Source organism: Pseudomonas saponiphila, assembly GCF_900105185.1.
Taxonomy (GTDB): Bacteria; Pseudomonadota; Gammaproteobacteria; order Pseudomonadales; family Pseudomonadaceae; genus Aquipseudomonas; species Aquipseudomonas saponiphila.
In genome coordinates, this window is the sequence record NZ_FNTJ01000002.1 from 1,595,408 (window position 1) to 1,709,223 (window position 113,816).

102 protein-coding genes (1 of these 102 cut by a window edge) are annotated in these 113,816 nt (G+C 63.0%); 67 read left to right on the forward strand and 35 right to left on the reverse strand.

Translation table 11 applies throughout. The features are described 5' to 3' along the window. Positions 1-193 precede the first annotated feature (193 nt). The 4 genes from BLV47_RS29105 to BLV47_RS29120 all read left to right on the forward strand — a co-directional run bounded on the left by BLV47_RS29105 (position 194) and on the right by BLV47_RS29120 (position 4,761). Positions 194-736, forward strand: a complete 543-nt coding sequence (locus BLV47_RS29105; protein ID WP_092319922.1) for a YaeQ family protein — start codon at positions 194-196, stop codon at positions 734-736. Positions 737-793: 57 nt separating this feature from the next. Then, positions 794-2,503, forward strand: a complete 1,710-nt coding sequence (gene recJ / locus BLV47_RS29110) for a single-stranded-DNA-specific exonuclease RecJ (RefSeq protein ID WP_092319924.1) — start codon at positions 794-796, stop codon at positions 2,501-2,503. Between the two features lie 539 nt (positions 2,504-3,042). Then, entirely contained in the window at positions 3,043-3,426 is a 384-nt protein-coding gene (locus BLV47_RS29115; protein WP_092319926.1) for a DUF6124 family protein, read from the forward strand. Between the two features lie 228 nt (positions 3,427-3,654). After that, positions 3,655-4,761: an NADH:flavin oxidoreductase/NADH oxidase gene (locus tag BLV47_RS29120; protein ID WP_092319928.1), complete on the forward strand. Its 1,107-nt coding sequence runs from the start codon at positions 3,655-3,657 to the stop codon at positions 4,759-4,761. 617 nt (positions 4,762-5,378) lie between these two features. On the opposite strand, the gene BLV47_RS29125 is transcribed toward BLV47_RS29120, so the two are convergent. Next, positions 5,379-6,998 carry a glucan biosynthesis protein D gene (locus tag BLV47_RS29125; RefSeq protein WP_092319930.1) on the reverse strand — a complete coding sequence of 540 codons (1,620 nt, stop codon included), beginning with the start codon at positions 6,996-6,998 and terminating at the stop codon, positions 5,379-5,381. A gap of 200 nt (positions 6,999-7,198) precedes the next feature. Here BLV47_RS29125 and BLV47_RS29130 point away from each other — a divergent pair, with 200 nt between their 5' ends. After that, a complete protein-coding gene (locus BLV47_RS29130) occupies positions 7,199-7,732 on the forward strand; it encodes a GNAT family N-acetyltransferase (protein WP_092319932.1) in 534 nt (177 codons plus the stop codon). On the opposite strand, the gene BLV47_RS29135 is transcribed toward BLV47_RS29130, so the two are convergent. The 10 genes from BLV47_RS29135 to BLV47_RS29180 form a co-directional block, all read right to left on the reverse strand. Then, positions 7,729-8,922, reverse strand: coding sequence for a DUF418 domain-containing protein (locus BLV47_RS29135; RefSeq protein ID WP_092319934.1), 1,194 nt, complete (start codon positions 8,920-8,922; stop codon positions 7,729-7,731). The two genes, BLV47_RS29130 and BLV47_RS29135, sit on opposite strands and share 4 nt — an antisense overlap. A 184-nt stretch (positions 8,923-9,106) precedes the next feature. Next, positions 9,107-10,123 (reverse strand): SEL1-like repeat protein, encoded by a 1,017-nt coding sequence (locus BLV47_RS29140; protein ID WP_244168966.1) that lies wholly within the window; start codon positions 10,121-10,123, stop codon positions 9,107-9,109. A 35-nt stretch (positions 10,124-10,158) separates the two neighbouring features. Then, positions 10,159-10,569 (reverse strand): hypothetical protein, encoded by a 411-nt coding sequence (locus BLV47_RS29145; protein WP_092319936.1) that lies wholly within the window; start codon positions 10,567-10,569, stop codon positions 10,159-10,161. 203 nt (positions 10,570-10,772) lie between these two features. Continuing rightward, positions 10,773-12,197 (reverse strand): gamma-aminobutyraldehyde dehydrogenase, encoded by a 1,425-nt coding sequence (locus BLV47_RS29150; protein WP_092319938.1) that lies wholly within the window; start codon positions 12,195-12,197, stop codon positions 10,773-10,775. Positions 12,198-12,236: 39 nt separating this feature from the next. Beyond that, complete coding sequence (locus BLV47_RS29155) at positions 12,237-13,046, reverse strand: ABC transporter permease (protein ID WP_092319940.1); 810 nt, start codon at positions 13,044-13,046, stop codon at positions 12,237-12,239. Further along, positions 13,036-13,980: an ABC transporter permease gene (locus tag BLV47_RS29160; protein ID WP_092319942.1), complete on the reverse strand. Its 945-nt coding sequence runs from the start codon at positions 13,978-13,980 to the stop codon at positions 13,036-13,038. The genes BLV47_RS29155 and BLV47_RS29160 overlap by 11 nt, the downstream gene beginning before the upstream one ends. A 1-nt stretch (position 13,981) precedes the next feature. Then, on the reverse strand, positions 13,982-15,019 hold the full coding sequence (locus BLV47_RS29165; protein ID WP_092320584.1) for an ABC transporter ATP-binding protein: 1,038 nt from the start codon (positions 15,017-15,019) through the stop codon (positions 13,982-13,984). Positions 15,020-15,103: 84 nt separating this feature from the next. Next, positions 15,104-16,255, reverse strand: coding sequence for a putative ABC transporter substrate-binding protein YdcS (gene ydcS / locus BLV47_RS29170; protein WP_092319944.1), 1,152 nt, complete (start codon positions 16,253-16,255; stop codon positions 15,104-15,106). Positions 16,256-16,344: 89 nt separating this feature from the next. After that, entirely contained in the window at positions 16,345-17,835 is a 1,491-nt protein-coding gene (locus BLV47_RS29175; protein ID WP_425272200.1) for a gamma-aminobutyraldehyde dehydrogenase, read from the reverse strand. A gap of 107 nt (positions 17,836-17,942) precedes the next feature. Further along, a complete protein-coding gene (locus BLV47_RS29180) occupies positions 17,943-18,857 on the reverse strand; it encodes a LysR family transcriptional regulator (protein ID WP_092319946.1) in 915 nt (304 codons plus the stop codon). Positions 18,858-19,047: 190 nt separating this feature from the next. On the opposite strand from BLV47_RS29180, the gene BLV47_RS29185 reads away from it, so the two are divergent. The 15 genes from BLV47_RS29185 (at position 19,048) to BLV47_RS29255 (ending at position 35,345) form a co-directional block, all read left to right on the forward strand. Next, complete coding sequence (locus tag BLV47_RS29185; protein WP_092319948.1) at positions 19,048-19,773, forward strand: tellurite resistance TerB family protein; 726 nt, start codon at positions 19,048-19,050, stop codon at positions 19,771-19,773. Between the two features lie 210 nt (positions 19,774-19,983). After that, positions 19,984-21,606 (forward strand): methyl-accepting chemotaxis protein, encoded by a 1,623-nt coding sequence (locus BLV47_RS29190; RefSeq protein WP_092319950.1) that lies wholly within the window; start codon positions 19,984-19,986, stop codon positions 21,604-21,606. Beyond that, positions 21,606-22,142, forward strand: coding sequence for a chemotaxis protein CheW (locus BLV47_RS29195; protein WP_092319952.1), 537 nt, complete (start codon positions 21,606-21,608; stop codon positions 22,140-22,142). Before BLV47_RS29190 ends, BLV47_RS29195 begins: the two co-directional genes overlap by 1 nt. Further along, a complete protein-coding gene (locus BLV47_RS29200; protein ID WP_092319954.1) occupies positions 22,139-23,416 on the forward strand; it encodes a CheR family methyltransferase in 1,278 nt (425 codons plus the stop codon). The genes BLV47_RS29195 and BLV47_RS29200 overlap by 4 nt, the downstream gene beginning before the upstream one ends. Further along, complete coding sequence (locus BLV47_RS29205; protein WP_092319956.1) at positions 23,413-24,102, forward strand: chemotaxis protein CheW; 690 nt, start codon at positions 23,413-23,415, stop codon at positions 24,100-24,102. Before BLV47_RS29200 ends, BLV47_RS29205 begins: the two co-directional genes overlap by 4 nt. Continuing rightward, a complete protein-coding gene (locus BLV47_RS29210) occupies positions 24,099-26,408 on the forward strand; it encodes a hybrid sensor histidine kinase/response regulator (protein WP_092319958.1) in 2,310 nt (769 codons plus the stop codon). The genes BLV47_RS29205 and BLV47_RS29210 overlap by 4 nt, the downstream gene beginning before the upstream one ends. Next, complete coding sequence (gene cheB / locus BLV47_RS29215) at positions 26,405-27,415, forward strand: chemotaxis response regulator protein-glutamate methylesterase (protein ID WP_092319960.1); 1,011 nt, start codon at positions 26,405-26,407, stop codon at positions 27,413-27,415. Before BLV47_RS29210 ends, cheB begins: the two co-directional genes overlap by 4 nt. 48 nt (positions 27,416-27,463) lie before the next feature. Continuing rightward, positions 27,464-28,465 (forward strand): response regulator, encoded by a 1,002-nt coding sequence (locus tag BLV47_RS29220; protein WP_092319962.1) that lies wholly within the window; start codon positions 27,464-27,466, stop codon positions 28,463-28,465. 107 nt (positions 28,466-28,572) lie between these two features. After that, a protein-coding gene (gene prfB / locus BLV47_RS29225; protein ID WP_143038322.1) for a peptide chain release factor 2 occupies positions 28,573-29,668 on the forward strand; the annotation gives its coding sequence in 2 pieces (ribosomal slippage) (positions 28,573-28,644 and positions 28,646-29,668; 1,095 coding nt in all). Between the two features lie 115 nt (positions 29,669-29,783). Next, a complete protein-coding gene (gene lysS / locus BLV47_RS29230; RefSeq protein WP_060837731.1) occupies positions 29,784-31,286 on the forward strand; it encodes a lysine--tRNA ligase in 1,503 nt (500 codons plus the stop codon). Between the two features lie 105 nt (positions 31,287-31,391). Continuing rightward, on the forward strand, positions 31,392-32,108 hold the full coding sequence (locus BLV47_RS29235; RefSeq protein WP_092319964.1) for a TetR/AcrR family transcriptional regulator: 717 nt from the start codon (positions 31,392-31,394) through the stop codon (positions 32,106-32,108). A gap of 87 nt (positions 32,109-32,195) precedes the next feature. Then, positions 32,196-32,741, forward strand: coding sequence for a hypothetical protein (locus BLV47_RS29240; RefSeq protein ID WP_092319966.1), 546 nt, complete (start codon positions 32,196-32,198; stop codon positions 32,739-32,741). A 35-nt stretch (positions 32,742-32,776) separates the two neighbouring features. Further along, complete coding sequence (locus tag BLV47_RS29245; protein WP_092319968.1) at positions 32,777-34,054, forward strand: flavohemoglobin expression-modulating QEGLA motif protein; 1,278 nt, start codon at positions 32,777-32,779, stop codon at positions 34,052-34,054. Positions 34,055-34,107: 53 nt separating this feature from the next. Next, positions 34,108-35,022, forward strand: coding sequence for an alpha/beta hydrolase (locus BLV47_RS29250; protein WP_092320586.1), 915 nt, complete (start codon positions 34,108-34,110; stop codon positions 35,020-35,022). Next, positions 35,019-35,345, forward strand: a complete 327-nt coding sequence (locus BLV47_RS29255; RefSeq protein ID WP_092319970.1) for a PA3694 family proteiin — start codon at positions 35,019-35,021, stop codon at positions 35,343-35,345. Before BLV47_RS29250 ends, BLV47_RS29255 begins: the two co-directional genes overlap by 4 nt. Before the next feature lie 112 nt (positions 35,346-35,457). Here BLV47_RS29255 and lptF read toward each other — a convergent pair whose 3' ends face one another. The 3 genes from lptF to BLV47_RS29270 form a co-directional block, all read right to left on the reverse strand. Beyond that, positions 35,458-36,246 (reverse strand): lipotoxin F family OmpA-related lipoprotein LptF, encoded by a 789-nt coding sequence (gene lptF, locus BLV47_RS29260; protein ID WP_092319972.1) that lies wholly within the window; start codon positions 36,244-36,246, stop codon positions 35,458-35,460. A gap of 49 nt (positions 36,247-36,295) precedes the next feature. Next, positions 36,296-36,709: a DUF4398 domain-containing protein gene (locus BLV47_RS29265; RefSeq protein WP_092319974.1), complete on the reverse strand. Its 414-nt coding sequence runs from the start codon at positions 36,707-36,709 to the stop codon at positions 36,296-36,298. A gap of 284 nt (positions 36,710-36,993) precedes the next feature. Then, entirely contained in the window at positions 36,994-37,338 is a 345-nt protein-coding gene (locus tag BLV47_RS29270; protein ID WP_092319976.1) for a pilin assembly protein, read from the reverse strand. A gap of 205 nt (positions 37,339-37,543) precedes the next feature. Here BLV47_RS29270 and ppc point away from each other — a divergent pair, with 205 nt between their 5' ends. From ppc to BLV47_RS29305, 7 genes are all read left to right on the forward strand, one after another. Further along, positions 37,544-40,174: a phosphoenolpyruvate carboxylase gene (gene ppc, locus BLV47_RS29275; RefSeq protein WP_092319978.1), complete on the forward strand. Its 2,631-nt coding sequence runs from the start codon at positions 37,544-37,546 to the stop codon at positions 40,172-40,174. A gap of 289 nt (positions 40,175-40,463) precedes the next feature. Next, the gene (adk, locus tag BLV47_RS29280; RefSeq protein ID WP_060837737.1) at positions 40,464-41,111 is read left to right on the forward strand and encodes an adenylate kinase; all 648 of its coding nucleotides are present in this window, start codon (positions 40,464-40,466) and stop codon (positions 41,109-41,111) included. 90 nt (positions 41,112-41,201) lie between these two features. After that, entirely contained in the window at positions 41,202-41,876 is a 675-nt protein-coding gene (gene tsaB / locus BLV47_RS29285) for a tRNA (adenosine(37)-N6)-threonylcarbamoyltransferase complex dimerization subunit type 1 TsaB (RefSeq protein WP_092319980.1), read from the forward strand. Positions 41,877-42,062: 186 nt separating this feature from the next. Next, positions 42,063-42,359: a hypothetical protein gene (locus BLV47_RS29290; protein WP_092319982.1), complete on the forward strand. Its 297-nt coding sequence runs from the start codon at positions 42,063-42,065 to the stop codon at positions 42,357-42,359. After that, positions 42,356-43,216, forward strand: a complete 861-nt coding sequence (locus BLV47_RS29295; RefSeq protein WP_092320587.1) for a DUF72 domain-containing protein — start codon at positions 42,356-42,358, stop codon at positions 43,214-43,216. Before BLV47_RS29290 ends, BLV47_RS29295 begins: the two co-directional genes overlap by 4 nt. Before the next feature lie 33 nt (positions 43,217-43,249). Beyond that, positions 43,250-44,080 (forward strand): isocitrate lyase/PEP mutase family protein, encoded by an 831-nt coding sequence (locus BLV47_RS29300; RefSeq protein WP_092319984.1) that lies wholly within the window; start codon positions 43,250-43,252, stop codon positions 44,078-44,080. Between the two features lie 13 nt (positions 44,081-44,093). Continuing rightward, positions 44,094-44,792: an extensin-like domain-containing protein gene (locus tag BLV47_RS29305; protein ID WP_092319986.1), complete on the forward strand. Its 699-nt coding sequence runs from the start codon at positions 44,094-44,096 to the stop codon at positions 44,790-44,792. 8 nt (positions 44,793-44,800) lie between these two features. Here the strand turns inward: BLV47_RS29305 and BLV47_RS29310 are convergent, their stop codons facing one another. Further along, on the reverse strand, positions 44,801-45,418 hold the full coding sequence (locus BLV47_RS29310; protein ID WP_092319988.1) for an energy transducer TonB: 618 nt from the start codon (positions 45,416-45,418) through the stop codon (positions 44,801-44,803). Positions 45,419-45,512: 94 nt separating this feature from the next. On the opposite strand from BLV47_RS29310, the gene BLV47_RS29315 reads away from it, so the two are divergent. After that, positions 45,513-46,295 (forward strand): class I SAM-dependent methyltransferase, encoded by a 783-nt coding sequence (locus BLV47_RS29315; protein ID WP_092319990.1) that lies wholly within the window; start codon positions 45,513-45,515, stop codon positions 46,293-46,295. A gap of 83 nt (positions 46,296-46,378) precedes the next feature. Here the strand turns inward: BLV47_RS29315 and BLV47_RS29320 are convergent, their stop codons facing one another. Continuing rightward, complete coding sequence (locus tag BLV47_RS29320) at positions 46,379-47,014, reverse strand: TetR/AcrR family transcriptional regulator (protein WP_092319992.1); 636 nt, start codon at positions 47,012-47,014, stop codon at positions 46,379-46,381. Positions 47,015-47,107: 93 nt separating this feature from the next. Here BLV47_RS29320 and BLV47_RS29325 point away from each other — a divergent pair, with 93 nt between their 5' ends. Together BLV47_RS29325 and BLV47_RS29330 are read left to right on the forward strand one after the other, a co-directional pair. Next, positions 47,108-48,196 (forward strand): efflux RND transporter periplasmic adaptor subunit, encoded by a 1,089-nt coding sequence (locus tag BLV47_RS29325; protein ID WP_092319994.1) that lies wholly within the window; start codon positions 47,108-47,110, stop codon positions 48,194-48,196. Positions 48,197-48,202: 6 nt separating this feature from the next. Continuing rightward, positions 48,203-51,259, forward strand: coding sequence for an efflux RND transporter permease subunit (locus tag BLV47_RS29330; RefSeq protein WP_092319996.1), 3,057 nt, complete (start codon positions 48,203-48,205; stop codon positions 51,257-51,259). 93 nt (positions 51,260-51,352) lie between these two features. Here the strand turns inward: BLV47_RS29330 and BLV47_RS29335 are convergent, their stop codons facing one another. The 5 genes from BLV47_RS29335 to istA (BLV47_RS29355) form a co-directional block, all read right to left on the reverse strand. Further along, positions 51,353-52,042 (reverse strand): DUF4197 domain-containing protein, encoded by a 690-nt coding sequence (locus BLV47_RS29335; protein ID WP_092319998.1) that lies wholly within the window; start codon positions 52,040-52,042, stop codon positions 51,353-51,355. 24 nt (positions 52,043-52,066) lie between these two features. After that, complete coding sequence (locus tag BLV47_RS29340; protein ID WP_092320000.1) at positions 52,067-52,465, reverse strand: YbaY family lipoprotein; 399 nt, start codon at positions 52,463-52,465, stop codon at positions 52,067-52,069. Between the two features lie 51 nt (positions 52,466-52,516). Then, entirely contained in the window at positions 52,517-55,021 is a 2,505-nt protein-coding gene (gene plsB / locus BLV47_RS29345; protein WP_092320002.1) for a glycerol-3-phosphate 1-O-acyltransferase PlsB, read from the reverse strand. Between the two features lie 159 nt (positions 55,022-55,180). Then, complete coding sequence (gene istB / locus BLV47_RS29350) at positions 55,181-55,930, reverse strand: IS21-like element IS1474 family helper ATPase IstB (RefSeq protein WP_062838242.1); 750 nt, start codon at positions 55,928-55,930, stop codon at positions 55,181-55,183. Beyond that, positions 55,818-57,503, reverse strand: a complete 1,686-nt coding sequence (istA, locus tag BLV47_RS29355) for an IS21 family transposase (protein WP_062838241.1) — start codon at positions 57,501-57,503, stop codon at positions 55,818-55,820. Before istA (BLV47_RS29355) ends, istB (BLV47_RS29350) begins: the two co-directional genes overlap by 113 nt. 423 nt (positions 57,504-57,926) lie before the next feature. On the opposite strand from istA (BLV47_RS29355), the gene BLV47_RS29360 reads away from it, so the two are divergent. Continuing rightward, on the forward strand, positions 57,927-58,136 hold the full coding sequence (locus BLV47_RS29360; protein ID WP_011059510.1) for a cold-shock protein: 210 nt from the start codon (positions 57,927-57,929) through the stop codon (positions 58,134-58,136). A gap of 82 nt (positions 58,137-58,218) precedes the next feature. On the opposite strand, the gene BLV47_RS29365 is transcribed toward BLV47_RS29360, so the two are convergent. From BLV47_RS29365 to BLV47_RS29380, 4 genes are all read right to left on the reverse strand, one after another. Continuing rightward, the gene (locus BLV47_RS29365; RefSeq protein WP_092320004.1) at positions 58,219-58,596 is read right to left on the reverse strand and encodes a hypothetical protein; all 378 of its coding nucleotides are present in this window, start codon (positions 58,594-58,596) and stop codon (positions 58,219-58,221) included. Between the two features lie 86 nt (positions 58,597-58,682). Next, positions 58,683-59,492 carry a putative RNA methyltransferase gene (locus tag BLV47_RS29370; protein ID WP_092320006.1) on the reverse strand — a complete coding sequence of 270 codons (810 nt, stop codon included), beginning with the start codon at positions 59,490-59,492 and terminating at the stop codon, positions 58,683-58,685. Then, complete coding sequence (gene dapE / locus BLV47_RS29375; protein ID WP_092320008.1) at positions 59,492-60,643, reverse strand: succinyl-diaminopimelate desuccinylase; 1,152 nt, start codon at positions 60,641-60,643, stop codon at positions 59,492-59,494. Before dapE ends, BLV47_RS29370 begins: the two co-directional genes overlap by 1 nt. Before the next feature lie 234 nt (positions 60,644-60,877). After that, positions 60,878-63,469 (reverse strand): glycosyltransferase, encoded by a 2,592-nt coding sequence (locus BLV47_RS29380; protein WP_092320010.1) that lies wholly within the window; start codon positions 63,467-63,469, stop codon positions 60,878-60,880. A 211-nt stretch (positions 63,470-63,680) separates the two neighbouring features. Here BLV47_RS29380 and tcdA point away from each other — a divergent pair, with 211 nt between their 5' ends. Next, positions 63,681-64,499, forward strand: a complete 819-nt coding sequence (tcdA, locus tag BLV47_RS29385; RefSeq protein WP_092320013.1) for a tRNA cyclic N6-threonylcarbamoyladenosine(37) synthase TcdA — start codon at positions 63,681-63,683, stop codon at positions 64,497-64,499. A 135-nt stretch (positions 64,500-64,634) separates the two neighbouring features. Here tcdA and BLV47_RS29390 read toward each other — a convergent pair whose 3' ends face one another. From BLV47_RS29390 to BLV47_RS29405, 4 genes are all read right to left on the reverse strand, one after another. Beyond that, positions 64,635-65,039 carry a SufE family protein gene (locus tag BLV47_RS29390; protein WP_092320015.1) on the reverse strand — a complete coding sequence of 135 codons (405 nt, stop codon included), beginning with the start codon at positions 65,037-65,039 and terminating at the stop codon, positions 64,635-64,637. Then, the gene (locus BLV47_RS29395) at positions 65,036-66,241 is read right to left on the reverse strand and encodes an aminotransferase class V-fold PLP-dependent enzyme (RefSeq protein ID WP_092320017.1); all 1,206 of its coding nucleotides are present in this window, start codon (positions 66,239-66,241) and stop codon (positions 65,036-65,038) included. The genes BLV47_RS29390 and BLV47_RS29395 overlap by 4 nt, the downstream gene beginning before the upstream one ends. A 76-nt stretch (positions 66,242-66,317) precedes the next feature. Beyond that, positions 66,318-67,352, reverse strand: a complete 1,035-nt coding sequence (dapD, locus tag BLV47_RS29400) for a 2,3,4,5-tetrahydropyridine-2,6-dicarboxylate N-succinyltransferase (RefSeq protein WP_092320019.1) — start codon at positions 67,350-67,352, stop codon at positions 66,318-66,320. A gap of 33 nt (positions 67,353-67,385) precedes the next feature. Continuing rightward, positions 67,386-67,748, reverse strand: a complete 363-nt coding sequence (locus BLV47_RS29405; protein WP_011059519.1) for an ArsC family reductase — start codon at positions 67,746-67,748, stop codon at positions 67,386-67,388. A gap of 237 nt (positions 67,749-67,985) precedes the next feature. On the opposite strand from BLV47_RS29405, the gene BLV47_RS29410 reads away from it, so the two are divergent. Continuing rightward, positions 67,986-69,632, forward strand: coding sequence for a Na+/H+ antiporter (locus tag BLV47_RS29410; protein WP_092320021.1), 1,647 nt, complete (start codon positions 67,986-67,988; stop codon positions 69,630-69,632). A 72-nt stretch (positions 69,633-69,704) separates the two neighbouring features. Here BLV47_RS29410 and dapC read toward each other — a convergent pair whose 3' ends face one another. From dapC to map, 3 genes are read right to left on the reverse strand one after another with little or no spacing between them, the layout of a single operon-like run. After that, complete coding sequence (gene dapC, locus BLV47_RS29415; protein ID WP_092320023.1) at positions 69,705-70,904, reverse strand: succinyldiaminopimelate transaminase; 1,200 nt, start codon at positions 70,902-70,904, stop codon at positions 69,705-69,707. Between the two features lie 38 nt (positions 70,905-70,942). Further along, positions 70,943-73,645, reverse strand: coding sequence for a [protein-PII] uridylyltransferase (locus tag BLV47_RS29420; RefSeq protein ID WP_092320025.1), 2,703 nt, complete (start codon positions 73,643-73,645; stop codon positions 70,943-70,945). Positions 73,646-73,693: 48 nt separating this feature from the next. Next, positions 73,694-74,476 (reverse strand): type I methionyl aminopeptidase, encoded by a 783-nt coding sequence (map, locus tag BLV47_RS29425; RefSeq protein WP_047302039.1) that lies wholly within the window; start codon positions 74,474-74,476, stop codon positions 73,694-73,696. Between the two features lie 407 nt (positions 74,477-74,883). Between map and rpsB the strand changes: the two genes are divergently transcribed. The 23 genes from rpsB to ispD all read left to right on the forward strand — a co-directional run bounded on the left by rpsB (position 74,884) and on the right by ispD (position 101,022). Then, positions 74,884-75,621, forward strand: a complete 738-nt coding sequence (rpsB, locus tag BLV47_RS29430; RefSeq protein ID WP_011059524.1) for a 30S ribosomal protein S2 — start codon at positions 74,884-74,886, stop codon at positions 75,619-75,621. Positions 75,622-75,824: 203 nt separating this feature from the next. Then, a complete protein-coding gene (tsf, locus tag BLV47_RS29435) occupies positions 75,825-76,691 on the forward strand; it encodes a translation elongation factor Ts (RefSeq protein WP_092320027.1) in 867 nt (288 codons plus the stop codon). A gap of 208 nt (positions 76,692-76,899) precedes the next feature. Continuing rightward, on the forward strand, positions 76,900-77,643 hold the full coding sequence (pyrH, locus tag BLV47_RS29440; RefSeq protein WP_011059526.1) for a UMP kinase: 744 nt from the start codon (positions 76,900-76,902) through the stop codon (positions 77,641-77,643). Continuing rightward, the gene (gene frr, locus BLV47_RS29445; RefSeq protein ID WP_011059527.1) at positions 77,640-78,197 is read left to right on the forward strand and encodes a ribosome recycling factor; all 558 of its coding nucleotides are present in this window, start codon (positions 77,640-77,642) and stop codon (positions 78,195-78,197) included. Before pyrH ends, frr begins: the two co-directional genes overlap by 4 nt. A 15-nt stretch (positions 78,198-78,212) precedes the next feature. Further along, positions 78,213-78,968, forward strand: coding sequence for a polyprenyl diphosphate synthase (gene uppS, locus BLV47_RS29450; RefSeq protein WP_047302041.1), 756 nt, complete (start codon positions 78,213-78,215; stop codon positions 78,966-78,968). Further along, positions 78,968-79,774 carry a phosphatidate cytidylyltransferase gene (locus tag BLV47_RS29455; protein ID WP_092320029.1) on the forward strand — a complete coding sequence of 269 codons (807 nt, stop codon included), beginning with the start codon at positions 78,968-78,970 and terminating at the stop codon, positions 79,772-79,774. The genes uppS and BLV47_RS29455 overlap by 1 nt, the downstream gene beginning before the upstream one ends. Then, positions 79,771-80,961 carry a 1-deoxy-D-xylulose-5-phosphate reductoisomerase gene (ispC, locus tag BLV47_RS29460; RefSeq protein WP_092320031.1) on the forward strand — a complete coding sequence of 397 codons (1,191 nt, stop codon included), beginning with the start codon at positions 79,771-79,773 and terminating at the stop codon, positions 80,959-80,961. Before BLV47_RS29455 ends, ispC begins: the two co-directional genes overlap by 4 nt. Before the next feature lie 48 nt (positions 80,962-81,009). Next, the gene (gene rseP / locus BLV47_RS29465; RefSeq protein ID WP_092320033.1) at positions 81,010-82,362 is read left to right on the forward strand and encodes a sigma E protease regulator RseP; all 1,353 of its coding nucleotides are present in this window, start codon (positions 81,010-81,012) and stop codon (positions 82,360-82,362) included. 74 nt (positions 82,363-82,436) lie between these two features. After that, positions 82,437-84,827, forward strand: coding sequence for an outer membrane protein assembly factor BamA (gene bamA, locus BLV47_RS29470; protein WP_092320035.1), 2,391 nt, complete (start codon positions 82,437-82,439; stop codon positions 84,825-84,827). 45 nt (positions 84,828-84,872) lie between these two features. Next, positions 84,873-85,376 carry an OmpH/Skp family outer membrane protein gene (locus tag BLV47_RS29475; RefSeq protein WP_016964695.1) on the forward strand — a complete coding sequence of 168 codons (504 nt, stop codon included), beginning with the start codon at positions 84,873-84,875 and terminating at the stop codon, positions 85,374-85,376. A gap of 3 nt (positions 85,377-85,379) precedes the next feature. Further along, positions 85,380-86,435, forward strand: a complete 1,056-nt coding sequence (gene lpxD / locus BLV47_RS29480) for a UDP-3-O-(3-hydroxymyristoyl)glucosamine N-acyltransferase (protein WP_092320037.1) — start codon at positions 85,380-85,382, stop codon at positions 86,433-86,435. A gap of 109 nt (positions 86,436-86,544) precedes the next feature. After that, complete coding sequence (fabZ, locus tag BLV47_RS29485; RefSeq protein ID WP_007924058.1) at positions 86,545-86,985, forward strand: 3-hydroxyacyl-ACP dehydratase FabZ; 441 nt, start codon at positions 86,545-86,547, stop codon at positions 86,983-86,985. Beyond that, complete coding sequence (lpxA, locus tag BLV47_RS29490; RefSeq protein ID WP_092320039.1) at positions 86,982-87,758, forward strand: acyl-ACP--UDP-N-acetylglucosamine O-acyltransferase; 777 nt, start codon at positions 86,982-86,984, stop codon at positions 87,756-87,758. The genes fabZ and lpxA overlap by 4 nt, the downstream gene beginning before the upstream one ends. 2 nt (positions 87,759-87,760) lie before the next feature. After that, positions 87,761-88,891 (forward strand): lipid-A-disaccharide synthase, encoded by a 1,131-nt coding sequence (lpxB, locus tag BLV47_RS29495; RefSeq protein ID WP_092320041.1) that lies wholly within the window; start codon positions 87,761-87,763, stop codon positions 88,889-88,891. Between the two features lie 11 nt (positions 88,892-88,902). Next, positions 88,903-89,535 (forward strand): ribonuclease HII, encoded by a 633-nt coding sequence (rnhB, locus tag BLV47_RS29500; RefSeq protein ID WP_092320043.1) that lies wholly within the window; start codon positions 88,903-88,905, stop codon positions 89,533-89,535. Between the two features lie 69 nt (positions 89,536-89,604). Beyond that, entirely contained in the window at positions 89,605-93,126 is a 3,522-nt protein-coding gene (gene dnaE / locus BLV47_RS29505) for a DNA polymerase III subunit alpha (protein ID WP_092320045.1), read from the forward strand. A 139-nt stretch (positions 93,127-93,265) separates the two neighbouring features. Next, entirely contained in the window at positions 93,266-94,213 is a 948-nt protein-coding gene (locus BLV47_RS29510; RefSeq protein ID WP_016964689.1) for an acetyl-CoA carboxylase carboxyltransferase subunit alpha, read from the forward strand. A 134-nt stretch (positions 94,214-94,347) separates the two neighbouring features. Continuing rightward, positions 94,348-95,664 carry a tRNA lysidine(34) synthetase TilS gene (gene tilS, locus BLV47_RS29515; RefSeq protein ID WP_092320047.1) on the forward strand — a complete coding sequence of 439 codons (1,317 nt, stop codon included), beginning with the start codon at positions 94,348-94,350 and terminating at the stop codon, positions 95,662-95,664. Positions 95,665-95,938: 274 nt separating this feature from the next. Continuing rightward, positions 95,939-97,570, forward strand: coding sequence for a CTP synthase (locus tag BLV47_RS29520; RefSeq protein ID WP_092320049.1), 1,632 nt, complete (start codon positions 95,939-95,941; stop codon positions 97,568-97,570). Between the two features lie 5 nt (positions 97,571-97,575). Further along, positions 97,576-98,421, forward strand: a complete 846-nt coding sequence (gene kdsA, locus BLV47_RS29525) for a 3-deoxy-8-phosphooctulonate synthase (protein WP_092320588.1) — start codon at positions 97,576-97,578, stop codon at positions 98,419-98,421. A gap of 156 nt (positions 98,422-98,577) precedes the next feature. Next, a complete protein-coding gene (eno, locus tag BLV47_RS29530) occupies positions 98,578-99,867 on the forward strand; it encodes a phosphopyruvate hydratase (RefSeq protein WP_047302057.1) in 1,290 nt (429 codons plus the stop codon). A gap of 172 nt (positions 99,868-100,039) precedes the next feature. Next, positions 100,040-100,318 (forward strand): cell division protein FtsB, encoded by a 279-nt coding sequence (gene ftsB / locus BLV47_RS29535; RefSeq protein ID WP_011059544.1) that lies wholly within the window; start codon positions 100,040-100,042, stop codon positions 100,316-100,318. After that, positions 100,315-101,022, forward strand: a complete 708-nt coding sequence (ispD, locus tag BLV47_RS29540; protein WP_092320051.1) for a 2-C-methyl-D-erythritol 4-phosphate cytidylyltransferase — start codon at positions 100,315-100,317, stop codon at positions 101,020-101,022. The genes ftsB and ispD overlap by 4 nt, the downstream gene beginning before the upstream one ends. 80 nt (positions 101,023-101,102) lie before the next feature. Here ispD and BLV47_RS29545 read toward each other — a convergent pair whose 3' ends face one another. Then, positions 101,103-102,002, reverse strand: coding sequence for a LysR substrate-binding domain-containing protein (locus BLV47_RS29545; protein ID WP_092320053.1), 900 nt, complete (start codon positions 102,000-102,002; stop codon positions 101,103-101,105). A gap of 104 nt (positions 102,003-102,106) precedes the next feature. On the opposite strand from BLV47_RS29545, the gene BLV47_RS29550 reads away from it, so the two are divergent. From BLV47_RS29550 to BLV47_RS36280, 11 genes are all read left to right on the forward strand, one after another. After that, positions 102,107-103,219, forward strand: a complete 1,113-nt coding sequence (locus BLV47_RS29550; protein WP_060837775.1) for an S-(hydroxymethyl)glutathione dehydrogenase/class III alcohol dehydrogenase — start codon at positions 102,107-102,109, stop codon at positions 103,217-103,219. A gap of 88 nt (positions 103,220-103,307) precedes the next feature. Next, positions 103,308-104,153, forward strand: coding sequence for an S-formylglutathione hydrolase (gene fghA / locus BLV47_RS29555; protein WP_092320055.1), 846 nt, complete (start codon positions 103,308-103,310; stop codon positions 104,151-104,153). A 52-nt stretch (positions 104,154-104,205) separates the two neighbouring features. Continuing rightward, entirely contained in the window at positions 104,206-104,679 is a 474-nt protein-coding gene (ispF, locus tag BLV47_RS29560) for a 2-C-methyl-D-erythritol 2,4-cyclodiphosphate synthase (protein ID WP_060837777.1), read from the forward strand. Further along, on the forward strand, positions 104,676-105,734 hold the full coding sequence (truD, locus tag BLV47_RS29565) for a tRNA pseudouridine(13) synthase TruD (RefSeq protein ID WP_092320057.1): 1,059 nt from the start codon (positions 104,676-104,678) through the stop codon (positions 105,732-105,734). Before ispF ends, truD begins: the two co-directional genes overlap by 4 nt. Continuing rightward, positions 105,722-106,471, forward strand: a complete 750-nt coding sequence (gene surE, locus BLV47_RS29570) for a 5'/3'-nucleotidase SurE (RefSeq protein WP_092320059.1) — start codon at positions 105,722-105,724, stop codon at positions 106,469-106,471. Before truD ends, surE begins: the two co-directional genes overlap by 13 nt. A gap of 41 nt (positions 106,472-106,512) precedes the next feature. Then, positions 106,513-107,148, forward strand: a complete 636-nt coding sequence (locus BLV47_RS29575) for a protein-L-isoaspartate(D-aspartate) O-methyltransferase (RefSeq protein WP_173655928.1) — start codon at positions 106,513-106,515, stop codon at positions 107,146-107,148. Positions 107,149-107,359: 211 nt separating this feature from the next. Continuing rightward, positions 107,360-108,232: a peptidoglycan DD-metalloendopeptidase family protein gene (locus BLV47_RS29580; RefSeq protein ID WP_092320061.1), complete on the forward strand. Its 873-nt coding sequence runs from the start codon at positions 107,360-107,362 to the stop codon at positions 108,230-108,232. Between the two features lie 106 nt (positions 108,233-108,338). After that, positions 108,339-109,346, forward strand: coding sequence for an RNA polymerase sigma factor RpoS (rpoS, locus tag BLV47_RS29585; RefSeq protein ID WP_016964675.1), 1,008 nt, complete (start codon positions 108,339-108,341; stop codon positions 109,344-109,346). Positions 109,347-109,917: 571 nt separating this feature from the next. Continuing rightward, positions 109,918-111,603: an IS21 family transposase gene (gene istA, locus BLV47_RS29590; RefSeq protein WP_062838241.1), complete on the forward strand. Its 1,686-nt coding sequence runs from the start codon at positions 109,918-109,920 to the stop codon at positions 111,601-111,603. Continuing rightward, complete coding sequence (istB, locus tag BLV47_RS29595) at positions 111,491-112,240, forward strand: IS21-like element IS1474 family helper ATPase IstB (RefSeq protein WP_062838242.1); 750 nt, start codon at positions 111,491-111,493, stop codon at positions 112,238-112,240. The genes istA (BLV47_RS29590) and istB (BLV47_RS29595) overlap by 113 nt, the downstream gene beginning before the upstream one ends. After that, a complete protein-coding gene (locus BLV47_RS36280; RefSeq protein WP_167365721.1) occupies positions 112,237-112,386 on the forward strand; it encodes a hypothetical protein in 150 nt (49 codons plus the stop codon). Before istB (BLV47_RS29595) ends, BLV47_RS36280 begins: the two co-directional genes overlap by 4 nt. A 120-nt stretch (positions 112,387-112,506) precedes the next feature. Here BLV47_RS36280 and fdxA read toward each other — a convergent pair whose 3' ends face one another. Next, complete coding sequence (gene fdxA, locus BLV47_RS29600; protein WP_092320063.1) at positions 112,507-112,830, reverse strand: ferredoxin FdxA; 324 nt, start codon at positions 112,828-112,830, stop codon at positions 112,507-112,509. A 142-nt stretch (positions 112,831-112,972) separates the two neighbouring features. Then, positions 112,973-113,816, reverse strand: partial view of a DNA mismatch repair protein MutS gene (mutS, locus tag BLV47_RS29605; protein WP_092320065.1) — the final stretch only. 1,724 nt of this gene lie beyond the right edge of the window; the window shows 844 of its 2,568 coding nt (coding positions 1,725-2,568); its start codon lies beyond the right edge, outside the window — the gene reads right to left on this strand; the stop codon is at positions 112,973-112,975.

Genomic DNA, 113,816 nt, shown 5'->3' on the forward strand with positions numbered 1-113,816 from the left:
CGTTGGCGCGGTGCGCGCCGGCCGATTCGCGCGGGGGTTATAAAACCCTGGTGGCAGGCTGGCAATCGACTTTACCCAGGCAATGCGTTGCAGCGGATTTCAACGCGAGGGCCGCTGACCGGTCAGCGGTCGGGCAGGGCGGCAGGTTTCGGGTTAGACTTGCCGCCTTTTCGCACACTCAAGAAGCCCGCACATGGCCCAGCCGTCCACCACCTACAAATTCGAACTGAACCTCACCGACCTCGACCGCGGGGTTTACGAAAGCGTCAAGCAGACCATCGCCCGTCACCCTTCGGAAACCGAGGAGCGCATGACCGTGCGCCTGCTGGCCTACGCCTTCTGGTACAACGAGCAGCTGTCGTTTGGTCGGGGTCTGTCGGAAGTGGATGAACCGGCGCTGTGGGAAAAGAGCCTGGACGACCGCGTGCTGCACTGGATCGAAGTCGGCCAGCCGGACGCCGAGCGCCTGACCTGGTGCTCGCGCCGCACCGAGCGCACCAGCCTGTTGGCCTACGGCAGCCTGCGGGTGTGGCAGACCCGGGTGCTGGACGCGGTGAAGAACCTGAAGAACCTCAACATTGCCGGTGTGCCCCAGGACGTGCTGGAAACCCTGGCCAAGGACATGCCGCGGGTCATCAAGTGGGACGTGATGATCAGCGAAGGCACGATCTTCGTCACCGACGATCGCGGCCAGCATGAAGTGCAGCTGGAATGGCTGCTGGGCGAGCGCGGCTGATTGTCCGCGCCGCTCCTGAACGACCCACCGTCCCCCAAGAGAAGTTGCTGTTAGCCCATGCGTATCGAACCCCGTGAGTTGCCCGCCGTCCTGCCCTTTCTCGGCGACCTGCCGCCACTGCTGACCCGCCTCTACGCCGCCCGTGGAGTGCAGTCGGTGGAAGAGCTGGACAAGAGCCTGGCGCGGCTGATCCCGTATCAGCAGCTCAAGGGCATCGACGCCGCGGTGGATTTGCTGGTGACGGCCCTGGACCAGCGTCAGCGCATCCTCATCGTTGGTGACTTCGACGCCGACGGCGCCACCGCCAGCACCGTGGGCGTGCTGGGCCTGCGCCTGCTGGGCGCGGCCCATGTCGACTACCTGGTGCCCAACCGCTTCGAATACGGCTACGGCCTGACCCCGGAAATCGTCGCCGTGGCCCTTCAGCGCCAGCCGCAGCTATTGATCACCGTGGACAACGGCATCTCCAGCGTCGAAGGCGTGGCGGCGGCCAAGGCCGCAGGCTTGCAAGTGCTGGTCACCGACCACCACTTGCCGGGCCCGGAGCTGCCGGCGGCGGACGCCATCGTCAACCCCAACCAGCCGGGCTGCGAATTCCCCAGCAAGGCCCTGGCCGGGGTCGGGGTGATCTTCTATGTGCTGATGGCCCTGCGCGCGCGCTTGCGCAGCCTGGGGCGCTATGAAACCCGGCCGCAGCCGAACATCGGCGAGCTGCTGGACCTGGTGGCCCTGGGCAGCGTGGCGGACGTGGTGCCGCTGGACGCCAACAACCGCATCCTGGTGCACCAGGGCCTGGAGCGGATTCGCGCCGGCCGGGCGCGGCCGGGGCTCAAGGCGATTCTCGAAGTGGCCAAGCGCGACCACTCGCGCATCACTTCCACCGACCTGGGCTTCATCCTCGGCCCACGGCTCAACGCCGCCGGGCGCCTGGACGACATGAGCCTGGGTATCGAGTGCCTGCTCAGCGACGACGTCTCGGCGGCCCGGGCCATGGCCGCTCAGCTCGACGAGCTGAACCAGGACCGCAAGTCCATCGAGCAGGGCATGCAGCGCGAAGCCCTGGCCCAGCTCAAGGATCTCCCGGTGGAATCCATGCCGTTCGGCCTGTGCCTGTTCGATGCCGACTGGCACCAGGGGGTGATCGGGATTCTCGCCTCGCGCCTGAAAGAGCGTTACCACCGGCCGACCATCGCCTTTGCCGATGCTGGCGACGGCATGCTCAAGGGTTCGGCGCGTTCGGTGCCGGGCTTTCATATCCGCGATGCCCTGGACGCCGTGGCCGCGCGCCATCCGCAACTGATCAGCAAGTTCGGTGGCCACGCCATGGCCGCCGGCCTGTCGCTGCCGGAGCAGAACTTCCCGGCCTTTGCCGAAGCCTTCGACGCAGAAGTGCGGCGCCAGCTGTGTGAAGAAGACCTGACCGGGCGCCTGCTGTCGGACGGCACCCTGGCGGTGGAAGAGTTCCACCTGGAACTGGCCCGCGCCCTGCGCCACGCCGGCCCCTGGGGGCAGCACTTCCCCGAGCCGATGTTCCACGGCGTGTTCGAGCTGGTGGAGCAGCGCATCGTGGGCGAGCGCCACCTGAAAGTGGTGCTGCGCAGCGAATGCGGCTCGCTGAAGCTGGACGGCATCGCCTTCGGCATCGACCGTGAAGTCTGGCCCAACCCGACCATTCGCTGGGTGGAACTGGCCTACAAACTCGACCTCAACGAGTTCCGCGGCCAGGAAACCGTGCAGTTGATGATTGCCCATATCGAACCGCGTTAAGGCAGGGTACTGCCGATCAGCTCAACGCCAGAGCGAGCAATAAATAAACTGTGGCGAGGGAGCTTGCTCCCGTGGGGCCGGCCAGCGCTCCGGGGTGTAGCAGTCCCATTTTTAGGGCCGCTGCGCGCGCCAGCGGGAGCAAGCTCCCTCGCCACAAGTGCAGTGTTTGTCCTCGACTGGCAGCAGGTGACGCGGGTGGTTTCGCCAGACTTTTGGAAAGCGGGGTGGCGGTATGTCCCTTTCTTTTGTAAGGGGGTTCCGGGCGTATTCCCGGGCGCTTGTGGCGATCTATTCAGCTGACTAGTCTCGGTTCAATCACTGCCCATCAGTGATTGGTAGTAGCAGCTCGGGTCGAACTCAAGCGATGCCATCAGCACTGCAATTCAGATTTGCGGTGTGCTGTTATGGCGGCTGTGCGTGGGGGCGCTTTCGGGCGCACCGGTTCCTCGACCCGGTCTGCTAGCCCGCGTACAGCCGCCACCCTTTTCAAACGTCTAGCAGCGTTAGGTGTGGAGGCTTCATCGTCGAGGAGCTACACCATGAAAAAGATAGTCCCCGATCCGCCTGTTTCCCCTCCTTCTTCCCGTCGTAATCCTGCCCACGATCTGGCCAATCAAAGGGTTCGCCATGCCCTGGCCAATATTGGCGTGGAGGGCTCGCTGATCGCGACGCTGCAACCCACCGCCGCTGGTCCTACGGGCCTCGATAACCCCTTCACTGTCCGCCCCGGCATCAGCGCCGAAGAAGCGCTGCTCCACGTTTCCATGCTGCTCAAGGCCGCCGAGGAGGTGTCCGACGAGATCACCGAGCACGCCAGCGGCGTGGAGCGCGGCCTGATCTGGTCGCTGGTGCATTCGGTGGAAATGGCCCGTGGTGTGGTCGATGCCTTGCTCGATGGCAATCGCCGCACCCTGCAGGGTTGAGGCCGGCCTGGCTGCTGCTGCCGGCGGCCAGGCTGCAGTTTTTTTCCCCGGGGCGCATCAGGAACTCGGCTTGGCGCAAGGTTGTCGACTAGTCTCTAAGCACTGTCTGATTGGCCTTGTGACCTTTTGTCATCCATCTTCCCGCGGGGGCGGGCGCTTCACTTCGCAGTCACTTGTCGACCGTTCAAACAGATCCCTGGAGCCTGACCATTGATCGAGAGGTGCCCCATGAGTCTGCTGCTTGAACCCTATACCCTGCGTCAACTGACCCTGCTCAACCGCATCGCCGTGTCGCCCATGTGCCAGTATTCGTCGGTGGACGGGCTGGCCAACGACTGGCATCTGGTGCACCTGGGCAGCCGCGCCGTCGGCGGCGCCGGGTTGATCTTCACCGAAGCCACGGCGGTCACCGCCGAGGGCCGGATCACCGCCCAGGACCTGGGCCTGTGGAACGACGCCCAGATCGAACCCCTGCAACGCATCACTCGCTTCATCACCGCCCAGGGCGCCGTGGCCGGCATCCAGCTGGCCCATGCCGGGCGCAAGGCCAGTACCCACCGGCCCTGGCTGGGCAAGTCCGGCAGCGTCAAGCCCGAGGACGGCGGCTGGGTGCCGGTGGGGCCTTCGCGAATCGCCTTCGACCCGCAGCACACTCCGCCCACCCAACTGGACCAAGGGCAGATCGACGAGATCATCCAGGCCTTTGTCGCGGCCGCCAAACGGGCCCTGGTGGCCGGCTTCAAGGTGGTGGAAGTGCATGCGGCCCATGGTTATTTGCTGCACCAGTTCCTCTCGCCGCTGAGCAATCAGCGCCAGGATCAATACGGTGGCTCGTTCGAAAACCGCATTCGCCTGGTGCTGCAAGTGACCGAGGCGGTACGCAAGGTGTGGCCCGAGGAGTTGCCACTGTTTGTGCGGGTGTCAGCCACCGATTGGGTGGAAGACGGCTGGAACCCCGATGAAACCGTGGAACTGGCGCGGCGCCTCAAGGACCTGGGGGTGGATTTGATCGATGTATCGTCCGGCGGCACCGCGGCCAATGCCGAGATTCCCACCGGGCCCGGCTATCAGACGCGCTTTGCCGAGCGGGTGCGCAAGGAGTCGGGGATCGCCACCGGCACTGTGGGGCTGATCACCGAGCCGGCCCAGGCCGAGCACATTCTGCGCACTTGCCAGGCGGACATCATCTTCCTGGCCCGGGAGCTGCTGCGCGACCCGTACTGGCCGCTGCATGCCGATGACGACCTGGGCGGACGCAAGGCGATCTGGCCGGCGCAGTATCAGCGGGCGACCCATAGGGATCAGCCGATTCATGAGTCGGACTTGCGCGATTAAGCTTTTGCCGATGTAAAAAAAACGGCCCGCGGGGGCCGGTTTTTTTGTGTCTGGCTCCAGGCCCCCTTCGCGGGCAAGCCCGCTCCCACACAGACACCACCGATCTGTAGGAGCCGGCTTGCCGGCGAAAGGGCCCATGAGACAGGCGCAGTATGTACCGCCGCCTTCGCGGGTAAGCCCGCTCCCACACAGGCACCACCGATCTGTAGGAGCCGGCTTGCCGGCGAAAGGGCCCTTGAGACAGGCGCAGTATGTACCGCCGCCTTCACGGGCAAGCCCGCTCCCACACAGACACCACCGATTTGTAGGAGCCGGCTTGCCGGCGAAAGGGCCCTTGAGACAGGCGCGGTATGTAGCGCCGCCTTCGCGGGCAAGCCCGCTCCCACACAGAAGCCACCGATCTGTAGGAGCCGGCTTGCCGGCGAAAGGGCTCATGAGACAGGCGCAGTATGTACCGCCGCCTTCGCGGGCAAGCCCGCTCCCACACAGAAGCCACCGATCTGTAGGAGCCGGCTTGCCGGCGAAGGGGCCTTTGAGACAGGCGCAGTATGTACCGTCGCCTTCGCGGGCAAGCCCGCTCCTACGGTCGGCGAAAGGATCTCTGCGCCATCAGCCGATCAGGGGTATTTGCGTTTGTCTGGCGCCGGGGGGAAGTACTGGTACAGCCAGGTTTCGCTCAGGGTGCGGTCGTGGGTGCGGATGAACAGCCGCAGCTCTACCGGATCGACGCTGTCGTTGGTGGGGAACCAGTCGAAGGTGATGCGGTAGCCCTTGATCTCGTCCAGCACCAGGACGTTGAAGTCCTTGACCTGGCCGTTGGACGCGGTGACCACCGGTTCGATGCCGGTGCCCGCAGGCAGGCGATCCAGGCCGCCACCGGTGAAGTCCACGGCAAAGCGGCGGGCCCAGACTTCCGGATAATGTTCCCCCGGCGCCCAGCCTTCGACGAAGCCGCCCATGCCGGAGCGGGTGGCGTGCACCCGTGCCAGGGGCGTGCCCACGGGCGGCAGCGCGCTCCAGTAGAGCTTGTAGCCGTAGTTCAGCGAGTCGCCGGCAGCCACCGGCTGTTTCGGCGTCCAGAAGGCCACGATGTTGTCCAGGGTTTCACCGGTGGTGGGGATTTCCAGCAGGTCGACGCTGCCTTCGCCCCAGGCGGTGGTGGGCTCGACCCACAGGCTCGGCCGGCGGCTGTACCAGTCCACGGTGTCTTGGTAGCTGGCGAACTCGTGGTCGGTCTGCACCAGGCCGAAGCCTTTCGGGTCCTTGTCGGCGAAGGCGTTGAATTGCAGGGTCGCCGGGTTGTTCAGCGGGCGGCAGATCCACTCGCCATTGCCGCGCCACATGGCCAGGCGGTCGGAGTCGTGGATCTGTGGGTGGATGGTGTCGCACATGCGCCGTTCATGGGTGCCGCAGCTGAACATGCTGGTCATCGGCGCGATGCCCAGTTGCTCGATGGCGGTGCGGGCATTGATGTGGGCGTCGATTTCCATCACCACGCGTTCGGCCTGGCAATCGATGTCGAAGCGGTAGGCGCCGGTGGCGCTCGGCGAATCCAGCAGGGCGTAGACCACGAAGCGGGTGCTGTCCTTGTCCGGGGTCTCGAACCAGAACTGGGTGAAGTCGGGGAATTCCTCGCGGCGCTTGGCGTAGGTGTCGATGGCCAGGCCACGGGCCGACAGGCCGTACTGGCCGGTGGCGTCCACCGCCCGGAAATAGCTGGCGCCGAGGAAGGACACCACGTCGTGCCTGTCCAGTTCCGGAGCCTTGAACAGCTTGAACCCGGCGAAGCCCAGGTCGCCCTTGAGCTGGGCAGTGTCGACGCTGGTGTTCTGGTAGTTGAACAGCGACGGGCGGAAGTGCACCTCACGGGCCAGGCGGGTCTTGGGGTCGACGCTGTGCATGCGTACCGGTTGCTTGAAGCCCATGCCCACGTGGAAGAATTGCACGTCCAGCTGGCCGTTCAGGTCATTCCACAGCGAGTGCTGGCTGTCGTACTGGATGGCGTTGAAGTGTTGCGGGGTCATCTGCGCCAGGGTCGGCGGCAGCACCTGCTTGGTGTCTGCATACGGGCTGCCAGCCAGTTGCTTGGCCTGAGCCTTGAGGCGTTCGAAATCGAAGGCCTGGGCGTCGCCGTCAGCGGTGCCGGCCCAGGCTCGGGCGGCCAGCAGCCCGCTGGCCGAGAGGCCGGTATAGGCCGCCAGGGCCATGGAAGCTTTGAGGAGGTGCCTGCGGTGCATAGATGAACCTTGTGGGGGCTGGGATCGTCAGCCGCTCCTGGCTGACTGGGGGGATCGCGAGGTGAAGTCCGGCCATGCCATTGGCCAGACGCAGCGGACGATAAATAGAGGGTCGCTAGAATAAACGGTTCGCCCGGGGCAGAAAAATGCTTAGCTTGTGTCCATTGGTAACCACTTGAATCGCATCAGGAACCCGCCTTATGTTGCACCCGCGTGCCCTTACCGCAAACGATATTCCGCAGCTCAAATGGATCGATCGCGCCGAAGTCATAGACGGCTTTTACCGGGTGCAGGATGGTCGTCTGATCGGCTACGCCCAGCACGAGGTGGTCAGCGGCTGGCCGGAGGGCGAGGCTGAGCATGACGCGCTGATCTTGCAGCAGTGTTACCAGCGCGGCGGCTGGTTGTACGGGATCTTCGACGCTGAGGTACTGGTGGCAGCAGCGGTGGTCGATTGCCTGGCGATCGAGTGCGCCGGGCTGGATTTGCGGCAGTTGAAATTCCTCCACGTGAGCCAGGCTTATCGTGGCCTTGGCCTGGGCCGGCAACTGTTCGCCCTGGCCAGGGAGCAGGCCCTGGCCATGGGCGCCCAGGGCCTGTACGTGTCGGCCACGCCGTCGCGGCACACCGTGGATTTCTACACCCGCCTGGGCTGTGAGCTGCTGGCGACCCCGGACCCGGAGCTGCTGCGCATCGAACCCGAGGATATCCACCTCTGCCTGCGGCTGGTTTAAGCCTGCGCGCGCTTGCGCCAGTGCGGCCAGGCGCCGAGGGTCACCGCCCGCAGCAGCCATTCGCAAGGACCGTATTGGTGGGTGCGCAGCCAGCCTGCGCTGAGCTGCATCTGCAACAGGTAGATGGCGATCACCAGCAGGGGAATCGACAACGGCGGCAGGTGGTTGATCAGCCCCAGCCCGTAGCCGGTGAAGAACAGGCACAGGATCAGCGACTGCAGCAGGTAGTTGCTCAATGACATGCGGCCCAGCGGTGCCAGGCGTTGGCACAGGCGCAGGCCCAGAGGCGAATCGAAGGCCCGAAGCAGCAGCATGGCGTAGCTGGCCGAGAGCAGCGGCGCTGTCAGTTGGCTGATGCCGTAGCCGATGACTTCCAGGCCGCCACCGGGCGCATAGGCGCTGCAGTAACCGTAGAGCAGGGCACCCCCCAGGCCGATGGGCAGGGTCAGGGCCAGCAGCCGCGGCACCCGTGCAGCAAAGCGCTCGGGCGCCACCAGCAGGCCCTTGCGTCCGGCCACATAACCCAGTAGGAACATCGCCAGGGTGCTGGGCCCCTGCAGCAGCCACAGGGCCGAGGCGGTTTCCAGCAAATGCTCAGCGTTGTAGCTGAGGGTGTCCAGCGCATCTCCGCCCAGGGCCAGATCCTTGAGCAGCGGCTGGCCGTCGGCGGCGCCGGTAGAGAGGCCGGCGTTCAGCAACTCGATGCCAAACAGCAGAATCAACAGCGCCGTGGCCCCGATCAACAGGGCCGCCAGGATGGCCGCCATCCGCGCTGTCAGCCCGCGCAAGGCCAGCAGCACCAGGCCCAGCAGCGCGTACAGGGTGAGGATCTCGCCATAGAACAGCAGCGCGCCATGCACCAGGCCGATGGCCAGCAAGGCCAGTTGCCGCCGCAGCATGCGCGGCACGAAGCGTTCGCCCGCGCGCTCGGCGGAGGCCATTTGCAGGGTGAAGCTGTAGCCGAACAGGAAGGAGAACAGCAGGTAGAACTTGGCCTCGAACAGCACCGACACCAGCCAGCGGATCAGGTGATCGAGGTCGCTGGCGTAGGCCGGGTTGCTGACTGGCGAGGCGTAGTAGGGGTCGGCGAACGACCAGATGTTCACCGCCAGGATGCCCAGCAGTGCGAACCCGCGCAGGGCATCGACCTGCTGCAGGCGCGCCGTCTGGCGCGGCAATGGCGCGTTCATTTCCGGGGCCCGGGCAACAGGGCGTGCGCAAGAGGGACGAGGGGCATGGGCTGGCCTGTCGGTGAATGGAGTGGAGGCTCAATTAACGCGATCAGGCGGCGCGGAGGCAATCAAACTCTTGTGAAAAAAAGTCAATGAGCCTGCGCCGCGGTGTCCGCCCCGGGGCCGGCACGCCGCTCCGGGTTCAGCTCTGCGCCGGTGCCGGCAGGCACTGGGCACCGGCGGCGGGCGTTTGGCCTTTTTTAGTCCACCAGGTCAGCATCCGCAGGCTGTCCAGATCGCCACGCTTGATCGCCTCCTGGTAGCAGGCCAGGGCCCGGGGGCCATCGGTGGTGCCCCACTTGCCCTCGGCGTAGCCGCTGCCCAGGTAGTAGTAGGCGCTGGCCGAGTCCAGTTCCCGGGCGGTGCGCAGCACCAGCTCTTCGGACTTGCGCGGTTGCTGGCATTCATTGACCGAGCCATCGCCGAGCGGATCGCAGTAGTACATCGACAGCATCAACGCCGCCTCGGCATCGGTCGCCGCGTAAGGCTGCAGCAGTTGTTCCGGCTCCCCGGGCTTGAGCGCCGGCGCCATGCCCGAGTAGCCCAGGCTCACTGCCTGCACGGCCGCCTTGGCCGAGCCATGCCGGGCGGCGTCCAGCAGAAGCTGCTGGCCCAGATCGAAGAAGTACCCGGTCAACAGGTATTGCTCCCGGCCGCCGTAGCCCAGGAACAGATCGGCCTTGCGCATCTGCCGTTGCAAGGCCGTTTCATTGGCCGGGGCGTCCTGGTCGAGCAGGCCGGTCATGGACCACTGCTCGACCCGCACCAGTTGCCAGCAGGCGCCCTGTTGAAAGACGAAGGCCTGGAGCACGTCGCCCAGTGGGTCATGCACCACCAGGGTCTGGCTCTCCCAGAACGTTTGCAGTCCGGCCCGGGCCTGGGCCTTCGGATCGAGCAGGGTCAGCAGGTGCCGGGTATCGCCCGTCAGCTTGTGCCGGGTGGTGATCTCGCGTCCGTATTCGTCACGCCCCGGGCGCTGTTCAATCAGCGGCGAATCGGTGAACGCTTGCTGCAGCTCCGGGCTGCTGGCAAAGGCCTGGAGGAAGGTCGGCAGGTCGCTGGACGGGCAGGCGGGGGCAGCGGCCTGGGCCACTTGCGCGGCAGCACCGAGCAACAGGGCGGCGCACAGTGGGCGCAACAGATGACGAAGGGCGGGCATCGGCGAACTCGTTGAGTTGGGAAACGGAGCGGCGGTCATGGGGTGTCCGGGGCCGGCGCGGGCACGAAGCGGCGGCACAGCCACTGCGCCAGAGCGATCGCCAGCAGCGGTGGCACGCTCATCAGCAGGCAATAGACGTAGCCGCGGATCGGGTGGTCGGGAAACATCGCCCAGGCGGTGAACAGCACCAGGGCGCCGACCAGGCCGAGCTTGGCCTTCAGGTTGGGCACCAGGGCCACCAGCACGCTGACGATGATCAGCAGATGAAACAGTAGATCCACCATCACGCCCAGGCCAAAGCCCTTGGCCAGGGCGCCGAAGTGGCTGCGATACAGCGGTACGCCCCAGACATGCGCCAGATAGAACAGCGGCGCCGGCAGCGCCAGCGGCACCAGGCTGGTGCAGATGCGCAGCAGGTGATAGCGGCCGGTGGCGTCCAGGCTCATGGACGGCACTCGCGGGCGGTGGTGGGGATAGGGCGGGGCATGGGCGCATCCTTGCTGCCGGAAGGTATGAAGCGATTCCGGTCGATGGCGCCGGGGTTTTCAGGCGGCGGATAGTGCCGCAACCGGGGGCGCTAATCCAGTCTGGCAGCTGGCGATCGAGCAGCAGGCGCTGTGGGCCAGCGCCTGCCGATGGCCCGTGGGCCTCAGTGCTTGAACATGACGTGGCGCACCGTGGTGTAGTCCTCCAATCCGTACAGGGACATGTCCTTGCCGTAGCCGGAGAGTTTCTGGCCGCCGTGGGGCATTTCGCTGACCAGCATGAAGTGGGTGTTGACCCAGGTGCAGCCGTATTGCAGGCGTGCCGACAAGCGATGGGCGCGGCCGACGTCGGCGGTCCACACCGAGGAGGCCAGGCCGTAGTCCGAGTCGTTGGCCCACCCCAGGACCTGGGCTTCATCCTCGAAGCGGGTCACCGACACCACCGGGCCGAAGACTTCGCGGCGCACGATCTCGTCGTCCTGCCGGGCGTCGGCCAGCACCGTGGGTTCGAAGAAGTAGCCGTTGCCCGGTACTGCCTTGCCCCCGGTGATCAGGCGCATGTGTGGCTGGGCGAGGGCGCGCTCGACAAAACCGGCCACGCGGTCGCGATGCGCGGCGGTGATCAGCGGCCCCAGCTCGGTCGCCGGGTCGTCCTGCACGCCATGCTTGATGCTGGCGACGGCGGCCCCGAGTTGCTCGACAAAGCGCTCGTAGACCCCGTCCTGCACGTAGATCCGGCAGGCGGCGGTGCAGTCCTGGCCGGCGTTGTAGAAGCCGAAGGCGCGGATGCCCTCCACCGCGGCGTCGATATCGGCGTCGTCGAAGATGATCACCGGGGCCTTGCCCCCCAGTTCCATGTGCATGCGTTTGACGCTGTCGGCGGTGCTGGAAATGATATTCGCGCCCGTGGCGATCGAACCGGTGAGCGACACCATGCGGACCTTGGGATGGCTGACCAGCGGCTGGCCGACGCTCGGGCCACGACCGAATACCAGGTTGAGCACGCCGGCCGGGAAAATCTCGCTGGCCAGCTGGGCCAGGCGCAGGGCGGTCAGCGGGGTCTGTTCCGAGGGCTTGAGCACCACGGTATTGCCGGCGGCCAGGGCCGGGGCGATCTTCCAGGCGACCATCATCAGCGGGTAGTTCCAGGGGGCGATGGAGGCGATCACCCCCACCGGGTCGCGGCGGATCATCGAGGTGTGCCCGGGCAGGTATTCCCCCGCCGCCGAGCCGCCCAGGCAGCGGCTGGCGCCGGCGAAGAAGCGGAACACGTCGGCGATGGCCGGGATCTCGTCATTCAGGGCTGCGCTCAGGGGCTTGCCGCAGTTGTCCGATTCCAGCTTGGCCAGCTCGGCGCCGTGGGCCTCGATGGTGTCGGCGAGCTTGAGCAGCAGCAGCGAGCGGTCCTTGGGCGGGGTCTGCGACCAGCTGGCGAAGGCGCTGTCGGCGGCCTGCACCGCAGCGTCCACCTGGGCCTGGCTGGCCTCGTTGATCTCAACCAGCACGCTGCCCAGGGCCGGGTTGTATACCGGCTGGGCCGGCCCCTCGCCGGCCACCAGTTGGCCGTTGATCAGCAATCGGGTTTGCATGTTCATCTCCTTTCTTGGTGCTGAGGGTAGGGAAGCGGGTTATTTGCCGCCGCTGCCGGCCACGCTTTCGCCGCCACGGGTCAGGTAGTAGGCGCCGAGGATCGGCAGCATGGTCACTAGCATCACCAGCATGGCCACCACGTTGGTCACCGGTACGTCCCGGGGCCGGCTCAACTGGTTGAGCAACCACAGTGGCAGGGTGCGTTCATGGCCGGCGGTGAAGGTGGTGACGATGATTTCATCGAACGACAGGGCGAACGCCAGCATGCCCCCGGCCAGCAAGGCCGAACCGAGGTTGGGCAGGATGATGTAGCGGAAGGTCTGCCAGCCGTCGGCGCCCAGGTCCATGGAGGCTTCGATCAGGCTGTGGGAGGTGCGCCGCAGCCGGGCGATCACGTTGTTGTGGACGATCACCACGCAGAAGGTGGCGTGGCCGACGACGATGGTGAACAGACCGGGCTCGATGCCCAGGGTCTTGAAGGTCGCCAGCAGGGCGATGCCGGTGATGATGCCCGGCAGGGCGATGGGCAGGATCAGCATCAGCGAGATGCCCTGCTTGCCGAAGAACTCGCGGCGGTACAGGGCCGCCGACGCCAGGGTGCCGAGGACCAGGGCGATCAGGGTGGCGATGGCGGCGATCTGCAGCGACAGCTGGATGGCGTCCAGCACGTCGGGGCGGCTGAAGGCCACGCTGAACCACTTCAGGGTCAGGCCCCGGGGCGGAAAGCTGAAGGCCGCGTCCTCGGTGTTGAAGGCGTAGAGGAAGATGATCAGGATCGGGAAGTGCAGGAACACCAGCCCGCCCCAGGCCGCCAGACGCAGGCTCAAGGATGCTTGTTCAGAGTGCATCGAAGGCCCCCAGGCGTTTGACGATGGACAGGTAGATGGCGATCAGCACGATGGGCACCAGGGTGAAGGCGGCGGCCATCGGCAGGTTGCCGATGGCGCCTTGCTGGGCGTAGACCATGCTGCCGACGAAGTAGCCCGGCGGGCCCACCAGTTGCGGCACGATGAAGTCCCCCAGGGTCAGGGAGAAGGTGAAGATCGAGCCGGCGGCGATGCCCGGCACCGCCAGCGGCAGGATCACCAGCATGAAGGTCTGGCGCGGCGTCGCGCCAAGATCCGCCGAGGCCTGCAGCAGCGAGGGCGGCAGGCGCTCCAGGGAGGCCTGGATCGGCAGGATCATGAATGGCAGCCAGATGTAGACGAACACCAGGAAGCGTCCCAGGTGCGAGGTCGACAGGGTGCTGCCGCCGACCCCGGGAACGCCCAGCAGCCATTGCAACGGCGCCTCCAGCCCCAGGTGCTGGATGAACCACTGGGCCACGCCGCCCTTGGCCAGCAGCAGGGTCCAGGCGTAGGCCTTGACGATGTAGCTGGCCCACATCGGCAGCATCACCGCGATGTAGAAGAACGCCTTGGTCTTGCCGCTGGTGTAGCGGGCCATGTAGTAGGCGATGGGAAAGGCCACGATGGCGCTGGCGATGGACACCGCCACGGCCATGCCCAGGGTGCGCAGGATGATGTCGAGGTTCGACGGCTGCAACAGCGCGGCGAAGTTGCCCAGGGTCAGGTCCGGGGTGACCGCCATGGTGAAGTCGTCGAAGGTGTAGAAGCCCTGCCACAGCAGGGTCAGCAGCGAGCCGAGATAGATTGCGCCGAACCAGATCAGCGGCGGCACCAGCAGCAGGGTCAGGTACAGGTTGGGGCGCCGGTACAGCAGGTTGGAGACGCATCGCAGGGGCGCATCGCCGCTGCCTTGGACGAGGGCCTGGGTGCTCATCTCAGGCCTCGCTGGTCGGGGTGTCGGTCAGCGGGATCATCGCCTCCCGGGCCCAGCGGGCGCTGATGCGTTGGCCGGTGCAGTGGCTGCTGTCGGTGTCCAGCCATTGGTTGTTGGCCTGGCTGATGTTCAGGGTCTGGCCGTTGTCCAGTTTCACTTCGAAGCGGGTGGCGCTGCCTTGGTACTGGATATCGTGCAGCAGGCCGCTGATTTCGATCTCCGAGGCCGCCAGCGGACCTTGGGCGAAACGCACGTGTTCCGGGCGGATGGAGAAGGGCTGCGGGCTGCCGCTGAGTTGTTGCGCCAGCTCGCCGCGAATCACGTTGGAAGTGCCGACGAACTCGGCGACGAAGGGGGTGGCGGGTTTCATGTACAGGTTGCGCGGGCTGTCCACCTGTTCAATGCGGCCCTTGTTGAAAACCGCCACCCGGTCGGACATCGACAGGGCCTCGGTCTGATCGTGGGTGACGAAGATGAAGGTGATGCCCAACTGGCGCTGGAGCTTCTTCAGCTCGCCCTGCATCTGCTCCCGCAGTTTCAGGTCCAGGGCCCCCAGGGGTTCGTCCAGCAGCAATACCCGTGGCCGGTTGACCAGGGCCCGGGCCAGGGCCACCCGCTGGCGTTGGCCACCGGACAGTTGCGCCGGCTTGCGTTCGCCATAACCGCCCAGGGCCACCATCTGCAGGGCCGCCTCGGCACGCTCCAGGCGTTCGTGGCGGGCCACGCCCTTGACCTTCAGGCCGTAGGCGACGTTGTCCCGCACATTCATGTGGGGGAACAGTGCGTAGTCCTGGAACACCGTGTTGACGTCCCTTTGATAGGGCGGCAGGCCTGCGGCCTCGGCGCCGTGGATGCGGATCGAACCGGCGCTGGGCTGCTCGAAGCCGGCAATCAGCCGCAGGCAGGTGGTCTTGCCCGAACCGGACGGGCCGAGCATGGAGAAGAATTCACCGTCGTGGATATCGATGGACACCCGGTCGACGGCCTTGACCTCGCCGAACTGCCGGGAAACCTGGGTGAACTGGACTGCAAGGGTCATGGTGCACTGCTCCGCAAAGGCAGGGCCGCCACTGGCGGCCTGCCTGGACTGCTGGGTCAACGAGGGCCTGATGGGGCGGTCGGGCTAGCGGCCACCCATGATGGCGATGTAGTCCTGGGTCCAGCGGCTGTAGGGCACGAACTTGCCGCCCTCGGCTTGCGGGGTTTTCCAGAAGGCGATCTTGTCGAACTGGTCGAAACCGTTGGTCTTGCAACCCTCGGCTCCCAGCAGTTCGCTCTCTTTGCAGGCCGCTGGCACCGCCGGCAATGAACCGAACCAGGCGGCGACGTCGCCCTGGACCTTGGGCTTGAGCGACCAGTCCATCCACTTGTAGGCGCAGTTGGGGTGCTTGGCCTCGGCGTGCAGCATGGTGGTGTCGGCCCAGCCGGTGGCGCCCTCCTTGGGAATGGTCGAGGCGATCGGCTGTTTCTCGTTGACCAGGCCATTGACCTGATAGGGCCAGGTGCTGGAGGCCACCACACCCTCGTTCTTGAAGTCGCTCATCTGCACCGTGGTGTCGTGCCAGTAGCGGTGGATCAGCGGTTGCTGGGCGCGCAGCAGATCGAGCACTGCCTTGTACTGGGCCTCGGTCAGCTCATAGGGGCTCTGGATCCCCAGTTCCGGCCGTGCGCTCTTGAGGTACAGCGCCGCGTCGGCGATGTAGATCGGGCCGTCATAGGCCTGGACGCGGCCTTTGTTGGGCTTGCCGTCCGGCAGGTTCTGCGCCTTGAACACCACGTCCCAGCTGGTGGGCGCCTGCTTGAACACCTGGGTGTTGTACATCAGCACGTTGGGGCCCCACTGGTAGGGCGTGCCGTAGGTCTTTTGCTCGACTACGTACCAGGGGCCGTCCTTGAGGCGCGGGTCGAGGTTCTTCCAGTTGGTGATCAGCGCGGTGTTGATCGGTTGCACCCGCTTGCCGGCGATCAACCGCAGGGAGGCGTCGCCGGAGGCGGTCACCAGGTCGTAGCCGCCCTTGGCCATGAGGCTGACCATCTCGTCGGAGGTGGCGGCGGTCTTGACGTTGACCTTGCAGCCGGTTTCCTGCTCGAAGCCGGTGACCCAGTCGTAATTCTTGTCGCTCTCGCCCCGTTCGATGTACCCCGGCCAGGCGACGATATCCAGTTGGCCTTCGCCCGGCCCCACGGCCTTGAGCGGTTCGGCGGCCTGCAGGCTGGCGCTGGCCAGCAAGGCGGTGGTGAGAGCACTGAGGATTGCGGTCTTGTGCGCGGACATGGGGATTGCCTCTGCTTTTATTAGGATTGGGGCAGTGGTTGACGATGGGGTGCTGCGGCCGCGGACGGCTTGTTATTAGCGTAGTGGTGTTATTTCAGCTCGTTGCCGTGGCGCACCATGATGTGGCGCACCACGCTGTAGTCCTGCAGTGAATCGCTGGACAGGTCCTTGCCGTAGCCGGAGCGCTTGAGGCCGCCGTGGGGCATTTCACTGGCCAGCATGAAATGGCTGTTGATCCAGGTGCAGCCGTATTGCAGGCGTGCTGCCAGTTGCATGGCCTTGTCCAGGTTTTGCGTCCAGACCGAAGAGGCCAGGCCGTATTCCGAGTCGTTGGCCCAGTCCAGCGCCTGCTCCAGTTGTTCGAAGCGGGTGACGGTGACCACAGGTCCGAACACCTCGCGCTGGACGATCTCGTCGTTCTGCCGGCAGCCGGCCAGCAGGGTCGGCTGGTAGTAGAAACCGGCGCCGGAGTGCACCGCCGCGCCGGTGATGCGTTCGATGTGGGGCTGGCTCAGGGCGCGCTCGACGAAGCTGGCCACCCGGTCGCGCTGGCGGGTGCTGATCAGCGGGCCGATTTCGTTGTCGGCGTCGCGCTTGCTGGCAAAGCGCAGGCTGCTGACGGCGCTGCCCAGCTCGGCCACCAGGCGGTCGTGGATGCCGGCCTGGGCGTAGACCCGGCAGGCAGCGGTACAGTCCTGACCGGCGTTGTAGTAGCCGTAGCTGCGCACGCCCTCGACCACGGCCTCCAGATCGGCATCGTCGCAGACGATCACCGGCGCCTTGCCCCCCAGTTCCAGGTGGGTGCGCTTGAGGGTTTTGGCCGCGGCCTGGAGAATTTTCTGGCCGGTGACTATGTCGCCGGTCAGGGACACCATGCGCACCTTCGGATGGCTGACCAGGTGGCTGCCGACCCCTTCGCCGCCACCACAGACGATGTTGATCACGCCCCGTGGCAGCAACTGCGCCAGGCTCGGGGCCAGGGCCAGGATCGACAGCGGGGTGTGTTCCGAGGGCTTGAACACCAGGGTGTTGCCCGCTGCCAGGGCCGGGGCGATCTTCCAGGCGGCCATCATGATCGGGTAGTTCCAGGGCGCGATCGAGGCCACCACGCCAAGGGGATCGCGGCGCACCATGCTGGTGTAGCCCGGCAGGTACTCGCCGCTCAACTGGCCGTGCTGGCAGCGCACCGCGCCGGCGAAGAAACGGAACACGTCGACGCTGGCGCCGAGGTCGTCCTGGCGCGCCAGGTGCAGAGGCTTGCCGCAGTTCAGGGCTTCCAGGCGGGCCAGGTAGTCGGCCTGTTGTTCCAGGCTGTCGGCAATCGCCAGGAGCAGGTTCGCGCGTTGCTGCGGGGTGGTCCGCGACCAGCTGGAGAATGCTCGGTGGGCGGCGAAGATCGCGCTTTCCACCTGTTCGCTGCTGGCTTCGGCGATCTGCGTCAACACCTCGCCGGTGGCCGGGTTGAGAATCGGCTCGACCCGGCCCTGGCCGTTCACCAGTTCGCCATCGATCAGCAATGCCGTGCACAGCGGAGTCTGTGGGCCAGCCATTTTGCGGGTGCTCTTGTGTGCTAGGGCCATGGGGCTTTCCTGGGGGTGAGTGCCCGGCCTGTTCTTGTGGGGAATGCCCAGAGACTAGTAGCGGGGCCTGAGGTCGACAAATTCTTAATACTCAAGGGGCCGTTCGATTAAATAGATGGCTTGCGCCCGCCCGGGGGCTGCTCCCGGGCCACGGTGAGGAAGGGGTCCACCAGGGCCGGGCGCGCGGTGCCCCGGCGCCAGGCCAGGCCGACATCCAGGGTCTGGTTGAGGTCCGCCAGGGGCCGGGCCTCGATGATGTCGCCCTCCAGGGACCAGGGGCGGTAGGTCATGTCCGGCTGGATCGACAGGCCCAGCCCGGCGGCCACCAGGCTGCGCACCGCTTCGGTGGAGGCGGTGCGCAGGCTGATCCGTGGCTGCAGCCCGGCCACGCTCCACAGGCGCTGGGCGTTGCGCTCCATTTCGTCGACGTTGAGCTGGATCAGCGGCTCCCGGGCCACGTCCGCCAGGTTGATGCTGTCGTGTTCCAGCAAAGGGTGCTGGGGCGGCAGCCAGAGGCGCTGCGGCGAGTGGGTCAGGACTTCGGTCTGCAGGGCATGGCGGTCTTCGAGGTTGGACAGGATCAGCACCCCGACGTCGATTTCGCCGCTGACCAGCAGGTGTTCGATATAGGGCCGTTCGTCCTCCATGACGCGTATCTCTACATTGGGGTAGGCGCGCTGGAAACGGGTCAGCAGGTCGGCCAGGTAATAGCCGGCCACCAGGCTGGTCACCCCCACGGTCAACTGTCCGGCCACCGGGTCGCTGCTCTGCTGCAGGCTGCGCTTGGCGTTGTCCACCGTGGCCAGGATCAGGTGCGCCTGGCGCAGGAACTGATGCCCCTGATGGGTCAGGGTCATGCCCTTGGCATGGCGGCTGAACAGGTTGACGCCGATTTCCTGCTCCAGTTGCTGGATGGCCAGGGTCAGGGTCGACTGGGAAATGAACACCGCCTGGGCGGCGGCGGAGATCGAGCCGGTTTCGGCCACGGCGATAAAGTGACGGATCTGGCGCAAGGTCATCATGGCGGGGCTACCGGGCGGCTTTTTAGAAATATTGGGCGCTGTATTGGTAAAACCGATGCCTTGTTTAGCACCTTTCCCTGATCCGGTGAAAGCAACATTCAGAAGCACTATCGTCCTCTGGTCCTCGGCACTTCTCTCTAGGCTTGCGGCCTGATGTGTCGACACGACACTGACTGTGCGGAGGCGGCAGATGAACACCCGTGGATTGCTCGATCAATTACTCAGGTCCGGCCAGGAGCTGTTGCAGAACCAGGCCGGCACCCCGTCAGGCGAGGGCGGCAAGGCCCCGCAGGGCGGACTTGGCGGTTTGCTCGGGGGCAAGCCCGGCGGTCTGGGCGGACTGCTCGGCGGCGCTGGCGGTGGGGCCCTGGCAGCCGGGGCCATGGGCTTGCTGCTGGGCAACAAGAAAGCCCGCAAGTTCGGCGGCAAGGCCCTGGCCTATGGCGGCCTCGCGGCCCTCGGCGTGTTGGCCTACAAGGCCTACGGCAACTGGCAGGCGCAACAGGGCACGGCCCCGGACACTGCGCCGCAGACCCTCGACCGCTTGCCGGCGCAACAGGTCGAGCAGCACAGCCAGGCGATCCTCAAGGCCCTGGTGGCGGCGGCCAAGGCCGACGGTCATGTCGACGAGCGCGAGCGGGCGCTGATCGAGGACCAGTTGCGCAAGTTGGACAACGACCCGCAACTGCAGCATTGGCTGCACGGCGAATTGCACAAGCCGCTGGACCCTGCGGACGTGGCCCGCGCCGCCAGCACCCCGGAAATGGCCGCGGAGATGTACCTGGCCAGCCTGATGCTGGTGGATGAGCAGCACTTCATGGAGAAGGCCTACCTGGATGAGCTGGCGCGCCACCTGCAACTGCCGCTGGGGCTCAAGGCTGAGCTGGAAAACCAGGTGCGCCAGAGCGCTGGCTGAGCTGCACGGCCGCTCCTTCGCCATGGATGGCGGTTCTGCCCTGGGGATTTGCCGATATGCCCTGCGGGCCGAGAAAAGCCCGCTAAGGCGCTAGCCAGAGCGGGCGCACCAATCTGCCCAAAGTGCTACCTGTGTCGTCAAACCACCGGTAAAACCGCCATCGTCCTCGGCTATACTCCCTCCATTTTTGAATGGCCCCGAGGACTGACTGTGAAGAACTGGACGTTGCGCCAACGCATTTTGGCGAGCTTTGCGGTGATTATCGCCATCATGCTGCTGATGGTCGTCGTCTCGTACTCGCGCCTGTTGAAGATCGAAGCCGGTGAAAACAGCATGCGTGACGATGCGATCCCCGGGGTCTATTTCAGTTCGATGATCCGCGGCGCCTGGGTCGATACCTACCTGCGGACCCAGCAGATCATTGGCCTCAAGCAGAATCAGGACATCAGTTCCGAAGACAAGGCCGATTTCAAGGCATTTGAAGAGCGCCTGCTGACCCAGATGGCCAACTACAGGCGGACCCTCAGCAGTCGCGAGGACCATACCGAGTTCGATGCCTTCGAGAAGGACCACGATGATTTCAATCGCATTCAGGCCGCGGTGCTCGACCTGCACCAGAAGCGCCAGGAAGCCGAGGCGATTCGCCTGTTCAATGAGCAACTGACCCCGGCCTGGATTGCCGGGCGGATGAAGCTCAATGACATCATCAACGAGAACAAGGTTGTGGCCGACGCCGCCAGCGATGCCATCGACGACGCCGTGGCGACGGCCAAGGTCAGCATGGGCGTGTCGTTGCTGGTGGCCATTCTTGCCGCCGGTCTGTGTGGCCTGCTGCTGATGCGGGCGATCATGGCGCCGATGAACCGTATCGTGAGCATTCTCGATGTCATGCGCACCGGCGACCTGAGCGGCCGCCTGAACCTGGAACGCAAGGACGAGTTCGGCGCCGTGGAAACCGGCTTCAACGACATGATGACCGAGCTCACGGCCCTGGTGTCCCAGGCCCAGCGTTCGTCGGTGCAGGTGACCACCTCGGTGACCGAAATTGCCGCCACGTCCAAGCAGCAGCAGGCCACCGCCACTGAAACCGCGGCCACTACCACGGAAATCGGCGCCACTTCGCGGGAAATCGCCGCGACTTCCCGGGATCTGGTGCGCACCATGACGGAGGTGTCCAGCGCCGCCGACCAGGCCTCGGTGCTCGCCGGCTCGGGCCAGCAGGGGCTGGCGCGGATGGAAGACACCATGCACTCGGTGATGGGCGCCGCAGACCTGGTGAACGCCAAGCTGGCGATCCTCAATGAGAAGGCCGGCAACATCAATCAGGTGGTGGTGACCATCGTCAAGGTCGCCGACCAGACCAACCTGCTGTCGCTCAATGCTGCCATCGAGGCGGAAAAGGCCGGGGAATACGGCCGCGGTTTTGCCGTGGTGGCCACCGAAGTGCGCCGCCTGGCGGACCAGACCGCGGTCGCCACCTATGACATCGAGCAGATGGTTCGCGAGATCCAGTCGGCGGTGTCGGCGGGGGTCATGGGCATGGACAAGTTCTCCGAGGAAGTGCGTCGCGGCATGGCCGAAGTGCAGCAGGTGGGCGAGCAGCTGTCGCAGATCATCCATCAGGTCCAGGCCCTGGCGCCGCGGGTGCTGATGGTCAATGAAGGCATGCAGGCCCAGGCCACCGGCGCCGAGCAGATCAATCACGCCCTGGTGCAATTGGGCGATGCCAGCAGCCAGACCGTCGAGTCCCTGCGTCAGGCCAGCTTCGCCATCGATGAGCTGAGCCAGGTCGCGGTGGGCCTGCGCAGCGGCGTTTCGCGTTTCAAAGTCTGATGGACGAACTGGCGCACAAGCGCAGTGGCGCTTCGGGGGCGAAAACCGCGCTGTTCCTGATGTTTCGCATCGGTCAGGAGCGCTACGCCTTGCAGGCGGTGGATGTGGTTGAGGTGCTGCCGCGCCTGCAGCTCAAGCCGATTGCCCGGGCGCCGTCCTGGGTTGCCGGGGTGTTTGCCTACCGCGGGGTGGTGGTGCCGGTCATTGATCTGTGCGAGCTGACTTTCGGCCGTCCTGCCCAGTTGCGCACCAGCACCCGGCTGGTGCTGGTGCACTATCGCAGCGCTGCCGGGCGACCGCCGCGGGTGTTGGGTCTGTTGCTGGAACAGGCCAATGACACCCTGCGCTGCGATCCCCGGGAGTTTCAGCCTTATGGCCTGGACAACCGCCAGGCCCCTTTTCTGGGACCGGTGCGTGAGGATGACCTGGGGCTGCTGCAATGGGTGCGGGTCGACGACTTGCTGGCGGCCGAGGTGCGTGAGCTGCTGTTTCCCGAGGAGCCCCTGGACCCGGCGTCGCTTGAGGAGTCTCGATGAGTGACGAGCAACGGTTTTTCGATTTTCTCAAGGAACGCATCGGCCTGGATGTAGCGTCGGTCGGCCCGGCGATCATCGAGCGCGCGGTGCGCCAGCGCTGCAATGCGCTGTACGCCCACAGCAGCGATGAGTACTGGCAGAAGCTGCAGGGCTCGCGGGAGGAGCAGCAGGCCCTGATCGAGGCGGTGATCGTTCCGGAAACCTGGTTTTTCCGCTACCCGGAATCCTTCGCCACCCTGGTCAAGCTGGCCAAGGCCCGCCTGGGGCAGATCAACGGCATGCGCGCGCTGCGCCTGCTGAGCCTGCCGTGCTCCACCGGCGAAGAGCCCTATTCGATCGCCATGGCCCTGCTCGACGGCGGCCTGGCGCCCCATCAATTCAAGGTCGATGGTCTGGATGTGAGTCCGCTGTCGGTGGAGCGGGCCCGAGGTGCCAGCTATGGCAAGAACTCCTTTCGTGGCCAGCACACCGCGTTTCGTGAGCGGCACTTCCATGTCGAGGGCGATCGTTATTACCTCAGCGAGCGGGTGCGCGAGCAGGTTCGGCTGCATGTGGGCAATGTCCTGGACCCCGGATTGCTGGCCACGGAACCGCCTTTCGACTTTGTCTTCTGTCGCAACCTGCTGATCTATTTCGATCAGCCGACCCAGCGTCAGGTGTTCGAGGTGCTCAAGCGCCTGACCCATGAAGAAGGCGTGCTGTTCATCGGCCCCGCCGAGGGCAGTCTGCTGGGGCGCCTGGGCATGCGTTCGATCGGCATTCCCCAGTCCTTCGCCTTCAGCCGGCACCAGGAACCGGAACCGGCGCCGCTGCCGGTGAGCTTGCCCAAGCCCCTGTCCTTGCCGTTGCGACCCCCTCATCCGGCCGTTCCGGCCCCGCGGCCGCGGCCCTTTAGCCGTACCGCCCCGGCCCCCGTACCCGCGCTGGACGGCGCGCCGCCCAGCGATGCGGCGAGCCTGCTGGCCACCATTGCCGCCCTGGCCAACGAGGGCAAGAGCGCCGAGGCCCGTGCCGCCTGTGAGCGCTACCTGCAGCAGCATGAGCCGGTGGCCCAGGTGTTCTACTGGCTGGGGCTGCTCAGTGATGTGGCCGGCAACGCCATGGAGGCCCAGGGTTTTTACCGCAAGGCCCTGTACCTGGCGCCCCAACACCCCGAGGCCCTGGCGCACCTGGCGGCGCTGCTGGCGTCCCAGGGCGATGTCGCCGGTGCCCAACGATTGCAGGCGCGGGCTGTGCGCAGCACCCGCGCTGCCGACAGTGAGTTGAAACGATGAGCCATTCCCTCTCATTGGACCTGACCCGTGAAGATGCCCAGGCCATCGACGATTGCTGGAACCGCATCGGCATCCACGGCGACAAGTCCTGCCCGTTGCTGGCCGAGCACATTCATTGCCGCAACTGTTCGGTGTACTCCGCTGCCGCCACGCGCCTGCTGGATCGCTATTCGCAGCTTCAGGAGGACCGCGAGCAATCGGTGGCGCTTTTGCCCGACAGCGATGTGGTCACCCGCTCGCTGCTGATCTTGCGCCTGGGCGAGGAGTGGCTGGGGCTGGCCACTCGCTGCCTGCTGGAAGTGGCGCCGCTGCAGGCGATCCACTCCTTGCCCCACCAGCGTTCGCGGGCGCTGCTGGGGGTGGCCAATGTGCGCGGGGCGCTGGTGGCCTGCCTGTCGTTGAGCGAACTGCTGGGGCTCGATGGCACGCCGGCCGGCGCGGCTCCTTCGACACGGGTCATGCCGCGGATGCTGATCATCGGTGCCGAGGGTGGCCCGGTGGTGGTGCCGGTGGATGAGGTGGACGGTATCCATGCCATTGACGAGCGCATTCTGGCTGGCGCGTCGCTGTCCGGCGAGCAGGCCAATGCCAAGTACACCCGTGGCGTGTTGCAATGGCAGGGCCGCAGCCTGCGCTTGCTGGATGAAGAGCAGTTGCTCTTGGCCGTGACCCGGAGCCTGACATGACCCCCGATCAAATGCGCGACGCCTCGTTGCTGGAGCTGTTCAGCCTGGAAGCCGAGGCCCAGACCCAGGTGCTGAGTGCCGGATTGCTGGCGTTGGAGCGTAATCCGACCCAGGCCGATCAGCTGGAAGCCTGCATGCGCGCGGCCCATTCGCTCAAGGGCGCGGCACGAATTGTCGGGGTGGATGCCGGGGTCAGCGTCGCCCACGTAATGGAGGATTGCCTGGTCAGTGCCCAGGAAGGGCGCCTGTACCTGCAGCCTGAGCACATCGATGCGCTGTTGCAGGGCACCGACTTGTTGATGCGCATCGCCACCCCCGGAGGCGCCGAGCTGGCTGCCCCGGACGTGCTTGCCTACGTGGCGCTGATGGAGCGCCTGCTGAGCCAGGGGCCGGCGACGCCGGAGGCGCCCTTGCCCATGCCCATGCCCGCCGTGGCGGAGCCGGTCGACGCCATGCCGGAGGCTTTGAGCGAGCCCGAATCCCTGGCGTTGCCGAATGAGCTGGCGCTGGAGTCGAGCGTGAATGCGGCGCGTCCGGGTAGGCGCATGACCGAAGGCGGCGAGCGGGTGCTGCGGGTCACCGCCGAGCGCCTCAACAGCCTGTTGGACCTGTCGAGCAAATCCCTGGTGGAAACCCAGCGGCTCAAGCCCTATCTGGCCACCATGCAGCGTCTCAAGCGGATCCAGAGCAACAGCCTGGCGGCCCTGGAAAACCTCAACCTGCATCTCAAGGAACACAGCCTCAGCCTGGAGGCCCAGGAAGCCCTGGAGGACGCGCGGCGGCTGCTGGCCGAATCCCAGCAATTGCTGGCGCAGAAGACCGCCGAACTCGACGAGTTCGGCTGGCAGGCCAGCCAGCGGGCCCAGGTGCTGTATGACACGGCCCTGGCCTGTCGCATGCGGCCCTTTGCCGATGTGCTCAGCGGCCAGGCACGGATGGTCCGTGATCTGGGGCGCAGCTTGGGCAAGCAGGTCCGTCTGGAGATCGAGGGTGAGAAGACCCAGGTCGATCGCGACGTGCTGGAAAAACTCGAAGCACCGCTGACCCACCTGCTGCGCAACGCCGTCGACCATGGCATCGAATTGCCCGAGCAGCGCTTGCTGGCGGGCAAGCCGGCAGAAGGGGTGATCCGCCTGCGGGCCTCGCACCAAGCCGGCCTGCTGGTGCTGGAGCTGGGCGACGACGGCAACGGCGTGGACCTTGAGCGCCTGCGCCAGAGCATTGTCGAGCGCCAGTTGTCGCCGGCGCAGACCGCCGCTCAGCTCAGCGAGGAAGAATTGCTGACGTTCCTGTTTCTCCCGGGCTTCAGCCTGCGCGACAAGGTCACCGAAGTGTCCGGGCGCGGTGTCGGCCTGGATGCGGTGCAGCACATGGTTCGGCAGTTGCGCGGGGCGGTGCAGCTGGAACAGACCAGCGGCCAGGGCAGTCGTTTCCACCTGGAGGTGCCGCTGACCCTGTCGGTGGTGCGCAGTCTGGTGGTGGAAGTCGGCGACGAGGCCTATGCCTTTCCCCTGGCGCACATCGAGCGCATGTGCGATCTGCAGCCCGAGGAGATCGTCCAGGTCGAAGGGCGTCAGCATTTCTGGCACGAGGGGCGGCATGTCGGCCTGGTAGCGGCCAGCCAGCTGTTGCAGCGCCCGGCGACCCCGAGCAGCGCGCCGACCCTCAAGGTGGTGGTGATCCGTGAGCGCGACGCGGTGTACGGGATCGCCGTGGAGCGCTTTATCGGCGAGCGCACCCTGGTGGTGCTGCCCCTGGACGACCGCCTGGGCAAGATTCAGGACATTTCCGCCGGAGCCCTGCTCGATGATGGCCGGGTGGCGCTGATCGTGGATGTCGAGGACATGCTGCGTTCGGTGGACAAGCTGCTCAACACCGGACGCCTGGAGCGCATCGCGGGCAATCATTCGTTGCACGCACAGGCCGCGCGCAAGCGTATTCTGGTGGTCGACGACTCACTGACGGTGCGTGAGTTGCAACGCAAGCTGCTGATCAACCGCGGCTACGATGTGGCCGTGGCGGTGGATGGCATGGACGGCTGGAATGCCTTGCGTTCGGAGAGCTTCGACTTGCTGATCACCGATATCGACATGCCGCGAATGGACGGAATTGAATTGGTCACACTCTTGCGTCGCGATAATCGCCTGCAATCCCTGCCGGTGATGGTGGTGTCCTACAAGGATCGCGAGGAGGACCGGCGCCGTGGCCTGGATGCCGGCGCCGACTACTATCTTGCCAAGGCCAGTTTCCATGACGACGCGCTGCTGGACGCGGTGGTGGAACTGATTGGAGGCGCACGGGCATGAAGATCGCCATCGTCAACGACATCCCCATGGCGGTGGAGGCCCTGCGCCGGGCGCTGGCCTTCGACCCCAGCCATGAAGTGGTGTGGGTCGCCACCAATGGTGCCGAAGCGGTGAAGTACTGCGCCGAGCTGACCCCGGACCTGATTCTCATGGACCTGATCATGCCGGTGATGGACGGCGTCGAGGCCACGCGGCGGATCATGGCCGAGTCGCCGTGCGCCATCGTGATCGTCACCGTCGACCGCCAGCAGAATGTCCACAGGGTGTTCGAGGCCATGGGCCACGGCGCGCTGGACGTGGTCGACACCCCGGCCGTGGGGGCCGGCAATGCCCAGGAGGCGGCGGCGCCGCTGCTGCGCAAGATCCTCAATATCGGCTGGCTGATCGGCCAGCGTGGCAGTCGGGTACGTTCGGCGCCGGTGCCCTTGCGCAGCGGCGCTCCCCGCCAGGGCCTGGTGGCCATTGGCTCCTCCGCCGGCGGCCCGGCCGCTCTGGAAGTGCTGCTCAAAGCCTTGCCAAAGGACTTTCCCGCCGCCATCGTGCTGGTCCAGCATGTCGATCAGGTGTTTGCCGCTGGCATGGCCGAGTGGCTCAGCAGCGCCTCCGGCCTGCAGGTGCGCCTGGCCCGGGAGGGCGAGCCGCCGCAAAGTGGCACGGTACTGCTGGCGGGCACCAACCATCACATCCGTTTGCTGAAGAACGGCACCCTGGCCTACACCGCCGAGCCGGTGAACGAGATCTACCGGCCCTCCATCGACGTGTTCTTCGAAAGCGTCACCAGCTACTGGAATGGCGATGCGGTGGGGGTGCTGCTGACCGGCATGGGCCGTGACGGCGCCCAGGGCTTGAAGCTGATGCGCGACCAGGGATTTTTGACCATCGCCCAGGACCAGAACAGTAGCGCGGTGTATGGCATGCCCAAGGCGGCCGCTGCCATCGGTGCCGCCACAGAGATTCGCCCACTGGACAAGATCGCTCCACGTTTGCTGGAGATATTTGCCAAATGACTGATAAACGCAGCTGTCCTGGCCAGGTAGCAACTCAGGTGACAACCCATGAATGATTTACAGCTCGACGAATTCAAGACCGATGAAAATGCAGCGATGGTATTGCTGGTAGACGACCAGGCCATGATCGGCGAAGCGGTTCGGCGTGGGTTGGCGAATGAAGAAAACATCGATTTCCACTTCTGCGCCGATCCGCACCAGGCCATTGCCCAGGCGATCCGCATCAAGCCCACGGTGATTCTCCAGGACCTGGTGATGCCGGGGCTGGACGGCCTGACCCTGGTGCGCGAGTACCGCAATCACCCGGCGACCCAGAACATTCCGATCATCGTGCTTTCGACCAAGGAAGACCCGCTGATCAAGAGCGCGGCCTTCGCCGCCGGGGCCAACGATTACCTGGTCAAGCTGCCGGACAATATTGAACTGGTGGCGCGCATTCGCTACCACTCGCGCTCCTACATGACCCTGCTGCAACGTGACGCCGCCTACCGGGCGCTGCGGGTCAGCCAGCAGCAGTTGCTGGACACCAATCTGGTGCTGCAGCGGCTGATGAACTCCGACGGCCTGACCGGGCTGTCCAACCGCCGGCATTTCGATGAGTACCTGGAGTTGGAGTGGCGCCGGGCGATGCGCGAGCAGAGTCAGTTGTCATTGCTGATGATCGACGTCGACTACTTCAAGAGCTACAACGACACCTTTGGCCACCTGGAGGGCGATGAAGCCCTGCGCAAGGTGGCCACGGCGATCCGCGAGGCCAGCAGCCGGCCCTCGGACCTGCCGGCGCGCTATGGCGGCGAAGAGTTCGTGCTGGTGCTGCCCAACACCTCGCCGGGCGGGGCGCGACTGGTGGCCGAAAAGCTGCGCCAGACCGTCGAAGCCCTGAAAATCCCCCATAACGCCCCGGTGGAAGGCTCCAGCCTGACCATCAGCATCGGTCTGTCGACCATCACCCCGCAACCTAACAGCCATTGCCGGCAGTTGATCTCGGCGGCGGACAAAGGGTTGTACCTGGCGAAGAACAATGGTCGCAATCAGGTGGGCATTGAATGAAAAAAACCGGGATCGGCTGCGTTAAAGCCGCCAAGCGGGCTGCCGTGATTCGGTGATTCCGTTATAATCGCCGGCTTTCAAAAGTTCGCCAACGAGTGCCGCCCCCCATGGAAATCAACCCGATCCTGAACACCATCAAGGACCTGTCCGAGCGCTCCGAAACTATTCGGGGGTATCTTTGACTACGATCAAAAGCATGAGCGTCTGACCGAGGTCAATCGCGAGCTTGAAGATCCGAGTGTCTGGAACAAACCCGAGTACGCCCAGGAACTGGGGCGCGAGCGTGCTGCTCTGGCACAGATCGTCGAGACTCTGGACGAGCTGAACGGCGGTCTGGCCGATTGCCGTGACCTGCTGGACATGGCGGTCGAAGAAAACGACGAAGGCGCGGTGGGCGATGTGGTCGCCGAACTGGCCCGTCTCGAGGAAAACCTCGCCAAGCTCGAATTCCGCCGCATGTTCAGCCATGAAATGGACCCGAACAACGCCTACCTGGACATCCAGGCCGGTTCCGGCGGCACCGAGGCCCAGGACTGGGCCAACATCCTGCTGCGCATGTACCTGCGCTGGGCCGACAAGCGCGGTTTCGAAGCCACCATCATGGAACTGTCCGCCGGTGAAGTGGCCGGGATCAAAGGTGCGACCGTGCACATCAAGGGCGAATACGCCTTTGGCTGGCTGCGCACCGAGATCGGCGTGCATCGCCTGGTGCGCAAGAGCCCGTTCGACTCCGGCAACCGTCGCCACACCTCGTTCTCGGCGGTGTTCGTCTCGCCAGAGATCGACGACAAGGTGGAAATCGAAATCAACCCGGCCGACCTGCGGATCGACACCTATCGTTCCTCCGGTGCCGGTGGTCAGCACGTAAACACCACCGACTCGGCCGTGCGTATCACCCACGTACCGACCAACACCGTGGTCAGCTGCCAGAACGAGCGTTCCCAGCACGCCAACAAGGACACCGCCATGAAAATGCTGCGGGCCAAGTTGTACGAGCTGGAGATGCAGAAGCGCAATGCGGCCTCCCAGGCCCTGGAAGACAGCAAGTCGGACATCGGCTGGGGGCATCAGATCCGCTCCTATGTGCTCGACGCGTCGCGGATCAAGGATCTGCGCACGAACATCGAACGCAGCGACTGCGACAAGGTGCTCGACGGCGACATCGACGAATACCTGGAAGCCAGCCTGAAGTCCGGCCTGTAAAAAGACCCGATACAGGGCCCGCTGATTCAGCGCGATCCCTGTAGGAGCCAGCTCTGCTGGCGATCCCCGGGCCGCAAGGCCCGGGGGCAACGAACCTGATGGAATATCTAAAGACATGAGCGACCAACAACTCGACCCGCAAGCCCTGCAACAGGAAGAGAACTCCCTGATCGCCCTGCGCAAGGAAAAGCTTGCTGCCGAGCGCGCCAAGGGCAATGCCTTCCCGAACGACTTCCGCCGCGAAAACTACTGCCAGGACCTGCAGAAGCAGTACGCCGACAAGACCAAGGAAGAGCTGGCAGAGGCGGCAATTCCGGTCAAGGTTGCCGGTCGCATCATGCTCAACCGTGGCTCGTTCATGGTGATCCAGGACATGACCGGGCGCATCCAGGTCTACGTCAACCGCAAGACCCTGTCCGAAGAAACCCTGGCCGCGGTGAAAACCTGGGACATGGGCGACATCATTGCCGCCGAAGGCACCCTGGCCCGTTCCGGCAAGGGCGACCTGTACGTTGAAATGACCCAGGTGCGCCTGCTGACCAAGTCGCTGCGTCCGCTGCCGGACAAGCACCACGGCCTGACCGACACCGAGCAGCGCTACCGCCAGCGCTACGTTGACCTGATCGTCAACGAGGACGTGCGCCAGACTTTCCGCGTGCGTTCGCAAGTCATTGCCCACATCCGCAGCTTCCTGATGAAGCGCGACTTCCTCGAAGTCGAGACGCCGATGCTGCAGACCATTCCCGGCGGCGCCGCGGCCAAGCCGTTCGAAACCCACCACAACGCCCTGGACATGGAAATGTTCCTGCGTATCGCGCCTGAGCTGTACCTCAAGCGTCTGGTGGTTGGCGGCTTTGAAAAGGTGTTCGAGATCAACCGCAACTTCCGTAACGAAGGCGTTTCGACCCGGCACAACCCTGAATTCACCATGTTGGAGTTCTACCAGGCCTACGCCGACTACGAAGACAACATGGACCTCACCGAAGAGCTGTTCCGTGAACTGGCGCAACTGGTGCTGGGCAGCACCGACGTGCCGTATGGCGACAAGGTGTTCCACTTCGGCGAGCCGTTCGCCCGTCTTTCGGTGTTCGATTCGATCCTCAAGTACAACCCCGAGCTGACCGCCGACGATCTGAACGACATCGACAAGGCTCGCGCCATCGCCAAGAAGGCCGGGGCCAAGGTGCTGGGCTTCGAAGGCCTGGGCAAGCTGCAGGTGATGATTTTCGAAGAGCTGGTGGAGCACAAGCTGGAGCAGCCGCACTTCATCACCCAGTACCCGTTCGAAGTGTCGCCGCTGGCCCGTCGCAACGACGACAACCCCAACGTCACCGACCGTTTCGAGCTGTTCATCGGCGGTCGCGAAATCGCCAACGCCTACTCCGAGCTCAATGACGCGGAAGACCAGGCCGAGCGCTTCATGGCCCAGGTGGCCGACAAGGACGCCGGCGACGACGAAGCCATGCACTATGACGCCGACTTCGTTCGTGCCCTGGAATACGGCATGCCGCCAACGGCCGGTGAAGGCATCGGCATCGACCGCCTGGTGATGCTGCTGACCAACTCGCCGTCGATCCGCGACGTGATCCTGTTCCCGCACATGCGGCCGCAAGCCTGAGTGTTTTGAATAACAAGCCGCCTTTATCAGGCGGCTTTTTATTGTCTGGCTGGAACTGACGTACCGCTTCTAATTCTGTGTGATTTTTCAGAGGGAATACCTGTCGTGAACCGCGCAATTGCTCAAGAAGGTGCAGCTGGCATCGCCACTGCGGTGGCTGAAAGCGTTCAGTACCAGGGGCGCAAGGCCAGCCGACAGGGCAGCGAACAGCGCCGACAGGAGATCCTCGACGCCGCCATGCGCATCGTCGTGCGTGACGGCGTGCGAGCCGTGCGTCACCGTGCGGTGGCCGCCGAAGCCGGTGTGCCCTTGTCGGCCACCACCTATTACTTCAAGGACATCGATGACCTGCTCACCGATACCTTCGCCCAGTACGTCGAGCGCAGCGCGGCGTACATGGCCAAGCTGTGGGCCAGCAACGAAGGGTTGCTGCGCGAGATGGTCGCCTACGGTGATGGCAGCCCGGCGTCGCGCTCGCAACTGGCCGATGATATTGCCCGCCTCACCGCCGACTACGTGCAGCGTCAGTTGCACACCCGCCGCGAGCACCTGATGGCCGAGCAGGCGTTCCGCCAGGAGGCGCTGCTCAATCCGCGCCTGGCGCAACTGGTGCGCTCGCACCAGCAGATCCTGCTTCAGGGCACCTGCCAGTTCTTCCAGGTCCTGGGTTCCCGGGAACCGCAGCAGGATGCCAAGGTGTTGACGTCTATAATCGGCCGGATGGAATATCAGGGCCTGCTCAACGACAGCGAGCCGCAGGCGGAGGAGGAGATGCTGGGCATCCTCACCCGCTACATGCATCTGGTGCTGGCTTCGGTCTGATTCATCCATCCCGCGCTGGTGCCGCGACCAAGGCTGTGCAGCCGGCGTCAGCGGCTACAGTGATTCTGGTGTTCATGGGAGATTTGCATGCAAGCCTGGCGCGTCCTGATGGCTCTGGCGTTTCTTCTGCTCAGCGGTTGCCTGGTGGTCTTCAAGGAACCGCTGCCGGCCGAACAGGCAGCGCCTGCCGCGTTGCTGGGCAAGTGGGCCAGCCAGAACGCCTGGGGCGAGCCGCTGAACATCGAGCTGCGCCAGATCGGCGTCAACCGCTATCGGGCCGCGAGTTTCCCCGGCGGCACGGCACGCCCGCGCGATTCCTACGAGTTCACGGTGTCGCGACATGGCAATCGCTGGTATCTGTCGGCGGCGGTGCCCCAGGCCTTCGGCGGGCACTACAGCATTGCCGGGTTCGAACTGACGGCCAGGCACGAACTGGTGCTCTATACCCTGGACCTGGAACAGATTCGCCAGTCCCTGGGTCAAAAGGCCCTGAGCGGGGAATCCATGCCCACGGCCGAGGGCGAGGGGTTGCTGATCAGCAGTCCGTTGCCCGAGGTCTTCGCTTACCTTGACGACCCCGCCAACTCCGACCTGTTCGTCGAGACGGCACGTTTCAAGCGCGTGGCCCGCTGAGCCCGCGCCACAGACCCAATCAATAGGAACTTCCGGTGGACGACTACCAGCAGACGATACGCACTTTGTCCGATCGCATAGTGCTGGCGCAGACCCCGATCCGCGTACTGGATGCGGTGAAGTGGGACGAGAACATCCGCAAGGGCTTTCTCAAGGCCAAGGGCAAGGAATTGCCCGCCGTGGATCGCGCCTATTACGAAGGACGGCCGCTGTCCTTCGATTCCGGGGCGGTGAAGCTGGAATTCCAGAACATCGAGCGCGACATCACCCGGCAACTGGGGCAGTTCAGCCCGGTGGGGCAGATCATGCGCCGCATGTGCAAGGAATACCGCATGGTGGTGCGCATGCTCGAAGCCCGGGGCACCGGCGACTTCGGGCTGATCTCCCAGGAGCTTTACGGCGCCGCGTCCGATGCCTTCCACGCCGGCGATCCGACCCTGGCGGACCTTGGGCTGATGATGTCCGACTACCTGAACAACATCGACGGGCGCGGCGACCTCAAGGACGAACCCAAGGTACTCAGCGCCAAGCAGGCGGTCAGCCTGTTGCAGAGTCGGCTGAACAAGGTGTTCGGCGAAGCCGAGGAAACCATCCGCGTGTTCGAGTCCGATGGCATTGTCGCCGACGCCGCGGCGGGCGCCGACTACATCAAGATCCGCAGCGACGCGATGTTCAACGAGCGCGATGTGCGGGCCCTGGAAGTCCATGAAGGGCTGGTGCATGTGGGCACCACCCTCAATGGCCTGAACCAGCCGATCTGCACCTTCCTGGCCAAGGGCCCGCCCTCGTCCACGGTGACCCAGGAAGGCCTGGCGATCCTCATGGAAATCATCACCTTCGCCTCTTACCCCAGCCGCTTGCGCAAGCTGACCAACCGCACCCGGGCCATCCACATGGTGGAGGAGGGGGCGGACTTCCTGCAGGTGTTCGAGTTCTTCCGCGAGCAGGGTTTCGAGATGGCCGAGAGCTATGGCAACGCCAGCCGGGTGTTCCGCGGTTCGGTGCCCACGGGGCTGCCGTTTACCAAAGACTTGTCCTATCTCAAGGGCTTCATCATGGTTTACAACTACATTCAGCTGGCCGTGCGCAAGGGCAAGCTGGAGCAGATCCCCTTGCTGTTCTGTGGCAAGACCACCCTGGAAGACATGCGTACCTTGCGCCAGTTGGTGGACGAAGGGCTGGTGGTCGCGCCCAAGTACCTGCCGGACCAGTTCCGTGACCTGAATGCGCTGTCGGCGTGGATGTGTTTCTCCAACTTCCTCAACCACCTGAGCCTGGACCGGATCGAGGCGGACTACTCCAACATCCTTTGAATCTTTCCGGGGGCACACATGGACGTACTGGTAGCTGCACGGAGTGGCCGATGATGCGCATCCTGGCCGCGCTGGCCCTGTTGCTCTGCCTCAATGGCTGCAGCTCGCTGCTGTTCTATCCCGAACCCGGGCTGCCCTTTACTCCCGAGCGGGCCAAGCTTCAATACCGGGACGTGACCCTGACCAGCGCCGACGGCCTCAAGCTGCACGGCTGGTGGCTGCCGGCCAAGCCGGGGGTGGCGGTCAAGGGCACGGTGCTGCACCTGCATGGCAACGGCGGCAATCTGGCCTGGCATCTGGGAGGCAGTTGGTGGCTGCCGGAACAGGGTTATCAGGTATTGCTCCTGGACTACCGCGGTTATGGCGTGTCCGAAGGCGCGCCGAGCCTGCCGGCGATCTACCAGGATGTCGACGCCGCCTTCAAATGGCTGGATCAGGCCCCCGAGACGCAGGGCAAGCCGTTGATCGTGCTGGGGCAAAGCCTGGGCGGCGCGCTGGCGATTCATTACCTAGTGGCGCACCCCGAGCGTCAGGCGCAGCTCAAGGCCCTGGTGCTCGATGGCGTGCCCGCCAGTTATCGCGATGTCGGGCGCTATGCCCTGAGCACCTCCTGGCTGACCTGGCCGCTGCAGCTGCCGCTGTCGTGGCTGGTACCGGACGCCGACAGCGCGATCAACTCGTTGCCGCGCCTGACCGGGGTGCCGAAACTCATCTACCACAGCATCGACGATCCGATCGTGCCCCTTTCCAACGGCATCCGCGTGTATCAAGCTGCGCCCCCGCCCAGGGTCCTGCAACTGACCCGCGGCGGCCATGTGCAAACCTTTGCCGATCCGACCTGGCGCCGCGTGATGCTGCGCTACCTCGATGATCCGCAGCATTTCGACGGGTTGCGTCGGCTGGGGGAAATCCCCAATTACCCGACGACCCCGAATTCAGCAGTTGAACCTCCAGAGAGTCCGCAATGAGTGAAGAACGCAACGCCATTCCAATGATCATCACTGGTATCTGCAGCATCATCGTTACCGTGGGCAGCCTGTGGTACTACGGCTACCTGCACTTCGCCAAACCGGAAGATGCGCTGCTGCTCAGCGACTTCACCATGCTCAAGACCGTGCCGGGCGAGGACTACAGGATCTCCCTGCAACCGGCCGATGAAGTGGCCCAGTGCATCGACGGCGTGCTGGTGCTGTTCGACACCCAGCAGAAGGGCCTGACCGGGGTCCTGGTAAACAAGAAGAAGCAGGCCGTGCGCTGCATGGGCCAGGAAACTCCGCAGCTGGAGCAGTGATCGGTTCGCCGGCAAGCCGGCTCCTACTGGGATAACCGCATAAAAAAACGCCGCCGACCTGAAGAGGTCGGCGGCGTTGTGTTTCACCTGCCTATATAAGGCAGGGGCTGCATCAGTTGCGGCTGATGGCCGAACGTGGCGCCACCGGCTGGTTGTCGTTGGAAATGGTCACTTCCACGCGACGGTTCATGGCTCGCCCGGAAACGCTGCCGTTATCGGCCACCGGATACTCCTTGCCATAACCCTGGCTGACGATGCGCGACGGGTCGATACCCATGCGGATCAGGGCCATCTGCACCGAGCCGGCGCGGCGCTCGGACAGGGACTGGTTGTAGGAATCGCTGCCGGTGCTGTCGGTGTAGCCTTCGACGATCACCTTGCGATCCGGGTTCTGCTGGAGGAATTGCGCCAGCTTGTTGATGTTCGCCAGGCCGCTGGATTTCAGGTCGGACTTGTTGGTGGCAAACAGCACGTCGCCGAAGGTCACCAGGGTGCCGCGGTCGGTCTGCTTGGCGTTGAGGCTGTCCTGCAACTGTTTGATCTGTGCGTCGCGGGCTTCGAGGATGGCGCGGGCACGCTGGTCGCCGGCGTCCTTGAGCTTGGTTTCGGCGGTGCGCAGGGCAATGGTCTGCTTGGCCACTTCAACCCGCTGGTTGGTCAGGTAGGCCAGTTGGTCGACCTTCTTCTCGTCTTCCTTGTTCAGGTAGGCCTTGTCGGCCTTGTCCATCCAGTCGGCGGCGTCCTTGGTTTCCAGGGCCGCGACCTTGCTCGCCTGCGGGTTGGCTTGCAGGCCGGAGAAATTGGTCCGGGCGCTTTCCAGGTTGGCGTTGGGCGGGGTGGAGCAGGCCGCCAGGGCTACGCTCATGGCCAGCAGGGCAGGGATCATCAGTTGTTTGCGCATAATGTTCGTCCTTTCATTCAAATACGAGTACGTGGGAATCGGCGGCGGCTTACTGCACGCTGCGCATACCTTCCTGACGCAGTTCCTGAACGCCTTTCTGCGAGTCTTTCAGCGCTTGCTCGGCCTTGGCGGCCTGGGCCTTGCGCTCTGCTACGCGGGCATCCCACTCGGCTTGTTCGGCCAGGCGACGGGCTTCGTCGTACTTCTTGTCGTGCATGGCAATCTCGGCTTGCTTGAGCTTGTCCTGGGCCGACTTCATTTCCACGGCGGCGAACTCGGTGCCGCCTGCGCTCACTGCGCTATTGACCGCAGATTGCGTGACCGCGTACTGCTCGGAAGGCGGGTTACCGGCACAACCGGCCAGTACCATGCTGCTACCGAGGGCCAGCGCGGCCAGCTTCAGCCCGCGCAGAGAGGTGAACGAGGATTGGGCAGTGCTGATCTTCATGGTCTTCAACTCCATTGGGTAACTCCTGAAAAACATCAATATCCATCCCGGTCCTGGCGCCGTGACGCTGAGTGACAAGCGCTCATGGCGAAATTTGAAACGGCCGTTCCAGTGATGGCTACTGGGTGTGACCCGAGGCTTTTTTGAATAGTTCAGAGAAAGATGGCGATTGGCCGGAAAAAATCTGACGGCTCGGACAGGGCTCTAAACCGGGAACTTTTGCCGTGCAGCGGGGTATGCCCGGCCCTTTTCAGGGCCGGGGACGATGAGCTTCAACGGGTGTTGGAGAGGGGGGCGACTCAGTGCTTCGGCTTGTCGGACTGGCTGGCCAAGAGTTGCAGATGCTGGCGTGACAGGGCCAGAAAGCGCGGGGTCGGACCGATATCCTCGTAGAGCGGATCGCCTTCCTCGTCGGTGGCCACCACCTGCCGGCCCTGGATGTAGGGGAAGCTGGCTTCCAGCTCTTCCAGGGCGGCGCCGATCAGTTCGCCGAGCAACTCCTCGGTCTGGCGTTTGGGGTACATATCGGAAAGGGCGGCCAGGCGAGCGGCGGCTTCTACGTCCAGGTGAATCCGGTAGGCGGTCTTGCTCAGGCGCCCCTTGGCGTTTTCTTCCCAATGTTGTGCGAGCTCACGGATTTTCATGCTGACCTCGATGAACGCCTGCTCGTGGCAGGTTGGGTTGAGTAACCGGCCGGGGCCGGTGCGTGGCCCTTGTGCGGCCTACCCTTGAGACTAGCCCCATCGGCCGGGGTTGGCCCGGGGTGAACTTGCGCCCTTGCTAAGGCACGCGTGCAAGCGGCACTCTTGAGCCTTCCGTGCCGCCTTGAGTCTGCTGGAGAACACCTCGATGACCGATATTGATGCGCGCTTGCGCGAAGACGTTCACCTCTTGGGCGAACTGTTGGGCAATACCATCCGTGATCAGTACGGGGAGGCTTTCCTCGACAAGATCGAGCAGATCCGCAAGGGCGCCAAGGCCGATCGCCGGGGCTCGCCCGGGGCCGAATTGAGTGCCAGTCTCGATTCCCTGAGCGAAGACGAATTGCTGCCGGTGGCCCGGGCCTTCAACCAGTTCCTCAACCTGGCGAACATCGCCGAGCAGTATCAGTTGATTCACCGCCGCGACGAGTCGCAACCGGCGCCCTTCGAAGCCCGGGTATTGCCGGAGCTGCTGGCGCGCCTGCGGGCCGAGGGGCACTCCGCCGATGCCCTGGCCCGGCAGTTGGCGCGTCTGGAGATCGAGCTGGTGCTCACCGCGCACCCCACCGAAGTGGCACGCCGCACCCTGATCCAGAAATACGATGCGATTGCCGCGCAGCTGGCGGCCCAGGACCATCGCGATCTCACCAGCGCCGAGCGCGGGCAGATTCAGGAACGCCTGCAACGGCTGATTGCCGAGGCCTGGCACACCGAGGAAATCCGCCGCACCCGGCCGACGCCGGTGGATGAGGCCAAGTGGGGGTTTGCGGTGATCGAGCATTCGCTGTGGCAGGCGATCCCCAATTACCTGCGCAAGGCCGACAAGGCGCTGTTCGAAGCCACCGGTCTGCGTTTGCCCCTGGAGGCGGCGCCGATCCGCTTCGCGTCGTGGATGGGCGGTGACCGTGACGGCAATCCCAATGTCACCGCCAGCGTGACCCGCGAAGTCCTGCTGCTGGCGCGCTGGATGGCCGCCGATCTGTATTTGCGTGACGTCGATCATCTGGCCGCCGAGTTGTCCATGCAGCAGGCCAGTCCGGCCCTGCTGGCCAAGGCCGGCGACAGTGCCGAACCCTACCGCGCGCTGCTCAAGCAACTGCGCGAGCGCCTGCGGGCTACCCGCAACTGGGCCCAGGCGGCGCTTGGCGCGGCGGTGCCGGCCGGGCCCGAGGTGCTGCAGAACAATCGCGAGCTGCTGGAGCCCTTGCAGCTGTGCTACCAGTCGCTGCATGAATGCGGGATGGGCGTGATTGCCGATGGCCCGCTCCTCGATTGCCTGCGCCGGGCGGTGACGTTTGGCCTGTTCCTGGTGCGTCTGGATGTGCGCCAGGACTCCAGCCGGCATACCTCGGCCATGACCGAGATCACCGATTACCTGGGCCTGGGGCGCTATGCCGACTGGAGCGAAGAGGACCGCATCGCCTTCCTCAATCGCGAACTGGCCAGCCGGCGGCCGTTGCTGCCGGGCTACTTCAAGCCTTCGGCGGACACTGCCGAAGTGCTTGCCACTTGTCGCGAGATCGCCCAGGCGCCGGCGGCGTCCCTGGGTTCCTACGTGATTTCCATGGCGGGGGCGGCCTCCGATGTACTGGCGGTGCAGCTGCTGCTCAAGGAGTCTGGGGTGCTGCGGCCGATGCGCGTGGTGCCGCTGTTCGAAACCCTGGCGGACCTGGATAACGCCGGCCCGGTGATGGAGAAGTTGCTGCACTTGCCGGGCTATCGCTCGCGGCTGCAGGGGCCTCAGGAGGTGATGATCGGCTACTCGGATTCGGCCAAGGATGCCGGGACCACGGCTGCGGCCTGGGCTCAGTACCGAGCTCAGGAACGGCTGGTGGACATCTGTCGCGAACAGCAGGTGGAGCTGCTGTTGTTCCACGGCCGCGGTGGCACCGTGGGGCGTGGCGGCGGCCCGGCGCACGCGGCCATTCTGTCGCAGCCACCGGGTTCGGTAGCCGGGCGCTTCCGCACCACCGAGCAAGGGGAAATGATCCGTTTCAAATTTGGCCTGCCGGACATTGCCGAGCAGAACCTCAACCTCTACCTGGCCGCGGTACTGGAGGCGACCTTGTTGCCGCCACCACCACCGGAACCGGCCTGGCGTCACCTGATGGACGAACTGGCCAGCGATGGGGTCCAGGCCTATCGCGCGGTGGTGCGGGACAATCCGCAATTTGTCGAGTACTTCCGCCAGTCCACCCCGGAGCAGGAGTTGGGCCGTCTGCCCCTGGGCAGTCGCCCGGCCAAGCGTCGAGCTGGCGGCATTGAAAGCCTGCGGGCCATCCCGTGGATCTTCGGCTGGACCCAGACCCGCCTGATGCTGCCGGCGTGGCTCGGCTGGGAGGCGGCGTTGAGCAAGGCCCTGGCCCGGGGCGAGGGGGAGTTGCTGGGGCAGATGCGTGAACAGTGGCCGTTCTTCCGCACCCGCATCGATATGCTGGAAATGGTCCTGGCCAAGGCCGATGCGGACATTGCCCGCTCTTATGACGAGCGCCTGGTGGAGGCCGAATTGCTGCCATTGGGAGCGCATTTACGCGACCTATTGTCGCAGGCCTGCGCGGTGGTCCTGGGGTTGACCGGACAGTCGCAATTGCTGGCCCACAGCCCCGCCACCCTGGAGTTCATCCGCCTGCGCAATACCTACCTGGATCCGCTGCACCTGCTGCAGGCGGAGCTGCTGGCGCGCTCGCGCAAGCAGGAGGCGCCGCAAGGAAGCCCCGTGGAACAGGCGTTGCTGGTCTCCGTAGCGGGTATCGCCGCCGGTTTGCGCAACACCGGCTGAGGCGCCAGAGGGCTGTTTGCCTGCTCTGGCGCAGCCCTGATCAGGACAAACCCAAGGTGTCGCTCAGATTCATCTGGCGACACTTTGTTATGGGGTTGCGACTTGTTCTACCCGGCCAAAGTGGCACAAAAAGGCCGGGTTCCTCCGACTTTCGACTGCTTGTGCGGGCTGTGTCGGCTGTGTATCTTGATCAGCCTTTGGCCGTTTGGGCGGCCATCACCCTATTTTTGAGATTGGCCCCACGAGGCGAATCCGAGCGTTTCTAAATAAAAAATTGAGGAGCACATCGATGCGCGTAATTCTGCTGGGAGCTCCCGGGGCCGGTAAAGGTACTCAGGCAAAGTTCATCACCGAAAAGTTCGGCATTCCACAGATCTCCACCGGCGACATGCTGCGTGCGGCGGTCAAGGCCGGCACCGAGCTGGGTCTCAAGGCCAAGAGCGTGATGGACAGCGGTGGCCTGGTATCCGACGACCTGATCATCAACCTGGTCAAGGAACGCATCAGCCAGCCTGATTGCGCCAAGGGTTTCCTGTTCGACGGTTTCCCGCGCACCATTCCTCAGGCCGAAGCACTGGTCAAGGCCGGTGTGGAACTGGACAACGTGGTGGAAATCGCGGTCGACGACGAAGAGATCGTCCAGCGTATCGCCGGTCGCCGTGTGCACGAGGCGTCGGGCCGTGTGTACCACACCGTCTACAACCCGCCGAAGATCGCCGGCAAGGACGACATCACCGGTGAAGACCTGGTGCAGCGCAAGGACGACACCGAAGAAACCGTGCGTCATCGCCTGTCGGTCTACCACTCCCAGACCAAGCCGCTGGTGGAGTTCTACCAGCAACTGGCCTCGACCCAGGGCAAGCCGAAGTACAGCCATATCCCGGGTGTGGGTTCGGTGGAAGTGATCACCGCCAAGGTACTTGAAGCCCTGAGCTGAATTACCTGATCGTTTGATCGTTCAACGGCCCGCTTGCGGGCCGTTGCTGTTTATAATGCGTCACTTTTTTCAATGCCGATGGAACCCCGAATGAGCACCTTGCTGGCCCTGGACACCGCGACTGAAGCTTGCTCCGTTGCTTTGCTGCATGACGGCAAGGTTACGAGCCATTACGAGGTGATCCCGCGCCTGCATGCGCAAAAGCTGTTGCCGATGATCCAGGAACTGCTGGCCAATGCCGGGACCACCTTGCAGGCGGTGGATGCCATCGCCTTTGGCCGCGGCCCGGGCGCCTTTACCGGCGTGCGCATCGCCATTGGCGTGGTGCAGGGGCTGGCCTTCGCCCTGGAGCGTCCGGTGCTGCCGGTGTCCAACCTGGCGGTGCTGGCCCAGCGTGCCCTGCGTGAGCACGGTGCGACTCAGGTGGCCGCGGCCATCGATGCGCGCATGGATGAAGTCTATTGGGGCTGCTATCGGGAAACGGCCGGCGAGATGCGCCTGGTCGGGGTCGAAGCCGTGCTGGCGCCGGAAGTCGCGAGCTTGCCGGCAGGCGCCGATGGTGACTGGTTTGGCGCGGGCACGGGTTGGGGGTATGGCCAGCGCATCGCCGTCACTCTCGGCGCTCAGGACGCGGGCATGCTGCCCCATGCCGAAGACCTGCTGACCCTGGCGAAATTTGCCTGGGAGCGGGGCGAGGCAATCGTCGCCGACGAGGCACAACCGGTCTATCTGCGGGATAAGGTGGCCACGCCCAAAGCCCGTTGAGGAGGGGCCAAGTGTTTGCGGTTGTTCAGATTTTTTCTGCCGACAGCCGCCAATCGTCTGTTTTTCAGCATCCTCCCTGTCCGGTTTTAAACCTTTTGGCTTTTCTGTGTTCTAGTTATCACTCGGGCATTTGCTAAGTCGCAGCAGTGCCGCTAAATTGCCATCATTGACCCCGGGCTTTTCAGTATGCGCATAGACGGCATCTCCTCGCAGTCCTACCCCATCAAGCGCAAGCCTCGCAAAGGCCCGGTGCTGGTAGACGAGTCCCTGGATGATGCCGATGCGATCGAAGTCCAGTCCGAACCCCAAAGCCGTTCCCAGGCTTCTGCCTCCCGCCCCGGCAATCTCCCTGCCCGTCCACAGGACATGATCTTCCAGCGCGCGATGAAAAAGAGCGTGGCCAATGCTCTGGCCAGCTACTTGACCACCGCCGGCTTTGTCGATTGGGATCTGGAAGTGGTGGGGCTCGACCTGCACATCTGATGCTGCCTTATTTTCTCGGTTGTCCTTCCTGGAGCGAAAACGCCTGGCGTGAGTACCTGTATCCGCAAGATGCCCGAGCGAACGATTTCCTCGGCCTGTATTCCCAGGTCTTCAACGCCGTCGAAGGCAACACCACCTTCTATGCCCGGCCCGCACCAGCGACGGTGCAGCGCTGGGCCGAGATCATGCCCGAGCACTTTCGCTTCACCGCCAAGTTTCCCGGCGACATCAGTCACGGCGGTGACCTGCGCCAGCAGTTGAGCGCTGCCGAGACTTTTGTTCAGTTGCTCAGCCCGTTGGGTGAACGGGTATCGCCCCTGTGGTTGCAACTGCCAGCCAGCTTCGCGCCCCAGCGACTGGCGGAGTTGGCGGGTTTTATCGATGGCCTGGAGCGGCCGCTGGCGGTGGAGGTCCGGCACCCGGAATTCTTTGCCAAGGGCGATGCCGAGCGCATGCTCAATCGATTGTTGCGCGAGCGGGGTGTCGAGCGCATCTGCCTGGATCCGCGGGCCCTGTTCAGTTGCACCTCCAGCGCTCCGGCAGTGCTCCATGCGCAGTCGAAAAAGCCCCGGGTGCCGCCGCGGCCGGCGGCCTTCACTCAGTTTCCCCAGGTGCGTTTCATCGGCCATCCGGAGCTTGAGGCCAACGATCCGTTCCTAGTGCCCTGGATCGACAAGGTCGCCACCTGGATCGAGGAGGGGCGCACGCCCTATGTGTTCCTGCACACCTCGGACAACCGCCTGGCAGCGGAACTGGCCCGGCGTTTTCACGCTCGGCTGATGCAACGTTTGCCTGGCTTGCCCGCGTTGCCTGAGTTATACAGAGAGCCCGCCGCAGAGCAGCTTGGCCTGCTCTGAGGCGGTTTCACTGCCTTCTTCAGGAGCGAGCAAATGGACGCGCAATCCCTTCGAGCCAACGCTTTCAAGGCCCTGCACGAGCGTGCCGGTGCCTTTGTCATTCCCAATCCCTGGGATGCCGGTTCCGCGAGGATGCTGGCCGGCCTGGGTTTCGAAGCGCTGGCCACCACCAGCGCGGGCTACGCCTTCTCTCTGGGGCGCCCGGACGCCGAGGGCGCGGTCAGCCTGGAAGACACCTTGAACAACGTCCGCGGGATCGTCGGGGCTACTAGCCTGCCGGTGGCGGTGGACCTGGAAAACGGTTTTTCCGACAGCCCCGAAGGCTGCGCCCAGGCGCTGCTGCTGGCAGCGGCCAGTGGCGTGGTGGGCGGTTCGATCGAGGATGCCAGCGGGCGTGCCGACGAGCCCATTTATGACTTCAATCTGGCTGTTGAGCGTATCGAGGCCTGTGTCGTCGCAGCTCGCAGCCTGCCATTTCCCTTCACCCTGACGGCTCGGGCGGAGAATCTGCTCCACGGTCGTGACGATCTGCCTGACACCATCCGCCGTTTGCAGGCCTTTGCCGAAGCCGGGGCCGATGTGCTGTATGCACCGGGGTTGCGCAGCGCCGAGGAGATCCTGCAAGTGGTGCGGGCCGTGGCCCCCAGGCCGGTGAACGTGCTGATGGCCGGCGGCCTCAACCTGAGCGTGACGCAACTGGCGGAGCTGGGGGTCAAGCGCATCAGCGTCGGTTCCGCCATGGCTCGGGCAGCCTATGGGGCGTTCTACCGCGCGGCTGAAGACATTCGTGATCACGGTCGCTTCGACTTTGCCGAGCGGGCGATGCCGTTCCAGCAGATCAATCAATTGTTCAAGCGCCCATGAATCGGGAGTTTATGTGCGGGGACTGAAAGTGCTGGGCGCCTTGTTGCTGCTGGGCGCCCTGTTGTTGATCGGCATCCGCCTGGGCTGGTTGCCGGTGGCTGCTGCGTGGAACCCCTGGGCGCCGCTGGATGTGCAGGCCAAGCCTAATCTGCTGACTCGTTTCAAGCTGGCGCGGCTGCGGGATGATCCGCAGCTGTGCGATGAAGTGTTGGCGCGCTCCGGTTTGCGCACCAGTCGCCAACCCGACAGTCGTGGCGACGTGGCCTGCCCGTTGAGCAATACCTTGCGGGTGCAAGGGGGCGCGGTCGCGTTGAGCAGCAGCTTTCTCGCCAGTTGTCCGCTGGCGGTGGCGTTTGCTCTGTACGAGCTCCACGGACTGCAGCCGGCGGCGCAGGCGGTGTACGGACAGCGAGTGGCGCGGGTCGATCATCTGGGCAGCTTTGCCTGCCGCAATATGTATAGCCGCGAAAAGGGGGCGCGCAGTCAGCATGCCAGCGCCAATGCCCTGGATATTGCCGGCTTTCGTCTGAGCGATGGACGCAGTATCAGCGTGCTGCAGGATTGGCCCAAGGACAGCAGTGAAGGGCGCTTTCTGCGGCTGGCCCGGGACGGCGCCTGCGATGCGTTCAATGTGGTGCTGGGGCCGGACTACAACAGCGCGCATCGCAACCATTTCCATCTGGATGTGGGACCTTGGTGGGTGTGTCGCTGAAGAACGGCTCAGGCGGCGATGCGCAGGTTCTGCAGGATCAGCGGGCGAGCCCAGCCGATGTCGAAATCCATCTGCCGTTGCTGTTCGATGAGTTCCTCCGGCGGGAACGGTTCGGCCGGCTTGTCCAGCAGGTCCAGCTCGAATTCGGCGATCGGCAAGTGCAGAGGACGCGGCTCCGGCGCGGGACCAGGAGCGGGCACGGGCTGGCCGGCATTGAGCACGAGCGGCCGCACCCAGCCACTTTCGAAGTTCTGCTGGCGTTGCTGGGCGATGATTTCTTCCGGCGGGAACGGCGCAGCGGGCTTGTCCAGCAGATCCATTTCGAATTCGGCGATCGGTAGGAACAGCGGCTCAGGAGGGCGAACTTCGGTTTCCTGCACGTCGCAGTGGCGCTGATTGACGATCTGCGCCAGCAGGTCGCTACCGCCCGCCGGCTCTACCGGGCCATCGACGGCAACCGCTGGCAGCCCTTCAACGCTCGCGCCATCTCCCCGTTGCTCGGCCAGGGCCTGGGCAAAGAAATCCTGCCACAGATGGCTGACGCCGCTCAGTGCCTGGGAGTTGCGTAGGCCATAGTCGCCGTGGCGAGAGATATAACCTATCGATGTGCGTTGAATGTCTGACATTGCTCTCGGTCGACGCTTGAGCTCTGGCAAAATGGCCGATAGTTCTGTTATCGGCCGTTTTTGCCGATCATTAATTTTTTGAGTGTGGTTTCAGATGAATGAGCAACCCGCGGCCTGCCGCATCCAAGTCGAGGCCCTGGGCGCTGGCTTCGAGCCCCTGGCGCGGCAATGGGCCGAGCGCCTGAGCCTGCCCTTGCAGATCGACGAGCCGGAGTTCGCGCTGCAGGTCGGTGAGCAGGGCCTGCAATTGCAGCAGTTGGGGGCGGATGCGCCGGGGCCGGTACGAGTCGACTTCGTCGAAGGCGGCGCGGCCCATCGACGCCTGTATGGCGGTGGCAGCGGACAGATGATCGCCAAGGCGGTGGGGGTAGCCCAGGGCGTACGGCCCCGGGTGCTGGATGCGACGGCGGGGTTGGGCAAGGACGGTTTTGTCCTCGCTACCCTGGGATGCGAGATGAGCCTGATCGAACGTCAGCCATTGATTGGCGCACTATTGGAAGACGGTCTGGCCCGAGCCGCGCTGGACGCCGAAGTGGCGCCGATCGTGGCTCGCATGCATTTGCTCAAGGGCAATTCCATCGAACTGATGCGCAACTGGGAAGGCGAGCCGCCTCAGGTGATCTACCTCGATCCGATGTTTCCCCATCGGGAAAAAAGCGCGTTGGTGAAAAAGGAAATGCGCTTGTTCCGCCCGCTGGTGGGGGACGACAACGATGCACCGGCGCTGCTGGCGGCAGCCCTGGCCCTGGCCAGCCATCGGGTGGTGGTCAAGCGCCCACGCAAGGCCCCGTGCATTGATGGGCCCAAGCCGAGTCACGGGCTGGAGGGCAAGTCCAGCCGCTATGACATCTACCCGAAGAAGGCCCTCAAGGCCTGAGCCACCTGTAGGAGCCGGCTTGCCGGCGAAGGCCATTTTCAGAGGCTGTTCGCTGGCGAGCCAGCTCCTACTCAAGCCTGCTCCTACGGCCTGTAGGCGCGGATGAACAGCGCCACCACTTCCTGCACGTGCTCTTCCGCCGCGGCGCCCCTCAACGGCTCGCCGCAGCCATAGAGAAGGCGGAAGTTCGCCCCGCCCTTGAGCATGCAGAAGAAGTGTTCGGCGGCATTGCGCGGCTTGTCGATGTGCAAGGTGCCCAACTCGTTGATTCGCCTCAGCAGCCGTTCCATGCCCTGCAACACGCGTTCCGGGCCGGCTTCGATGAACATCTGCGAGAGCTTGGGATCCTGGTTGCCCAGGGTCATGATCAGGCGATGCAGGTTTACCGACTCGTCGCTGTTGATCAGTTGGTGAAAGCCTCTGGCGATGTTCAGCAGGACGCTTTCCACCGACGCGTTGGGCGTCAGTTCGTAGATCAGCGTCGGCAACTGCTCTTCGCACTTGGCCACCACCGCGGCGGTGAACAGGGTCTCCTTGTCATTGAAGTGGCTGTACACCGTGAGTTTTGAAACGCCGGCTTCGGCGGCGACCGCATCCATGCTGGTACTGGCGTAGCCATTGCTCAGAAACAGGTTTTTCGCTGCTTCGAGAATGGCCTGGCGCTTGGCCAGATCTTTGGGCCTGCCTGGCCCAACGTTTGCGGAAGGATTGTCGGACATTTTTCGCTGTTAATACTGGACTGGTGAGTTTGCTATTAATAACATACCGGCCAGTATAATTATTCAAAGCACCATTAGCGAAGGGTCGCCGCCATGTTCCGCTATGCCTTGCCAGTCAGCCTGGCTTTTTTTCTGTCTGCTTGTGGGCACGAAGAGCCCGTTCAAATTGGCATCCGACCGGCCATGGTGGTCCAGCCAGAGCCTTCGGCACGGGCTTCGGACAGTTACCCCGGCGAGGTGCGAGCTCGTTACGAACCCGAGCTGGCATTCCGCATTGGCGGCAAGGTCAGTCGACGACTGGTTGAAGAAGGCGAGCGGGTCAAGGCCAATCAGCCCCTGGCCGAGCTCGATCCGCAGGACGTGCGCCTGCAGCTTGAGGCCACCCGGGCCCAGGTCACTGCGGCCAGTGCCAACCTCAATCTGGTGCGTGCCGAGCGCGATCGCTACAAGACCCTGCTGGACCGGCAGATGGTCAGCCGTTCCCAGTACGACAATGCCGAAAACCTTTATCGCGCCGGTGAAGCAAGGTTGAAGCAGATCAAGGCCGAGTTCGACGTGGCCAGCAACCAGGCCGGCTATGCCGTGCTGCGGGCTCCCCAGGATGGCGTGGTGGCCAAGCGCGCGGTGGAAGTCGGACAGGTGGTAGCGGCGGGGCAGACGGTCTTCACTCTGGCCACCGATGGCGAGCGCGAGGTGCTGATCAGTTTCCCCGAACAGAATTACGGTCGCTTCAAGGTGGGCCAGCCGGTATCGGTCGAACTCTGGACCCAACCGGGCCAGCGCTTCGACGGGCACATCCGCGAGCTGTCGCCGGCTGCCGATCCGAAGTCCCGGACCTTCGCCGCGCGCATTGCCTTCAACTCCGGCAAGGTTCCCGCCGAGCTTGGCCAGAGCGCCCGGGTGTTTATCCAGAATGGTGAGGCGGTGCCGTTGTCGGTGCCGTTGTCGGCGCTGTCCGCGGAAGGCGGGGCGACTTACGTCTGGCGGGTCGATGCCAACAGCACCCTGCACAAGACCCCGGTGCGGGTCGGTGCTTTCGGCGAGAAGAGCGTGCCGGTGCTCGAAGGCTTGAGCGCCAGCGATTGGGTGGTGGCCGCCGGCGTGCATGTGCTCCACGAGGGCTTGCAGGTACGCCCGGTGGATCGCTCCAACCGTGTAGTCAATCTGGCGGCCAAGGAGTAATCCACGATGGGTTTCAACCTTTCCGCCTGGGCGTTGCGCAATCGCCAGATCGTCCTGTTCCTGATGCTGCTGCTGGCCATTGTCGGGGCGCTGTCCTACACCAAACTGGGGCAGAGCGAAGATCCGCCCTTCACCTTCAAGGCCATGGTGATTCGCACCAACTGGCCGGGGGCCACGGCCCAGGAAGTCTCGCGCCAGGTCACCGAGCGCATTGAAAAGAAACTCATGGAGACCGGCGAGTACGACCGCATTGTCTCCTTCTCCCGGCCCGGGGAGTCCCAGGTGACCTTCATCGCCCGGGACTCGATGCACTCCAACGAGATCCCCGATCTCTGGTATCAGGTCCGCAAGAAGATCAGCGATATCCGTCACACCCTGCCACCGGGCATCCAGGGGCCGTTCTTCAACGATGAGTTCGGCACCACCTTTGGCAACATCTACGCGCTGACCGGCAAGGGTTTCGACTACGCGGTCCTCAAGGACTACGCCGACCGCATCCAGATCCAGCTGCAACGGGTCAAGGACGTGGGCAAGGTCGACCTGCTGGGCCTGCAGGACGAGAAGATCTGGATCGAGCTGTCCAACGTCAAGCTGGCCACCCTGGGGCTGCCGCTGGCGGCCGTGCAGCAAGCGCTGGAAGAACAGAACGCTGTCTCCACCGCCGGGTTCTTCGAAACCCCCAGTGAGCGGGTGCAACTGCGGGTATCGGGCAATTTCCAGACGGTGGAGCAGATTCGCAATTTCCCGATCCGCGTGGCTGGCCGGACCTTCCGCATCGGTGATGTGGCGGATGTGCGTCGTGGTTTCAATGACCCTCCCGCCCCGCGCATGCGCTTCATGGGGGAAGACGCCATCGGCCTGGCCGTGGCGATGAAGGAGGGCGGCGATATCCTGGTGCTGGGCAAGGCCCTGGAAGGCGAGTTCTCGCGCCTGCAGAAAAGCCTGCCGGCGGGCATGGAGCTGCGCAAGGTGTCCGACCAGCCGGCGGCGGTGAAGACCGGGGTAGGCGAGTTTGTCCGGGTGCTGGCCGAGGCGCTGATCATCGTGCTGCTGGTGAGTTTCTTCTCCCTGGGCGTACGTACCGGCATGGTGGTGGCCCTGGCCATTCCCATGGTGTTGGCGATGACGTTCGCCACCATGTACTACCTGGGGATCGGCCTGCACAAGATCTCCCTGGGCGCGTTGGTGCTGGCCCTGGGGCTATTGGTGGATGACGCGATCATTGCCGTGGAGATGATGGCGATCAAGATGGAGCAGGGCTTTGACCGGATCAAGGCTGCCAGCTTCGCCTGGACCAGCACCGCCTTTCCCATGCTCACGGGCACCCTGATCACGGCGGCGGGCTTCCTGCCGATCGCCACGGCCCAGTCGGGCACCGGTGAATACACCCGTTCGATCTTCCAGGTGGTGACCATCGCCCTGGTGGCCTCGTGGATCGCCGCCGTGGTGTTTGTCCCCTACCTGGGGGAAAAGCTCCTGCCGGATCTGGCCAAGATCCATGCCGCCAAGCACGGCGCCGAGTCCAACCCCCACGGCACGCCGTTTTATCAGCGTGTGCGCCGCGTGGTCGGCTGGTGTGTGGAGCGGCGCAAGACCGTGATCGTGCTGACCATCCTGGCGTTTGTCGGCTCGGTCATGCTGTTCCGCTTCGTGCCGCAGCAATTCTTCCCGGCCTCGGGACGCCTGGAACTGATGGTCGACCTGAAGCTGGCGGAGGGCGCCTCCCTGAGCAATACCGCCGACGAGGTCAAGCGTCTGGAAGCGATGCTCAAGGATCACCCGGGCATCGATAACTACGTGGCCTATGTGGGCACCGGTTCGCCGCGTTTCTACCTGCCGCTGGACCAGCAACTGCCGGCCACCAGCTTTGCCCAGTTCGTGGTGCTGGCCAAGTCCATCGAGGAGCGCGAAAGCCTGCGGGGTTGGCTGATCTCCACCCTCAATGAACAGTTCCCGGCCCTGCGTTCGCGTGTCACGCGCCTGGAAAACGGGCCGCCCGTGGGCTACCCGGTGCAGTTCCGGGTCACCGGCGAACACATCGAGGAAGTCCGCGCCCTGGCGCGCAAGGTCGCGGCCAAGGTCCGTGAGAATCCCCATGTGGTCAACGTGCACCTGGACTGGGAAGAGCCGAGCAAGGTGGTCTACCTGAACGTCGACCAGGATCGCGCCCGGGCACTGGGGGTAAGTACCGCCAACCTGTCGAAGTTCCTCCAGAGCTCGCTGATCGGTTCCACCGTCAGCCAGTACCGCGAGGACAACGAACTGATCGAGATCCTTCTGCGCGGCACTCGCGAGGAGCGTAGCGAGCTGTCGTTGCTGCCGAGCCTGGCGGTGCCCACCGACAACGGCAAGAGCGTGTCGCTGTCCCAGGTGGCGACCCTGGAATACGGCTTTGAGGAAGGGGTGATCTGGCATCGCAATCGCCTGCCCAACGTCACCGTGCGCGCCGACATCTATGGCAAGGAACAGCCGGCGACCCTGGTGCAGCAGATCCTGCCGACCCTGGAGCCGATCCGCGCCGAACTGCCGGATGGCTACCTGCTGGATGTGGGCGGCACCGTCGAGGATTCGACCCGTGGCCAGAACTCGGTGAAGGCGGGGGTGCCGCTGTTCATCGTGGTGGTGCTGACCTTGCTGATGATCCAGCTGCGCAGCTTTTCGCGCACGGCGATGGTGTTTCTCACCGCGCCCTTGGGGCTGATCGGGGTCACCCTGTTTCTACTGGTGTTCCGCCAGCCGTTCGGCTTTGTAGCCATGCTCGGGACCATTGCCCTGTCGGGGATGATCATGCGCAACTCGGTGATCCTGGTGGATCAGATCGAGCAGGACATCAAGGCCGGGCAGAAGCCCTGGGATGCGATCATCGAAGCCACGGTGCGGCGTTTCCGGCCCATCGTGCTGACGGCCCTGGCGGCGGTGCTGGCGATGATTCCGTTGTCGCGCAGCGTGTTCTTCGGGCCGATGGCGGTGGCCATCATGGGCGGGCTGATCGTGGCGACGGCGCTGACCCTGCTGTTCCTGCCGGCACTTTATGCGGCATGGTTCCGCGTCAAGAAGTCGTAGGAGCCGGCTTGCCGGCGAAGAGTCCCTTGAGGCCGGCGTCCGCTTGCGGACGCCTTCGCCAGCAAGCGGGCTCCTACCGCTGAGGGAAAGGTCTTACAGGCTGCCGAAGACTTTCTTGGCCAGGCTGGTGGCGGCTGCCGCCGGGTTCTGGCGAATGTTCTCTTCCTGCTTGCCGATCATTTCAAACAGGCCATTGAGGGCTTGTTCGGTCACATAACCTTCGATATTGGCGTTCTTGGCATCCAGTACCCCCAGTGTCGCGGCCTGGCCGGCGAAGGAGTTGTACTGCTTGGCCAGACCGACCTGGTCGGTGGCCTGCTTGACGATCGGCAGGAACTTGGCGCGGATCTGCTCGCGGCTGCTCTTGTCCAGGTACTGGGTGGCAGAGTCCTTGCCGCCGGCGAGAATGCCCTTGGCGTCGGCCACGGTCATCTTCTTCACGGCATCCACCAGCAGGGCCTGGGCTTGCGGTACAGCCGCCTCGGCGGCCTTGTTCATGCTGGTTTCCAGCTGATCGACCTGATCACCCATGCCGAACTGCTTCATTTTCTTCGCCACTTTGCCGAGATTGCCCGGCAGTTCGATGCGCACATCGGGGTTGTTGCTGAAACCGCCTGGGGTCCCCAACTGCTTGACGGCGATCTGCGCGCCCTGGGTCAGGGCGTCCTTGAGGCCGCCGCTGGCGTCTCCCTGGGACAGGTCGCTGAGGGACAGGGCCAGGGCACTGGCGGAGATCATCAGGCCAGCGCACAGGCTGGTGAAGCGGAGCGAGGTACGGAGCATGGCGGCTTCCTTGGACAATGAGAGTTAACGTACAGCGTCGACACGGAGTTTCAGCGGCTGGGGATCCTTGCCGTCAAGATTGACTCCGTTGTGTTCGGTGGTGATGAACATCAGCTTGCCGTCCAGCTCGATCCGCGCACTGACCGCGTAACGATGGCCTGGCTTGACCTGGGCCGGGTCGTAGCTGAGGTGGAAAGGCAGCGGCACCTGGCCCTTGATCGGACCTTTCTGCTCGGCCAGGACTTGCGCCGGCGCGTCCGCCAGGGACACGTCCTGCAGGCTCACGCTCAGGGTGGCGGTGGCCGGTAGGGCGATGCGTTGCAGATAGAAGACTTCACCATCGAGGCTTGCCTTGGCCGCAGGCTGCATGGCTTGGCAGGCGCCAAGCAGCGCGGTGGCTGCCAGCAGGATGAGTTTTTTCATGGCGGATCTCCGTATCGGGGGCGCCGCAGATTCTGCGGCGCCGATAAGAATCTAGTCGCTTTGCACCGGCGTCGCGAGCTGCTCGGCGGCATCTTCGCTGCGGTGCAGGGCGACCTGGCGGATCGACAGGCGAATCTCCGCCGGCAGCACGCGCTTGGCCGCGCCTTCGGCCAGGTCCCCCAGCAGAGGGTGGTAACTCAGCTTGCCGGCTTCGTCGCGGCGCAATACGCCCTGGTCCAGCAGGGTCTGGATGAAGTGGCGGAACAGGCTCTTGTCGAAGAACTCCGGGGCATTGAGGCCATGCAGGATCGACAGGCGCTGGGCCATGACCGTGCACAGGTCTTCCAGCTCCTCGGCGCTGATGCTGTTCTGGCCGCTGTTGAGCAGCAGGGAAATGGCCATGTAGAAGCGTTGCAGGGTCTGGGCGATGCTCTTGGACAGCAGCGTCAGCAGGACAAAATGCCGCGAGCTGGGGGCCGGGCGCAGATACAGGTCCTTCTCGAAGCGCAGCAGGCCCTGCTCGACGAAGGCTTCCAGCCACTGGTCCACCACCGCGTCCAGTTCTTCCAGCGACCAGCGGATGAACAGCTCCGACTGCAGGTAGGGATAGAGCGCGCGGGTATAGCGCAGGATCTGTTCGCGGCTCATGCGCGACGAGCTCTGGAAGAAGCTCGCCAGCAGCGCCGGCAGGGCGAAGATGTGCAGCACGTTGTTGCGGTAGTAGGTCATCAGGACGGCGTTCTGCTCGTCCAGGTAGAGGATCTTGCCCAGGGCATCGCTTTGCTCGGCCAGCAGGTCCATGTCCTTGACGTGCTGGATCAGCGCCCGGCCATCACCTTCCGGCAAGGTGGTGTGGGGCGAGTAGGGCACGCGGCGCAGCAGTGCCAGGTACAGGTCCAGGACCCGGGCCATGGCGCGTTCGTCCAGGGCCAGGCGGCTGGTGGAGAGCAGGGCCAGGGCCACCAGGTTCACCGGGTTGATCGCCGCGGCTTCATTGAGGTGCTGGGCCACCCGTTCGCCCAGGCGATTGGTGGTTTCGTTGAGCCAGGCCGGGCGGTACTGCGGGCCCAGCTCCTGGGAGCGCCAGTCCGGTTGCTCCTGGTCGAGGAACTGCGCCAGCTTGATCGGTTCGCCGAAGTTCACCGCCACCTGGCCGAAGCGCTGCTTGAGGGCGCCGATGACCTTGAAGATGTCGAAGATCGACTCCTTCTTCTTGCTCGCGCCGCGCAGCTCGCCCAGGTAGGTGCGGCCTTCCAGGACCCGCTCGTAGCCGATGTACACCGGCACGAAGACGATGGGCATGCGCGAATTGCGCAGGAAACTGCGCAGGGTAATGGCCAGCATTCCGGTCTTGGGTTGCAGCATGCGCCCGGTGCGCGAGCGGCCGCCTTCGACGAAGTACTCCACCGGGAAGCCCTTGGTGAACAGGGTGTGCAGGTACTCGTTGAACACCGAGGTGTAGAGCGGGTTGCCCTTGAAGGTGCGGCGCATGAAGAAGGCCCCGCCGCGGCGCAGCAGGCCGCCGATCACCGGCATGTTGAGGTTGATCCCGGCGGCGATGTGCGGCGGCGTCAGGCCGTTGCGAAACAGCAGGTAGGACAGCAGCAGGTAGTCGATATGGCTGCGGTGGCAGGGTACGTAGATCACTTCGTGACCCTGGGCGATCTTCTGCACGCCTTCCAGGTGGTTGACCTTGATCCCGTCGTAGATCTTGTTCCAGAACCAACTGAGCACCACTTCCAGGAAGCGGATCGCGGTGTAGGTGTAGTCCGAGGCGATCTCGTTGCCGTAGCGCAGGGCCTGGGCCTTGGCTTTTTCCGGGGAAATGTTTTCGCGCTCGGCCTCGTCGAGAATCGCCTGTTTCACCAGGGGCTGGTTGAGCAGGCCCTTGACCAGGTTGCGCCGGTGGGAGATGTCCGGGCCGATGACCGCGGCCTTGAGGTTGCGAAAGTGCACCCGCAGGATGCGCTGGGCCATGCGTACGGTGCGCTCGTGGCCCTTGTTGTGTTCGATCAGCTCCCGCAGGTTGATCGGCGCGGAGAACTGCACTCGGGTCTTGCGTCCCAGGATCATGATGCTCAGCAGCCGGCGCAGGCGCCCGGTGACCGCCCAGCTGTCGGCGAACAGCAGTTTCCACGGGCTGGATTCACTGTCCGGGGACTGGCCCCAGAACACGCTGACCGGAATGATCTGCGCATCTTCGGCGGCGTTCTGGGCCAGGGCGCTGACCAGTCGGGTCAGGGTCGGTGGCGCGCCGCGCTTGTCCTGGCGGCCGAGCCAGTCGGGCTCCGGGGTCAGGTAGAAGAACGCCGCAGGCTCCAGCAGGTTGCCCACCGACACCGGCAGCACCGGGCGTGGCAGACCGGCCTTGGTGCATTCGCTATCGACCACGGCGAGGTCGGTCAGGGACGGGTTTTGCAGGACGTAGAACACCGGCCGGCTGCGGTCGAGGTCGAGGGTGAAGGACGACTGGTTGATGGTTTCCGAGCGCACCCAGAGGTACAGCAGGCGGCGCAAGGTGCCAAACACAAGACGGCGGATCGGGGAGCGGGTCATACGGCTTCTGCGTGAGTGAATATGTGGATGAACACAAAACCGAGCAACTGCTCGGGGCCGGTAGTGTGCGGATTTCGGTGAACGTGACCGAGCGTTTCGCTAATACGTGACCGGTGCTTCCACCCCGGTTGCGCGGGTTCTGGATTGTAATCGCATCGGTCACGATGCGGCTTGTTCCTCGGCTTTTTTTCGGCGCAGCGACTCGCCTTTCATCGTCAGTCGGTAGGCGTTGTGCACCAGGCGGTCGAGGATGGCATCGGCCAGGGTCGGGTCGTTGATCCAGCCGTGCCAGTGCTCGATGGGCAGTTGGCTCGTCAGGATGGTGGAGCGGCTGCCAGCGCGGTCGTCGATCACCTCCAGCAGGTCATGCCGGGCTCCTTCCTCCAGCGGGGCTAGCGCCCAGTCGTCCAGCACCAGGACGTCGACCTTTGCCAGCTGTTGCAGGGTACGGCCGAAGCTGCCGTCGCCATGAGCGATGCGCAGTTGTTCCAGCAGGCGCGGGGTGCGCAGGTACAGGGTGCTATAGCCCTGGCGGCAGGCCTGGTTGCCCAGGGCGCAGGCCAGCCAGGTTTTGCCGGCACCGGTCGGGCCGGTCAGCAGCAGGTTGTGCTGCTGGCGGATCCAGTCGCCACTGGCCAGGGTGGCGATCAGACGCTCGTCCAGGGCGCGTCCGGTGCGGCGGTCGAGATCTTCCAGGCAGGCGTTGGCGTACTTGAGCTTGGCCTTCTTGCGCAGCCGTACCAGGCGCTGGTTGTCACGCCAGGCCAGTTCGCGGTCGAGCAGTAGGCCGAGGCGTTCATCGAAGCTCAGGCTGTGGCTGGCCGGCAGCGTCCATTGCTCTTCCAGGGCGCGGGCCATGCCGTCCAGGCGTAGCTGGTGCAGTTGATTCAGGGTGTGTTGCGGCATCATCGAACAGCTCCTGTTGCGGGGGTTGGTAGTAGTCGGCGCCACGGACGTTCTCGTGGTCGCCGGGTAAGGTCGTTTCGGCGGCACGCTGGGGCAGCGGCTGTTGATCCAGGCCTTGCTGGAGCAGGTTGCGCACGCTGCGCCCGGTGAAGGCGCGCAGGTGTACGGCACGTTCGGCAGCGGCTTCCAGGCGTGCATTGCCATAGCGCCGGGCCAGCGAGAGCAGGCCGAGGCAGGCGCGGTAGCCCATCTCCGGGTGCGGCTTGTGGGTCAGTTGGTGATCGATCAGTTGGCGCGTGTAGGGGCCGATCCGCGCGCCCCAGTCGAGCAGGCGTTGTGGCGTCCATTCGCGATGCGCCTGGTGCGCCGCGGGCATGTGCTCGCGCTGGGTACTGTAAGCGCCGCGTCGCCCCAGCAGCAGGTGGCTGGCCACCCGCCGGTTGCCATGCAGCACTTCCAGGGTGTGTGCCGTCAGTCGCACGTCCACGTTCTGCCGGGCCAGGGCGGAGGGCACGCTGTAGAAGCTGCCATTGACCTCGATGTGGTAGTCGATGCTGACCTTGCAGCGCTTGAAGGTGGCGACCTCGTAGGGATGCACCGGCAGCGCTCGCAAGGCCGGGCGATCCAGGCGCTCGAACCAGTCGCGCCGGCAGCCATCGAGCCGCTTGAACGGGCGCCGATTCAGATCCTCCAGCAGCTCGGCGATGGCCTGGTTAAGCGCATGCAGGCTGAAGAACTGCCGATGGCGCAGCCGCGCCATGATCCAGCGCTCGACCACCTGCACCGCCACCTCGGCCTTGGCCTTGTCCTGAGGCTTGCGTGGCCGTGCCGGCAGGATCACCGTCTGGTAATGACGCGCGCACTCCAGCGTGGCCCGGTTCAGGCCCGGCTCGTAGCGATCCGGCTGGGCGACCAGGGCGCGCGGATTGTCCGGCACAACCATTTCCGGCACGCCGCCAAAGTAGGTCAGAGCCTGGCCCAGCGAGGTCAGCCAGTCCACCTGGGTTTCGCCTGGCGTCGCGCAGGCATAGGTGTAATTCGAGGCGCCCAGGGCGGCGACGAAGATGTGCGCCCGGCGCACTTCGCCGGTGGCCGGGTCGACCACCGGCAGCGTCGGCCCGGCATAGTCGATGAATAGCTTCTCGCCCGCACGGTGCAGCTGACGCATCGAACGTTTGAGCGTCTGGGCGTAGCGCCGGTAGTGCTCGACGAACTGGGTGTAGCGGTAGGTCGGCTGGCCCGCATGCGCGGCGAGATATTCCTCCCACAGCAGCTGCAAGGTCACGCCCTTGCGTCGCAACTCGCGGTGGATGCTCAGCACATCGGGCAGCACTCGCTCACCGCGCGGCTTGTTCGTCGACGTCGGTGCAAACAAGGCGGCCGCCAGCGCGGCCTCGTCCATGGCCACCAGCGCCGGCCAGTCCAGCCCGGCCACCCGCGCCGCCGCGATGTACTTGCTAACCACGCCCTTGGACAGCTGCAAGGCACGGGCAATCTTCTCGTGGGACAAGCCGGCCTCAAACTTGAGGCGCAGACATTCTTTGATGTTTCGCATGGCTACTCGCGGCGCCGCCATCTTCCTCTCCCGAAATCGGTCGAGGATGGCGGCGCATCAGGTCATGCGCAACGAAGGGGAAGGCTTTCGCTAAGTCGTGACCGGCGATTTCGGTAAGCCGTGACCACCTGTTTCGGAACAGGCGGAAAATCGGTCACGTTGCTACCGAAATGAGCGGTCACGCGTTAGCGAAATGACCGGTCACGATCAACCGAAACGGCCGGTCACGGTGCTCCGAAATCCGCAGTAGTGTGCCGGATTCGTCGAAAATCGGCAAAAAAGCGCCGAAACAAGATTGAGTTGAGAGTTTTTACGCCTGTCATATACTCGGCCGACTCTCCCGCGCCGTATTGCCTCCTGTCATAGAGAGACAGGCCTAGGGAAAGTTCTCAAGGTTTGGTTGCAGTGCGCCAATCCAATAATAAAAAAATGAGGTATGGATTCATGACTACTCGTGAGACCGGCAACGTGAAGTGGTTCAACGACGCCAAGGGCTACGGCTTTATCCAGCGTGAAGGCGGGGCGGACGTGTTTGTCCACTATCGAGCGATCCGTGGCGAAGGCCACCGTTCCCTGACAGAAGGCCAGCAGGTGGAGTACGCCGTGGTCGAAGGCCAGAAAGGTCTGCAGGCCGAAGACGTCGTCGGCCTGTAACCCACCCGGTAGGAGCTGGCTTGCCAGCGAAGGCGTTGAAGGCCTCTTCGCCGGCAAGCCGGCTCCTACGGGTATGCGGTGGTCAGGCGGTGCGCCAGGTAATCTCTTCTTCACCGTCGGCGCTGATGCGAATCCAGCGATCGGCGGACTCTTCACCCTCTTCCTCGACCCAACTGCCCGGTGCGCAGCGCACTTCCACGTTCAAGGCGGCAAAGGCCGCGCGGGCGCAGGCAATGTCGTCATCCCACGGGGTCTGGTCGCTTTCCAGGTACAGGCTGTTCCACTTGCCCACCGCTTTGGGCAGCCAGGTCACGGGCACGTCGCCTGCGCTGCATTTGTAGGTCTGGCCCTTCTGGACCCAGTCGCTGCAAGGGCCGAGCACGGCGCCGAGCCAGGCGGCGATGGCCTTGTAGTCGACGTCGGCGTCTTTCAGGTAAATCTCGATATCGGGCTGGCGCATGGATGTCCTCATTGCCGGTCTGAAAAATCCATTCGCGGATTTCTTCGACCCCGGGCCTGTGCCCGAAGTCGTGGGTTGTAGTGGGGTTATTGCAGCACGAAGTAATCGTAGCGCATCGATACGCTGACCTCGAAAGGCTCGCTTTGCTCGATCACCGCGGCCCGGCGTTCGGCGCTGGCGCGCCAGCCGTGAGGAGTCATGGCCAGCAGGTTGGCGCGATCTTCCGGGCGTTCCAGGCACAGCTTGAACTCCAGGGTTTCGCTGTGGGCCAGGGCCATGCCTGCAGGCACCAGGGCCAGGTGCTTGTCGTCGGTGTACTCGCGCACCTCGTCGTACAGGCGTTCGCGCAGCTCCATCAGGTGGCCGCTGGTGGGGCCGACCTTCATCAGGCCGCCGCCGGGGCTCAACAGACGCTTGGCCTCCTGCCAGTCGAGGGGGCTGAAGACGCTGGCGAGAAACTGGCAACTGGCATCGGCCAGGGGGATGCGCGCCATGCTGGCGACCATCCAGGTCAGTTGCGGCGCGCGGCGGCAGGCGCGTTTCACCGCTTCCCGGGAAATATCCAGGGCGTAGCCGTCGGCGCCAGGCAGGGCCTCGGCCAGTTGCGCGGTGTAGTAACCCTCGCCACAACCGATGTCGACCCAGCGCTGGGGCGCGCGTTCCGCCGCCAGCTCGGCCAGGCGCCGGGCCACCGGGGCGTAGTGCCCGGCGTTGAGGAAGTCGCGGCGGGCCTCGACCATGGCCTGGTTGTCGCCCGGGTCACGGCTGTTCTTGTGCTGCACCGGCAGCAGGTTCAGGTAGCCCTGGCGCGCGCGGTCGAAGCGATGCCCGGCCGGGCAGACCACACCGTTGTCCACAGCGTTCAGCGGGGCGCTGCAAAGAGGACAGGCCAGCATCAGGCAAGCAACTTGACGAGCGTCTGGTAGTAGATCTCGGTCAGCACATCCAGGTCGCTGGCCAGGATCCGCTCGTTGACCTGGTGGATGGTGGCGTTGACCGGGCCCAACTCCACCACCTGGGTGCCCAGGGTGGCGATGAACCGACCGTCGGAAGTACCACCACTGGTGGACGCCTTGGTGTCGCGGCCGGTGACCTGCTTGATGCTGGCCGAAACCGCGTCCAGCAGGGCGCCGGGTTCGGTGAGGAATGGCAGGCCGGACAGGGCCCAGTCCACGTGCCAGTCCAGGCCGTGCTTGTCGAGGATCGCCGCGACCCGCTGTTGCAGGCCTTCCACGGTGGATTCGGTGGAGAAGCGGAAGTTGAACACCGCTACCAGGTCACCGGGGATTACGTTGGTGGCGCCGGTGCCGGAATTGAGGTTGGAGATCTGGAAGCTGGTGGGCGGGAAGAAGGCATTGCCGTCATCCCAGTGCTCGGCCGCCAGTTCCGCCAGGGCCGGGGCCGCCAGGTGGATCGGGTTCTTCGCCAGGTGCGGGTAGGCCACGTGGCCCTGTACCCCACGCACCGTGAGCTTGGCGCCGAGGGAGCCGCGGCGGCCGTTCTTGACCACGTCGCCCACCAGGCTGGTGCTCGAAGGCTCACCCACGATGCACCAGTCCAGGCGTTCCTTGCGTGCCGCCAGGCGCTCCACCACCGCTTTGGTGCCGTGATGCGCCGGGCCTTCTTCGTCGCTGGTGATGAGGAAGGCGACCGAGCCCTTGTGGTCCGGGTAGTCGGCGACAAAGCGCTCGGCAGCCACCACCATCGCGGCCAGGCTGCCTTTCATGTCCGCCGCGCCACGGCCGCAGAGCATGCCGTGTTCATCGATCAGGGCTTCGAACGGATCATTCTGCCAGGCCTGGACCGGCCCGGTGGGCACCACGTCGGTGTGGCCGGCGAAGCACAGCACCGGGCCTTCGTGCCGGCCATGGGTGGCCCAGAAGTTGTCCACGTCCTCGATGCGCATCGGCTCCAGCTTGAAGCCGGCATCGCCCAGGCGCTGCATCATCATTTTCTGGCAGTCGGCGTCGACCGGTGTCACCGAGGGGCGACGGATCAGGTCACAGGCAAGTTGCAGGGTCGGCGAAAGCTCGGCATGGGCCGTCATGGGGAACTCCGGTGCAAGGCAAGATCAGGCGCAGCTCTTTTCTTGTTGTAGGAGCGAGCTTGCTCGCGATGGACTCAAAAGTGGCGCAGAGCATCAGGTGCTTGCGTCATGTCTTGACATCTATCGCGAGCAAGCTCGCTCCTACAGGGAGAGCTGCGGGCTAGGCGCGCAAAATGGCGGATATCTTAAAGCAAAACGGCGGCCAGAGGCCGCCGTTTAGTGCTTTGCATCGATTTAGGCGGCTGGCGCCGGCTCGGGGTGTTCCGCAGGTTTTGGCAGCGACGAAAGGAAGGCCATGACCAGTGCCGCTACATAAGGCAGCGACTGCACCAGGAGCATGGTCACCCAGAAGCGCATGTCGTTGCTCGGCAGGCCCTGCACCAGGAAGATCCCCAGCGCCGCGCCCCACAACAGCAGCATGATGAACAGCTCTTCCCGGGCTTCCGAGATCGCCACCCAGAACCCGTGGTTGTCGGCGTTCTTCGGGGTGCGGAAGAACGGAATGCTGCTGGTGAAGAAGCCGTACAGCACCGCCTTGGCAATGGTGTGCGACAGCGCCAGGCCGGCCAGGGCCGCGCAGAACGCATCCTTGAGGTTGACCCCCACCGCCCGGCGGTAGAGGAAGATGATCTTGCCGACCTTGAACACGAACAGCGCCAGCGGCGGGATGGCGAAGATCAGCAGCGGCGGGTCGACCCGTTGCGGCACGATGATCATCGCCGCCGACCACAGCAGGGCGCCGACGGTGAAGAAGATGTTCATGCCGTCCGCGACCCACGGCAGCCACCCGGCGAGGAAGTGGTAGCGCTGGCCACGGGTCAGCTCGGTGTCCTTGCCGCGCAGCAGGCTGGCGGTGTGGCGCTTGATGATCTGGATCGCGCCATAGGCCCAGCGGAAGCGCTGTTTCTTGAAGTCGATGAAGGTGTCGGGCATCAGGCCCTTGCCGTAGCTTTCGTGGTGGTACGCCGCCGACAGGCCTTTCTCGAATACCCGCAGGCCCAGCTCGGCGTCTTCGCAGATGCACCAGTCGGCCCAGCCCAGCTCTTCCAGCACCGTGCGCCGGGTCATGGTCATGGTGCCGTGCTGGATGATCGCGTCGCGGTCGTTGCGGGTGACCATGCCGATATGGAAGAAGCCCTTGTATTCCGCGTAGCAGAGCTTCTTGAAGGTGCTTTCGTTCTGGTCGCGGTAGTCCTGGGGCGACTGCACGATGGCGATCTTCGGGTCGGCGAAGTGCGGCACCATGTGCTTGAGCCAGTTGCGGTCGACGCAGTAGTCGGAGTCGATCACCGCGATCACTTCGGCATCCTTGGCGGTGTGCGGCAGCAGGTAGTTCAGCGCGCCGCCCTTGAAACCGGCCAAGGGCGCGACGTGGAAGAACTTGAAGCGCGGCCCTAAGGTTTCGCAATAGGCCTGCACCGGTTCCCAGACCGCCGGGTCCTTGGTGTTGTTGTCGATGATCAGGACTTCGAAGTCCGGGTAATCGAGGTTGGCCAGGGCATTGAGGGTCTGTTTGACCATCTCCGGCGGCTCGTTGTAGCACGGCACGTGGATCGAGACTTTCGGCCGGTAGCTGGAGTCGCCCTCGACCGGCAGGAACTCGCGCCGGCGCTTGTGGATCCACACCGCCTCGGCCAGTTCATGGGCCTCGGTGAGCAGCACGATGAACACCCCCAGCGCACCGAGCGCGAGGAGGAAGCCCACGGTCAGGCTGAACCAGGTGCTGTATTGCTGGCTGTAGTCGTAGCCGATCCACACCAGCACCGAACCGCAGAGGAAGGCGATGAAGGTAAGGAAGGTGCGGCCACGCTGGCGCAGGGCCGAGCCGTCGATCATCAGCAGGGTCAGCGACAGCAGCGCCAGCACCACCGAACCGATGGCCAGCACTCGCCACTGCGGGATCGCTACCACCGGGCCTTCAAAGTTGAATTTCTGCTGGCGCGCGGCGTTGAACACGCCCCAGTAGGCGCCCACCGAGCCTTCGTCACTGGCCTTCCACGGCTGGTCGAAGGCTTCGATGACGAAGTAGTTGTAGCCCTGGCGATTGAGCTTGTTGACCAGGGTGCGCAGGTAGATTGCCTGGTCCGCCGGACTGGCGTCGGCACCACCGCGCATGCGGCCGTTGCTCGGCCAGCCCACTTCGGACAGCAACAGCGGCTTTTTCGGGAACATCTTCTTCAAGTCGCGGGCGCGGTCGAGGACGAACTGCCCGGCCTTGTCCATCGGGATGAATTCCCAATAGGGCAGGATGTGCGCGGCGATCAGGTCGACGTGCTTGGCCAGTTCCGGGTGTTCTTCCCAGACGTGCCACTGTTCCGAGGTGGTGACCGGGACTTTCACCGCGGCACGCACCCGGTCGAGAATCACCGACAGCTGGTCGGCGGTGATTTCCTTGCGGAAGATCGCTTCGTTGCCCACCACTACCCGCACCACGCTGCGCGAGCTGTTGGCCAGCTCGATGGCGCGCATGATTTCCCGCTCGTTGCGCTCCAGGTCCGGGCTGATCCAGATGCCCAGGGTCACGCGCAGGCCGAACTCTTCCGCCAGCTTGGGAATATCCTGCAGGCTGCCATCCACCGAGTAGGTACGGATGTTGTCCGTCAGCTTGCTCATGATCTCCAGGTCGCGACGCATTTCATCGTCGGACGGGTACTGGTCTTTCTGCGGGAACTGACCCTGCTGGAAAGGCGAGTAGGAAAAGCCGGAGATCTGTTCCGGCCAGTCGGGGGCCGATACCGGGCGATTGATCAGCGCCCAGAAGCCGGTGAACAGCGCGGCAATGGCCAGCACTATCACCAGGTTGAGTCCAAATTTACGCGATGACATAGCTATTTCGGGTTCCAAAAAGTGTGGAACGAGGGAAGGGTTGGCAGGCGCCAAACGGCGGGCATCCTACACCGGCCCTCAACTGAGCGTACAGCGCACAGAGGAAAGCCGGACCTTAGGCACTGTAATTGGGTTTAAGTTCTTTACTTGTAGCTGGCGGCTTAAAACTTGTCGCTTCCAGGCCCTATAATGCGCGCCGGTTTTTTAGGTGATGGTCATGAGTACAGAAGATCCACGGTTCGCCGGTGTCGCCCGTTTGTATGGCATTGAAGGCCTGGAACGGCTGCGGGCAGCCCATGTGGCGATCGTCGGGGTCGGCGGCGTCGGTTCCTGGGCGGCGGAAGCCATCGCCCGTTGCGGTGTCGGCGAGATCTCGCTGTTCGACCTCGACGACGTCTGCGTCAGCAACAGCAACCGTCAGTTGCACGCCCTGGACAGCACCGTGGGCAAGCCCAAGGTCGAGGTCATGGCCGAGCGCCTGCGCGGCATCAACCCGGACTGTCGCGTGCATGCGGTGGCGGACTTCGTCACCCGCGAAACCATGGCCGAATACATCACCCCGAACATCGACTGCGTGATCGACTGCATCGACAGCGTCAACGCCAAGGCGGCGCTGATCGCCTGGTGCAAGCGGCGCAAGATCCAGATCATCACCACCGGCGGCGCCGGCGGGCAGATCGACCCGACGCTGATCCAGGTCTGCGACCTGAACCGCACCTTCAATGACCCGCTGGCCTCCAAGGTGCGGTCCACCTTGCGCCGCGACTATGGCTTCTCGCGCACCGTGACCCGCCATTACAGCGTGCCCTGCGTGTTTTCCACCGAGCAACTGCGCTACCCGAAGCCGGACGGCAGCATCTGCCTGCAGAAGAGCTTTGTTGGTGATGGGGTCAAGCTCGACTGCGCTGGCGGCTTTGGCGCGGTGATGATGGTGACCGCGACCTTCGGCATGGTGGCGGCGACCAAGGCGGTGGACAAGCTCGTTGCCGGCGTGCGCCGCCCGTCCGAACGCAGCAAGCCCGCTGCATAAGGTCGGCTTGCACAGCCGCGAGCTGTTGTAGGAGCTGGCTTGCCAGCGAAAGGGACCCAGGGGGCGATGCTCGGTTTGAGGCCCAGTTCGCCGGCAAGCCGGCTCCTACGGTAGGGCGCAGAGGGTGGCCGGCTCCTATAGAGCCAGTTCGCCCATGCGCTGCAGTACCGCGTTCAAGCCGTTGCTGCGCGACGGCGAGAGCTGGCGCGACAGGCCCAACTGGTTGAACCAGTCCGCCAGGTCCACCTCGCGCAATTGCTGCGCCGTCAGGCCGTTGACCCGGGCCAGCAGCAAGGCCACCAGGCCGCGAATCAGCCGTGCGTCGCTGGCGGCGGCAAATTGCCAATGACCGTTTTCCAGGCTCGCCACCAGCCAGACCTGGCTTTCGCAGCCGTGCACCCGGTTGGCTTCGACCTTGTCCGCGTCATCGAGTGCCGTCAGGCGCTCGCCCCATTGCATCAGCAGGCGCGCCCGCTGCTCCCAGCCGGCAGCGCCCTGGAACACCTCCAGGGCGGTGATGGCATCCGGCGGCAGGCTCATCGCAGCAACTCCAGGGCCTGATCCAGGGCCTCGAAGAAGCGCTCCAGGTCTTCGGAGTCGTTGTACAGCGCCAACGACACCCGGATCGCTCCGGCCAGCCCAAGGCTTTTCATCAGCGGCATGGCGCAGTGATGCCCGGCGCGCACGGCAATGCCCTGTTCGGTCAGCAGGTGGGCCAGGTCGGCGTTGTGCACGCCGTCGACGACGAAACTGACCAGAGCCAGTTGCGGCGTGCCCAGCAGGCGGATGCCGTTGCGTGCCTGCAAGCCCTGCAACAGATAGGCATGCAGCGCGGCTTCGTGCGCGGCCACTGCCGGCTGATCCAGGCCTGAGAGGTAATCCAGGGTCGCGCCCAGGCCGATGACCCCGGCAATCGGCGGAGTGCCGGCCTCGAAGCCCAGCGGCGCCGGGCGGAAACTCGCGTGTTGGTAGTCGGCGTTCTGGACCATCTCGCCTCCAAACTGCCAGTGGCGCAGGCCCTTGAGCGCCTCGTGGCGGCCAAAGAGCACGCCGACCCCGTCCGGGCCGTAGAGTTTGTGGCTGGAGAACACATAGAAGTCGCAGCCCAGGGCCTGTACGTCATGGCGGCCGTGAACCACGCCCTGGGCGCCGTCGATCACGGTCAGTGCGTCGTGGGCCTTGGCCATGGCCAGCAGTGGACTCAGGGGCTGCCAGGCACCGAGCACGTTGGACAGCTGGCTCAGCGCCAGCAGTCGGGTTCGCGGGCCGATCAGGTGGCTGGCCGCCTGGATATCGATCATGCCGTCGGCATCCAGCGGCAGGACGATCAGCTTGAGTTGGCGACGTTCGGCCAGTTGCTGCCAGGGCAGCAGGTTGGCGTGGTGTTCCAAGGCGCTGATGACGATTTCATCGCCCGCTGTGAATTGGTGTTCCAGGCCGTAGGCCAGGAGGTTCAACGCGGAAGTGGCGCCGTGGGTGAAGACGATCTGCCCGCTGTCACCGGTGTTCAGCCATTGCCCGACCTTGCTGCGGCTGTCCTCGAAGGCCTGGGTGGCGTGGGCGCCGGGCAGGTGCTGCGCGCGATGCACATTGGCCGCGCCATTGGCGTAGTAGTGAGCCAGGGCGTCCAGCAGGGCTTGGGGTTTTTGCGTGGTGGCGGCGTTGTCCAGGTACGTCTGGTCCTGGCGTTGCAGGGCAGCGATAGCCGGGAAGTCGGCGCGCCAGGGGGAGGGTACAAGCATGGTGGCGGAACTCGTTTGAACAGGCCGGGCGCCGATGATAAGCGCCCGGCCGGTTCCAGTGAAACCGAATCGCTGCTTAGTTGTGAGCGTGCAGCGCTTCGTTCAGCTCGATAGCCGACTTGTGGGTCTTGCACTCCACGGCGCCGGTTTCCGAGTTGCGGCGGAACAGCAGGTCCGGCTGGCCGGCCAGTTCCCGGGCCTTGAGCACCTTGACCAGTTGGTTGTTCTCGTCCAGCAGCGCCACCTTGGTGCCGGCGGTCACGTACAGGCCCGACTCCACGGTGTTGCGGTCGCCCAATGGAATGCCGATACCGGCGTTGGCGCCGATCAGGCAGCCTTCGCCGACCTTGATCACGATGTTGCCGCCGCCCGACAGGGTGCCCATGGTGGAGCAGCCGCCGCCCAGGTCCGAACCCTTGCCGACGAATACGCCAGCCGACACGCGGCCTTCGATCATGCCCGGGCCTTCGGTGCCGGCGTTGAAGTTGACGAAGCCTTCGTGCATCACGGTGGTGCCTTCGCCGATGTAGGCGCCCAGGCGGATCCGCGCGCTGTCAGCGATACGCACACCGCTCGGCACCACGTAGTCGGTCATTTTCGGGAACTTGTCCACCGAGAACACTTCCAGCAGCTCGCCGCGCAGGCGGGCTTCCAGTTGACGCTCGGCCAGCTCGCCGAGGTCGATCGCACCCTGGCTGGTCCAGGCCACGTTCGGCAGCAGCGGGAACACGCCGGCCAGGCTCAGGCCGTGTGGCTTGACCAGGCGGTGGGACAGCAGGTGCAGCTTCAGGTAGGCCTCTGGGGTGGAGGTCAGCTGGGCGTCTTCGGCCAGCAGGGTCGCCACCAGCGGCTTGTGGCTCTCGGCCAGGCGAGTCAGCAGGGCAGCCTGGGTGGCGTCGATGCTTTTCAGGGCATCGGCCATTTGTGCGGCCTGGGCGTTGGTGAAGGTGATGGCCTGGTTGCCTTCGCTGTAGCCGAGGATCGGTGCTACCGCGGCAACGATTTCAGCCGCGGGATTGAGCAGTGGCGACGCGTAAAACACTTCCAGCCAAGCGCCTTGGCGGTTCTGGGTGCCGACACCGAAGGCCAGGCTGAACAGGGTAGTGGACATGCAGTTACCTCTTGCGAAATTGAGTGAGCAGGCTTACTTGAGCGCCGCTGCGTAAAGGTCTGGCTTGAAGCCAATCAGGGTCTTGTCTCCGAGATCGAGCACCGGGCGCTTGATCATCGAAGGTTGCGCGAGCATCAGTTCAACGGCTTTCGCCTGGTCGAGATCGGCTTTGCTTTCGTCATCGAGTTTGCGAAAGGTCGTGCCCGCGCGGTTCAACACCACCTGCCAACCGTGCTCGTCGCACCACTGATTCAGGTGCTCACGGTCAATGCCGGAGGTTTTGTAGTCATGGAAGTCATAGCTGACAGCGTGTTCATCGAGCCAGGTGCGCGCCTTTTTCATGGTGTCACAGGCTTTGATGCCGAAAAGGTGCAACGTTTTGCTTGAAGCGGTCAAGGAATTGCCCCCTTTGGAGATGCTGGAGATCAAAGGTCACGGATTATGCCACGACCGCACCGATTCGGCGTCGGCTGGCGCGGGGCTTTGTCGCATTGTGTTTCCGTGCCTTTGCGCCGTTGCGACTTTTGTGCAGCGGCGTGACAGCAGCTTAAGCGGCTAATATGGCGCTTCTGCGGTGAATTCCTGCCGCTGTCGCGTGTCTGCTTTGAAGTTTCAGATCGGGAAACCCGCTTTATGCAATCCGCCTACACCGTCCTCATCCTGCTGATGCTGGTGAGCCTTTCGCGTCTTGTCGGGCGGGTCATTCCCCTGCCGCTGCCCCTGGTGCAGATCGCCGCCGGCGCCTTGCTGGCCTGGCCGACCCTGGGTTTGCACGTGACCCTGGACCCGGAGCTGTTCCTCTTCCTGTTTCTGCCGCCACTGCTGTTTTCCGATGGCTGGCGCATGCCCAAGCGCGAATTCTGGCGCTTGCGCGGGCCGATCCTGACCCTGGCGGTGGGGTTGGTGCTGTTCACCGTGGTCGGCGCCGGCTATTTCATTCACTGGCTGTTGCCGAGCATTCCCCTGCCGGTGGCCTTCGCCCTGGCGGCGGTGCTGTCGCCCACCGACGCTGTGGCGGTGTCGGCGATTTCCCAGAACCGCCTGCCGACCCCGCTGATGCATATGCTCCAGGGCGAGGCCCTGATGAATGACGCCTCGGGCTTGGTGACCTTCAAGTTCGCCTTGGTGGCGGCCGTGACCGGGGTGTTTTCCCTGGCCAATGCCAGCCTGACCTTTGTCCTGGTGGCGGTGGGCGGACTGGCGGTCGGCGTAGCCCTGAGCTGGCTGGTCGGGCGCCTGCGCGCCTGGATGATCGCCCGCGGCTGGGACGACCCGGCAACCCACGTGGTGTTCATGCTGCTGTTGCCGTTCGCCGCTTATGTGCTGGCCGAGCGCCTGGGGGCTTCGGGCATCCTTTCCGCCGTGGCGGCGGGGATGATGCAGAGCTGGCTCGACCTGTTGCCACGCCAGACCAGCACCCGACTGCTCAATCGCAGCGTCTGGTCGTTGTTGGAGTTTGCCTTCAACGGCTTGATTTTCCTGCTCTTGGGACTGCAGCTGCCGGACATCATCAAGGCCGTGGTCAGCCATGAGACTTCGCTCTGGCCAACCCTGTTCTATCGCTGCCTGGATGTGCTGGCGATCTTCCTGGTGCTGTTGGTATTGCGCTTTATCTGGGTGCAGAGCATCTGGCGCCTGTCCGGGCTGTTGCGGCGCTGGCGTGGCAAGGGGGAACTGACCCTGGTGCCCACCGCGCGCTCCTGCTGGCTGCTGACAGTGGGCGGGGTGCGTGGGGCGGTGACCCTGGCCGGTGTGATGTCGGTGCCTTTGTTCCTGGGCGCGGGGGAGGCCTTCCCCGAACGTGATCTGCTGATCTTTATCGCTGCCGGGGTGATCCTTTTGTCCCTGGTAGCGGCCTGCATTGCCCTGCCGCTGCTGCTGCGTGGGATTGTGAAGAGCCCCGACGACAAGCGCCGCGGCGAAGTTCGCGATGCCTGGCGCAAGACTGCCGAGGCGGCGATCCATGCCCTGGAAGCCGAGGAAGTGGCGGAAACCAATGAGTCGCCCGATGCGGCCCAGGCAGCACTGGCCACTGAGCTCAAGGGGCGCTTGATGGCCGAGTACCGGCATCAGTTGGAGGTCTATAACGATTCCGCCGAGGCCCAGGCCCTGGCGTTGCAGATGGACTTGCTGGAGCGCCGCCTGCGGCTCAAGGCCCTGCGCGCGCAACGGCTGGAACTGTACCGCCTGAGCCGGCATCACCAGATCGGTGATGATGTGCTGCGAGAGGTGTTGGCGGACCTGGATTTGAGCGAGGCGAATCTGGGGGTGGTGAAGTGAACGAATGAAGCTTTCGTCGGCAAGCCGACTCCTACAAGGAGGGTGTAGGAGCCGGCTTGCCGGCGAAGGGGTTTAAGCGCGGCGCAGAATGAAGTCGCGAATCCGCTCGGCGGCTTCCACGCATTCCGCCAGCGGAGCGACCAGTGCCATGCGCACTCGCCCGGCACCCGGGTTGGTGCCGTCCACGTCCCGGGACAGGTAGGAGCCCGGCACCACGGTCACGTGTTCCTGTTCGAACAGGGCGCGACAGAAGGCGGCGTCATCCCCGGCCACGTTCGGCCACAGGTAGAAGCTGCCGTCCGGACGCTGCACGTCGAGCACCGGCGCGAGGATCGCCAGTACCGCATCGAACTTCTCGCGGTACAGGGCGCGGTTGGCGCGCACGTGCACTTCGTCGTTCCAGGCGGCGACGCTGGCCAGTTGGGTCTGCACCGGCATGGCGCAGCCGTGGTAGGTGCGGTACAGCAGGAAGCCCTTGAGAATATCGGCGTCGCCGGCCACGAAACCGGAGCGCAGGCCCGGCAGGTTGGAACGCTTGGACAGGCTGTGGAACACCACGCAGCGCTTGAAGTCTTTGCGGCCCAGTTCGACGCAGGCGGCGAGCAGCCCCGGCGGCGGGGTCTGTTCGTCGAAGTACAGCTCGCTGTAGCACTCGTCGGCGGCGATCACGAAGTCGTGTTCGTCAGCCAGGGCGATCAGCTTTTTCAGGGTATCCAGCGGGATCAGCGCGCCGGTGGGGTTGCCCGGGGAGCACAGGAAGAGGATCTGGCAGCGCTGCCAGATTTCGGCCGGCACGGCGTCGAAGTCCGGGTTGAAGCCATTTTCATCCAGGCACGGCAGGTAGTGCGGCTTGGCCCCGGCGAGGAAGGCTGCGCCTTCGTAGATCTGATAGAAGGGGTTGGGGCTGACCACCAGGGCGTCGTCACCGCGGTTGACCACGGTCTGGGTGAAGGCGAACAGGGCTTCGCGGGTGCCGTTGACCGGTAATACGTTGCGTGCCGGGTCGATCCAGCCGCTTGGCACGCCGAAGCGTCGTTCGCACCAGGCGCCAATCGCTTCGCGCAGGGCCGGTATACCCAGGGTGGTGGGGTACACCGCCATCTGATCGAGGTTGCTGGCCAGGGCTTCGGCGACAAAGCTCGGCGAACGGTGTTTGGGTTCGCCGATGGACAGGGCGATCGGACGCTTGTCCGGGTTGGGCGTCACGGTGCCAAGCAGGGCCCGCAGCTTTTCGAACGGGTAAGGCTGCAACTGGTTCAGAGCGTTGTTCATCGGTGCGGTATCTCACTCAAGGCGGCAATTCAGTCCTGTCAGATGCTCAGGCGGGTCATTTCGATAGTCGGTTCGTGGCTGACACTCAACTGCTCGACGATCGCATCCTGCAGGCGGCTGCACAGTTGGGGGTCGGAAAGGGGCTGATTGTGCGCGTCGGTGATGAAAAACACGTCTTCCACGCGCTCCCCCAGGGTGGCGATCTTGGCGTTCTGCAGCGACAGGTCGAACTCCAGGAAGATCTTGCCGATTCGCGCCAGCAGGCCAGGGCGATCCGGGGCGCTGAGCTCCAGCACGGTCACCGGACGCTGGGCGTCGTTGTGGATGGTCACCTCGGGCTCGAAGGCAAAATGCTTGAGCTGGCGCGGCACCCGACGCTGGATGATGGTCGGGTAATCGTCGGGGTTGCGCAGGGCGTCGGTCAGGCCCTTGCGGATCTGTTCGACCCGCTGCGGGTTGTTGCCGATGGACTCGCCGTCGTTGTCCAGGACGATGTAGGTGTCGAGGGTGAACTGGCTGCTGGAGGTGATGATGCGCGCGTCATGGATGTTCAGGTTGAGCTGGTCCATGGCGGCCACGGTCACCGCAAAGAAGTCGTGCTGGTCCGGGGCGTAGATGAATATCTGGGTGCCGCCCTCGAATTCGCGCTGGGTGATTTCCTTGATCAGTACCAGTGGCCCGCCGTCGGCCGGCTGCTGGAGGATCGCATCGCTGTGCCAGGCCACGTCGCCGGCGGTATGGCGCAGGAAGTAGTCGTCGCCCAGTTGCGACCAGAGTTGCTCCACTTCGTCCGGGTCGGTGCCGTTGCGCACCAGGATGTCCAGGGCGGCGCTCTGGGTCTGGCGGATCTGCTCTTCGCGGTCCACCGGGTTTTCCAGGCCGCGGCGCAGGGCACGCTTGGTTTCGGTGTACAGCTGGCGCAACAGGCTGGCGCGCCAGGAGTTCCAGAGCGTCGGGTTGGTGGCGTAGATGTCGGCGACCGTGAGTACGTAGAGGTAGTCGAGGCGGGTCTGGTCGACCACGGTCTGGGCAAAATCGTGGATCACCTGCGGGTCGGACAGGTCCTTGCGCTGGGCGGTGGTGGACATCACCAGGTGGTTCTGCACCAGCCAGACGATCAGCCGGGTGTCCCACAGAGGCAGTTGATGGCGGACGCAGAAGGCTTCGGCATCCACCGCGCCGATCTCTGAGTGGTCGCCGTGGCGGCCCTTGCCGATGTCGTGGTACAGGCCGGCCAGGTAGATCAGCTCGGGCTTGGGCAGCTTGCCCATGAGCTTGCTGGCCAGGGGGAATTTCTCGGAGATCGGCGTGTACTGCATCTTGCGCAGGTGCTTGATCAGATTCAGCGTGTGCGCGTCCACGGTATAGATGTGGAACAGGTCATGCTGCATCTGTCCGACGATGAAGCCGAACTCCGGCAGGTAGCGCCCGAGGATGCCGTAGCGGTTCATCCGCCGCAGGTTGCGGTGGATGCCGATCTCGCACTTGAACAGCTCGATGAACAGGCTGGTGTTGCGGATGTCGTGGCGGAAGTCGTCATCGATCAGGTGCCGGTGTTCACGCAGCAGGCGGATGGTGTCGGCGCGCACGCCTTTGATCTCCGGGTGCTGGGCCATCAGCACGAAGATTTCCAGCATGGCGAACGGCGTGCGCTTGAACACGTTGTCGTTGATCGCCTCGATATAGCCGTCATGCAGCTGGAAGCGGGCGTTGATCGGCTGCGGCGGGGCTTCGTCCTCGGGGGCGAGGATCACCTCTTCGAAGTGCTGGATGATCAGGTCGCTCAACTGGGCGATGCTCATCACCACCCGGTAGTACTGCTGCATGAAGCTTTCTATCGACTGCTTGACGTCTTCACCGCTGAAACCCAGCAGCTCGGCGATGGAGCGCTGGTGATCCAGCAGCAGGCGGTCCTCGGCACGCCCGGCGAGCATGTGCAGGGCGTAGCGGACCTTCCACAGGAATTCCTGGGATGACGCCAGCAGGGCGTTCTCGCTTTCCACCAGGAAGCCTTCGCCGGCCAGGGCCCGCAGGTTGAGGGTGCCGTACTGGCGCCGGGCGACCCAGAGAATGGTCTGGATATCCCGCAGGCCGCCGGGGGAGCCTTTGACGTTGGGCTCCAGGTTGTATTCGGTGTCGTTGTACTTGTGGTGGCGGGCCTTTTGTTCGGCGCGCTTGGCCAGGAAGAAGTCCTTGCTCGGCCACATGTGCGCGGTGCTGGTGACGTCCAGCATGCGTTGGCGCAGGTGCTCGGGGCCGGCGATGGTGCGGCTTTCCATCAGGTTGGTGATCACCGTCAGGTCGGCCCGGGCTTCCTCGGCGCATTCGTCCACCGAGCGCACGCTCTGTCCGACTTCCAGGCCAATGTCCCAGAGCAGGGTGAGGAAGCGCTCGATGGAGTCGCGAAAGATCTCGTGATCGGCGCTGTCCAGAAGGATCAGCAGGTCGATGTCGGAGTAGGGGTGAAGCTCGCCGCGGCCGTAGCCGCCGACTGCCACCAGGGCGATGTCGGCGTCTTCACTCCAGTTGAACTGGTCCCAGGCCTTTTGCAGGATGTTGTCGATGAACCAGGCGCGGTCTTCGATCAGCCGGCGGATTTCCCGTCCGCTGCGAAAGCGGTTGTCCAGCACTTCCCGTGCCTGGCGGATGGCTTTCTTGAAGGCGGCGATGGGGCTGGCCTTCAGCGCCAGTTCCGCCTGGAACTGGCCGCGGTCGAAGAGTTCGGGATCCACCTGCGGCATCGATTGGCTTTCCTTTCTATCTATAAGGTCGGGACGCGGCGTTGTCGGTCAGGCAGATACCCGGGGAATGGTGTCGTCGCTGCGCAGGGTGAAGATTTCGTAGCCGGTCTCGGTGACCAGCAGGGTGTGTTCCCACTGCGCCGAGAGCTTGCGGTCCTTGGTGATGGCGGTCCAGCCATCGCCCAGCACCTTGGTGTCGGCCTTGCCCTGGTTGATCATCGGCTCGATGGTGAAGGTCATGCCGGCCTTGAGTTCCATGCCGGTGCCGGCGCGGCCGTAGTGCAGGATCTGTGGCTCTTCGTGGAACACCTTGCCGATGCCGTGGCCGCAGAATTCGCGTACGACCGAAAAGCCGTTCTTTTCCGCGTGCTTCTGGATCACTTCGCCGATGTCGCCCAGGCGGCAGCCCGGCTTCACCAGTTCGATGGCCTTGTACATGCATTCCTGGGTGATCTGCGACAGGCGCTCGGCCCAGACCGGCACGTTGCCGACGTGGAACATGCGGCTGGTGTCGCCGTGGTAGCCGTCCTTGATGACGGTCACGTCGATGTTCAGGGTGTCGCCATCCTTCAGCGGCTTCTCGTTGGGGATGCCGTGGCACACCACGTGGTTGATCGAGGTGCAGATGGACTTGGGGAAGCCCTTGTAGTTCAGCGGGGCCGGGATGGCGCCCTGCACGTTGACGATGTAGTCGTGGCAGATGCGGTCCAGTTCTTCGGTGGTGACACCGGGTTTGACATGCTCGGCAATCATCTCCAGCACTTCGGCGGCCAGTTTGCCGGCGACACGCATTTTGGCGATGTCCTCGGGGGTTTTGAGGGTGACGGTCATACAGGCTCTCTTGACGCTCAGTGGCGCGATAAACACGGAATGGCTTGAAAACCTGCCCCGGCAAGGCTGGAGCCGGGAGGGGCTAGGTGAGGTTTTCGGAAGCCGCAAAGGTGCGATTCTAACAGACGCTCAGCGCAAATCTGAGGTTCTGCTGGCGCTTGTCTGCATACAATGGCGCATTCTGGGCCGATTCCAACTACAGGGCAAAAACTCCAAGGATCGGCGGATGTGAATCCGGGTTCCGTTTTGGCCCTTGCTGTGGTATAAAATGCGCCGCTTTCCGGGGATGCCCCGAAAAGCCCAAACCCACACACGTGTCGACACGATGACCTGGGTGCCCTCAGCACATGCTGTTGGTTGGTCATTGGGATACGTGGAGGCCTAACCCGACTTATTAAGGAACTATCATGTCCCAAGTCAACATGCGCGATATGCTGAAGGCCGGTGTGCACTTCGGTCACCAAACCCGTTACTGGAATCCGAAAATGGGCAAGTACATTTTCGGCGCGCGCAACAAGATTCACATCATCAACCTTGAAAAAACCCTGCCTATGTTCAACGAAGCTCTGACTTTCGTAGAGCGTCTGGCCCAGGGCAAAAACAAGATTCTGTTCGTCGGCACCAAGCGTTCCGCTGGCAAGATCGTTGCTGAAGAAGCAGCACGTTGCGGTTCGCCGTACGTCGATCACCGCTGGTTGGGCGGCATGCTGACCAACTACAAAACCATCCGTGCTTCCATCAAGCGTCTGCGTGACCTTGAAGTGCAGGCAGAAGACGGCACTTTCGCCAAGCTGACCAAGAAAGAGGCGCTGATGCGCACTCGCGATCTGGAAAAGCTGGATCGTTCCCTGGGTGGTATCAAGGACATGGGCGGCCTGCCTGACGCACTGTTCGTGATCGACGTCGACCACGAGCGCATCGCGATCACCGAAGCCAACAAGCTGGGCATCCCGGTCATCGGCGTTGTCGATACCAACAGCAGCCCGGAAGGCGTTGACTACATCATCCCAGGCAACGATGACGCCATTCGCGCCATCCAGCTGTACATGGGTTCGATGGCTGATGCTGTGATCCGTGGTCGCAACAACGTTGCTGGCGGCACCGAAGTGTTCGAAGAAGCTGCAGCACCGGCGGCTGAAGCCTGAGTAACTGACGCTTAGCGTTTACTCAGCACGCAAAAAGGGGGCTTGGCCCCCTTTTTGCCAACTCGAAAATCATTTCGTCGTTGCGCCCCGACAGATTCTGTAATCCGGGGCTGTTATGAAATGAATTCGGGGCAGCGCCCAAGAATTGAACGCCCGTTCGATCGGGTGGAATGGTTGAAAACCTATCCAAGAGGATTTTGAAAATGGCAGAGATTACTGCAGCGTTGGTCAAAGAACTGCGCGAGCGTACCGGCGAAGGCATGATGGATTGCAAAAAGGCCTTGACCAAGGCCGGCGGCGACATCGAAAAAGCCATTGATGACATGCGTGCTTCCGGCGCCATCAAGGCTGCCAAGAAAGCAGGCAACGTGGCTGCTGAAGGCGCCATCGCCATCAAGGACGACGGCAAAGCCGCTGTCCTGCTGGAAGTGAACTCGCAGACCGACTTCCTGGCTCTGCAGGATGACTTCAAGGCATTCGTTGCTGCCAGCGTTGAAAAAGCCTTCGCTGACAAGCTGACCGACGCTGCTCCGCTGATCGAAGCTCAAGAAGCTGACCGTCTGATCCTGGTTGGCAAGACTGGCGAGAACGTCAACATCCGTCGTCTGGCCCGCGTTGAAGGTGACGTGGTCGGTACTTACCTGCACGGTAACAAGATCGGTGTTGCGGTTGTCCTGAAGGGCGGTTCCGTTGATCTGGCCAAAGACATCGCCATGCACGTAGCGGCAAGCAACCCTGAGTTCCTGCTGCCTTCGCAAGTTTCCGCCGAAGCCATCGAGCGCGAAAAGGCTGTGTTCCTGCAGCTGAACGAAGACAAGATGAAAGGCAAGCCAGCTGAAATCGTCGAGAAGATGATCGCCGGCCGTATCAGCAAGTTCCTGGCTGAAGCCAGCCTGGTTGAGCAAGCCTTCGTCAAGGATCCAGAAGTCACCGTAGGTGCTCTGGCCAAGAAAGGCGGCGCTGAAATCGTTTCCTTCACTCGTTTCGCCGTAGGCGAAGGCATCGAGAAGAAAGAAGACAACTTCGCTGAAGAAGTAGCTGCACAGCTGGCTGCTGCCAAGCAACAGTAAGACGGTTTTTTAACTGTCGCCCAGAAGAGGCTGCCCGCTCACGCGCGCAGCCTCTTTTCAAATGGGCAGGGCAATTTTGTTGTTTTACCTCGGAACCGGTTTACAAAGTCGTGTTCTGATGGCGCTGTGACAGCGTCAAGCTAGAGTGAACGCAGGCTGAAAACAGCCCGCAAAGAATTTTTAAAATACGCCGCAGGAGAGATTCGCAATGGCTCAGCAGGGCAGTGGTTATCAAGCTCGCTATAAACGCATTCTACTCAAGCTTAGCGGCGAGGCCCTGATGGGCTCGGAAGAGTTCGGGATCGATCCCAAGGTGCTGGATCGCATGGCGCTGGAAGTCGGCCAGCTGGTCGGCATCGGCGTCCAGGTAGGCTTGGTGATCGGTGGTGGCAACCTGTTTCGTGGCGCCGCATTGAGCGCGGCCGGGATGGATCGGGTCACGGGCGACCACATGGGCATGCTGGCCACTGTGATGAACGCCCTGGCCATGCGCGACGCGCTGGAACGTGCGAATATCTCGGCCATCGTGATGTCCGCCATTTCGATGGTGGGCGTGACCGATCACTATGACCGTCGCAAGGCCATGCGCCACCTGAACTCCAAAGAGGTGGTGATTTTCGCGGCCGGCACCGGCAACCCGTTCTTCACTACCGACTCCGCAGCCTGCCTGCGCGCCATCGAGATCGATGCCGATGTCGTGCTCAAGGCAACCAAGGTCGACGGTGTTTACACTGCAGACCCGTTCAAGGACCCGCATGCCGAGAAGTTCGATCATCTGACTTACGATGAAGTGCTGGATCGCAAGCTGGGAGTGATGGACCTGACGGCCATCTGCCTGTGCCGCGACCACAAGATGCCGCTGCGGGTATTCAACATGAACAAGCCCGGCGCCCTGCTGAATATCGTGCATGGTGGCGCTGAAGGAACCCTGATCGAGGAAGGCGAACAATGATCAACGAAATCAAGAAAGACGCCCAGGAGCGCATGAAAAAGTCCCTGGAATCGCTGGCGCACGCATTCGGCCAGATCCGTACCGGCAAGGCTCACCCCAGCATCCTGGGCAGCGTGATGGTGCCTTACTACGGTACCGACACGCCGTTGAGCGGCGTTGCCAACGTGACTGTGAAGGACTCCCAGACCCTGCAGGTGGTGCCGTTCGAGCGCAACATGCTTGGTGCCATCGACAAGGCCATTGGTAGTGCCGGTCTTAACCTCAATCCGACCAATCTGGGCGAGCTGCTGCTGATCAAGATGGCGCCGCTGACCGAGGAAACCCGCAAGGGCTTCACCAAGCAGGCGCGTGCTGCGGCCGAAGATGCGCGGGTTGCTGTGCGCAATATCCGCCGCGATGCCCTGGGCGAGTTGAAGAAGCTGACCAAGGACAAGGAAATCAGCGAAGACGAAGAGCGTCGTGGCAGCGCTGAAATCGATAAGCTGATCAAGGACTTTGAAGCTCAGATCGCCAAGGCGACTGAGGAAAAAGAAAAGGACTTGATGGCCGTTTAAGGGTCAGGCGTTTTCATGGAAAAGACCAAGCAGTCCGTGTTGTCCTCGGTGCCGCGCCATGTCGCGATCATCATGGACGGAAATAACCGCTGGGCAAAAAAACGCTTCATGCCGGGTGTTGCCGGGCATAAGGCGGGTGTCGATGCGGTGCGCGCAGTGATCGAAGTGTGCGCTGAGGCCAAGGTCGAGGTGTTGACCCTGTTTGCCTTTTCCAGTGAAAACTGGCAGCGCCCGGCTGATGAAGTCAGCGCCTTGATGGATCTGTTCTTCAAGGCGTTGCGTCGTGAGGCCAAGCGCCTCAACGAAAACAACATCAGCTTGCGGATCATTGGCGATCGTTCGCGCTTCCATCCCGAGTTGCAGGCGGCGATGCGCGAGGCGGAGGCCATTACCGCCGGTCCTGATCGTTTCATCCTGCAGATTGCCGCCAACTATGGCGGGCAGTGGGACATCGCTCAGGCTGCCCAGCGCCTGGCGCGAGAGGTTCAGGCCGGTCATCTGCGGCCCGAGGACATCACCCCAGGCCTGTTGCAGACCTGCCTGGCAACCGGCGACCTGCCATTGCCGGACTTGTGCATCCGTACCGGTGGCGAGCATCGCATCAGTAACTTCCTGTTGTGGCAACTGGCCTATGCCGAGTTGTATTTCTCCGACCTGTTCTGGCCGGACTTCAAACACGAAGCCATGCGCAATGCGCTGGCCGATTACGCATCTCGCCAGCGCCGCTTCGGTAAGACGAGCGAGCAGGTCGAGGCTGGAGCCCGGGTTTAATGCTTAAACAACGAATCATTACTGCACTGATCCTGCTGCCGATCGCTTTGTGCGGGTTTTTCCTGCTGGAGGGTTCGGGGTTTGCCCTGTTCATCGGCCTGGTGGTGAGCCTGGGAGCCTGGGAGTGGGCGCGCCTGGCCGGATTTGAAGCGCAGCCGGCTCGGGTCGCCTTTGCCTTGGTGGTGGCAGCGATGTTGCTGCTCATGCACCTGGTTCCCGGCGTTGCCCCCTGGGTGCTGGGCGCGGCGGTGCTGTGGTGGGCGGTGGCGACGTTCCTGGTGCTGACTTACCCGCGCACCAGCGAGCAATGGTCGGGAGCCGCACCCAAGCTGCTGATCGGTCTGTTGATCCTGTTGCCGGCCTGGCAGGGCCTGGTGTTCATCAAGCAGCTGCCGCTGGGTAACTGGTTGATCATGTCGGTCATGGTGCTGGTATGGGGTGCGGACATTGGCGCCTATTTTTCCGGCAAGGCTTTCGGCAAGCGCAAGCTGGCGCCCCAGGTCAGTCCTGGCAAGAGCTGGGAAGGGGTGTATGGCGGCCTGGCCTTGAGCCTGGTGATCACTGCCGTGGTTGGGCTGGTGCGTGACTGGAGTGTCGGGCAGATCCTGCTGGGGCTGCTGGGAGCGGCCATCGTGGTGTTCATTTCCGTGGTCGGTGATCTGACCGAGAGCATGTTCAAGCGTCAGTCGGGCATCAAGGACAGCAGTAACCTGTTGCCGGGTCATGGTGGCGTGCTCGATCGTATCGACAGCCTGACGGCGGCTATCCCGGTGTTTGCTGTGCTGCTGTGGATGGCCGGGCTGTGAGTGCTGTCCAGCAGGTAACGGTTCTGGGGGCAACGGGCTCCATTGGGCTGAGCACCTTGGATGTCATTGCCCGTCATCCGGATCGCTACCAGGTGTTTGCCCTTACCGGGTTCAGTCGTCTGGCCGAGTTGCTGGCCTTGTGCATTCGTCACGTGCCGCGCTTTGCGGTGGTGCCGGAGGTGGCTGCCGCCAGTCGTTTGCAGGAAGAGCTGCGGGCTGCCGGTTTGTCGACTCGGGTTCTGGTGGGTGAGCAAGGTTTGTGTGATGTCGCGTCGGCGCCCGAGGTCGATGCGGTGATGGCGGCGATCGTCGGGGCGGCCGGTTTCCGTCCGACCCTGGCGGCCGTCGAGGCCGGCAAGAAAATTCTGCTGGCCAACAAGGAAGCCTTGGTGATGTCCGGCGCACTGTTCATGCAGGCGGTGGGCAAGAGTGGTTCGGTGCTGCTGCCCATCGACAGCGAACACAATGCGATCTTCCAGTGCATGCCAGCCGACTTCTCTCGGGGGTTGGGGGCAATCGGGGTGCGCCGGATTCTACTGACGGCCTCGGGCGGTCCGTTCCGTCAGACGCCGCTGGCCGAGCTTGAGCGTGTCTCGCCCGAGCAGGCTTGTGCCCATCCGAACTGGTCCATGGGGCGCAAGATCTCCGTGGATTCGGCGAGCATGATGAACAAGGGCTTGGAGCTGATCGAGGCCTGCTGGTTGTTCGATGCCAAGCCTTCGCAGGTTGAAGTAGTAGTGCATCCTCAGAGCGTGATCCACTCCCTGGTGGATTATGTCGACGGTTCGGTGCTGGCGCAGTTGGGTAATCCTGATATGCGCACGCCCATCGCCAATGCCCTGGCCTGGCCGGAGCGTATCGACTCCGGTGTTGCGCCGCTGGATCTGTTTGCGATTGCCCGCCTGGACTTCGAAGCACCCGACGAGCAGCGGTTTCCTTGCCTGCGATTGGCGCGTCAGGCTGCCGAGGCGGGTGGCAGTGCGCCGGCGATGCTCAATGCGGCCAACGAAGTGGCGGTTTCGGCGTTTCTCGAACGGCGCATCCGTTACCCGGAAATCGCGAGTATCATCGACGAAGTTTTAGTCCGTGAACCTGTAGTCGCAGTCAATGAGCTTGATGCGGTGTTTGCGGCGGACGCCAAGGCCCGGAGCCTGGCGGAACAATGGTTGCAGCGTAACGGGCGATAGGATGCGCGACCGCGCGAGTGGCGGCGAACAGGATTGCGGAGAAAGTAGATGAGCGCGCTCTATATGATTGTCGGCACCCTGGTAGCCCTGGGCGTGCTGGTCACCTTCCACGAATTCGGTCACTTTTGGGTCGCGCGCCGCTGTGGCGTCAAGGTGCTGCGCTTTTCCGTGGGCTTTGGCATGCCACTGCTGCGCTGGCACGATCGTCGTGGCACCGAGTTCGTGATCGCCGCCATTCCGCTGGGCGGCTACGTGAAAATGCTCGATGAGCGTGAAGGCGAAGTGGCCGTCGAGGAGCTGGATCAATCCTTCAATCGCAAATCGGTTCGCCAGCGCATCGCTATTGTGGCCGCGGGGCCGATTGCCAACTTCCTCCTGGCGCTGGTGTTCTTCTGGGGCCTGGCGATGCTGGGCAGCCAGCAAGTGCGTCCGGTTATCGGTGATGTCGAGGCGGGCAGTATCGCGGCGCAGGCAGGTCTTGCCGCCGGTCAGGAAATCATCGCCATCGATGGTGAGCCGACCACGGGCTGGGCAGCGGTCAACCTGCAACTGGTGCGTCGTTTGGGTGAAAGTGGCGCCTTGCAGGTGTTGGTGCGCGAGCAGGGCGCGACTGCGGAGTCGCCTCGTCAGCTGGTACTGGACAAGTGGCTCAAGGGGGCCGATGAGCCGGACCCTATCCGCTCCCTGGGGATTCGCCCATGGCGGCCGGCTTTGCCGCCGGTGCTGGCGGAGCTGGACCCGAAAGGCCCGGCCCAGGCGGCTGGCCTGAAAAGCGGTGATCGTCTGTTGGCCCTCGATGGGCAGCCGCTCAATGACTGGCAGCAGGTGGTCGATTGGGTGCGGATGCATCCTGGCAGCAAGATTGTGCTGCAGGTGGAGCGCGATGGTGCTCAGGTCGAGATCCCGGTGACGTTGGCCAGTCGTGGTGAAAGCAAGGCACCCAGCGGTTATCTTGGCGCCGGGGTGAAGGCGGTAGACTGGCCGCCGGAGATGCTTCGCGAGGTCAGTTATGGCCCGCTTGAGGCCATTGGCGAAGGGGCCCGGCGGACCTGGACCATGAGCGTCCTGACCCTAGAATCACTGAAGAAAATGTTGTTCGGCGAGCTCTCGGTAAAAAACTTGAGTGGACCGATAACCATTGCTAAAGTGGCGGGCGCTTCTGCCCAGTCGGGCATTGCTGATTTCTTGAATTTCCTTGCTTATCTGAGTATTAGCCTGGGTGTTCTGAATTTGTTGCCCATCCCGGTACTGGATGGGGGGCATTTGTTGTTCTATCTGATCGAGTGGGCGCGTGGTCGTCCCTTGTCGGATCGGGTGCAAGGTTGGGGGATACAGATCGGTATCAGCTTGGTGGTCGGAGTCATGCTGCTTGCTCTGGTCAACGATCTGGGTCGTCTGTAACGCTTCGCTGAATTGCGAATCTGCCGCATTTTGCGGCAGTTTGTTTATTGCCAGTTGGAATAAGAAAGGACTTCATGAAACGTCTGCTGCTAACTGCGGTTCTCACCGTATTGATGATCGCCGAAGTTCACGCCGAGTCCTTCACTATCTCCGATATCCGCGTCAACGGCCTTCAGCGCGTATCCGCGGGTAGCGTCTTTGGTGCCTTGCCGTTGAACGTCGGCGAGCAGGCGGACGACCGTCGCCTGGTGGAATCCACTCGTGCGCTGTTCAAAACCGGTTTCTTTCAAGACATCCAGCTGGGCCGCGATGGCAACGTCCTGGTCATTACGGTAGTCGAGCGGCCGTCGGTTGCCAGTATCGAGATCGAAGGCAACAAGGCGATCTCTACCGAAGACCTGATGAAGGGCCTGAAGCAATCTGGCCTGGCCGAAGGCGAGATCTTCCAGCGCGCGACCCTCGAAGGCGTGCGTAACGAACTGCAGCGTCAATATGTTGCCCAGGGTCGTTACTCGGCCTCCGTTGAAACCGAAGTGGTGCCGCAACCACGCAACCGCGTTGGCCTGAAGGTCAAGATCAACGAAGGCACGGTCGCCGCCATCCAGCACATCAACGTGGTGGGCAATACGGTTTTCCCTGATGAAGACCTGATCGGCCTGTTCGAACTCAAGACCACCAACTGGCTGTCGTTCTTCAAGAACGACGACAAGTACGCCCGTGAAAAACTCTCCGGTGACCTGGAGCGTCTGCGCTCCTACTACCTCGATCGTGGCTATATCAACATGGATATCGCTTCGACCCAGGTGTCCATCACCCCGGACAAGAAGCACGTCTATATCACTGTCAACGTCAACGAAGGCGAGAAGTACAGCGTTCGTGACGTGAAGCTCAGCGGCGACCTGAAAGTCCCCGAGGACCAGGTCAAGGCGCTGTTGCTGGTGGAGAAGGGGCAAGTCTTCTCGCGCAAGCTGATGACCACCACTTCCGAACTGATCACTCGTCGTCTCGGTAACGAGGGTTACACCTTCGCCAACGTCAACGGCGTGCCTCAGCCCCATGATGAAGATCACACCGTGGACATCACCTTCGTGGTGGACCCGGGCAAGCGTGCCTACGTCAATCGCATCAACTTCCGTGGCAACACCAAGTCCGAGGACGAAGTGCTGCGTCGCGAAATGCGTCAGATGGAAGGTGGCTGGGCTTCGACCTACCTGATCGACCAGTCCAAGACTCGCCTGGAGCGCCTGGGCTTCTTCAAGGAGGTCAACGTCGAGACTCCGGCTGTTCCGGGTGTCGATGACCAGGTTGACGTGAACTACGCAGTTGAAGAACAAGCCTCCGGTTCGATCACCGCCAGCGTCGGTTTCGCCCAGAGTGCCGGTCTGATCCTCGGTGGTTCGATCACTCAGAACAACTTCCTGGGTACTGGTAACAAGGTCAGCATTGGCCTGACCCGCAGCGAATACCAGAGCCGCTACAACTTCGGCTATGTCGACCCCTACTGGACCGCCGACGGCGTGAGCCTGGGTTACAACGCGTTCTATCGCACCACCGACTACAAGAACCTCAATGTCAACGTCGCCAGCTATGCGGTGGACAGCCTGGGTGCCGGTGTCAGCGTGGGCTACCCGATCAGCGAGACTTCGCGCCTGACCTTCGGCCTGACCGCGCAGCAGGACAAGATCAAGACCGGCCAGTACACCGTCGACGAAATCTTCGACTTCGTGAACAAGCAAGGTAAAAATTACCTGAACTTCAAGGCGTCTGCCGGCTGGTCCGAGTCGACCCTGAACAAGGGCGTGCTGGCCACCCGTGGCCATTCGCAAAGCCTGGTGCTGGAAACCACTACTCCAGGTAGCGACCTGTCTTTCTTCAAACTCGACTACCGCGGCCAGCTGTTCACGCCGCTGAGCGAGAACTACACCATGCGCTTCCACAGCGAGCTGGGTTATGGCGATGGTTTTGGTGACACCAAGGGCCTGCCGTTCTACGAGAACTACTATGCCGGTGGCTTCAACTCGGTTCGTGGCTTCAAGGACAGCACCCTCGGCCCGCGCAGTACCCCGAGCCGTGGTGTGGGCGTGACCGGCAACGCCGGTACGGTCCGGGACCCGGATCAGGACCCGCTGCCATTCGGCGGTAACGTGTTGATCCAGGGCGGTGCCGAGCTGATGTTCCCGCTGCCGTTCGTCAAGGACCAGCGTTCCCTGCGTACTTCCCTGTTCTGGGATGTGGGTAACGTCTTCAACTCCACTTGCGAGTCCACGTCCAACACCATTGCGGCGTCGAACGTGAAGAAGCAGTGCAACGATATCAGCCTGAGCAACCTGGCCAGTTCGGTAGGTGTCGGCGTGACGTGGGTAACCGCTCTGGGGCCATTGAGCTTTGCCCTGGCGATGCCAGTGAAGAAACCGGATAACGCTGAAACCCAGGTGTTCCAATTCTCTCTCGGTCAGACTTTCTAAGCGTCCGACCCAAGACAACGACAATGGATTTTGTAGGAGTGCATCGTGCGTAAGTTGACTCAATTGGTTCTCCTGGCCTCCGTTCTGGTCGCGAGCCCGGCGTTTGCCGAAATGAAAATCGCCGTTCTGAACTATCAGATGGCACTGCTGGAGTCCGATGCGGCGAAGAAGTACGCAGTGGACGCCGAGAAAAAGTTCGGTCCGCAACTGACCAAGCTGAAAACCCTGGAAAGCAGCGCCAAGGGTATCCAGGATCGCCTGGTGGCTGGTGGCGACAAGATGCAGCAGGGCGAGCGTGAACGTCTGGAACTCGAGTTCAAGCAAAAGGCCCGTGACTTCCAGTTCCAGTCCAAGGAACTGAACGAAGCCAAGGCTGTTGCTGACCGCGAGATGCTCAAGCAACTGAAGCCAAAGCTGGACAGCGCAGTTGAAGAAGTCATCAAGAAAGGCGGTTTCGACCTGGTCTTCGAGCGTGGCGCAGTGATCGATGTCAAACCTCAGTACGACATCACTCGCCAAGTTATCGAGCGCATGAATCAGCTGAAGTAAGCCATGACCGCGATTATAAAACTCGGCCAGTTGGCCGAGTTCCTCGGCGCCACCTTGTGTGGCGACGCGGAGAAGGAAATCACTGGGCTAGCCACCTTGCAGGAGGCTGGCCCAGCTCAGTTGAGCTTTTTGGCAAACCCGCAATATCGCAAGTACCTGGTGGACTGCCAGGCCGGTGCGGTGTTGCTAAAAGCCGCTGATGCCGAGGCCTATGCCGGCGACGCATTGGTGGTGGCCGATCCTTACCTGTCCTACGCCCGAATTTCCCATCTGTTCGACCCCAAGCCCAAGGCACCGGCCGGCATTCACCCGTCCGCGGTCATTGCTGCTGATGCTCAGGTGGATCCAGCGGCCAGCATCGGCCCGTTCGCAGTGATCGAGAGTGGTGCTCGCATCGGTGCCGGTGTGACCATCGGCGCTCATTGCTTTATCGGTGCCCGCTGCGAGATCGGCGAGGGCGGCTGGCTGGCTCCCAGGGTCACCCTGTACCACGACGTACGCATCGGTAAACGAGTGGTCATCCAGTCGGGCGCGGTGCTGGGGGGCGAAGGCTTCGGCTTCGCCAACGAAAAAGGCATCTGGCAGAAGATTGCGCAGATTGGCGGCGTGACCATCGGTGATGATGTCGAGATCGGCGTCAACACCGCGATTGATCGCGGCGCCCTGGCCGACACCGTGATTGGCAATGGGGTGAAACTCGATAACCAGATTCAGATCGCCCACAACGTTCAGGTCGGTGATCACACCGCCATGGCCGCTTGTGTGGGGATTTCCGGCAGCACCAAGATCGGCAAGCACTGTATGCTCGCCGGCGGTGTGGGGCTGGTCGGGCATATCGATATTTGTGACAACGTATTCCTCACTGGAATGACCATGGTGACTCACTCGATTACCGAGCCGGGTGCCTACTCTTCCGGTACGGCCATGCAACCTGCTGCCGAGTGGCGCAAGAGCGCGGCACGCATCCGTCAGCTTGATGATCTTGCGCGACGCCTGCGTCAGTTGGAAAAGCGCGTTGGGGGCGTGACCCCTGATGGCAATGCTTCATCAGATGGCTGATACCATTTCCATATCAAGTGTGCATAGCCGCTAGACGGCCTCCTTGATTTGCTAGAGGGGCGTGCGTTAGTCGCGCGCTCCCACTCTTTACTACAGGCTTCCCCCCGAAATGATGGACATCAACGAGATTCGCGAATACCTGCCTCACCGTTACCCTTTCCTGTTGGTGGATCGGGTAGTGGACCTGGATGTTGAGGGCAAGTGCATTCGTGCCTACAAGAATGTCAGCATCAACGAACCGTTCTTCAATGGTCATTTTCCTGCGCATCCGATCATGCCGGGCGTGCTGATCATCGAAGCCATGGCTCAGGCTGCGGGCATTCTCGGTTTCAAGATGCTCGACGTGAAGCCAGCCGATGGCACCCTGTATTACTTCGTCGGCTCCGACAAGCTGCGCTTCCGCCAGCCTGTGCTGCCGGGCGACCAGCTGATTCTTGAAGCCAAGTTCATCAGTTGCAAGCGCCAGATCTGGAAGTTCGAGTGCCAGGCCTCGGTCGACGGCAAGCCGGTGTGCTCTGCCGAGATCATCTGTGCGGAACGCAAACTATGAGTTTGATTGACCCTCGCGCAATCATCGATCCGACGGCCATCCTGGCCGACGACGTTGAGGTTGGCCCGTGGTCGATCATCGGCGCTGGTGTGGAAATCGGCGAGGGTACAGTGATCGGGCCCCATGTCATTCTCAAGGGCCCCACCCGGATCGGTAAGCACAACCGCATCTACCAGTTCTCTTCGGTAGGTGAGGACACCCCTGATCTGAAATACAAAGGCGAGGAAACCCGCCTGGTCATCGGTGACCACAATGTGATCCGCGAAGGCGTGACCATTCACCGTGGCACCATCCAGGACCGTTCCGAAACCACCCTGGGCGATCACAACCTGATCATGGCCTACGCCCACATCGGTCACGACAGCGTCATTGGCAACCACTGCATCCTGGTCAACAACACAGCGCTGGCCGGCCATGTGCATGTCGACGACTGGGCGATTCTTTCCGGTTTTACCCTGGTGCATCAGTACTGCCATATCGGCGCCCACAGCTTCTCCGGCATGGGCACCGCCATTGGCAAGGATGTACCGGCGTTCGTCACGGTGTTCGGCAACCCAGCCGAAGCCCGCAGCATGAACTTCGAAGGCATGCGCCGTCGCGGCTTCAGCGAGGACGCGATCCACGCACTGCGGCGCGCCTACAAGGTGGTTTACCGCCAGGGTCTGACCGTGGATCAAGCCTTGGCCGAACTGGCCGAAGCGGCGGTGGAGTTCCCGGAAGTCGCGGTGTTTCGTGACTCGATCCAGTCTTCGACTCGCGGCATCACCCGTTAATCATGAGCACTCTGCGTATTGCGCTGGTGGCTGGCGAAGCCTCCGGCGACATTCTCGGCGCCGGTCTGATGCGAGCCCTCAAGGCCCAGCACCCGGCTGTGGAATTCATCGGTGTCGGCGGTCCGCTGATGCAGGCCGAAGGTCTGATCTCGTACTTCCCCATGGAACGCCTGGCGGTCATGGGCTTGGTCGAGGTGCTCGGGCGCCTGCGTGAGCTGCTGGCTCGGCGCAAGAAGCTCATCCAGACCCTGATTGCCGAGAAACCGGATGTATTCATCGGCATCGATGCTCCGGATTTCACCCTGAATATTGAACTCAAGCTGCGTCAGGCTGGAATCAAGACCGTGCACTACGTCAGCCCCTCGGTCTGGGCCTGGCGGCAGAAGCGCGTGCTGAAGATCCGCGAAGGCTGCGACCTGATGCTCACGCTGTTCCCCTTCGAGGCCCGCTTTTACGAAGAAAAAGGCGTACCGGTGAAGTTCGTCGGCCACTCCCTGGCCGATGCCATTCCGCTGCAGGCGGACCGGGCTGCGGCGCGTGCCGAATTGGCTCTGCCGGACGGGCCTTTGGTGGCCCTGATGCCCGGCAGTCGTGGCGGTGAAGTGGGGCGCCTGGGGGCGTTGTTCCTGGATGCCGCGCAGCGCTTGCGTGTTCTGCGTCCAGGTGTGCGCTTCATCATGCCGTGCGCCAGCCCGGAGCGTCGGGTCCAGCTCGAAGAGCTGCTGGCCAGCCGTGACCTGCCACTGACCTTGCTCGATGGCCAGTCCCACAAGGCCCTGGCTGCCTGCGACGCGGTGCTGATCGCCTCCGGCACCGCGACCCTCGAAGCCTTGCTCTACAAGCGTCCGATGGTGGTGGCCTACCGCCTGGCGCCGCTGACCTCCTGGATTCTCAAGCGCATGGTCAAGAGTCCGTACATTTCCTTGCCCAATCTGCTGGCCCAGCGCTTGCTGGTGCCTGAGCTGCTGCAGGATGACGCCACCGCCGAAGCCCTGGCGCAAACCTTGTCGCCGCTGATCGAAGGTGGCGAAGAGCAGACCCGCGGTTTTGACGAGATCCACCGAACCTTGCGCCGTGATGCATCCAACCAGGCCGCGCAAGCGGTACTTGAGCTGATCGGCAAAACACAATGAGTAACGCGAAGATGCAGATGGGCCTGGACTTCACCCTGGTGGCGGATGCCGAGGATCTGGTAGCCGGTGTCGATGAAGTCGGCCGTGGTCCCTTGTGTGGAGCCGTTGTCACGGCGGCGGTGATTCTTGATCCGAAACGGCCGATTCTTGGCCTCAATGATTCGAAGAAGCTCACCGAGGCCCGTCGCGAGAAGCTGTTCGACGAAATCTGCGAAAAAGCCTTGAGCTGGTGCATTGCCCGGGCTGAAGTCGAGGAAATCGACGAGCTGAATATCCTCCACGCCACCATGCTGGCCATGCAGCGGGCGGTGGAGGGACTGAGCGTGACCCCGAAGCTGGCGATGATCGATGGCAACCGCTGCCCCAAGCTGGCGATGCCGGCTGAAGCGGTGGTCAAGGGCGATAGCAAGGTTCCGGCGATTGCCGCGGCATCGATCCTGGCCAAGGTCAGCCGTGACCGCGAAATGGCGGCCTTCGAGCTGATTTACCCGGGTTATGGCATCGGCGGTCACAAGGGCTACCCGACTCCGGTGCACCTGGAAGCCCTGGCCCGCCTGGGGCCAACGCCGATTCACCGGCGCTCCTTCGCCCCGGTGCGACTGGCCTATGAGGCCTTTGCGGCGCGGGGCGAGATTCCGTCCTGAGGCTGATGTTTTAGTCGAGGCCCGGTACAATCCGGGCCTCGTTGTTTTCGCGCTTATTACAGGATCACTATGCCGGCTTCATTCGTTCACCTGCGCCTGCACACTGAGTACTCCCTGGTCGACGGCCTGGTGCGGATCAAACCGCTGGTCAAAGCCCTGACCGGCATGGGCATGCCTGCGGTAGCGGTTACCGACCAGAACAACATGTGTTCTCTGGTCAAGTTCTACAAGGCCAGCATGGGCGCCGGGATCAAGCCGATCTGTGGCGCCGACCTGTGGCTGTCGAACAAGGACCCGGACAACGCCCTGAGCCGCATCAGCCTGCTGGTAATGAACGCCGTGGGCTATCGCAACCTGACCGAGCTGATTTCCCGGGGCTTTATCGATGGCCAGCGCAACGGCCAGATCATCATCGAGCGCGAATGGGTCGCGGAGGCCGCAGAAGGCCTGATCATGCTCTCGGCGGCCAAGGAGGGAGAGATCGGCATGGCGCTGATCGCCGGTGATCTGGACGTCGCCGAGACCCTGGCCCGGGAATGGATGGCGGTGTTCCCGGACCGTTTCTACCTTGAGGTGCAGCGCACCAACCGGCCCAATGACGAAGAGCAACTGCACGGCGCCGTGGCCCTGGCCGACAAGCTCGGCGCACCGCTGGTGGCCACCAACGATGTGCGCTTCATCAAGCAGGAAGACTTCGAGGCCCACGAAACTCGGGTTTGCATCGGCGAAGGCCGGGCCCTGGACGACCCGCGTCGCTCGAAGAACTACAGCGACCAGCAGTACCTGAAAAGCGCCGAGGAAATGGCCGAGCTGTTCAGCGACCTGCCCGAGGCCCTGGAAAACACCGTCGAGATTGCCAAGCGCTGCAATATCGAGGTCAAGCTGGGCAAGCACTTCCTGCCCGACTACCCGATTCCCGATGGCATGACCATCGATGAGTATTTCCGCAAGGTTTCCTTCGACGGTTTGGAAGAGCGCCTTAGCGTGCTGCTGCCCAAGGACACCACCGAGGACTACGAGGCCAAGCGCCAGGTCTATGTCGACCGCCTGAATTTCGAGCTGGATATCATCATCCAGATGGGTTTCCCCGGTTACTTCCTGATCGTTATGGACTTTATCCAGTGGGCCAAGAACAACGGCGTGCCGGTAGGTCCCGGCCGGGGGTCGGGTGCCGGTTCCCTGGTGGCCTACGTGCAGAAGATCACCGACCTCGACCCGTTGGAATACGACCTGCTGTTCGAACGTTTCCTTAACCCGGAACGGGTATCCATGCCCGACTTCGACGTCGACTTCTGCATGGACGGCCGTGATCGGGTGATCGACTACGTGGCCGAGAAATACGGCCGCAACGCGGTGAGCCAGATCATCACCTTCGGTTCCATGGCGGCCAAGGCGGTAGTGCGCGACGTGGCACGGGTCCAGGGCAAGTCCTATGGTCTGGCCGACCGTCTGTCGAAGATGATCCCTTTCGAAGTCGGCATGACCCTGGAAAAAGCCTACGAGCAGGAGGAGATCCTGCGGGACTTCATCAAGGTCGATGAAGAGGCGGCGGAAATCTGGGAGATGGCGCGCAAGCTTGAAGGTGTGGTGCGTAACGTCGGCAAGCACGCCGGTGGCGTGGTGATCGCGCCGACCAAGCTCACTGACTTCTCGCCTATTTATTGCGATGAAGAAGGTGGCGGCCTGGTCACCCAGTTCGACAAGGACGACGTCGAGGCGGCCGGTCTGGTGAAGTTCGACTTCCTCGGCCTGCGGACCCTGACCATCATCGATTGGGCGCTGAAAACCATCAACCGCGACCGCGCCAAGGTGGGCGAGGAACCACTGGATATCGCCTTTATCCCGCTGGACGACAAGCCGACCTACAGCCTGTTGCAGAAAGCTGAAACCACCGCGGTGTTCCAGCTGGAATCCCGGGGCATGAAAGAGCTGATCAAGAAGCTCAAGCCCGACTGCCTGGAAGACCTGATCGCACTGGTGGCCCTGTTCCGTCCGGGGCCGCTGCAATCGGGCATGGTGGATGACTTCATCAACCGCAAGCACGGTCGCGCCGAACTGGCCTACCCGCACCCCGACTATCAGTACGATGGCCTGCGCCCGGTGCTGGCACCGACCTACGGCATCATCCTGTATCAGGAACAGGTGATGCAGATCGCCCAGGTCATGGCCGGTTATACCCTCGGCGGAGCGGACATGCTGCGTCGGGCCATGGGTAAGAAGAAGCCCGAGGAAATGGCCAAGCAGCGTGGCGGTTTCATTGAGGGTTGCGCCAGCAACAACATCGACGCCGATCTCGCGGGCAACATCTTCGACCTGGTGGAAAAGTTCGCCGGTTACGGTTTCAACAAATCCCACTCCGCCGCCTACGGCCTGGTGTCCTACCAGACTGCCTGGCTCAAGGCGCACTACCCGGCGCCCTTCATGGCGGCGGTACTGTCCGCGGATATGCACAACACCGACAAGGTCGTGACCTTGATCGAGGAAGTGCGGACCATGAAGCTGCGCCTGGATGCGCCGGATGTGAACACCTCCGAGTTCAAGTTCACGGTGAATGACGAAGGCCGCATCGTCTATGGCCTTGGCGCGATCAAAGGGGTGGGCGAGGGGCCGGTGGAGGCTATCACCGAAGCCCGGGTCGAGGGGCCGTTCAAGGACCTGTTCGACTTCTGTGCCCGGGTCGATCTCAAGCGCATCAACAAGCGGACCCTGGATGGTCTGATTCGCAGTGGCGCCCTGGACCGCCTTGGCCCGCACTTCTTCGATGAGCCCAAGGCTTATCAGGCCAACATCGATCAGAACCGTGCCGTGCTGCTGGCGGCCATGGAAGAGGCGATCAAGGCGGCAGAACAGACCGCCCGGACCCACGACAGTGGCCACGCCGACCTATTCGGCGGGGTGTTTGTCGAGGAAGACGCGGACGTCTATGCCAACCACCGCAAGGCCAAGGAACTGACCCTTAAGGAGCGCCTGAAGGGCGAGAAAGATACCCTTGGGCTGTACCTGACCGGGCACCCGATCGATGAGTATGAAGGCGAGATTCGTCGTTTCGCCCGTCAGCGCATCATCGATCTGAAGCCGGCCCGGGATACCCAGACGGTGGCGGGCATGATCATTGCCCTGCGGGTGATGAAGAACAAGAAGGGCGACAAGATGGGCTTCATCACCCTCGACGACCGCTCAGGAAGGATCGAGGCTTCGTTGTTTGCCGACGCTTTCCATTCGGCGCAGTCGCTGTTGCAGACCGATGCCATGGTGGTGGTGGAAGGCGAGGTGAGTAACGACGACTTCTCCGGCGGCCTGCGCTTGCGGGTCAAGCGGGTGATGAGCATGGAAGACGCGCGCACCAACCTGGCGGAAAGCCTGCGCCTGAAAGTCCATACCGATGCCCTCAAGGGCGATCAGCTACGCTGGCTGGGCGAATTGTTCAAGCGCCACCGCGGCGCGTGCCCGATCACCATGGAGTACAGCCGTAATGACGCCAAGGCCTTGCTGCAGTTTGGCGAGAACTGGCGGATCGACCCGGCGGACAGCTTGATTCAAGCCCTGCGTGACCAGTTCGGGCGAGACAACGTCTTCCTCCAATACCGTTGACGGTAAGGTGCCATCATTGCGCCTTGTCGCCACTTGAATTTTTAATCTCGACCTCAACGCGCCCGTCCCTTAAGGTAGGGCGCGAATAGACAACCGGCCGGCCCAAGCCCCCTTGGACGTCGAGCCCAGACGGACGCCTATGAACCCGAATTTTCTTGATTTCGAACAGCCGATCGCCGACCTGCAAGCCAAGATCGAAGAGTTGCGCTTGGTCGGTAATGACAATTCGCTGAATATCGGCGATGAGATCTCCCGCCTGCAGGACAAGAGCAACACCCTGACCGAGGACATCTTCGGCAAGCTCACCAGCTGGCAGATCGCACGTCTGGCACGGCACCCGCGTCGTCCATACACCCTGGACTACATCCAGCACATCTTCACCGAGTTCGACGAACTGCATGGTGATCGCCATTTCTCCGACGACGCGGCGATTGTCGGCGGGGTTGCCCGCCTGGACGAGCAGCCGGTGATGATCATCGGTCATCAGAAAGGCCGCGAAGTACGCGAGAAAGTGCGTCGCAACTTCGGCATGCCGCGTCCGGAAGGCTACCGCAAGGCCTGCCGCCTGATGGAAATGGCCGAACGCTTCAAGATGCCGATCCTGACCTTCATCGACACCCCGGGCGCCTATCCGGGCATCGACGCTGAAGAGCGCAACCAGAGCGAGGCCATTGCCTGGAACCTGCGGGTCATGGCGCGCCTGAAGACCCCGATTATCGCTACCGTGATCGGTGAAGGTGGTTCCGGCGGCGCATTGGCCATTGGCGTCTGCGACCAGTTGAACATGCTGCAATATTCCACTTATGCGGTGATCTCGCCGGAAGGCTGCGCCTCGATCCTGTGGAAAACCTCGGAAAAGGCTGCCGATGCTGCCGAGGCCATGGGCATCACCGCCGAGCGCCTGAAAGGCTTGGGCATTGTCGACAAGGTCATCAGCGAACCGCTGGGCGGCGCCCATCGTGATCCGGCAGCGGCTGCCGCTTCGATCCGCGCCGAGCTCAGCTCGCAACTGGCAATGCTCAAGGAAATGGATAACGACACCTTGCTGGCTCGTCGTTATGACCGCCTGATGAGCTACGGCCTCTGATCGAGCGCCGCCTCCCCGAGCAGGGGAATGCTGGTTCGTGACCCAGGCGCCGCCATCGATTCGATGGCGGCGTTGTTGCTTGTTGCGGGCAAGCTCTTCTCCACCTGGCCGCTCCTACAGGTCTTGAACGCGTCATGAACTCTCTCTCCGCGAAGCTGCTGCACAGCCTGGCACCCTGGCGCGATTCCAGGACTTGGCGAGTGGCGTTCTCCGGTGGCCTTGACTCCACCGTCCTGCTGCATCTCCTTGCCGATCTGGCGCAACAGCATCGTCTTCCGCCTATTGCGGCCGTGCATGTTCATCACGGCATACAGGCGGTGGCCGAGGCCTGGCCAAAGCACTGCCAGGCGGTCTGTGATGCACTGGGCCTGCCGCTGCAGGTGATTGATGTGCAGGTGCCCAGTGGGGCCAGCCTTGAGCAGGCCGCTCGCGAGGCGCGTTACGGTGCTTTCGCGCGGCTGACGGCGAGCAATGAGCTGCTGCTGACGGCGCAGCATCGAGATGACCAGGCGGAAACCCTGCTGTTCCGGCTGTTGCGTGGTGCCGGGGTCAGGGGGTTGTCGGCGATGCCGTCAGTTCGACCGCTGGGTGGAGGGCAACTGCTGCGGCCGCTGCTTGATGTGCCGCGTGCCGAGCTGGAGCGCTACGCCAGGGAGCATCGACTGAGCTGGGTCGAGGACCCTTCCAATGCCGACCATCAATACTCGCGCAACTACCTGCGCCATCAGGTCATGCCTGCGTTGACTGCACGCTGGCCCCAGGCAGCGCTGAGCATGAGCCGCAGCGCTGCGCACTTGAGCGAAGCCCAGGGCCTGCTCGATGAACTGGCGATCATGGATCTGGAGGCAGCTCGGACCTTGAGCGACTTTCCCTGGCTGGGCCTGCCTTCACTGGCACTTGAGCCTTTGCAGGGATTGTCTGCGGCGCGCCAGCGCAACGCCTTGAGTCATTGGTTGAGCCGCTTCGGCCGCTTGCCGGATGCCGACCATTGGCGCGGCTGGGACAACTTGCGAGATGCCGCGGTCGCAGGTCGGCCGATATGGCGTTTGGCCGATGGCGAGTTGCATCGTGCAGCGGGGCGCATCTGGTGGCTGTCCGGCGCCTGGCTGCAAGCGGTCGACGGACGGTTGCCGTGGTCCTGCCCGCAAAGCCCCTTGCAACTGCCAGGTAATGGCCAGGTGGCTCTCCTCGGGACGCCACCGACGGGATCGCTGCATGTCCGCTATCGCCAGGGCGGCGAAGTCGTGCAACTGGCCGGGCGCGGTCATCGAGACTTGAAGCGCCTGCTCAATGAAAGCGGGTTGCCGGGCTTCGTCCGTGGCAGATTGCCGCTGCTGTATCAGGATGAGCGGTTGCTGGCAGTGGCAAACCTGCCAGCGCTCGCGGCAAATCCCCGGGCCGGCTGGCAATTGCAGTGGCAGCCACCGAACAGCGATCAAGGTTTGAGCTGAAAGGGGCTTTCCGGTAGACTACGCTCCCTTCTTGATACAACTTCTGTGGATTCGCCTGAATTGCAGGAGTTGCCGATTACCAAGCAGTCTTTGCTGGGCGATTCCAAAAAATGTGTAGCGAGCAACCTACCGGTGTTTTTGCATCCGGTCTGTCACCACGCGGCGGTTTTTTTGAAAGGTGCACTGTGATTAATGCAGGTGATCGGGGGCTTCGGCCTTCCTTCGCTTTCCCCGGCGGCACTGACCGCTTTAACGCAGACTTCTAGGGTTTTTCATGACGCGCTACATATTCGTCACGGGCGGTGTTGTTTCTTCATTGGGGAAAGGCATTGCCTCGGCTTCATTGGCGGCCATCCTGGAGGCGCGGGGGCTTAAGGTCACCATGCTCAAGCTGGACCCGTACATCAACGTCGACCCGGGCACCATGAGCCCGTTCCAGCACGGTGAAGTGTTCGTCACCCACGACGGCGCCGAGACTGACCTGGACCTGGGCCACTACGAGCGGTTCATCCGCACGACCATGACCCAGAACAACAACTTCACCACTGGCCGTGTCTACGAGCACGTACTGCGCAAGGAGCGCCGTGGTGATTACCTGGGCGCCACCATCCAGGTGATTCCGCACATCACCGACGAGATCAAGCGTCGCATCATCAAGGGTGCCGGCGATGCCGACGTGGCCCTGGTGGAAATCGGCGGTACCGTGGGCGACATCGAGTCGCAACCGTTCCTCGAAGCCATCCGCCAGCTGCGGGTCGAAGTCGGCTCCAAGCGCGCGATGCTGATGCACCTGACCCTGGTTCCGTACATCGCCACTGCCGGCGAAACCAAGACCAAGCCGACCCAGCACTCGGTGAAGGAGCTGCGCTCCATCGGCCTGCAGCCTGACGTGCTGATCTGCCGCTCCGACCATCCGGTGGATGTGTCCTCGCGCCGCAAGATCGCCTTGTTCACCAACGTTGAAGAACGTGCGGTGATCTCCCTGGAAGACGTCGACACCATCTACAAGATCCCGGCCGTGCTGCACGCCCAGGGCCTGGATGATTTCGTCGTCGAGCGTTTTGGCCTGCAATGCAACGGCGCCGACCTGTCCGAGTGGGAAAAGGTGGTGGACGCCAAGCTCAACCCTGAGCACGAAGTCACCATTGCCATGGTCGGCAAGTACATGGAGCTGCTGGACGCCTACAAGTCGCTGATCGAAGCGATGAGTCACGCCGGCATCACCAACCGCACCAAGGTCAACCTGCGCTACATCGATTCCGAAGACATCGAGAACCAGGGTACCGCGCTGCTGGAAGGCGTCGACGCGATCCTGGTTCCAGGTGGTTTCGGCCTGCGTGGTGTGGAAGGCAAGATCACCGCGGTGCAATACGCTCGCGAGAACAAGGTGCCATACCTGGGTATCTGCCTGGGCATGCAAGTGGCGGTCATCGAGTTCGCCCGTAATGTCATGGGCTGGAAAGATGCCAACTCCACCGAGTTCGATCGCAGCAGCGGTCATCCGGTCGTCGGTCTGATCACCGAGTGGGAAGACGCCACCGGCGCCGTCGAAGTGCGTAACGAAGCGTCCGACCTGGGCGGCACCATGCGCCTGGGCGCTCAGGAATGCCTGCTGGAATCGGGCTCCAAGGTGCACGACTGCTACGCCAAGGACGTGATCATCGAGCGTCACCGTCATCGCTATGAAGTGAACAACAAGCTGCTGCCACAGCTGATCGAGGCCGGCCTGAAGATCTCCGGTCGCTCGGGCGACGGCGCGCTGGTCGAAGTGGTCGAGGCTGCGGATCATCCATGGTTCGTCGCTTGCCAGTTCCACCCCGAGTTCACCTCGACGCCACGTGACGGTCACCCACTGTTCAGCGGTTTCGTCAAAGCTGCATTGGCTCAACACCAGAAGAAGGCTTGAACCTGATGGCGCAGAAGATCATCCGCGTAGGCAACATCGAGATCGCCAACGACAAGCCGATGGTGCTGTTCGGCGGTATGAACGTGCTGGAAAGCCGCGACATGGCGATGCAGGTCTGTGAAGAGTACGTGCGGGTGACCGAGAAGCTCGGGATCCCCTACGTGTTCAAGGCCAGCTTCGACAAGGCCAACCGTTCGTCGGTGACCTCCTACCGTGGCCCAGGCCTGGAAGAGGGCATGCGGATTTTCCAAGACGTGAAGCAGGCCTTTGGCGTGCCGATCATCACCGACGTCCACGAGCCGGCCCAGGCCGCCGTGGTCGCCGAAGTCTGCGACATCATCCAGTTGCCGGCGTTTCTCTCGCGGCAGACCGACCTGGTGGTGGCCATGGCCAAGACCGGCGCGGTGATCAACATCAAGAAGGCCCAGTTCCTCGCGCCCCAGGAAATGAAACACATCCTGAGCAAGTGTGAAGAGGCGGGCAACGATCAGTTGATCCTCTGCGAGCGCGGTTCGAGCTTCGGTTACAACAACCTGGTGGTGGACATGCTCGGCTTCGGCATCATGAAGCAGTTCGAATACCCGGTGTTCTTCGACGTGACCCACGCCCTGCAGATGCCGGGTGGTCGCGCCGATTCCGCTGGCGGTCGTCGGGCCCAGGTCACCGACCTGGCCAAGGCCGGCATGAGCCAGTCCCTGGCCGGCCTGTTCCTTGAGGCTCACCCGGATCCGGACAACGCCAAGTGCGACGGTCCTTGCGCTCTGCGTCTGGACAAGCTTGAGCCGTTCCTGGCTCAGCTCAAGGCCCTGGACGAACTGGTCAAGAGTTTCCCCACGGTAGAAACCGCGTAAAAACGGCGACTTCCTCAGTAGGAGCCGGCTGACTGGCACCGCGTTTTCGCGGGCCTGTTCGCCGGCAAGCCGGCTCCTACGAACCAGCAATTTGACCCACAAGTTATAAATCGAGCGGTACTCAGCGTTTTCGTCAACTTTGGAGTGTTCACAACAATGGCAAAAATCGTCGACATCAAAGGTCGTGAAGTTCTCGACTCCCGTGGCAACCCCACTGTCGAAGCGGACGTGCTTCTCGACAACGGCATCATCGGCAGTGCTTGCGCGCCGTCCGGTGCCTCCACCGGCTCGCGCGAAGCGCTGGAGCTGCGTGATGGCGACAAGAGCCGTTACCTGGGCAAGGGCGTGCTCAAGGCGGTAGCCAACATCAACGGTCCGATCCGCGATCTGTTGCTGGGTAAAGACCCGATCGACCAGAAAGCGCTGGATCAGGCGATGATTGCCCTGGACGGCACCGAGAACAAAGCTTCCCTGGGCGCCAACGCCATCCTCGCCGTGTCCCTGGCTGCGGCCAAGGCTGCTGCTCAGGACCAGGACCTGCCGCTGTACGCTCACATCGCCAACCTCAACGGCACTCCTGGCGTCTACTCGATGCCAGTACCGATGATGAACATCATCAACGGTGGCGAGCATGCCGATAACAACGTCGACATCCAGGAATTCATGGTGCAGCCAGTCGGCGCCAAGTCTTTCTCGGAAGGTCTGCGCATGGGCACCGAGATTTTCCATCACCTCAAAGCCGTGCTGAAGGCCCGTGGCCTGAACACTGCGGTGGGTGACGAAGGTGGTTTCGCGCCGAACCTGGCTTCCAACGAAGACGCGCTGAAAGTCATCTCCGAAGCCGTGGCCAACGCCGGTTACACCCTGGGCACCGACGTGACCCTGGCTCTGGACTGCGCCGCCAGCGAATTCTATGAAGACGGCAAGTACAACCTGTCTGGCGAAGGCCAGGTGTTCACCGCCGAAGGCTTCGCCGAGTACCTGAAAGGTCTGACTCAGCGCTACCCGATCATCTCCATCGAAGACGGCCTGGACGAGTCCGACTGGGCGGGCTGGAAGATCCTCACTGACAAGATCGGCGACAAGGTGCAACTGGTCGGCGACGACCTGTTCGTGACCAACACCAAGATCCTGAAGGAAGGCATCGACAAGAAGATCGCCAACTCGATCCTGATCAAGTTCAACCAGATCGGCACCCTGACCGAAACCCTGGAAGCCATCCAGATGGCCAAGGCGGCCGGTTACACCGCGGTGATCTCGCACCGTTCCGGCGAAACCGAAGATTCGACCATCGCCGACCTGGCCGTGGGCACCTCGGCTGGCCAGATCAAGACCGGCTCCCTGTGCCGTTCCGACCGCGTATCCAAGTACAACCAATTGCTGCGTATCGAAGAGCAATTGAACGGCAAGGCCAAGTACAACGGTCGCGGCGAGTTTCGCGGCTAAGCAGTAGATGGTAAAAAGACACCGGATTGTGTCGGGAAAATCGCGACAGCGAGTTTTTTGCCACTAATCTGATGCCTTAAGAGCACAAGCCTGGTTCTTCCAGGCTTCGTGCTATCAGTAGGTCCGAAGTTGTTGGCATGGCTGTCTTTTTTCACTGGATACCCGATATTCGATGCGCAGTCCCAATTGGTTGTTCCTGGTCTTGCTCTTGCTGCTGGCCGGCTTGCAGTACCGCCTGTGGGTGGGGAACGGCAGCTTGGCCCAGGTAGCTGACCTGACTCAGCAGATTGCCGACCAGCACGCTGAAAACGAGCGTTTGCTGGAGCGAAATCGCGTACTCGATGCGGAAGTCATGGAGTTGAAGAAAGGCATGGAGACCGTTGAAGAGCGGGCTCGCCATGAGTTGGGCATGGTCAAGGAGGGTGAAACCCTCTACCAGTTGGCCCAATGAGCGATAGATTGCCGGCCTTCTGGGCCGTGATTCCTGCCGCGGGCGTCGGTGCCCGCATGGCCGCGGACCGTCCCAAGCAGTACCTGCAACTGGGCGGACGCACAATTCTCGAACACAGCCTCGGCTGTTTTCTCGACCATCCCGGCCTCAAGGGGCTGGTGGTCAGCCTGGCGCCGGACGATCCTTACTGGCCGACCCTGGCCTGCGCCCACGATTCGCGGATTCAGCGGGTCGAAGGTGGCGCCGAGCGCTCCGGTTCGGTGCTCAATGCCTTGCTTCATCTGCATGCCCAAGGTGCGGCCGATGAAGACTGGGTGCTGGTTCACGATGCCGCGCGGCCCAATCTTTCCCGAGATGACCTGGACAAGCTGCTGGGCGAGTTGGCGCAGGACCCGGTGGGCGGTCTGCTGGCGGTGCCGGCCCGGGACACCCTGAAGCGGATCGACAAGCACGGAAGGGTTCTGGAAACCGTGGATCGCAGCCTGATCTGGCAAGCCTACACACCGCAGATGTTCCGGCTTGGTGCGCTGCATCGCGCCCTGGCCGACAGCCTGGTGGCCGATGTGGCGATCACCGATGAGGCTTCGGCAATGGAATGGGCGGGGCAGGCGCCACGCCTGATCGAAGGCCGTTCCGACAACCTCAAGGTCACTCGTCCCGAGGATCTTGAGTGGCTGCGCCAGCGTTGGTCCAATCGACGCTGAACCTTCTAGCAGCCGCTGGCTGCGAACGATGGCTGAACCCCTGAAGGTCTTGCGGGTCTTGTCACAGCCTGCGCCAGTGGCTACAGGTCGCGGTACTCCGGGCGTTCGGCCAGCCCCTGCTTGAGATAATCCACCAGCTTGCGCACTTTAGGCGACAGATGCCGTTGCTGCGGATACAGCGCCCAGACTGCGGTATTGGGCGGCTGGTGAGCGTCCAGCAGGGAAACCAGCGTACCGTCCTGCAGGTGCTCCAGAACGTAGTAGTCCGGCAGTTGGCAGAGTCCGACGCCTTGCAACGCCGCATCCAGCACCGCCTGTCCGCTGTTGCAGCGCCAGTTGCCCTGCACCCGTTGCGAAAATTCGCGCCCATCGAGCTCCAACTGCCAGATATCCGAGCTGCCAATCAGGCAATTATGGCGGCTCAGTTCCGACAGGCTGTGGGGGCGGCCGTAGCGTTCCAGGTAGGAAGGGGAGGCACACAGGTACATGCGGCGTGGCGCCAGGCGAGTGGCGACCAGGCGCGAGTCCTGCAGGCGTCCCAGGCGAATGGCCAGGTCGAGCCCCTCGTGCACCAGGTCCAGCGGTCGGTTGCTCAATTCGATGTCCACCCGCAACTGCGGATAAAGGCTCATGAAGCGTGTGACCAGAGGCACGATAAAGCGCTCGCCATAGGCCACCGCACAAGTCATGCGCAGCATGCCCTTGGGTTCGCTGGTCAGGTCCCCTACGGCCCGCAATGCCTCCTCGCGCCCATCCTGCAAACGCTGGCAGTGCTGGAGAAAGGTCTGCCCGGCCTCGGTCAGGGTGACGCGGCGGGTACTGCGATACAGCAGGCGGGTCTGCAAGCGTTCTTCGAGGCGCACCACCTGGCGGCTGATGTGAGATGAGGACACTCCCAGGCGCTCGGCAGCGGCAGTGAACTGGCTGCATTCGGCGACTGCGACGAATTCGTCGATGCCCTCCCAACGGTTTTCGCTCATTGATTATCCCTGCATGGCAATAATGTTTTGCTTTTGCCTGGATTATTCATCGCATTGCGCTGTTTTACACTCACTGCCTCGTTTTTATTCGCTGGAGAGTCAGGATGATCAAGTCACGTGCTGCCGTAGCCTTCGAGGCCAAGAAGCCCCTGGAAATCGTCGAAGTGGATGTCGCCATGCCCAAGGCGGGTGAAGTGCTGCTACGCGTCGTCGCTTCCGGTGTCTGCCACACCGACGCCTACACCCTGTCCGGCGCCGACCCGGAAGGCATCTTTCCGGCGATCCTCGGCCACGAAGGTGGCGCAGTCGTAGAAGCAGTGGGCGAGGGCGTGACCTCTGTAGCGGTGGGTGATCATGTGATCCCGCTGTACACCCCGGAATGCGGCCAGTGCAAATTCTGCCTGTCGGGCAAGACCAACCTCTGTCAGGCCATTCGTGCAACCCAGGGCAAAGGCTTGATGCCGGATGGCACCACGCGCTTTTCCTACAAGGGTCAGCCCATTTTCCATTACATGGGCACCTCGACATTCTCCGAGTACACCGTGCTGCCGGAAATCTCCGTGGCCAAGATCCCCAAGGAAGCGCCGTTGGAAAAGGTCTGCCTGCTGGGTTGCGGCGTGACCACAGGCATTGGCGCGGTGATCAACACCGCCAAGGTCAAGGCCGGTGATACCGTGGCCATCTTCGGCCTGGGCGGCATCGGCCTGTCGGCGGTGATCGGCGCGGTCAAGGCCAAGGCCGGGCGCATCATCGCCATTGATATCAACCCGGCCAAGTTCGAGATCGCCAAGCAACTGGGCGCCACCGACTGCGTCAACCCCAAGGACTTCGATCGTCCGATCCAGGAGGTCATTGTCGACATGACCGACGGCGGCGTGGATTTCTCCTTCGAATGCATCGGCAACGTCCAGCTGATGCGCGCCGCGCTGGAATGCTGCCACAAGGGCTGGGGCGAGTCGGTGATCATTGGGGTGGCCGGTGCCGGCCAGGAAATTTCGACCCGTCCTTTCCAGTTGGTGACCGGTCGCGTATGGCGGGGTTCGGCTTTCGGTGGCGTGCGCGGTCGCAGCGAACTGCCAAGCTACGTGGAAATGTCCCAGACCGGCGAAATCCCGCTGGATACCTTCATTACCCACACCATGGGCCTGGAAGACATCAACAAGGCATTCGACCTGATGCACGAAGGCAAGAGCATTCGTTCGGTCATTCACTTCTAAGAGCAGCGGCAAGCGGTGAGCTTCAAGCGACAAGCGCGAAATAGCGGCTTGCCGAGTGAAGCTTGCGGCCTGTGGCTGGAGGTCTGCCATGAGTCTGGAAAACCTTTCCTGCCAGAAAAGCTTCGGCGGCTGGCACAAACGCTACAAGCATCACTCCCAGGTGTTGGGCTGCGACATGGTATTCGCGGTGTATTTGCCGCCCCAGGCGGAGCAGGGCGGCAAGTTGCCGGTGCTTTACTGGTTGTCCGGCCTGACGTGTACCGACGAGAACTTCATGCAGAAGGCCGGCGCCCAGCGCATGGCAGCGGAGCTGGGCTTGATCATCGTGGCTCCGGATACCAGTCCTCGCGGTGCCGGGGTGCCCGGTGATCCGGAGGGCGCCTGGGACTTTGGCCTGGGCGCGGGATTCTATCTGAATGCGACTCAGGAGCCCTGGGCCCAGCATTATCGGATGCACGACTATGTGGTGAACGAACTGCCGGAGTTGGTGGAGGCGCATTTTCCCGCGTCGCAGAAACGTGGGATCAGCGGGCACTCCATGGGCGGTCATGGGGCATTGGTCTGTGCTTTGCGTAATCCCGGTCGCTATCAGTCGGTTTCGGCGTTCGCTCCTATCAGTAATCCCATGGACTGTCCTTGGGGGCAGAAGGCGTTTTCCCGCTACCTGGGCGAGGAACGTTCACGCTGGCGTGAATGGGATGCCAGCGTGCTGCTAGCCGAATCCAGGGAAAAGCTGACGTTGCTGGTGGATCAAGGGGATCGAGATGACTTTCTCGCCACCCAGCTCAAGCCAGAAGTGCTGCAGCAGGCGGCCAGGAGCGCCGGTCATCAGCTGACGCTGCGGATGCAGCCGGGCTACGACCACAGCTACTTCTTCATCGCCAGTTTTATCGACGATCACTTGCAGCACCATGCACGTGCTCTTAACGCCTAATGCCGGCCAAAGCAGGTAGAATCACGCCCTGACTTTTTCGGGGCGTTTTTTTATGCGTATTGGCCACGGCTACGATGTGCACCGTTTCGCTGAGGGCGACTTCATTACTTTGGGCGGTGTGCGCATCGCCCATCATTGCGGCTTGCTCGCCCACTCCGACGGTGACGTGTTGTTGCACGCGCTCAGTGATGCCCTGCTGGGTGCTGCGGCGCTGGGGGACATCGGCAAGCATTTTCCGGACACCGATCCGCAGTTCAAAGGTGCCGACAGCCGCGTCCTGCTGCGTCATGTTGTCGCGCTGATCCACGCCAAAGGCTGGAAGGTCGGCAACGTCGACAACACCATCGTCGCCCAGGCTCCGAAAATGGCGCCTCATATTGAAACCATGCGGGCCTTGATTGCCGAGGACCTGCAAGTCGAACTGGACCAAGTGAACGTGAAGGCCACCACCACTGAAAAACTCGGCTTCGTCGGCCGCGAGGAAGGTATCGCGGTGCATTCCGTGGCCTTGTTGCTGCGCCCATGAATGAATCGCAACTGTTGGGCCCGCGGGCCTATGGTGACGCCCTGGGCCGCGCGGTGCTCAAGGCCACAGCCGAAGATTTCCAAGTCGATGAAGTGCTTGATATCCCGCTGAGCGGTGACGGCGAGCACCTGTGGCTGTGGGTGGAAAAGCGCGGCCTGAATACCGAAGAGGCCGCGCGGCGGATTGCCAAGGCCGCCGGAGTATCGTTGCGCACCGTGAGCTACGCCGGGCTCAAGGATCGCCAGGCGCTGACTCGCCAATGGTTCAGCGTACAACTGCCGGGCAAGGCGGACCCTGATCTTGGCGCGGCGGAAAACCACACCCTGAAAATCCTCAAGGCCACCCGCCACAAGCGCAAGCTGCAGCGCGGAGCCCATGCGGCCAACGGTTTTACCCTGCGCCTGATAGAGCTTACGGCGGATCATGCGGCCATCGATGAGCGTTTGCGGCAGATCGCCCAGCACGGGATTCCCAACTATTTCGGCGCCCAGCGGTTTGGCCACGACGGCGGCAACCTGGTGGATGCCCGCGACTGGGCCGCGCGCCAGGCTCTGCCGGAGCAGCGCAATGTGCGTTCGCGCCTGCTTTCCGCGGCTCGCAGCTATCTGTTCAATCAGGTGCTGGCGGCGCGGGTGGCGGACGGCAGCTGGCAGCAGGCGCAAGTCGGTGACCTGCTGGCGTTTACCGACAGTCGCAGCTTTTTCATGGCCGGGCCTGACGAGTGCTCGGACCCGCGCCTGGCGATTCTCGACCTGCACCCCACCGGTCCGTTGTGGGGCGAGGGCGCCTCTCCGGCGAGCGGTGTGTCCCACGAGCTTGAGCAACAGATTGCCGGTCGTGAGGCGGCACTGTGTGATTGGCTGATCAAAGCCGGCATGAGCCACGAACGACGCATCCTGCGGCTGCCCATTGGCGGTTTGACGTGGCATTATCCCGAGCCTGACATTCTGCAACTGGAATTCGTCCTGCCGGCCGGGTGTTTCGCCACCGCATTGGTGCGTGAACTCGTCGATCTGGTGCCGGTGGGGCAGACGGACAGCTCATGCGTATTCTGATTTCTAACGATGATGGGGTAACCGCACCCGGTATCGCCGCGCTGCATGCTGCGCTGGCGGATTACGCCGAATGTGTGGTGATCGCACCGGACCAGGACAAAAGCGGCGCCAGCAGCTCGCTGACGCTTGACCGTCCGTTGCATCCGCATACCCTAGGCAATGGCTTCATCAGCATCAACGGCACGCCGACCGACTGCGTTCACCTGGGGCTCAACGGCCTGCTGGAGCATGAGCCGGACATGGTGGTGTCGGGGATCAACCTGGGGGCCAACCTCGGGGATGACGTGCTGTACTCCGGAACGGTCGCCGCGGCCCTGGAAGGGCGTTTCCTGCAGCGTCCGGCGATTGCCTTTTCGCTGGTGTCGCGGCAAGTGGAAAACCTTGCCACGGCGGCCCATTTCGCGCGCAAGCTGGTGCAAGCCCAGGGCTTGCTGGATTTGCCACCACGGACGGTGTTGAACGTGAATATTCCCAACCTGCCACTGGATCATATTCGTGGCATACAGCTGACCCGCCTGGGCCATCGCGCGCGCGCGGCGGCACCGATGAAGGTCGTCGATCCCCGTGGCAAGTCGGGTTACTGGATTGCCGCCGCCGGGGATGCCGAGGATGGCGGTCCGGGTACCGATTTTCATGCGGTGATGCAAGGTTATGTCTCCATCACGCCGTTGCAGCTGGATCGCACCTTCAATGACGCGTTCCGAAGCCTGGACGGTTGGTTGGAGGGGCTGCGCTGATGGCTCGTGAGCAAGACGATTTGCTGCGACGGGGAATCGGCATGACTTCCCAGCGGACCCGCGAACGCCTGATTCAACGGCTCTACGATGAAGGGCTGTCCAATCCCCAGGTATTGGAAGTCATTCGTCGTACGCCGCGGCATCTGTTCGTCGATGAAGCCCTGGCCCATCGGGCCTATGAAGACACAGCCTTGCCGATCGGCCACAACCAGACCATTTCCCAGCCTTATATGGTGGCGCGCATGAGCGAGCTGCTGCTGGAGGCCGGCCCTCTGGACAAGGTCTTGGAGATCGGTACCGGGTCCGGCTACCAGACGGCGGTGCTGTCGCAGTTGGTGGAGCGGGTGTTTTCGGTGGAGCGGATCAAGGTCCTGCAGGACCGCGCCAAGGAACGGCTGCAGGAGTTGAACCTGCGCAATGTGGTGTTTCGCTGGGGGGACGGTTGGGAGGGCTGGCCAGCCTTGGCGCCTTACAACGGCATCATCGTGACCGCTGTAGCCACTGATGTTCCCCAGGCGCTGCTCGACCAGCTGGCTCCGGGCGGACGCTTGGTGATTCCGGTGGGGGCAGGAGAAGTGCAGCAGTTGATGCTGATCATTCGAGAAGAACATGGCTTTGCCCGGCATGTCCTCGGGGCGGTGCGTTTTGTGCCTCTGCTCAATGGGCCGCTGGCTTGAGTATTTGTCGGGGCTGGGTGAATTCTGTTTGATGCGCTGTGTCTTAGTGCCGTATTGATCGTCAATGAGTCTGGTGACCATCAATGGTCATTTCTTGCCACTGTGTGTTGCGCTTTGCCTGCGGTGAAGCGCGGTCGTGCAGTTATACTTGCGTCATTTCACGCCTGAGCAAGGCAATCTATATCGTCAACCACCATAAAGGGAGCGGCGGGTGAGTCTCACAGTCATTGCGCAGCGAATAGGTATATCAAGCTTTCAGCGACTGATGATTGGCCTTGTCTTGAGTTCCTTGTTGGTCGGTTGTTCCAGTACCAAGTCCAGCAGCGTGGGTGTGGTTGAGCGCAGTAATACCGCCGCGCCTCAGCGTCCGACGGTCACTACTGGGCAATATGTAGTGCGTCGTGGCGATACCTTGTTCTCCATTGCCTTCCGCTATGGCTGGGACTACAAGGCATTGGCCGCTCGTAACAATATTGCCGAGCCCTATACCATCCATCCCGGGCAAACCATTCGCTTTGACGGCCGCACTGACGCTGCGCCGGCAACGGTGGTTACCAGCACCCAGTCTGGTGCCTCGTCGTCGAGCAAGACCACGGTTATTCGTCGTCCCGTTGGTGCTGCTACGGCCCCCACAACGGCTCCTGCATCAAGCACCGCAGCCCCGGCTGCCAGCAAGCCAGCGCCCGCCCCGGCTACCCCCGCGGGCCCCGCACCGACAGGTTGGGGCTGGCCTTCAAACGGCGTTCTGATTGGAAAATTTTCTTCAAACGGTAGTTTGAATAAAGGCATTGATATCGCCGGGGATTTGGGACAGCCTGTTTTAGCTGCGTCTGATGGGACGGTGGTTTACGCCGGGAGTGGCTTAAGGGGCTACGGCGAATTAGTCATCATCAAACACAACGAAACCTACGTCAGTGCTTACGGCCACAACCGCAAGCTATTGGTTCGGGAGGGACAGCAGGTCAAAGTCGGACAGACAATTGCCGAGATGGGATCAACTGGTACAGACCGGGTGAAACTGCACTTTGAGATTCGCCGACAAGGTAAACCTGTAGATCCGCTGCAATTCCTGCCACGACGTTGATCCGTTACCAGCCTGTTCCACTCACGTAGAGGGAACAGGCTCCAGCGTTGCCAAGGATTAAGGCGCCGCTTGAGCCTGAGGTCGAACTCACCAAAGGACTATAACAATGGCTCTCAGTAAAGAAGTGCCGGAGTTTGACATCGACGATGAAGTTCTCCTTATGGAGAGCAGTATCGATATGGATTCGATGTCGAATAATGAGGGGGCAACTCCACCTTCCGTTCGCGCCAAATCCAAAAGCTCCGCATCACTTAAGCAACATAAGTACATTGATTACACGCGCGCCCTTGATGCGACGCAGTTGTATCTCAATGAAATCGGTTTTTCTCCATTGCTCTCTCCCGAAGAGGAAGTGCACTTTGCGCGTTTGTCGCAGAGTGGCGACCCGGCCGGGCGCAAGCGCATGATTGAAAGTAACTTGCGACTGGTGGTGAAAATCGCCAGGCGTTATGTCAATCGCGGCTTGTCGCTGCTGGACCTGATCGAGGAGGGCAACCTCGGCCTGATCCGGGCAGTGGAGAAGTTCGACCCGGAACGCGGTTTCCGTTTTTCGACCTACGCCACCTGGTGGATTCGTCAGACCATCGAACGGGCGATCATGAATCAGACACGCACCATTCGGCTGCCGATTCATGTGGTCAAAGAGCTCAACGTCTACCTGCGCGCCGCCCGTGAGTTGACGCAAAAACTTGATCATGAACCCTCTCCCGAAGAAATCGCCAACCTGCTTGAGAAGCCGGTGGCCGAAGTCAAACGCATGCTCGGTTTGAATGAGCGGGTTTCTTCGGTTGATGTCTCGCTGGGACCGGATTCGGATAAAACCTTGCTGGACACCCTGACGGATGACCGTCCGACGGATCCTTGCGAGCTTTTGCAGGACGACGATCTGTCACAAAGCATCGATCAATGGCTTTCCGAACTGACTGAAAAGCAGCGTGAAGTTGTGGTTCGCCGCTTTGGTCTGCGAGGTCATGAGAGCAGCACGCTCGAAGACGTCGGCCTGGAAATCGGCCTGACCCGTGAGCGGGTTCGGCAGATTCAGGTTGAAGGGCTCAAGCGCCTGCGGGAGATCCTTGAGAAGAATGGCCTGTCCAGTGAGTCGCTGTTCCAGTAGCTTCTGGAGTTGATCCGCAAGAGCCCCGATTCGTTCGGGGCTTTTTGTTGGCTGAGTGTTTTGGCCCCGAGTGCTCGGATTCTGATCAAGGATGGGATTACTCTTAACCTGCATGTAAGCAATAGATTACTTTTTCGTAGGCGTTCGGTTCTCTAGTGCTTCAAGCTTGCCTAAAACACTTTAGGTCATTTTTTATATTGTTGATTTATAATGATATTTTTATTTTTTCCGTTGGCGTTTGACAGTTTTTCCCGCGATAGGTGCGATTGCTCTTATCTGGGAACTCTCTAATATCAGCCCTGTGTCGACGGATAGACACAGCCATCAAGGACGATGGTCAGGACATTGCGGATTTCGGAGCACCGTGACCGGCCGTTTCGGTTGATCGTGACCGGTCATTTCGCTAACGCGTGACCGCTCATTTCGGTAGCAACGTGACCGATTTTCCGCCTGTTCCGAAACAGGTGGTCACGGCTTACCGAAATCGCCGGTCACGACTTAGCGAAAGCCTTCCCCTTCGTTGCGCATGACCTGATGCGCCGCCATCCTCGACCGATTTCGGGAGAGGAAGATGGCGGCGCCGCGAGTAGCCATGCGAAACATCAAAGAATGTCTGCGCCTCAAGTTTGAGGCCGGCTTGTCCCACGAGAAGATTGCCCGTGCCTTGCAGCTGTCCAAGGGCGTGGTTAGCAAGTACATCGCGGCGGCGCGGGTGGCCGGGCTGGACTGGCCGGCGCTGGTGGCCATGGACGAGGCCGCGCTGGCGGCCGCCTTGTTTGCACCGACGTCGACGAACAAGCCGCGCGGTGAGCGAGTGCTGCCCGATGTGCTGAGCATCCACCGCGAGTTGCGACGCAAGGGCGTGACCTTGCAGCTGCTGTGGGAGGAATATCTCGCCGCGCATGCGGGCCAGCCGACCTACCGCTACACCCAGTTCGTCGAGCACTACCGGCGCTACGCCCAGACGCTCAAACGTTCGATGCGTCAGCTGCACCGTGCGGGCGAGAAGCTATTCATCGACTATGCCGGGCCGACGCTGCCGGTGGTCGACCCGGCCACCGGCGAAGTGCGCCGGGCGCACATCTTCGTCGCCGCCCTGGGCGCCTCGAATTACACCTATGCCTGCGCGACGCCAGGCGAAACCCAGGTGGACTGGCTGACCTCGCTGGGCCAGGCTCTGACCTACTTTGGCGGCGTGCCGGAAATGGTTGTGCCGGACAATCCGCGCGCCCTGGTCGCCCAGCCGGATCGCTACGAGCCGGGCCTGAACCGGGCCACGCTGGAGTGCGCGCGTCATTACCAGACGGTGATCCTGCCGGCACGGCCACGCAAGCCTCAGGACAAGGCCAAGGCCGAGGTGGCGGTGCAGGTGGTCGAGCGCTGGATCATGGCGCGGCTGCGCCATCGGCAGTTCTTCAGCCTGCATGCGCTTAACCAGGCCATCGCCGAGCTGCTGGAGGATCTGAATCGGCGCCCGTTCAAGCGGCTCGATGGCTGCCGGCGCGACTGGTTCGAGCGCCTGGATCGCCCGGCCTTGCGAGCGCTGCCGGTGCATCCCTACGAGGTCGCCACCTTCAAGCGCTGCAAGGTCAGCATCGACTACCACATCGAGGTCAATGGCAGCTTCTACAGCGTGCCCTCCGCCCTGGCCCGGCAGAACGTGGACGTGCGACTGACGGCACACACCCTGGAAGTGCTGCATGGCAACCGGCGGGTGGCCAGCCACCTGCTGCTGGGGCGACGCGGCGCTTACAGTACCCAGCGCGAGCACATGCCCGCGGCGCACCAGGCGCATCGCGAATGGACGCCACAACGCCTGCTCGACTGGGGCGCGCGGATCGGCCCCTACACGCGCCAACTGATCGATCACCAACTGACCCACAAGCCGCACCCGGAGATGGGCTACCGCGCCTGCCTCGGCCTGCTCTCGCTGGCCCGGCGCTATGGCAATGCACGCCTGGAAGCCGCTGCCGAACGTGCCGTACACCTGCGCGCCTTCACCGGGCGCAGCGTGCGCAACCTGCTCCAGCAAGGCCTGGATCAACAGCCGCTGCCCCAGCGTGCCGCCGAAACGACCTTACCCGGCGACCACGAGAACGTCCGTGGCGCCGACTACTACCAACCCCCGCAACAGGAGCTGTTCGATGATGCCGCAACACACCCTGAATCAACTGCACCAGCTACGCCTGGACGGCATGGCCCGCGCCCTGGAAGAGCAATGGACGCTGCCGGCCAGCCACAGCCTGAGCTTCGATGAACGCCTCGGCCTACTGCTCGACCGCGAACTGGCCTGGCGTGACAACCAGCGCCTGGTACGGCTGCGCAAGAAGGCCAAGCTCAAGTACGCCAACGCCTGCCTGGAAGATCTCGACCGCCGCACCGGACGCGCCCTGGACGAGCGTCTGATCGCCACCCTGGCCAGTGGCGACTGGATCCGCCAGCAGCACAACCTGCTGCTGACCGGCCCGACCGGTGCCGGCAAAACCTGGCTGGCCTGCGCCCTGGGCAACCAGGCCTGCCGCCAGGGCTATAGCACCCTGTACCTGCGCACCCCGCGCCTGCTGGAACAACTGCGCATCGCTCATGGCGACGGCAGCTTCGGCCGTACCCTGCAACAGCTGGCAAAGGTCGACGTCCTGGTGCTGGACGACTGGGCGCTAGCCCCGCTGGAGGAAGGAGCCCGGCATGACCTGCTGGAGGTGATCGACGACCGCGCTGGCAGCCGCTCCACCATCCTGACGAGCCAACTGCCCATCGAGCACTGGCACGGCTGGATCAACGACCCGACCCTGGCCGATGCCATCCTCGACCGCCTGGTGCACAACGCCTACCGACTGACGATGAAAGGCGAGTCGCTGCGCCGAAAAAAAGCCGAGGAACAAGCCGCATCGTGACCGATGCGATTACAATCCAGAACCCGCGCAACCGGGGTGGAAGCACCGGTCACGTATTAGCGAAACGCTCGGTCACGTTCACCGAAATCCGCAGGACATCGCAGGAAGCGATTCATCAGGACGATGAAAAGGAATACAGGGACTAGGGAAAAAGTGGGCGGGTCATACCGCCCCTTTTTTTGCCTGGAGAAAAGTTCAAACTGCAAGAACCCGTTCCCAGAAACGCAAAAAGGCCCGCAAGGGGCCTTTTCAGGAACGCGGGGCAACTAGCGTTCGAGGTCTTTGATCTTGCCTTTAACGCCATCCCACTCTTCGGCATCCGGCATCGGTTCTTTCTTTTCAGTGATGTTCGGCCAGATCTCTGCCAGCTCGACGTTCAACTGAATGAATTCCTGCATTTCTTCCGGGACTTCATCCTCGGAGAAAATAGCTACAGCGGGGCACTCAGGCTCGCACAGCGCGCAGTCAATGCACTCATCCGGGTGAATCACCAGGAAGTTCGGGCCTTCGTAAAAGCAGTCCACCGGACAGACTTCTACGCAGTCGGTGTACTTGCACTTGATGCAGTTGTCGGTGACGACGAAGGTCATTTCTAATTCTCTCCTCAGGCGGCGGCAGCGGAGCCCCAACATGACGGGGTCGCCAGGTTTGGGAGCGATAGTCTGCGAACCAGGCTAATAGTCCGCAGCATCCCAAACCGCGCGAGATTCTAACAGCTTGAAGGCGTTCGCGTTAGATGCGCGTCTTCAATGTATAGAGCATTTCCAGGGCCCGGCGTGGCGTCAGATCATCCAGATCCAGTTTGGCCAGTTCGTCCAGCACCGGATGGGGCAGGCTGGCGAACATGTCGCTTTGTTGGGGAACAGAGGTTTTACCCGGTGCAGGAGGCGCCACTTCATGGGGCAAACTGGTGGTTTCCAGGCGGCTCAAGTGCTCCCTGGCGCGGCTGATGACTGCGCTGGGAACCCCTGCCAGCTGGGCTACCGCCAGACCATAGCTCTGGCTGGCAGGTCCGGGCAGGACGTGGTGCAGGAACACGATACGTTCATTGTGCTCGGTGGCGTTGAGGTGCACGTTGGCCACCAGCGGCTCGCTTTCCGGGAGTACGGTCAACTCGAAGTAGTGGGTGGCGAACAGGGTGTAGGCCCGTAGCTGGGCGAGACGTTCTGCCGCAGCCCAGGCCAGGGACAGCCCGTCGAAGGTACTGGTTCCGCGACCCACTTCGTCCATCAGCACCAGGCTGCGCTCCGTGGCGTTGTGCAGGATGTTCGCGGTTTCGCTCATTTCCACCATGAAGGTCGAACGGCCACCGGCCAGGTCGTCGCTGGAGCCGATCCGGGTGAAGATCCGGTCCACCAGGGACAGCTCGCAGCTGGCCGCCGGGACGAAGCTGCCAATATGGGCCAGCAGCACGATCAGCGCGGTCTGGCGCATGTAGGTGGATTTACCGCCCATGTTCGGGCCGGTGATCACCAGCATCCGGGTGTTGTCGTCCAGATTCAGGTCGTTGGCCACAAAAGGCGTGGTCAAGACTTGTTCCACCACCGGGTGACGACCCTGGGTGATGCGCATGCAC

Excerpts from the sequence above, each read along its gene's own strand:
- BLV47_RS29105 (WP_092319922.1), top strand. The coding sequence starts at position 194 with ATGGCCCAGCCGTCCACCACCTACAAATTCGAACTGAACCTCACCGAC.
- recJ (WP_092319924.1), top strand. The coding sequence starts at position 794 with ATGCGTATCGAACCCCGTGAGTTGCCCGCCGTCCTGCCCTTTCTCGGC.
- BLV47_RS29115 (WP_092319926.1), top strand. The coding sequence starts at position 3,043 with ATGAAAAAGATAGTCCCCGATCCGCCTGTTTCCCCTCCTTCTTCCCGT.
- BLV47_RS29120 (WP_092319928.1), top strand. The coding sequence starts at position 3,655 with ATGAGTCTGCTGCTTGAACCCTATACCCTGCGTCAACTGACCCTGCTC.
- BLV47_RS29125 (WP_092319930.1), bottom strand. The coding sequence starts at position 6,998 with ATGCACCGCAGGCACCTCCTCAAAGCTTCCATGGCCCTGGCGGCCTAT.
- BLV47_RS29130 (WP_092319932.1), top strand. The coding sequence starts at position 7,199 with ATGTTGCACCCGCGTGCCCTTACCGCAAACGATATTCCGCAGCTCAAA.
- BLV47_RS29135 (WP_092319934.1), bottom strand. The coding sequence starts at position 8,922 with ATGAACGCGCCATTGCCGCGCCAGACGGCGCGCCTGCAGCAGGTCGAT.
- BLV47_RS29140 (WP_244168966.1), bottom strand. The coding sequence starts at position 10,123 with ATGCCCGCCCTTCGTCATCTGTTGCGCCCACTGTGCGCCGCCCTGTTG.
- BLV47_RS29145 (WP_092319936.1), bottom strand. The coding sequence starts at position 10,569 with ATGAGCCTGGACGCCACCGGCCGCTATCACCTGCTGCGCATCTGCACC.
- BLV47_RS29150 (WP_092319938.1), bottom strand. The coding sequence starts at position 12,197 with ATGCAAACCCGATTGCTGATCAACGGCCAACTGGTGGCCGGCGAGGGG.
- BLV47_RS29155 (WP_092319940.1), bottom strand. The coding sequence starts at position 13,046 with ATGCACTCTGAACAAGCATCCTTGAGCCTGCGTCTGGCGGCCTGGGGC.
- BLV47_RS29160 (WP_092319942.1), bottom strand. The coding sequence starts at position 13,980 with ATGAGCACCCAGGCCCTCGTCCAAGGCAGCGGCGATGCGCCCCTGCGA.
- BLV47_RS29165 (WP_092320584.1), bottom strand. The coding sequence starts at position 15,019 with ATGACCCTTGCAGTCCAGTTCACCCAGGTTTCCCGGCAGTTCGGCGAG.
- ydcS (WP_092319944.1), bottom strand. The coding sequence starts at position 16,255 with ATGTCCGCGCACAAGACCGCAATCCTCAGTGCTCTCACCACCGCCTTG.
- BLV47_RS29175 (WP_425272200.1), bottom strand. The coding sequence starts at position 17,835 with ATGGCCCTAGCACACAAGAGCACCCGCAAAATGGCTGGCCCACAGACT.
- BLV47_RS29180 (WP_092319946.1), bottom strand. The coding sequence starts at position 18,857 with ATGATGACCTTGCGCCAGATCCGTCACTTTATCGCCGTGGCCGAAACC.
- BLV47_RS29185 (WP_092319948.1), top strand. The coding sequence starts at position 19,048 with ATGAACACCCGTGGATTGCTCGATCAATTACTCAGGTCCGGCCAGGAG.
- BLV47_RS29195 (WP_092319952.1), top strand. The coding sequence starts at position 21,606 with ATGGACGAACTGGCGCACAAGCGCAGTGGCGCTTCGGGGGCGAAAACC.
- BLV47_RS29200 (WP_092319954.1), top strand. The coding sequence starts at position 22,139 with ATGAGTGACGAGCAACGGTTTTTCGATTTTCTCAAGGAACGCATCGGC.
- BLV47_RS29205 (WP_092319956.1), top strand. The coding sequence starts at position 23,413 with ATGAGCCATTCCCTCTCATTGGACCTGACCCGTGAAGATGCCCAGGCC.
- BLV47_RS29210 (WP_092319958.1), top strand. The coding sequence starts at position 24,099 with ATGACCCCCGATCAAATGCGCGACGCCTCGTTGCTGGAGCTGTTCAGC.
- cheB (WP_092319960.1), top strand. The coding sequence starts at position 26,405 with ATGAAGATCGCCATCGTCAACGACATCCCCATGGCGGTGGAGGCCCTG.
- BLV47_RS29220 (WP_092319962.1), top strand. The coding sequence starts at position 27,464 with ATGAATGATTTACAGCTCGACGAATTCAAGACCGATGAAAATGCAGCG.
- lysS (WP_060837731.1), top strand. The coding sequence starts at position 29,784 with ATGAGCGACCAACAACTCGACCCGCAAGCCCTGCAACAGGAAGAGAAC.
- BLV47_RS29240 (WP_092319966.1), top strand. The coding sequence starts at position 32,196 with ATGCAAGCCTGGCGCGTCCTGATGGCTCTGGCGTTTCTTCTGCTCAGC.
- BLV47_RS29250 (WP_092320586.1), top strand. The coding sequence starts at position 34,108 with ATGCGCATCCTGGCCGCGCTGGCCCTGTTGCTCTGCCTCAATGGCTGC.
- BLV47_RS29255 (WP_092319970.1), top strand. The coding sequence starts at position 35,019 with ATGAGTGAAGAACGCAACGCCATTCCAATGATCATCACTGGTATCTGC.
- lptF (WP_092319972.1), bottom strand. The coding sequence starts at position 36,246 with ATGCGCAAACAACTGATGATCCCTGCCCTGCTGGCCATGAGCGTAGCC.
- BLV47_RS29265 (WP_092319974.1), bottom strand. The coding sequence starts at position 36,709 with ATGGAGTTGAAGACCATGAAGATCAGCACTGCCCAATCCTCGTTCACC.
- BLV47_RS29270 (WP_092319976.1), bottom strand. The coding sequence starts at position 37,338 with ATGAAAATCCGTGAGCTCGCACAACATTGGGAAGAAAACGCCAAGGGG.
- ppc (WP_092319978.1), top strand. The coding sequence starts at position 37,544 with ATGACCGATATTGATGCGCGCTTGCGCGAAGACGTTCACCTCTTGGGC.
- adk (WP_060837737.1), top strand. The coding sequence starts at position 40,464 with ATGCGCGTAATTCTGCTGGGAGCTCCCGGGGCCGGTAAAGGTACTCAG.
- tsaB (WP_092319980.1), top strand. The coding sequence starts at position 41,202 with ATGAGCACCTTGCTGGCCCTGGACACCGCGACTGAAGCTTGCTCCGTT.
- BLV47_RS29290 (WP_092319982.1), top strand. The coding sequence starts at position 42,063 with ATGCGCATAGACGGCATCTCCTCGCAGTCCTACCCCATCAAGCGCAAG.
- BLV47_RS29300 (WP_092319984.1), top strand. The coding sequence starts at position 43,250 with ATGGACGCGCAATCCCTTCGAGCCAACGCTTTCAAGGCCCTGCACGAG.
- BLV47_RS29310 (WP_092319988.1), bottom strand. The coding sequence starts at position 45,418 with ATGTCAGACATTCAACGCACATCGATAGGTTATATCTCTCGCCACGGC.
- BLV47_RS29315 (WP_092319990.1), top strand. The coding sequence starts at position 45,513 with ATGAATGAGCAACCCGCGGCCTGCCGCATCCAAGTCGAGGCCCTGGGC.
- BLV47_RS29320 (WP_092319992.1), bottom strand. The coding sequence starts at position 47,014 with ATGTCCGACAATCCTTCCGCAAACGTTGGGCCAGGCAGGCCCAAAGAT.
- BLV47_RS29325 (WP_092319994.1), top strand. The coding sequence starts at position 47,108 with ATGTTCCGCTATGCCTTGCCAGTCAGCCTGGCTTTTTTTCTGTCTGCT.
- BLV47_RS29330 (WP_092319996.1), top strand. The coding sequence starts at position 48,203 with ATGGGTTTCAACCTTTCCGCCTGGGCGTTGCGCAATCGCCAGATCGTC.
- BLV47_RS29335 (WP_092319998.1), bottom strand. The coding sequence starts at position 52,042 with ATGCTCCGTACCTCGCTCCGCTTCACCAGCCTGTGCGCTGGCCTGATG.
- BLV47_RS29340 (WP_092320000.1), bottom strand. The coding sequence starts at position 52,465 with ATGAAAAAACTCATCCTGCTGGCAGCCACCGCGCTGCTTGGCGCCTGC.
- plsB (WP_092320002.1), bottom strand. The coding sequence starts at position 55,021 with ATGACCCGCTCCCCGATCCGCCGTCTTGTGTTTGGCACCTTGCGCCGC.
- istB (WP_062838242.1), bottom strand. The coding sequence starts at position 55,930 with ATGATGCCGCAACACACCCTGAATCAACTGCACCAGCTACGCCTGGAC.
- istA (WP_062838241.1), bottom strand. The coding sequence starts at position 57,503 with ATGGCGGCGCCGCGAGTAGCCATGCGAAACATCAAAGAATGTCTGCGC.
- BLV47_RS29360 (WP_011059510.1), top strand. The coding sequence starts at position 57,927 with ATGACTACTCGTGAGACCGGCAACGTGAAGTGGTTCAACGACGCCAAG.
- BLV47_RS29365 (WP_092320004.1), bottom strand. The coding sequence starts at position 58,596 with ATGCGCCAGCCCGATATCGAGATTTACCTGAAAGACGCCGACGTCGAC.
- BLV47_RS29370 (WP_092320006.1), bottom strand. The coding sequence starts at position 59,492 with ATGCTGGCCTGTCCTCTTTGCAGCGCCCCGCTGAACGCTGTGGACAAC.
- dapE (WP_092320008.1), bottom strand. The coding sequence starts at position 60,643 with ATGACGGCCCATGCCGAGCTTTCGCCGACCCTGCAACTTGCCTGTGAC.
- BLV47_RS29380 (WP_092320010.1), bottom strand. The coding sequence starts at position 63,469 with ATGTCATCGCGTAAATTTGGACTCAACCTGGTGATAGTGCTGGCCATT.
- tcdA (WP_092320013.1), top strand. The coding sequence starts at position 63,681 with ATGGTCATGAGTACAGAAGATCCACGGTTCGCCGGTGTCGCCCGTTTG.
- BLV47_RS29390 (WP_092320015.1), bottom strand. The coding sequence starts at position 65,039 with ATGAGCCTGCCGCCGGATGCCATCACCGCCCTGGAGGTGTTCCAGGGC.
- BLV47_RS29395 (WP_092320017.1), bottom strand. The coding sequence starts at position 66,241 with ATGCTTGTACCCTCCCCCTGGCGCGCCGACTTCCCGGCTATCGCTGCC.
- dapD (WP_092320019.1), bottom strand. The coding sequence starts at position 67,352 with ATGTCCACTACCCTGTTCAGCCTGGCCTTCGGTGTCGGCACCCAGAAC.
- BLV47_RS29410 (WP_092320021.1), top strand. The coding sequence starts at position 67,986 with ATGCAATCCGCCTACACCGTCCTCATCCTGCTGATGCTGGTGAGCCTT.
- dapC (WP_092320023.1), bottom strand. The coding sequence starts at position 70,904 with ATGAACAACGCTCTGAACCAGTTGCAGCCTTACCCGTTCGAAAAGCTG.
- BLV47_RS29420 (WP_092320025.1), bottom strand. The coding sequence starts at position 73,645 with ATGCCGCAGGTGGATCCCGAACTCTTCGACCGCGGCCAGTTCCAGGCG.
- map (WP_047302039.1), bottom strand. The coding sequence starts at position 74,476 with ATGACCGTCACCCTCAAAACCCCCGAGGACATCGCCAAAATGCGTGTC.
- rpsB (WP_011059524.1), top strand. The coding sequence starts at position 74,884 with ATGTCCCAAGTCAACATGCGCGATATGCTGAAGGCCGGTGTGCACTTC.
- tsf (WP_092320027.1), top strand. The coding sequence starts at position 75,825 with ATGGCAGAGATTACTGCAGCGTTGGTCAAAGAACTGCGCGAGCGTACC.
- pyrH (WP_011059526.1), top strand. The coding sequence starts at position 76,900 with ATGGCTCAGCAGGGCAGTGGTTATCAAGCTCGCTATAAACGCATTCTA.
- frr (WP_011059527.1), top strand. The coding sequence starts at position 77,640 with ATGATCAACGAAATCAAGAAAGACGCCCAGGAGCGCATGAAAAAGTCC.
- uppS (WP_047302041.1), top strand. The coding sequence starts at position 78,213 with ATGGAAAAGACCAAGCAGTCCGTGTTGTCCTCGGTGCCGCGCCATGTC.
- BLV47_RS29455 (WP_092320029.1), top strand. The coding sequence starts at position 78,968 with ATGCTTAAACAACGAATCATTACTGCACTGATCCTGCTGCCGATCGCT.
- rseP (WP_092320033.1), top strand. The coding sequence starts at position 81,010 with ATGAGCGCGCTCTATATGATTGTCGGCACCCTGGTAGCCCTGGGCGTG.
- bamA (WP_092320035.1), top strand. The coding sequence starts at position 82,437 with ATGAAACGTCTGCTGCTAACTGCGGTTCTCACCGTATTGATGATCGCC.
- lpxD (WP_092320037.1), top strand. The coding sequence starts at position 85,380 with ATGACCGCGATTATAAAACTCGGCCAGTTGGCCGAGTTCCTCGGCGCC.
- fabZ (WP_007924058.1), top strand. The coding sequence starts at position 86,545 with ATGATGGACATCAACGAGATTCGCGAATACCTGCCTCACCGTTACCCT.
- lpxA (WP_092320039.1), top strand. The coding sequence starts at position 86,982 with ATGAGTTTGATTGACCCTCGCGCAATCATCGATCCGACGGCCATCCTG.
- lpxB (WP_092320041.1), top strand. The coding sequence starts at position 87,761 with ATGAGCACTCTGCGTATTGCGCTGGTGGCTGGCGAAGCCTCCGGCGAC.
- rnhB (WP_092320043.1), top strand. The coding sequence starts at position 88,903 with ATGCAGATGGGCCTGGACTTCACCCTGGTGGCGGATGCCGAGGATCTG.
- dnaE (WP_092320045.1), top strand. The coding sequence starts at position 89,605 with ATGCCGGCTTCATTCGTTCACCTGCGCCTGCACACTGAGTACTCCCTG.
- BLV47_RS29510 (WP_016964689.1), top strand. The coding sequence starts at position 93,266 with ATGAACCCGAATTTTCTTGATTTCGAACAGCCGATCGCCGACCTGCAA.
- tilS (WP_092320047.1), top strand. The coding sequence starts at position 94,348 with ATGAACTCTCTCTCCGCGAAGCTGCTGCACAGCCTGGCACCCTGGCGC.
- BLV47_RS29520 (WP_092320049.1), top strand. The coding sequence starts at position 95,939 with ATGACGCGCTACATATTCGTCACGGGCGGTGTTGTTTCTTCATTGGGG.
- kdsA (WP_092320588.1), top strand. The coding sequence starts at position 97,576 with ATGGCGCAGAAGATCATCCGCGTAGGCAACATCGAGATCGCCAACGAC.
- eno (WP_047302057.1), top strand. The coding sequence starts at position 98,578 with ATGGCAAAAATCGTCGACATCAAAGGTCGTGAAGTTCTCGACTCCCGT.
- ftsB (WP_011059544.1), top strand. The coding sequence starts at position 100,040 with ATGCGCAGTCCCAATTGGTTGTTCCTGGTCTTGCTCTTGCTGCTGGCC.
- ispD (WP_092320051.1), top strand. The coding sequence starts at position 100,315 with ATGAGCGATAGATTGCCGGCCTTCTGGGCCGTGATTCCTGCCGCGGGC.
- BLV47_RS29545 (WP_092320053.1), bottom strand. The coding sequence starts at position 102,002 with ATGAGCGAAAACCGTTGGGAGGGCATCGACGAATTCGTCGCAGTCGCC.
- BLV47_RS29550 (WP_060837775.1), top strand. The coding sequence starts at position 102,107 with ATGATCAAGTCACGTGCTGCCGTAGCCTTCGAGGCCAAGAAGCCCCTG.
- fghA (WP_092320055.1), top strand. The coding sequence starts at position 103,308 with ATGAGTCTGGAAAACCTTTCCTGCCAGAAAAGCTTCGGCGGCTGGCAC.
- ispF (WP_060837777.1), top strand. The coding sequence starts at position 104,206 with ATGCGTATTGGCCACGGCTACGATGTGCACCGTTTCGCTGAGGGCGAC.
- truD (WP_092320057.1), top strand. The coding sequence starts at position 104,676 with ATGAATGAATCGCAACTGTTGGGCCCGCGGGCCTATGGTGACGCCCTG.
- surE (WP_092320059.1), top strand. The coding sequence starts at position 105,722 with ATGCGTATTCTGATTTCTAACGATGATGGGGTAACCGCACCCGGTATC.
- BLV47_RS29575 (WP_173655928.1), top strand. The coding sequence starts at position 106,513 with ATGACTTCCCAGCGGACCCGCGAACGCCTGATTCAACGGCTCTACGAT.
- rpoS (WP_016964675.1), top strand. The coding sequence starts at position 108,339 with ATGGCTCTCAGTAAAGAAGTGCCGGAGTTTGACATCGACGATGAAGTT.
- istA (WP_062838241.1), top strand. The coding sequence starts at position 109,918 with ATGGCGGCGCCGCGAGTAGCCATGCGAAACATCAAAGAATGTCTGCGC.
- istB (WP_062838242.1), top strand. The coding sequence starts at position 111,491 with ATGATGCCGCAACACACCCTGAATCAACTGCACCAGCTACGCCTGGAC.
- fdxA (WP_092320063.1), bottom strand. The coding sequence starts at position 112,830 with ATGACCTTCGTCGTCACCGACAACTGCATCAAGTGCAAGTACACCGAC.